The 115343-nt window shown below is 46.6% G+C and carries 99 protein-coding genes (2 of these 99 running past the window's edge); 49 read left to right on the top strand and 50 right to left on the bottom strand.

The annotated features are described in order from the left end of the window. From FXO21_RS24930 to FXO21_RS24905, 6 genes are all read left to right on the top strand, one after another. On the top strand, positions 1-1071 hold the 3' portion of the coding sequence (locus tag FXO21_RS24930; protein ID WP_149642632.1) for a FecR family protein. The gene continues 27 nt to the left of window position 1, outside the view; only the last 1071 of its 1098 coding nucleotides appear in the window; the start codon falls outside the window, past its left edge; the stop codon is at positions 1069-1071. 198 nt (positions 1072-1269) lie between these two features. Then, the gene (locus FXO21_RS24925) at positions 1270-4734 is read left to right on the top strand and encodes a SusC/RagA family TonB-linked outer membrane protein (protein ID WP_225865850.1); all 3465 of its coding nucleotides are present in this window, start codon (positions 1270-1272) and stop codon (positions 4732-4734) included. 152 nt (positions 4735-4886) lie between these two features. After that, positions 4887-6419, top strand: coding sequence for a SusD/RagB family nutrient-binding outer membrane lipoprotein (locus FXO21_RS24920; protein ID WP_149642631.1), 1533 nt, complete (start codon positions 4887-4889; stop codon positions 6417-6419). A 25-nt stretch (positions 6420-6444) separates the two neighbouring features. Beyond that, positions 6445-7377: an RraA family protein gene (locus tag FXO21_RS24915; protein ID WP_149642630.1), complete on the top strand. Its 933-nt coding sequence runs from the start codon at positions 6445-6447 to the stop codon at positions 7375-7377. Between the two features lie 262 nt (positions 7378-7639). Further along, positions 7640-9124: a mandelate racemase/muconate lactonizing enzyme family protein gene (locus FXO21_RS24910; protein WP_149642629.1), complete on the top strand. Its 1485-nt coding sequence runs from the start codon at positions 7640-7642 to the stop codon at positions 9122-9124. Between the two features lie 144 nt (positions 9125-9268). Further along, positions 9269-12517: a cyclic nucleotide-binding domain-containing protein gene (locus FXO21_RS24905; RefSeq protein ID WP_149642628.1), complete on the top strand. Its 3249-nt coding sequence runs from the start codon at positions 9269-9271 to the stop codon at positions 12515-12517. Positions 12518-12519: 2 nt separating this feature from the next. On the opposite strand, the gene FXO21_RS24900 is transcribed toward FXO21_RS24905, so the two are convergent. The 8 genes from FXO21_RS24900 to FXO21_RS24865 all read right to left on the bottom strand — a co-directional run bounded on the left by FXO21_RS24900 (position 12520) and on the right by FXO21_RS24865 (position 18838). Beyond that, complete coding sequence (locus FXO21_RS24900; RefSeq protein WP_149642627.1) at positions 12520-13107, bottom strand: HD domain-containing protein; 588 nt, start codon at positions 13105-13107, stop codon at positions 12520-12522. A gap of 1 nt (position 13108) precedes the next feature. Further along, a complete protein-coding gene (locus FXO21_RS24895; RefSeq protein ID WP_149642626.1) occupies positions 13109-14155 on the bottom strand; it encodes an adenylate/guanylate cyclase domain-containing protein in 1047 nt (348 codons plus the stop codon). After that, complete coding sequence (locus FXO21_RS24890; protein WP_149642625.1) at positions 14152-14526, bottom strand: response regulator; 375 nt, start codon at positions 14524-14526, stop codon at positions 14152-14154. Before FXO21_RS24890 ends, FXO21_RS24895 begins: the two co-directional genes overlap by 4 nt. Before the next feature lie 32 nt (positions 14527-14558). Further along, complete coding sequence (locus FXO21_RS24885) at positions 14559-15935, bottom strand: sensor histidine kinase (protein WP_149642624.1); 1377 nt, start codon at positions 15933-15935, stop codon at positions 14559-14561. Positions 15936-16029: 94 nt separating this feature from the next. Then, on the bottom strand, positions 16030-16719 hold the full coding sequence (locus tag FXO21_RS24880; RefSeq protein WP_149642623.1) for an NAD-dependent epimerase/dehydratase family protein: 690 nt from the start codon (positions 16717-16719) through the stop codon (positions 16030-16032). Between the two features lie 125 nt (positions 16720-16844). Further along, positions 16845-17273, bottom strand: a complete 429-nt coding sequence (locus FXO21_RS24875; RefSeq protein WP_149642622.1) for a hypothetical protein — start codon at positions 17271-17273, stop codon at positions 16845-16847. A 259-nt stretch (positions 17274-17532) separates the two neighbouring features. Further along, on the bottom strand, positions 17533-18192 hold the full coding sequence (locus tag FXO21_RS24870) for a metal-dependent hydrolase (RefSeq protein WP_149642621.1): 660 nt from the start codon (positions 18190-18192) through the stop codon (positions 17533-17535). A gap of 76 nt (positions 18193-18268) precedes the next feature. Then, positions 18269-18838 (bottom strand): Crp/Fnr family transcriptional regulator, encoded by a 570-nt coding sequence (locus tag FXO21_RS24865; RefSeq protein WP_149642620.1) that lies wholly within the window; start codon positions 18836-18838, stop codon positions 18269-18271. Between the two features lie 220 nt (positions 18839-19058). Between FXO21_RS24865 and FXO21_RS24860 the strand changes: the two genes are divergently transcribed. The 6 genes from FXO21_RS24860 to FXO21_RS24835 all read left to right on the top strand — a co-directional run bounded on the left by FXO21_RS24860 (position 19059) and on the right by FXO21_RS24835 (position 25282). Beyond that, complete coding sequence (locus FXO21_RS24860; protein ID WP_149642619.1) at positions 19059-21491, top strand: ABC transporter permease; 2433 nt, start codon at positions 19059-19061, stop codon at positions 21489-21491. Positions 21492-21580: 89 nt separating this feature from the next. Then, entirely contained in the window at positions 21581-22063 is a 483-nt protein-coding gene (locus tag FXO21_RS24855; protein ID WP_149642618.1) for a ferritin-like domain-containing protein, read from the top strand. Between the two features lie 142 nt (positions 22064-22205). Continuing rightward, entirely contained in the window at positions 22206-22730 is a 525-nt protein-coding gene (locus tag FXO21_RS24850; RefSeq protein WP_149643630.1) for an RNA polymerase sigma factor, read from the top strand. Next, on the top strand, positions 22717-23556 hold the full coding sequence (locus FXO21_RS24845; RefSeq protein ID WP_149642617.1) for a HEAT repeat domain-containing protein: 840 nt from the start codon (positions 22717-22719) through the stop codon (positions 23554-23556). Before FXO21_RS24850 ends, FXO21_RS24845 begins: the two co-directional genes overlap by 14 nt. A 24-nt stretch (positions 23557-23580) precedes the next feature. After that, positions 23581-24444, top strand: coding sequence for a DUF4097 family beta strand repeat-containing protein (locus tag FXO21_RS24840; protein WP_149642616.1), 864 nt, complete (start codon positions 23581-23583; stop codon positions 24442-24444). A gap of 4 nt (positions 24445-24448) precedes the next feature. Further along, positions 24449-25282, top strand: coding sequence for a DUF4097 family beta strand repeat-containing protein (locus tag FXO21_RS24835; RefSeq protein ID WP_149642615.1), 834 nt, complete (start codon positions 24449-24451; stop codon positions 25280-25282). A gap of 49 nt (positions 25283-25331) precedes the next feature. Here the strand turns inward: FXO21_RS24835 and FXO21_RS24830 are convergent, their stop codons facing one another. The 15 genes from FXO21_RS24830 to hisS all read right to left on the bottom strand — a co-directional run bounded on the left by FXO21_RS24830 (position 25332) and on the right by hisS (position 45451). Beyond that, positions 25332-25766 carry a MarR family winged helix-turn-helix transcriptional regulator gene (locus FXO21_RS24830; protein ID WP_149642614.1) on the bottom strand — a complete coding sequence of 145 codons (435 nt, stop codon included), beginning with the start codon at positions 25764-25766 and terminating at the stop codon, positions 25332-25334. Between the two features lie 136 nt (positions 25767-25902). Further along, the gene (locus FXO21_RS24825) at positions 25903-27750 is read right to left on the bottom strand and encodes a chloride channel protein (protein WP_149642613.1); all 1848 of its coding nucleotides are present in this window, start codon (positions 27748-27750) and stop codon (positions 25903-25905) included. Positions 27751-28020: 270 nt separating this feature from the next. Continuing rightward, the gene (locus tag FXO21_RS24820; RefSeq protein ID WP_149642612.1) at positions 28021-28785 is read right to left on the bottom strand and encodes a hypothetical protein; all 765 of its coding nucleotides are present in this window, start codon (positions 28783-28785) and stop codon (positions 28021-28023) included. A gap of 94 nt (positions 28786-28879) precedes the next feature. Next, positions 28880-30802 (bottom strand): response regulator, encoded by a 1923-nt coding sequence (locus tag FXO21_RS24815; RefSeq protein WP_149642611.1) that lies wholly within the window; start codon positions 30800-30802, stop codon positions 28880-28882. A 2-nt stretch (positions 30803-30804) separates the two neighbouring features. Continuing rightward, the gene (locus FXO21_RS24810) at positions 30805-31401 is read right to left on the bottom strand and encodes a chemotaxis protein CheB (RefSeq protein WP_149642610.1); all 597 of its coding nucleotides are present in this window, start codon (positions 31399-31401) and stop codon (positions 30805-30807) included. After that, on the bottom strand, positions 31398-32213 hold the full coding sequence (locus FXO21_RS24805) for a CheR family methyltransferase (RefSeq protein WP_149642609.1): 816 nt from the start codon (positions 32211-32213) through the stop codon (positions 31398-31400). Before FXO21_RS24805 ends, FXO21_RS24810 begins: the two co-directional genes overlap by 4 nt. 2 nt (positions 32214-32215) lie before the next feature. After that, complete coding sequence (locus FXO21_RS24800) at positions 32216-35638, bottom strand: response regulator (RefSeq protein WP_149642608.1); 3423 nt, start codon at positions 35636-35638, stop codon at positions 32216-32218. Positions 35639-35826: 188 nt separating this feature from the next. Further along, positions 35827-39153: a UvrD-helicase domain-containing protein gene (locus tag FXO21_RS24795; protein WP_149642607.1), complete on the bottom strand. Its 3327-nt coding sequence runs from the start codon at positions 39151-39153 to the stop codon at positions 35827-35829. Positions 39154-39252: 99 nt separating this feature from the next. Then, entirely contained in the window at positions 39253-39774 is a 522-nt protein-coding gene (locus FXO21_RS24790; protein ID WP_149642606.1) for a hypothetical protein, read from the bottom strand. Positions 39775-39819: 45 nt separating this feature from the next. Further along, positions 39820-40893: a histidinol-phosphate transaminase gene (hisC, locus tag FXO21_RS24785; protein ID WP_149642605.1), complete on the bottom strand. Its 1074-nt coding sequence runs from the start codon at positions 40891-40893 to the stop codon at positions 39820-39822. A 25-nt stretch (positions 40894-40918) separates the two neighbouring features. Further along, the gene (locus FXO21_RS24780; protein WP_149642604.1) at positions 40919-41380 is read right to left on the bottom strand and encodes an RES family NAD+ phosphorylase; all 462 of its coding nucleotides are present in this window, start codon (positions 41378-41380) and stop codon (positions 40919-40921) included. Further along, positions 41380-41808, bottom strand: a complete 429-nt coding sequence (parS, locus tag FXO21_RS24775) for a type II RES/Xre toxin-antitoxin system antitoxin (protein ID WP_149642603.1) — start codon at positions 41806-41808, stop codon at positions 41380-41382. Before parS ends, FXO21_RS24780 begins: the two co-directional genes overlap by 1 nt. Positions 41809-41869: 61 nt before the next feature. Then, entirely contained in the window at positions 41870-43138 is a 1269-nt protein-coding gene (gene hisD / locus FXO21_RS24770) for a histidinol dehydrogenase (RefSeq protein WP_149642602.1), read from the bottom strand. Positions 43139-43175: 37 nt separating this feature from the next. Further along, positions 43176-44039: an ATP phosphoribosyltransferase gene (hisG, locus tag FXO21_RS24765; protein ID WP_149642601.1), complete on the bottom strand. Its 864-nt coding sequence runs from the start codon at positions 44037-44039 to the stop codon at positions 43176-43178. A gap of 41 nt (positions 44040-44080) precedes the next feature. After that, complete coding sequence (gene hisS, locus FXO21_RS24760; RefSeq protein WP_149642600.1) at positions 44081-45451, bottom strand: histidine--tRNA ligase; 1371 nt, start codon at positions 45449-45451, stop codon at positions 44081-44083. A 179-nt stretch (positions 45452-45630) separates the two neighbouring features. On the opposite strand from hisS, the gene FXO21_RS28880 reads away from it, so the two are divergent. Next, positions 45631-45783 carry a hypothetical protein gene (locus tag FXO21_RS28880; RefSeq protein WP_192579319.1) on the top strand — a complete coding sequence of 51 codons (153 nt, stop codon included), beginning with the start codon at positions 45631-45633 and terminating at the stop codon, positions 45781-45783. 36 nt (positions 45784-45819) lie between these two features. On the opposite strand, the gene FXO21_RS24755 is transcribed toward FXO21_RS28880, so the two are convergent. Further along, entirely contained in the window at positions 45820-46194 is a 375-nt protein-coding gene (locus FXO21_RS24755; protein ID WP_149642599.1) for a hypothetical protein, read from the bottom strand. Positions 46195-46253: 59 nt separating this feature from the next. On the opposite strand from FXO21_RS24755, the gene FXO21_RS24750 reads away from it, so the two are divergent. Further along, entirely contained in the window at positions 46254-47024 is a 771-nt protein-coding gene (locus FXO21_RS24750; RefSeq protein ID WP_149642598.1) for a class I SAM-dependent methyltransferase, read from the top strand. Between the two features lie 18 nt (positions 47025-47042). Here FXO21_RS24750 and FXO21_RS24745 read toward each other — a convergent pair whose 3' ends face one another. From FXO21_RS24745 to FXO21_RS24725, 5 genes are all read right to left on the bottom strand, one after another. Beyond that, on the bottom strand, positions 47043-48053 hold the full coding sequence (locus FXO21_RS24745; protein WP_149642597.1) for a glycosyltransferase: 1011 nt from the start codon (positions 48051-48053) through the stop codon (positions 47043-47045). Positions 48054-48070: 17 nt separating this feature from the next. Further along, a complete protein-coding gene (gene hemL, locus FXO21_RS24740; protein WP_149642596.1) occupies positions 48071-49369 on the bottom strand; it encodes a glutamate-1-semialdehyde 2,1-aminomutase in 1299 nt (432 codons plus the stop codon). Between the two features lie 14 nt (positions 49370-49383). Then, positions 49384-51099, bottom strand: a complete 1716-nt coding sequence (locus FXO21_RS24735; protein ID WP_149642595.1) for an ABC transporter substrate-binding protein — start codon at positions 51097-51099, stop codon at positions 49384-49386. Between the two features lie 118 nt (positions 51100-51217). Further along, on the bottom strand, positions 51218-53038 hold the full coding sequence (yidC, locus tag FXO21_RS24730) for a membrane protein insertase YidC (protein ID WP_149642594.1): 1821 nt from the start codon (positions 53036-53038) through the stop codon (positions 51218-51220). Between the two features lie 79 nt (positions 53039-53117). Beyond that, the gene (locus FXO21_RS24725) at positions 53118-54782 is read right to left on the bottom strand and encodes a CTP synthase (RefSeq protein ID WP_149642593.1); all 1665 of its coding nucleotides are present in this window, start codon (positions 54780-54782) and stop codon (positions 53118-53120) included. Between the two features lie 298 nt (positions 54783-55080). Between FXO21_RS24725 and FXO21_RS24720 the strand changes: the two genes are divergently transcribed. Then, positions 55081-55974, top strand: a complete 894-nt coding sequence (locus tag FXO21_RS24720; RefSeq protein ID WP_149642592.1) for a PIG-L deacetylase family protein — start codon at positions 55081-55083, stop codon at positions 55972-55974. Between the two features lie 116 nt (positions 55975-56090). Here the strand turns inward: FXO21_RS24720 and nspC are convergent, their stop codons facing one another. Further along, the gene (gene nspC / locus FXO21_RS24715; protein WP_149642591.1) at positions 56091-57248 is read right to left on the bottom strand and encodes a carboxynorspermidine decarboxylase; all 1158 of its coding nucleotides are present in this window, start codon (positions 57246-57248) and stop codon (positions 56091-56093) included. A 124-nt stretch (positions 57249-57372) separates the two neighbouring features. On the opposite strand from nspC, the gene FXO21_RS24710 reads away from it, so the two are divergent. From FXO21_RS24710 to FXO21_RS24700, 3 genes are all read left to right on the top strand, one after another. Next, the gene (locus FXO21_RS24710) at positions 57373-57960 is read left to right on the top strand and encodes a 3'-5' exonuclease (RefSeq protein WP_149642590.1); all 588 of its coding nucleotides are present in this window, start codon (positions 57373-57375) and stop codon (positions 57958-57960) included. After that, on the top strand, positions 57957-58838 hold the full coding sequence (locus FXO21_RS24705; protein ID WP_149642589.1) for a bestrophin family protein: 882 nt from the start codon (positions 57957-57959) through the stop codon (positions 58836-58838). Before FXO21_RS24710 ends, FXO21_RS24705 begins: the two co-directional genes overlap by 4 nt. Before the next feature lie 326 nt (positions 58839-59164). After that, complete coding sequence (locus tag FXO21_RS24700; protein ID WP_149642588.1) at positions 59165-59581, top strand: hypothetical protein; 417 nt, start codon at positions 59165-59167, stop codon at positions 59579-59581. Between the two features lie 186 nt (positions 59582-59767). Here FXO21_RS24700 and FXO21_RS24695 read toward each other — a convergent pair whose 3' ends face one another. The 3 genes from FXO21_RS24695 to FXO21_RS24685 form a co-directional block, all read right to left on the bottom strand. Continuing rightward, positions 59768-60376 carry a DUF6134 family protein gene (locus FXO21_RS24695; protein WP_149642587.1) on the bottom strand — a complete coding sequence of 203 codons (609 nt, stop codon included), beginning with the start codon at positions 60374-60376 and terminating at the stop codon, positions 59768-59770. A gap of 182 nt (positions 60377-60558) precedes the next feature. After that, positions 60559-61203, bottom strand: coding sequence for a hypothetical protein (locus FXO21_RS24690; protein WP_149642586.1), 645 nt, complete (start codon positions 61201-61203; stop codon positions 60559-60561). A 74-nt stretch (positions 61204-61277) separates the two neighbouring features. After that, the gene (locus tag FXO21_RS24685) at positions 61278-62756 is read right to left on the bottom strand and encodes a serine hydrolase domain-containing protein (protein WP_225865923.1); all 1479 of its coding nucleotides are present in this window, start codon (positions 62754-62756) and stop codon (positions 61278-61280) included. 367 nt (positions 62757-63123) lie between these two features. Here FXO21_RS24685 and FXO21_RS24680 point away from each other — a divergent pair, with 367 nt between their 5' ends. Further along, positions 63124-64287, top strand: coding sequence for an MFS transporter (locus FXO21_RS24680; RefSeq protein WP_149642584.1), 1164 nt, complete (start codon positions 63124-63126; stop codon positions 64285-64287). 73 nt (positions 64288-64360) lie between these two features. Further along, positions 64361-65368 (top strand): alpha/beta fold hydrolase, encoded by a 1008-nt coding sequence (locus FXO21_RS24675; RefSeq protein ID WP_149642583.1) that lies wholly within the window; start codon positions 64361-64363, stop codon positions 65366-65368. A gap of 13 nt (positions 65369-65381) precedes the next feature. Here FXO21_RS24675 and FXO21_RS24670 read toward each other — a convergent pair whose 3' ends face one another. Further along, positions 65382-66302, bottom strand: a complete 921-nt coding sequence (locus FXO21_RS24670; RefSeq protein WP_149642582.1) for a sugar phosphate isomerase/epimerase family protein — start codon at positions 66300-66302, stop codon at positions 65382-65384. Positions 66303-66494: 192 nt separating this feature from the next. Here FXO21_RS24670 and FXO21_RS24665 point away from each other — a divergent pair, with 192 nt between their 5' ends. From FXO21_RS24665 to FXO21_RS24620, 10 genes are all read left to right on the top strand, one after another. Then, a complete protein-coding gene (locus FXO21_RS24665; RefSeq protein WP_149642581.1) occupies positions 66495-67172 on the top strand; it encodes a hypothetical protein in 678 nt (225 codons plus the stop codon). A 15-nt stretch (positions 67173-67187) separates the two neighbouring features. Next, positions 67188-68216 (top strand): hypothetical protein, encoded by a 1029-nt coding sequence (locus FXO21_RS24660; RefSeq protein WP_149642580.1) that lies wholly within the window; start codon positions 67188-67190, stop codon positions 68214-68216. Between the two features lie 50 nt (positions 68217-68266). Beyond that, positions 68267-69289, top strand: coding sequence for an acetate and sugar kinases/Hsc70/actin family protein (locus FXO21_RS24655; RefSeq protein ID WP_149642579.1), 1023 nt, complete (start codon positions 68267-68269; stop codon positions 69287-69289). Between the two features lie 184 nt (positions 69290-69473). Beyond that, the gene (locus tag FXO21_RS24650) at positions 69474-70136 is read left to right on the top strand and encodes a hypothetical protein (RefSeq protein ID WP_149642578.1); all 663 of its coding nucleotides are present in this window, start codon (positions 69474-69476) and stop codon (positions 70134-70136) included. A 59-nt stretch (positions 70137-70195) separates the two neighbouring features. Next, positions 70196-71710, top strand: a complete 1515-nt coding sequence (locus FXO21_RS24645) for an Eco57I restriction-modification methylase domain-containing protein (RefSeq protein ID WP_149642577.1) — start codon at positions 70196-70198, stop codon at positions 71708-71710. A gap of 86 nt (positions 71711-71796) precedes the next feature. Continuing rightward, positions 71797-72384: a TetR/AcrR family transcriptional regulator gene (locus tag FXO21_RS24640; RefSeq protein WP_225865849.1), complete on the top strand. Its 588-nt coding sequence runs from the start codon at positions 71797-71799 to the stop codon at positions 72382-72384. A 43-nt stretch (positions 72385-72427) separates the two neighbouring features. Beyond that, positions 72428-72667 carry a hypothetical protein gene (locus FXO21_RS24635; protein WP_149642576.1) on the top strand — a complete coding sequence of 80 codons (240 nt, stop codon included), beginning with the start codon at positions 72428-72430 and terminating at the stop codon, positions 72665-72667. A gap of 10 nt (positions 72668-72677) precedes the next feature. Further along, a complete protein-coding gene (locus tag FXO21_RS24630; protein ID WP_149642575.1) occupies positions 72678-73931 on the top strand; it encodes an MFS transporter in 1254 nt (417 codons plus the stop codon). 321 nt (positions 73932-74252) lie between these two features. Further along, complete coding sequence (locus FXO21_RS24625) at positions 74253-75017, top strand: ParA family protein (protein ID WP_149642574.1); 765 nt, start codon at positions 74253-74255, stop codon at positions 75015-75017. A 5-nt stretch (positions 75018-75022) separates the two neighbouring features. Continuing rightward, positions 75023-75319 (top strand): hypothetical protein, encoded by a 297-nt coding sequence (locus FXO21_RS24620; RefSeq protein WP_149642573.1) that lies wholly within the window; start codon positions 75023-75025, stop codon positions 75317-75319. A 45-nt stretch (positions 75320-75364) separates the two neighbouring features. Here the strand turns inward: FXO21_RS24620 and FXO21_RS24615 are convergent, their stop codons facing one another. Beyond that, positions 75365-77164 carry a M64 family metallopeptidase gene (locus tag FXO21_RS24615; RefSeq protein ID WP_149642572.1) on the bottom strand — a complete coding sequence of 600 codons (1800 nt, stop codon included), beginning with the start codon at positions 77162-77164 and terminating at the stop codon, positions 75365-75367. After that, complete coding sequence (locus FXO21_RS24610; protein WP_149642571.1) at positions 77161-77664, bottom strand: hypothetical protein; 504 nt, start codon at positions 77662-77664, stop codon at positions 77161-77163. The genes FXO21_RS24615 and FXO21_RS24610 overlap by 4 nt, the downstream gene beginning before the upstream one ends. A 247-nt stretch (positions 77665-77911) precedes the next feature. On the opposite strand from FXO21_RS24610, the gene FXO21_RS24605 reads away from it, so the two are divergent. Further along, a complete protein-coding gene (locus FXO21_RS24605; protein ID WP_149642570.1) occupies positions 77912-79897 on the top strand; it encodes a heavy metal translocating P-type ATPase in 1986 nt (661 codons plus the stop codon). A gap of 80 nt (positions 79898-79977) precedes the next feature. Next, positions 79978-80520, top strand: coding sequence for a pyridoxamine 5'-phosphate oxidase family protein (locus FXO21_RS24600; protein WP_149642569.1), 543 nt, complete (start codon positions 79978-79980; stop codon positions 80518-80520). A 27-nt stretch (positions 80521-80547) separates the two neighbouring features. Here the strand turns inward: FXO21_RS24600 and FXO21_RS24595 are convergent, their stop codons facing one another. Next, positions 80548-80826 (bottom strand): hypothetical protein, encoded by a 279-nt coding sequence (locus FXO21_RS24595; protein ID WP_149642568.1) that lies wholly within the window; start codon positions 80824-80826, stop codon positions 80548-80550. A gap of 118 nt (positions 80827-80944) precedes the next feature. Between FXO21_RS24595 and FXO21_RS24590 the strand changes: the two genes are divergently transcribed. Next, positions 80945-81349 (top strand): helix-turn-helix transcriptional regulator, encoded by a 405-nt coding sequence (locus tag FXO21_RS24590; RefSeq protein ID WP_225865848.1) that lies wholly within the window; start codon positions 80945-80947, stop codon positions 81347-81349. Here FXO21_RS24590 and FXO21_RS24585 read toward each other — a convergent pair. Continuing rightward, positions 81320-82534, bottom strand: coding sequence for an MFS transporter (locus FXO21_RS24585; RefSeq protein WP_149642567.1), 1215 nt, complete (start codon positions 82532-82534; stop codon positions 81320-81322). The genes FXO21_RS24590 and FXO21_RS24585 overlap by 30 nt on opposite strands. Before the next feature lie 25 nt (positions 82535-82559). Beyond that, on the bottom strand, positions 82560-84020 hold the full coding sequence (gene pdxR, locus FXO21_RS24580) for a MocR-like pyridoxine biosynthesis transcription factor PdxR (RefSeq protein ID WP_149642566.1): 1461 nt from the start codon (positions 84018-84020) through the stop codon (positions 82560-82562). A gap of 81 nt (positions 84021-84101) precedes the next feature. Between pdxR and FXO21_RS24575 the strand changes: the two genes are divergently transcribed. Continuing rightward, on the top strand, positions 84102-84731 hold the full coding sequence (locus FXO21_RS24575; protein ID WP_149642565.1) for a pyridoxamine 5'-phosphate oxidase family protein: 630 nt from the start codon (positions 84102-84104) through the stop codon (positions 84729-84731). A 76-nt stretch (positions 84732-84807) separates the two neighbouring features. Further along, entirely contained in the window at positions 84808-85041 is a 234-nt protein-coding gene (locus FXO21_RS24570) for a hypothetical protein (RefSeq protein ID WP_225865847.1), read from the top strand. Between the two features lie 48 nt (positions 85042-85089). Here the strand turns inward: FXO21_RS24570 and FXO21_RS24565 are convergent, their stop codons facing one another. Beyond that, positions 85090-89139: an FG-GAP-like repeat-containing protein gene (locus FXO21_RS24565; protein WP_149642563.1), complete on the bottom strand. Its 4050-nt coding sequence runs from the start codon at positions 89137-89139 to the stop codon at positions 85090-85092. Between the two features lie 201 nt (positions 89140-89340). Here FXO21_RS24565 and FXO21_RS24560 point away from each other — a divergent pair, with 201 nt between their 5' ends. After that, positions 89341-89607 (top strand): hypothetical protein, encoded by a 267-nt coding sequence (locus tag FXO21_RS24560; RefSeq protein WP_149642562.1) that lies wholly within the window; start codon positions 89341-89343, stop codon positions 89605-89607. Here the strand turns inward: FXO21_RS24560 and FXO21_RS24555 are convergent. The 3 genes from FXO21_RS24555 to FXO21_RS24545 are packed head-to-tail and all read right to left on the bottom strand — an operon-like array spanning position 89604 to position 91468. Next, entirely contained in the window at positions 89604-89879 is a 276-nt protein-coding gene (locus FXO21_RS24555) for a hypothetical protein (RefSeq protein ID WP_149642561.1), read from the bottom strand. The two genes, FXO21_RS24560 and FXO21_RS24555, sit on opposite strands and share 4 nt — an antisense overlap. Before the next feature lie 55 nt (positions 89880-89934). Beyond that, positions 89935-90453, bottom strand: coding sequence for a YceI family protein (locus tag FXO21_RS24550; RefSeq protein ID WP_225865846.1), 519 nt, complete (start codon positions 90451-90453; stop codon positions 89935-89937). Positions 90454-90463: 10 nt separating this feature from the next. Beyond that, entirely contained in the window at positions 90464-91468 is a 1005-nt protein-coding gene (locus tag FXO21_RS24545; protein WP_149642560.1) for a helix-turn-helix domain-containing protein, read from the bottom strand. A gap of 195 nt (positions 91469-91663) precedes the next feature. Between FXO21_RS24545 and FXO21_RS24540 the strand changes: the two genes are divergently transcribed. Further along, positions 91664-92539: a c-type cytochrome gene (locus FXO21_RS24540; RefSeq protein ID WP_149642559.1), complete on the top strand. Its 876-nt coding sequence runs from the start codon at positions 91664-91666 to the stop codon at positions 92537-92539. Between the two features lie 36 nt (positions 92540-92575). On the opposite strand, the gene FXO21_RS24535 is transcribed toward FXO21_RS24540, so the two are convergent. After that, a complete protein-coding gene (locus FXO21_RS24535) occupies positions 92576-93415 on the bottom strand; it encodes a sulfurtransferase (RefSeq protein ID WP_149642558.1) in 840 nt (279 codons plus the stop codon). Positions 93416-93576: 161 nt separating this feature from the next. On the opposite strand from FXO21_RS24535, the gene FXO21_RS24530 reads away from it, so the two are divergent. Beyond that, positions 93577-94377, top strand: coding sequence for a GNAT family N-acetyltransferase (locus FXO21_RS24530; protein WP_149642557.1), 801 nt, complete (start codon positions 93577-93579; stop codon positions 94375-94377). Here the strand turns inward: FXO21_RS24530 and FXO21_RS24525 are convergent, their stop codons facing one another. After that, positions 94378-95124, bottom strand: a complete 747-nt coding sequence (locus tag FXO21_RS24525) for a thioredoxin family protein (RefSeq protein ID WP_149642556.1) — start codon at positions 95122-95124, stop codon at positions 94378-94380. Positions 95125-95262: 138 nt separating this feature from the next. Here FXO21_RS24525 and FXO21_RS24520 point away from each other — a divergent pair, with 138 nt between their 5' ends. Both FXO21_RS24520 and FXO21_RS24515 read left to right on the top strand, forming a co-directional pair. Then, positions 95263-96519 carry a putative DNA modification/repair radical SAM protein gene (locus FXO21_RS24520; RefSeq protein WP_149642555.1) on the top strand — a complete coding sequence of 419 codons (1257 nt, stop codon included), beginning with the start codon at positions 95263-95265 and terminating at the stop codon, positions 96517-96519. Then, positions 96519-97298 (top strand): TIGR03915 family putative DNA repair protein, encoded by a 780-nt coding sequence (locus FXO21_RS24515; RefSeq protein WP_149642554.1) that lies wholly within the window; start codon positions 96519-96521, stop codon positions 97296-97298. Before FXO21_RS24520 ends, FXO21_RS24515 begins: the two co-directional genes overlap by 1 nt. On the opposite strand, the gene FXO21_RS24510 is transcribed toward FXO21_RS24515, so the two are convergent. After that, on the bottom strand, positions 97291-99111 hold the full coding sequence (locus FXO21_RS24510; RefSeq protein WP_149642553.1) for a M61 family metallopeptidase: 1821 nt from the start codon (positions 99109-99111) through the stop codon (positions 97291-97293). The genes FXO21_RS24515 and FXO21_RS24510 overlap by 8 nt on opposite strands. Before the next feature lie 130 nt (positions 99112-99241). Here FXO21_RS24510 and FXO21_RS24505 point away from each other — a divergent pair, with 130 nt between their 5' ends. Both FXO21_RS24505 and lspA read left to right on the top strand, forming a co-directional pair. After that, on the top strand, positions 99242-99928 hold the full coding sequence (locus FXO21_RS24505) for a 3-keto-disaccharide hydrolase (protein ID WP_149642552.1): 687 nt from the start codon (positions 99242-99244) through the stop codon (positions 99926-99928). After that, complete coding sequence (gene lspA, locus FXO21_RS24500) at positions 99928-100440, top strand: signal peptidase II (protein ID WP_149642551.1); 513 nt, start codon at positions 99928-99930, stop codon at positions 100438-100440. The genes FXO21_RS24505 and lspA overlap by 1 nt, the downstream gene beginning before the upstream one ends. A gap of 169 nt (positions 100441-100609) precedes the next feature. On the opposite strand, the gene FXO21_RS24495 is transcribed toward lspA, so the two are convergent. Together FXO21_RS24495 and FXO21_RS24490 are read right to left on the bottom strand one after the other, a co-directional pair. Further along, a complete protein-coding gene (locus FXO21_RS24495) occupies positions 100610-102877 on the bottom strand; it encodes an aconitate hydratase (protein WP_149642550.1) in 2268 nt (755 codons plus the stop codon). A 57-nt stretch (positions 102878-102934) separates the two neighbouring features. Next, positions 102935-105706 (bottom strand): bifunctional aconitate hydratase 2/2-methylisocitrate dehydratase, encoded by a 2772-nt coding sequence (locus FXO21_RS24490; RefSeq protein ID WP_149642549.1) that lies wholly within the window; start codon positions 105704-105706, stop codon positions 102935-102937. Between the two features lie 369 nt (positions 105707-106075). Between FXO21_RS24490 and topA the strand changes: the two genes are divergently transcribed. From topA to FXO21_RS24470, 4 genes are all read left to right on the top strand, one after another. Further along, positions 106076-108469 carry a type I DNA topoisomerase gene (topA, locus tag FXO21_RS24485; RefSeq protein WP_149642548.1) on the top strand — a complete coding sequence of 798 codons (2394 nt, stop codon included), beginning with the start codon at positions 106076-106078 and terminating at the stop codon, positions 108467-108469. A 103-nt stretch (positions 108470-108572) separates the two neighbouring features. Beyond that, on the top strand, positions 108573-109265 hold the full coding sequence (locus FXO21_RS24480) for an SIR2 family NAD-dependent protein deacylase (RefSeq protein ID WP_149642547.1): 693 nt from the start codon (positions 108573-108575) through the stop codon (positions 109263-109265). A 3-nt stretch (positions 109266-109268) separates the two neighbouring features. Further along, positions 109269-110150: a bifunctional 5,10-methylenetetrahydrofolate dehydrogenase/5,10-methenyltetrahydrofolate cyclohydrolase gene (locus FXO21_RS24475; protein WP_149642546.1), complete on the top strand. Its 882-nt coding sequence runs from the start codon at positions 109269-109271 to the stop codon at positions 110148-110150. A gap of 134 nt (positions 110151-110284) precedes the next feature. Then, on the top strand, positions 110285-111337 hold the full coding sequence (locus FXO21_RS24470; protein WP_149642545.1) for a helix-turn-helix transcriptional regulator: 1053 nt from the start codon (positions 110285-110287) through the stop codon (positions 111335-111337). A 7-nt stretch (positions 111338-111344) separates the two neighbouring features. On the opposite strand, the gene FXO21_RS24465 is transcribed toward FXO21_RS24470, so the two are convergent. Together FXO21_RS24465 and FXO21_RS24460 are read right to left on the bottom strand one after the other, a co-directional pair. After that, positions 111345-112124 (bottom strand): hypothetical protein, encoded by a 780-nt coding sequence (locus tag FXO21_RS24465; RefSeq protein WP_149642544.1) that lies wholly within the window; start codon positions 112122-112124, stop codon positions 111345-111347. Further along, on the bottom strand, positions 112125-113177 hold the full coding sequence (locus FXO21_RS24460) for an AMP-binding protein (RefSeq protein WP_149642543.1): 1053 nt from the start codon (positions 113175-113177) through the stop codon (positions 112125-112127). Between the two features lie 116 nt (positions 113178-113293). Between FXO21_RS24460 and menB the strand changes: the two genes are divergently transcribed. The 3 genes in view from menB to FXO21_RS24445 are tightly spaced (at most 41 nt apart) and all read left to right on the top strand, a layout consistent with a single transcriptional unit that may run on beyond the window. Then, positions 113294-114118 carry a 1,4-dihydroxy-2-naphthoyl-CoA synthase gene (menB, locus tag FXO21_RS24455; protein WP_149642542.1) on the top strand — a complete coding sequence of 275 codons (825 nt, stop codon included), beginning with the start codon at positions 113294-113296 and terminating at the stop codon, positions 114116-114118. A 41-nt stretch (positions 114119-114159) separates the two neighbouring features. Further along, positions 114160-114567, top strand: a complete 408-nt coding sequence (locus tag FXO21_RS24450; protein WP_149642541.1) for an EVE domain-containing protein — start codon at positions 114160-114162, stop codon at positions 114565-114567. A gap of 16 nt (positions 114568-114583) precedes the next feature. Further along, positions 114584-115343, top strand: partial view of a hypothetical protein gene (locus FXO21_RS24445; protein ID WP_225865845.1) — the start only. It continues 788 nt past the right edge of the window; only the first 760 of its 1548 coding nucleotides appear in the window; its start codon is at positions 114584-114586; its stop codon lies off the right edge, out of view.

Here is a 115343-nt window from a genome sequence, read left to right as displayed (position 1 = left end):
GAAGAATTTGCCGCGGACGAAATGTTCCGGCGATGGGTCACTGACCCTACACCTGAGCTATCGTTCTTCTGGAACCGGTGGACGGACGAAAATCCAGACAAACTGCACGTAATAAGCCTGGCAAGGGAACTGGTACTTTCTGTTAACAGCCTTTACAAGGACGATTTGACGGACGAAATGCTCCGCCATGAAATCGAAGAAATCACGCGCATTGCGGAAGAAAGAAAACATAACCGCCGCCTGGGCTCCTATCTGCCGGCGATTTGGAAAGCAGCTGCCGCAATATTGCTGGTTTCGGGCCTCGGAATAAGCTACTATCACGTGAAACAGACTGAAAAACAAGCCTTTACCATCAATCTGCCAGAGGCTGGGCTGTCTGAGATGGTAGTGCATACCAATGATGATCTGCCTGAAATGACCGTTTTGCTGAGCGACAAAAGCGTAGCCACATTATCGAAAGGAAGCTCTATCAGGTATCCAAAAAAGTTTGGTTCAAAAGAGAGGCGCGTGTATCTGAAAGGCGAGGCATTTTTCGATGTAAGCAAAAATGAGAACCAGCCATTCCTGGTATATACGAACGAAACAGTTACCAAAGTGCTGGGTACCAGTTTTCGCGTGAAGGCTTTTGACGAAGAAAGTACAGTGCTGGTTGCTGTGAAAACAGGCCGTGTTTCGGTTTTTCCAAAAAAAGATTACGAGGATACTGAGGAAGCAACCGCTGAGCGGAAATCAGGTATCGTCCTCAGCCCCAACGAACAGGCAGTTTTTATCAGAAAGGAAAACCGGCTCGAAAGAGGTAGTGTCTCACGTCCTGAAATCCTGGTTGAATCGATCGTACGGAAAGACCAGATATTTGATGACAAGCCGGTTTCAGAAGTATTGCACGACTTGCAGAAGATATACGGGATACAGATCCGCTACGACGCCGGGATCCTTGCGCAATGCCGGATCAATGCACAGTTTGGCGACGAAAACCTGAAACAGCGGATCAATGCGGTTTGCCAGGCAATTGGAGCTACATATGAAATGATTGACGGCCAGGTAATTATCACCTCAGAAGGTTGTATCTGAACAATAGCAACACACAGACTTAGCCTCCCTCACCACTGAAGTTTTACATAACCAATACCTTCGCTTTGCCTATGAAGAAATCGTTGTACTAAATTATTAACGGCAGTGTTCGCCCTGCCGCCGCCCTGCACTCCTTGTCAGCCCGACGCAGGAGGATTCTGTCCCATCTTTCTCCATACAGAACAAACAATTAAGAGCATGAAAAAATACCGATACCAATCACGGCTGCTTTACATCGCCACGAGAATAGCACTCTTCCAGTTAATTATTGCCCTTTCTTCCTCCAACATATCGTCTGCTTTTCACGTGGGCGCGCAGGATGTTCTTAACCAGCGTATTACGATCCAGGTGAATAACCAGGACATGAAAACAGTGCTCAGCAGGCTGAATAAGCTCACGCAGGTCAGGTTCACCTATAATTCCTCACTGATCAAGGCACAGCGGCGCGTTTCGATCAATGCAGTCGAAAAGCCGCTTGGCGACGTACTGAATGAACTTTTCAGGCCGATTAATGTCACGTATAAGATCGAGGGTAAGCAGATCGTGCTGATCAAAAACAGCCCGGAACCAGGCAGCCACCTGATTGAAGTAACAGCTCCCTCGGCAATCGACCGAACGGTTACGGGCAAGGTTTCCGATGAAAAAGGGCAGCCGCTTCCGGGTGTAAGTATTGTAGTGAAGGGGCTTAAAACCGGTACTGCAACCAATACCGAGGGAAATTTCGAAATCAATGTGCCGGACTCCGGCGGTATACTGATATTCTCCTATGTCGGTTATTCGCCGCAGGAAATTACCCTTGGCAGCCAATCGGCATACGACGTGACCATGCAGCCCGATGTGCGGAACCTCGAAATGGTGGTGGTGACTGCATTAGGCATCAAAAGAGATGCGAAAAAACTGGGCTATTCGACCGCAACCATTGACACAGAAGAAATTACAACGAACCGTACGACGAACCTTGGTAACAGTTTACAGGGAAAAGTAGCCGGCCTGAACGTGACGCCGCCAGCCAGCGGGCCGGGAGGATCGACCAAGATCCGCATCCGTGGGCAATCGTCATTTGGCGGAAATAATTCGCCGCTTATTATCGTGAATGGCGTTCCGATCAACAACAGCAGCGTATCGGCCGGGGGCTCGAACGGCAATGGTACGGGCAACCCTACCGGTGGTTCATCGGATGCAGGTGACGGTTTGCAAAGTATCAACCAGGATGATATTGAATCGATGACGGTTTTGAAAGGAGCGGCAGCGGCAGCGTTATATGGATTCCGTGCGAAAGACGGCGCGATCATTATTACCACTAAAAGCGGCAGCAAGACCACTGGTATCGGCGTCGAGATCAATTCGAATTTTCAGGCACAGGAAGCACTCGATTATACCGATTTCCAGTATGAATATGGCCAGGGAGAGTTTGGAAAAAGGCAGACGAGCGTTGCAGAGGCACAGAGCTCCGGTGTTTTTGCTTTTGGAGAAAAATTCGACGGTGCGCTTACTCCGCAATTTGACGGCAGCATGCAGCCCTATTCTCCTCACAAAGACCGCATTAAGAAATTTTACCGGACAGGTACCAGTTTTACCAATTCCATTGCGCTTTCAGGCGGAAATGAAAAGGGAAACTTCCGGTTATCTTTTGCGAATACCGACGCGAATGCGATCATGCCCAATTCGGACTACCATAAAAGGATCTTCAATCTTGGCCTGAATTACAAATTCTCAAAAAGACTTTCGGCGCAGGTAAATGCCAATTACTCAAACGAATACAACAAAAATCCGCCCCAGATTGGCATTCAGGACATGAATGCCAATACGACCATTTATACGCTGGCGACGAGCATCGATACGGATTGGCTTAAAAACCGCAAAGACGCGAATGGTAACGAAATGCCGCTGGCGCGGTTTACAAACCGTAATAATCCCTACTGGGTTGCCAATGATCGTTTCGAAAATGTACGGCGCGACCGGATCTTTGGAAATACCTCCCTGCGCTACGATTTTACCGACTGGCTGTTTATTCAGGGCCGCATCGGACAGGATTACTTCACCCGCCCGTATAACTACAACCGCCCAACGGGTACCCGCTCGATCGGAGCAGTCGCGACTGGTTTTAACGGATACTACTACCAGGATGTGGCAACTTTCCGGGAAAGAAATATGGACTTCCTTATCGGTGCAAACCGGACCTTCGGGGATTTCGGCATTGATATTACCCTTGGCGGTAACCAGATGCTGCAAATCAATGACAATGTGTCGACCGCTGTAACCAACTTTTATGTACGTGATTTGTATACCATTGCCAACGGCCAGGTTAAGAACCCTAATTATACTTATGGCAAAAAGAAGGTCAATTCCCTTTACGGAGCCGCCGAGTTTTCTTATAAAGGTTTTCTTTTCGTAAACGTAACCGGCAGGAATGATTGGTTTTCTACCTTAAACCCACAATCCAACAGCTACCTCTACCCCTCCGTGAGCGGAAGTTTCGTATTCAGCCAGGCTTTCAACAACACGCCTGAGTGGTTGAACTATGGTAAGTTACGGGCGGCTTATGCAGAAGTGGGCGGCGATACGGACCCTTATTCGAACAACCTGTATTACGGTATCAATGCAAATCCGTTCAATGGGACCGCATTGGGTAATCTTCCTTCAACCGTCAGCCCGAACGCGAATCTGCGTCCGTTGAAAGTGAAGGAAACCGAGGTTGGTCTCGAAATGAAAACCTTCGACAGCCGTCTAAACATTGACGTTTCGCTTTACCGAAAATACACGGTCGACGAAATCCTGAACGTCGATATTTCCAACACTTCAGGTTTCAGCCAGACCAAGGTGAATGTGGGGGAATTGCGTAACCAGGGAGTCGAGTTTCTCGTGACATTGGTACCGTTCAGAACCGACGGCTTTACCTGGGAAACCACATTCAACGGAAGTTACAATATCAGCAAAGTGCTCGAACTCGCCCCAGGGCCGCCACGCCAGCCCCGGTTTGATGTAGGAACAGGCGAATTCTTCGGGATCGTTTCGCATGAACTCGATAAGCCCCTCGCTTCCCTGCGCGGATTTGACTATAAAAGAGACGCACAAGGCCGCATTGTGACCTCCGGCGGGCTTCCGCAGCAAGGTGCGCTGACCACTTTCGGCAGTGCGATCCCTAAATGGGTGGGCGCCTGGATTAATAACTTCAATGTAAAAGGTTTTCGCGTTACAACGCAGATCGACTTCAAAGCAGGGCACAAAATCCTTTCCAACTCCAACCTCAACTTCCTGAGGGAGGGACTTTCCAAGCCTTCGCTGGTGGGCCGCGAGGGGGGGGTATTGCTCGAAGGCGTGACCGCCGATGGAACACCTAATGCGCAGCGTGTGGAAGCTGAACAGTTTTATACCGCATATCGAAGCACAAATATTGCTACCCCGTTTGTATACAATGGTGCCTTCGTGAGATGGAGAACGCTTTCAGTCAGTTACGACCTGTCCAGATTCCTTCGAGACAAAACTTTCATCAAAGGCCTGAGCATTTCCGCCATGTGCAATAACGTGCTGATGATCAAAAAGTACATCGATAACCTCGACCCGGAAGCACAGGTATCCGCATCGGACAATTTACAGGGAATAGAAACCCACACGCTTCCGACTACCAGAAGCTATGGGGTTAATTTGAATATTAAGTTGTGAAAAGGGAGGAATGGAGGAAAGGAGGAATGGAGGAAATATTAGCATTTCTACTGCGGCAATTCAGTCATTCAGTCATTCACTCATTCACTCATTCATCATTCCACGACGGATCATTCAATCATTCATTCATTCGGTCATTCAATCATTGAATCATGAAAAAAATACTAACATATCTGACTGCATTCACCGTTTTGGCGGGGGCTGTTTCTTGTGATGAAGGTTTTGAGGAGATTAATAAAAATCCTGTTCTTGCTACCAGCATTGATCCGGTTTACCTGTTTTCCAATGCGCAATTCACTTCTGCCATCGCTACGCAGAATTACCAGATGCAGATCGTGCAGCAAATCAATACACCTTATACCGGCGTGCTGGAAGGGGGTAATCACAATGCGGTTTCCGATCCCAATTCCAATGCGAATTTCAATTCATTGTATTTACAAAATGGACCGGTCAACCTGCTGACGACTGTAATCGCCCAGACTAAAGACAATCCATTGCGATCCAATCTATATAATATGTCCCGGATCTGGAAAGCCTATGTATTTATGGTTTTGGTGGATACTTACGGCGATGTGCCTTATTTCGAAGCGGGAAAAGGATTTTTAGAGCAGATCAATCTTCCTAAATACGACGACCAGAAGGTTATTTACGATGATATTCTGAAAGAATTGTCGGAAGGGACAAAAGGGCTGGACGCAGCGAAGGCGATTGAAAGCGGTGACCTGTTTTTCAAAGGCAATATCGCACAGTGGAAAAAGCTGGGTAACTCGCTCCTGCTGCGTGCCGCGATGCGCTTCACGAAAATTGATGCGGCTAAGGCAAAGCAATATGTAGCTGTGGCTGTTGACCCTGCAAACGGAGGCTTGCAAAGTTCAAATGCAGACAATGCATTCATCGCATTCAACAGCACATTCAATCATCCGCTGGCCAACTATTTCCAGGGTACCGAACGTGGAAATGTCTATCTGGGAGCTGCATTTGTAAGTTTTCTAAAATCAACAAATGATCCGCGCCTGCGTGTTATCGCTGTGAAATACGAAACCCCCGGCAACCCAATCGCAACCGCCGGAGCAGAGGATACCACTCCTGCAAATCAGGAAGGAATGCCTTACGGGTACAATGAATCTACGATCGCGAATGCGCCGGGCTTCCCAGGGAAGATCGGTTCTGCATTCAAATATTCGCAAATCAATCGCAAAACGCTGGGCAAGATCGATGCGCCTGAATTTTTCATTACCTGGGCGCAAACCTCTCTGCTACTCGCCGAAGCGGTGCAAAGAGGCTGGGCTACCGGTGATGTCAAAGCACTCTACGAGACTGGAATTAAGGCACATATGTCACAAATGGCCACTTATGATGTCTCAGCGACGGTTCCCTCAGCTGCCCAGGACGCTTACATCGCAGCTAATGCTTACATCCCGGCCAAGGCATTAGAGCAAATCAATAATCAATACTGGATCGCATCTTTCCTGAACGGTTCTGAAGCCTGGGCAAATTTTCGGAGGAGCGGCTTTCCTGTTTTGCCTGTCAATAATTATCCCGGCAAGGATCCCTCTGTCAAAGATTTCATCAAAAGGCTGGTTTACCCCGTTCGGGAAAGATCTGTAAATGAGGCCAATTACCTCGAAGCAATAGCCCGCATGGGCCCCGATGAGCTGGGTACGCCTGTATTTTGGGATAAATAAATCAATATACCTTAACTGACCTCTTATGCTTAAAAAAACAATGCTGGCGGGAATGCTGGCCTGCTGGGCACTGACCTGCCAGGCGCAGTCAATCTCCCCCACTCCTGATCAGATCAAAGCGTATACCTCCGCGTGGAAAGGCGAGCGGTTGCCCGACGGCCGCCCGAAAGTGCCCGACGCGGTCCTCGCCCGTTTGAAGAATATCTCTATGGAGGAAGCCTGGGGCGTGTTGCGTAACAAAGGATATCACAACCAGTTCGAAGGCGACTGGCAATTGATCCACACCGACAGCACCATGACCGGACGCGTGGTAACCGCGCAATATGTGCCTTCCAGACCTGACTTGCAGGAGCTGGTGAAAGAAACGGGTAAGAAAGAAGGACGGGTACAAACCGGCGGCACCAACTCCTGGCCCATCGATGTCCTGAAAGAAGGTGACGTATATGTCGCCGACGGTTATGGTAAAGTCGCTGACGGTACGCTGATCGGCGACAACCTGGGCAATTCTATTTACGCCAAATCGAAGCGCGGGGTCGTCTTCTACGGATCAGTTCGCGATGTCGAGGGATTAAGTGAGATCAAAGGTTTCAATGCTTGGATGAAAGGTCAGGATCCCTCCTACATTCAGCAGATGATGCTCGTCAATATCAATACGCCCATCCGGATCGGCCGGGCAATCGTACTTCCCGGCGACGTGGTTCTGGCCAAAAAGTACGGTACCATTTTTATCCCGGCACATTTAGCCGAAGAGCTGGTACTCACGTCAGAAGTAACCGCTCTCCGGGATGAATTCGGGCATCTGCGACTCAAAGAGGGCAAATACACCCCGGGAGAAATCGACACCAAATGGTCGGAAGCGATCCAGAAGGATTTCCTGAACTGGGTCAACAACTACCCCGGCAAGCTTCCGATGACGAAGAAGGAGCTGGATGATTATTTGAAAGAGCGGAATTATTGAGGGGGTGGCTTTTAGCTGTTAGCTATTAGCTGTTAGCTGTTAGCTGTTAGCTATTAGCTGTTAGCTGTTAGCTGTTGGATTTTAGCTTTTTGTTGCTAGCAGTTAATTTAAAGACAGAGATGATTATAAACCATAAAGTGAATCCTAAAAACCACAACCCAAAAGCTAACTGCCAAAAGCTAACAGCCAAAAGCCAATAGCCAAAAGCCAATAGCCAACTGGCCAAACAAATAACTATATTTTAAAACCTATCATAATCGCAATGAAAGACATTTTAAAAAATATCATTTCCGAAAATAAGAGAGTCGAAAGCGCAGAAAAGGCTCGGGCGGCGGTTGAATTGCAGCATCCGCATACCAGCGACAACCGACGGAGCTTCCTGAAAAAAACGGCCCTGGGCGGGATCGCGCTGGGCGGTTTCATGTCTATGTCGACCGAGGATACTATTGCACAGGCTACTTCGAAAGTGAGCCGCGCTTCGAAACCGTCTGAGCTGAAAATAACCGACCTGCGCTATTGCATTGTGCAGAATGTCGGCCGTACGCCGATCATCCGTATCGACACCAATCAGGGAATTTATGGGCTGGGAGAAGTGCGCGACGGCGCCGACGAACGCTATGCCTTGTTTCTCAAAGCGCATTTGCTCGGTCAAAATCCGTGCAATGTCGAGCAGCTCTTTAAATCGATTAAACAATTCGGATACCATGGCCGTCAGGCCGGCGGAGTTTGCGGCGTTGAAATGGCGCTCTGGGACCTTTGCGGAAAAGCCTACGGTGTTCCCTGCTGGCAGTTATTAGGCGGTCGATACCGGGATAAAGTCCGGCTGTATGCAGATACGCCAGAGTCGAATGACCTGAATGAGTTTAAGGAAAAGATCAAATTCCGCACACAGGACCAGGGCTACACGTGGCTCAAAATGGACGTTTCTATTGGTATGCTGCGCAACAAGGAGAATAGTGTAGTTAACAACAAATTCTGGGGAGGCGGCTTTTCCCAGTGGGCAGGCGACTATCATTCTTATGCCAATACAAAACATCCCTTTACTGCAATCCAGATCACACCCAAAGGTTTGGACGAAATGTCAAAGGTTGTTGAAGATGTGCGCAGTGTAGTCGGTTATGAGATACCCCTTTCTACCGACCACTATGGACATTTTGACCTAAACAACGGCATCCGCCTGGGCAAAGCATTGGATAAATACCGCCTGGCGTGGCTGGAAGACATGGTACCCTGGGAGTACACCGACCAGTGGAAAACCATTTCGGATGCGCTGGAAACGCCCACTTTGACTGGTGAGGATATCTATCTCAAAGAAGGCTTCAAGGCTTTGATTGACAAACGGGCGGTTGATATCGTTCATCCCGATTTGGCATCCTCAGGCGGGCTGCTCGAAACGAAACGCATAGGTGATTATGCCGAAGACAACGGAATTGCGATGGCAATGCATTTTGCCGGAACGCCTGTGAGCTTTATGGCAAATGTACATTGCGCAGCTGCAACCCAAAATTTTCTGGCTTTGGAGCACCATTCCGTGGACGTGCCCTGGTGGGAAAGTCTGGTAAAAACGACTGACGGCCGCAAGCTGATCGACAAAGGTTACGCCCCGGTACCGCTCGAAGCGCCGGGACTTGGCATTGAACTGGTTGAGGAAGAAGTGAAAAAACACCTTCACCCGAAGGACAAAAGCTTCTTCGCCCCCACCCCCGACTGGAACGAAAAACGCTCGCACGACAGGCTGTGGAGTTGATACAACCAACGCCGGACCGATCAGGTCCGGCGTTGGTTTTTCTTTCAATTCCGGCAGGTATCCGCATTATCAGATCGCATTAACCTGTTTTTTAAAGGAAGAATATGTGTTTACTTTACGTAAGCGATATCAGCTTTCCGACTTATGATCTCTTATTTAAAGAAAAGTTTTTCCAGTTCCTTCAATCCGCAGACACTTCTCTTCTTCTTTCATAATGTATTTATCAACGTTGGCACGACGCTCGTTTACGTTTCTGCCAACGTCCTGTTGCTCGAAAACCATCCTGAGTATTCTCTTCCGATCGCGTATATAGCTGCTGCGGTCGCCGTTATGGCCGCCGGGAAGATTTACGAATACTTCGAACACCATCTCCTGCTCAAACGGCTGAGCCTCGGCACTATGCTTTCCTCGCTTTTCATGGTCGCAGTGGTCATGGTATTACTTGGGCTTGGACATGGAATCGCGACGGCGGTAGCCGTGATGGTCGGTTACCGGATCATTTACCTGCTGATCAATTTAGAATTCTGGGGGCTCTCGGCGCTTGTTTTCGATGTACGTCAAAGTAAGAGGCTTTTCAGCGTGATCGGCTCGGGGGATATGCCGGCCAAAGCGCTTGGCGCGGTGCTGGCAGTGCTGATCCACTCGCCTTCTGTATTGATGATCCTGCTGATAATCTCGCTCGTTTTTTTCGCATTAGCCTTTTACACACAACTACTTACCTTCAAATATACTGAAATCCCAAACCCGCATCATGCGCGGCCAAGGCAGGTTTCGGAATCGGACTCCCGGATTATTCAGAAATACTTTGGGGGAAATAAATTGCTTACTTCGCTCTGCCTCGGTATGGTTGCGATTGCGGCGGCGGCTACCTGGATCGAGTACCACTTTTTTGTCAATGTAAAATACAAATTTCACAGCCAGCACGATGTGATCGTCTTTGTAGGAACATTACTGGCTGCTACTTATGGTATATCTACTGTCGTCAAATTGTTGTTTTCGGGTAAAACAGTGGAGCGTTTCGGTGTCCGGCTCACACTATATCTCCTGCCGCTGACCACGATTTTTATTTCACTCGGGCTACTCATTTCTTCTTATTTCAGAAAAGACGAGCCCTCCCTGCTTTTCTATTATTGCGCCGCGTACCTGCTTTTTGAGCTCGTGAGAAGAACGATATTCGACCCCGTTTTTCTGGTACTTTTTCAGCCACTTTCCACCAAAACACGCTTGAAGGGACATACTTTGGCGAAGGGTTTGTTTGAACCACTGGGCATGCTGATTGCTGGCTTGCTGCTCTGGTTCGTTTATTCGCAGCATATAAGCAATATCAGTCTGACTTTCGACCTGTCGCTTCTCTTCGCGATTGTTGCCCTGCTCATATTCAGAAAAGCATACGGACATTATATTCAGGAGCTGAAATCGGCGATCGGGAAACGCTTCATCCGAAGTGGCGAAATGCCTTCACCGGCGGAGGCATTGCCCATTATCACCGAAAATCTCCATAGCGAGCGCAAGGAAGAAGTATTGAATGCGATTGACTGGCTCGCCAAAAATAAGGTTTCGCTGTTCCGCAAAAATGTGGACCAGCTACTTCAACACCCAGCCGTACAGGTTCGGCTAAAAACCCTGCAAACCCTGGCAATGCTTCCGGCACCTGAGCTTTCCGGGTCTTTCATTCACTACATTGAAAAAGAGCCCGACACGGCATGCCAGACGCTGGCGGTGCGCATTGCGTGCTCCACCTCCCGGCTTTCCGACGAGCAGCTCGCCGGATTTCTCGCACACCCGGATCTGGATATTGTCAAAGGCTGTATTGTCGGGTGCTGGGAGGCTGGAAAAGCATTGCCCCTCGTGCACGGAACACTGCGTAAAATGTTTCTTTCGGGATCGGAGGAGCAGCAAATGGCGGCACTCGAATGTGTGCGGACGATCGGCATCCATTCCCACGAGGAGCATATTAAGAACTGCACAAAAGACGGTAGCCTGCGCGCCCGCAATCTGGCTTTGGAAGTCGCAGCGGGTTCGGGCTCTGCACAACTTTTACGGGAATTGAAGCCAATGCTGAGCGGCCTGTTGTCCCGGCCTACCGTTACTGCACTTATCAAATCGGGTGATGCGGGAATAAGAATTGTTGAAGAATGGCTTCAAAATGATGAGTCCGGCGAACGTATCACCATGCTGATTAAAGTGGCTGAACGTACCAAACATGAATTTATACTTCAAATACTTTTTGAACTAATTAAAAATACTTACCAAAACAGACTTTTAGTAAGTAAAGATTCAAATGATAAGGTATTTAAGGTAGATACATTTATAAAGCTTGATGCACTCAAGGCTTTGTCCAACTATCTTTTAGTAGCTGATTACAAGGGAATTGTATCAGATTTTGTTGAGCAGGAGCTGATACACGCATCGCTGCTTTTATCAGGAATTGACGATAATACCGCTTTTTCAGACTGGAATAATTCACTCGAATATGAATTGGAACTCACCGGCCGGCGTCTTTTTTACCTGTTTATGATGCAATACGATAAAGATGCAGTGCAAAACGCATGGAAAGGAATGCGTCATGCGAGCAAAGAAAAAAGGGCGAACTCACTTGAAATGATCGAAAGCCTCCTGCCCCGCACATTGTACCCTGCATTGCAAGCCTTATTTGAAAATATCCCGATCCAGAAAAAGCGTGAAGCCCTGCGGCAATATGTAGGTAACCAGGAAGCAGTCGTACCATTAATTTCAAATATCCTGGCACATCACGACCGTAATTTTACGAGCTGGACAGTTGCCCTGGCGATCCGGCAGTTCGATCCGTTGCTACATGATCACCTCCAACTGCAAAGTCTCGCCAACCACCCGTCACGCCTGATCCGCGAGGCTGTTTATGAAAAATATAGTCAGCTATCCCTCGATCCTCAGTTCAACTTCAGCATTAACATTCCTATGAAACATACAGCAGAAAGTCAGACGATATCGGAAATGGAGCGCGTGATCGTGCTGAAAAATACGCAGCTCTTTGCACAAACGCCCGAAAACGTACTCAGCTCTATCGCCCCGATCATGAAGGAAATCACTTACAGCGAAGGGCAGGAGATTTTTGCAAAAGGCGACCTCGGGGATTCCATGTATATAATTTACACTGGTGCCGTAGGGATTTACGACGGCAAAAAGCAGCTCGCCTTGTTTGATAAAGGTGAAATATTCGGTGAGCTGGCGCTGCTTGATACCGAACCGAGATCTGCAACTACGATAGCAGAAACGGACGTGCTCGTATTCCGGATCGATCAGGAAGATTTCTTTGAGCTGATGGAAGAGCGGGACGAGATTTTAAGGAATGTCCTTCGCATTCTGTGCCAGCGTATTCGCGTACAGAACGAAAAAATGCGTTTGCAGGGTTAATGTCAGTTATCGGATAAAATACGCCTGATGGAAGCCAGATGTGCTGCTTTCAGGTCGTCCCTGCGTTCGCGCTGAGATTTGTTCCAGTAAAAATGCGATTCAAAGAAACTCACCTGTATACGGTTCCATTCTGCCTTTTCGGTAATCATTTCGCGCGCCTTTAATTCCTCGAATAGCGTGGCGGATACTGCATGGAAATCGCTGCGGCCGAGGTAGTCCAGATCTGCGTCGCAGATAATCCTCTCCAAGTGATTACGCGGATTCTGAGGCACCTTTGTAGCCAGGATCATCCCGCATATCGTTTCGATCTGAGTATTGGAATAGTCGAAATCCCGCAGTACTTCCCGGGCTATCCTGCATCCTTCTTCTTCGTGCCCCTTGTATACGTTCATGAAGCCGCTGTCATGATATAGCGCGGCGGTTTCCAGCATCTGCAGACTTTCCCGATCCGTTATCTTTTCCAGATCCGCGATTTCCATTGCGGCCTGCACAACATCCCGCGTATGGTGCAGCCCGTGGTAGTATAGGTCGGGTTCCAACCGGATGCGTAACTCTTCGAGTATAAATTCCCTCGCTTTTTCAAGATCCATATTATTCCAGAACTTCGTAGATCATCACCGGGTTCTCCTTGTTTTTCAGACTGACTTCTCCTATCGGATTACATTGAAAAGCCTCTTTGATAAGCTGATAAGCAGTTTCCGCTACCACAACCTGCCCTGGCCTGGCAATGGATTGCAGGCGTTGCGCCACGTTCACGACATCCCCGATCACGGTATAGTCGAGCCGTTTCAGCGCGGCAGAGCCAATGTTACCCGAAACCATTTCACCAGAATTGATCCCGATGGAAACTTTCGGGAGGTAACCCGACTGGTCAGACAGTTCCTCCTTAAAGCCGTCGATGTGATTGCGAACAGCCAGCGACGATTCGATGGCGCGGTCGAGGTGGTACTCTCCCCTGAAAACAGCCATCACAGCATCTCCCATGAATTTATCGACAAGCCCGCCCTGCGCAATGATCTCTTTGACCATCACATCAAAATATTTATTGATCAGCTTGACGACGCGGTCGGGCGATTCCTTTTCGGAAATTGAAGTAAAGCCGCACATATCCATAAATACGACAGTACCAACGATATTTTCACTGGTCATCAGCGATTTTTCAAAGGTATCCTGCGTCATAAACTGCAAAACGGAAGAATCGACATACATGCGCAAAATATCGTTTTCGCGCACTGCTTTCAGGGTTTCTTTCAGCTGGGAGACGTAGTGCAGCGTTTTCTCCATTGTCACTTCAAGATCCTTGAAATCAATAGGTTTCGTCAAAAAATCGAATGCACCGCGGTTCATCGCGGTACGGATATTATCCATATCGCCGTAAGCCGACACAATGACCGATTTCAGGATCGGGCTCAATTCTCCGAGGCGCACGAGCAGGGTCAGCCCGTCCATTTCAGGCATATTGATATCGCTGAGCACCATATCGATATCCGGATGTTCTCCCAGCACTTCCAATGCTTTCAACCCATTTTCGGCAAACAGAAATTCGTATTCCTGTTCCCGGATCTGCCGCCTGAATTTTTGCTTGATCAACAATTGAAGATCTGCCTCATCGTCCACTACCAGTATCTTGGCTTTCATAAAATGCTGAGCAATTTTTCTTTCAATTCAACAAAATTGACCGGTTTGGTCAGAAAATCATCTGCCCCCAGCTGCATGGCCTGGTCGTGATTGGCACTGTCGCCGTAAGCTGTGATCATCATCACCTGTGGCGGAGCGGCAGGATGTTCGGACCGGATTTTTTTAAGAAGCTCAATACCGCTCATACCGGGCATATTAATATCTGACAGGATCATGACGACTTCCGATGAATGATCTTCGAGATACGAGAGTGCCTCTTCGCCTGAAAAAGAAAACGAAAATTCGAACTGCCCGCTGCGGATCTCTTTCCTGAATTTTTGTTCAAACAGGGATTTAACATCTTCTTCGTCGTCGACAACAAGGATTTTCATGGTTTTTATCATTATAACTAAAAGCGTCGTTGCTAGGCTTGCGGCTCAATAACCGGGATGGTGATACGGAATTCGGTTCTTTCGCCGGGAACTGTATCTACATCCAATACACCACCATGGCCATTGGTGACGATATCGTAGCTCATGGAAAGGCCCAGGCCCGTGCCCTGGCCGGTTGGCTTGGTTGTAAAAAAAGGCTGGAAAATCTTAGCCTTTACGTGGTCCGGCATTCCGGTACCATTATCCGAAACCCGGACGTATAGCTTGTTATCAAATTTCTTGGTAGTAATTTTCACCTCTGGCCGGTAATCGCCCAATGTGCCCGCCTCAGAAAGCTGCCGTTTTTTTTCTGCAACAGCGTAGAAAGCATTGGTAAACAAATTCAGGAAAACCCTTCCCAGGTCCTGCGGCAATACGTTAACCTTTCCGATCGTGGGGTCGAAATCAGTAACAAGCGCTGCGTTGAACTCCTTGTCTTTCGCACGAAGGCCATGATATGCGAGGCGCATGTATTCGTCGGCGAGGGCATTGATGTCAACCGGCTCCTTTTCGCCTGACGAGGCGCGCGAATGTTGCAGCATTCCTTTTACGATTGAATCCGCCCGCTTACCGTGGTGTGTAATTTTCTGCTGATTCTGGCTCAAATCTCCGATGATCTCTTTGATATAATCCTTTTCAGCTTCGGGAAGCGTCGATTTTTCGATTTCCTCTTCCAGTTCCTGGCAAAGCTCAACAGATACTTCAGAGAAATTATTGACAAAGTTCAGCGGGTTCTGGATTTCGTGCGCAATGCCTGCGGTCAGTTCTCCCAGTGAAGCCATTTTCTCACTCTGTATCAGCTGGTTCTGTGTAGATTTCAGCTCTTCTATCGTCTTCTGAAGTTCCTCCTTTTGCAAAGTCAGCTCATAAGTGCGCTCACTTACCAGGTATTCGAGCGACTCTTTCTGGGCACGGATCACCTGCTCTTCGCGCAGCCTGTCCTCCCGCTCCCTTTCCAGTACTTTCATTTGTTTTCTGGCATAAAACCAGATGACAAAGCAAAGCACAAAGGCAAACATGACCGCAATGTCGAATACACTGTCATATTTTTCGTGGAATTTGGGAAAGCCAGCTTTGGTAATATCCCGCAGGATACAGATCCCTATAAATGGCAGTATTGTTTGGGCGGTTGTCCGCAGCGTTCTGAAAATGTCGTTGCCAAAGATCACTACCATCAATGCCACCAGAAATGCATTCCAGAGCCAGTTGTACCAGTCGGGAGAATCAAGAAGATAATATGCTGAAAGCAATCCAATGCTGACATACCTGCCGACCACGAGCCGCTTATCCCATTCCGGATAATTAACAGCCGTTTGAAGGGAAGTTCGGATGTATTGGATCAGGAAAAAGGAGACCAGAAAATAATACATGCAAGGCAGGGTTGCTGTTATTCTTTGCTAAACAAAATGATTGTAAGGCAAAGTAAATATTTTCCGTTAAATAACCATTTAGCAGCATTAAGCCCTAAACATACTGACGGTCGCCCAGCGCGTTGATATCCTTTACTTCCAGGATCTTTTTATCGAAGCCGTTTTGGGTGGCGTTGATCATCGCCTGTCCTACCTGTGCGAGACTGGAAATGGAATTGGGGAAAAAGCGGCGGATAAACGGAAATAGCCAGCTGATGTATTTATAAAGCGGTAATGTATTTTTCAATTCAGGCGAAGTCGTCATAATGCCAGGCCGGAATGCAAATACCTGGCGGAAAGGCAGCTTCATCAGATCGTTTTCAGTTTTCCCTTTGACGCGTGCCCACATGGAGCGGCCCTTTTCGGAACTGTCCGTACCTGCCCCGGAAACATAACAAAAGGTCATATCCGGATTTTGACTGCTCAGTACCTCCGCCACATGCATAGTGAGTATGTAGGTCATTTTGGTATATTCCGGCTCCTTCATGCCCACAGATGAAACTCCCAGACAAAAATAACATGCATTATAACCGTTCAATTGGTCCGCTATCGGGCTCAGGTCCTGGAAATCCCTGTGAATGATTTCAGTTAGTTTCGGGTGCGTAATCCCCGCCGGCTTCCTGTTGATCATCAAAACCGACTCTACGTCAGGGCTTTGCAAACATTGGTGCAGTACTCCCTCTCCCACCATGCCTGTCGCACCGGTTACGATTGCGTTGATTTTCCGGTCTGTTGATGTAGTCATTGATTAGGGGTCGAGTAAAATGTAAAATATTTAAAATTGCGATCTCTCGCCAGGGTTATCCTAAGTCACTGAGGGGACCATTGCGAAACAACCGTTAAAGCATAATCTCCTTCTACTGATTTAGATTAAGCCTTTGCGTATATCTCGTTTTTTATCAGTTTCATATTGTTAAGCTGAGGGATCGCCAATACTTTGCCCCTTGGCACAACCCCGCGGGAGATCCAGTTCTGTACTCGGCTTACTTTCAGGTGATGAATTCTGGAATATTCTGAGATTGTGATCCATTCGTGAAGATCATATTCGGCTCCCTCAACCACAATCTTCACATCTTGCAATTGCTGTAATTCATTCAAGGCTTCCTTTATTTCTGCAATCTTTTGCCTCGCTCGATCTTTGATCTCCTGCCAGAACGGTTGTAATTCATCCTTTTCGACATCACTCAATGCATGGTACCAATTAGCAAACTCCGTTCTGATTGCGGGAATATCCTCTTTCCCGGCACTTTTCAGCGCAGCAACATATCGGTCCACCTTATTTTTGAAATCTTCTCTCATAATTTTCAATCAAGATTACCCAATGCCCGTAAAACTTCTCTCAATCTGATTGCTTCTTTCAGCAACTCTTCAAATTCTTCATCTGACATATTTTCCACCGGAATCATTAAATCCATTTCCAATTCAGCGAGCCTGGAAGTGACCTTTTCAATCAATTGCTATTTCCCAGACTTTTGCGCCATACTATAGTGTGTATTTATTCTGAAAAATAGCGAATGTAAGTTTATATACACTCAATGATGAATACAAGCTTCACATTTTACGACTTCACCTTTCTATTCCGATCAACCCACACCGCCAGTGCCAGTACAATCACTTGCAGCACTACAAACGATGCAAAAAGTGTTGGGATGGAATCCGACGGCGGCGGGCCGAACATATTGAACGTATTGGTTAACATAAAGAAGATCACCAGGATCCAAAGCGACCACGTGCCTTTTTTGCTGACCGGCTCTGTGTTTTTAGCATAAAGATAAACGCCTGACAAAAAGATCACAGCCTCGATAAAAAGCGTTAAGGGCATTGAATTCCAGGCTCCTAAACCTACTTTTTCGGAGCCAAATGGAGTTAATGGCAGGTCTGGCACGTGCACTATAAAATCCAGGAACCAGTGACTAAGCACAGCGAGTCCCACGATTACCGCGCTTTTGAGGTCTTTTTTAAATAACCAATAAAAAAGACCGACTACTGCGCCCCACACCACTCCCATTAGCAAACTGTGGGTAAACGGATAATGAATAAATTCAAAGGGTGTGACTTCCGTTATTCCCGGCGCAATCCTGACTTTTTCAATACCCAGCAGCAGCATAACCGGCCAGATGATATCGACAAATTCGACGGCTACGAATAAAGTTAAAAGCGAGATTTGTGGAGCCGCTTTTTTTACTCCGAAGGCTAGTCCATAGTGACCTAGAAACATGATAGTAGCTGTTTTGGTTAATACTTTGCAAAAATATCAACCCTGTTTCCGGCGCCACTTGACCTATATCAAGAAATCAATTCAGCTGTTTCCGGCGGATCCGGCTGATCGTTTCGGGCGTCATGCCGAGCATGGAAGCAATGTATTGGAGCGGTACCTGGTTGAAAAGCTCGCGGTTGTTTTCGAACAGGATATTGTAACGCTGCTCGGCCGTCATCGACAGGAATGAAAATACCCTGTCTTCCAGCGTGGTAAAGCAATGCGCGATGAAAAGCTTTTCGGTAACAGGCCACTTCGGAATGTAGTCCCCCAGCCTTTCGTAATCTGACTTTTCGATCGTGTAAAGCGCAGTATCTGTCAGTGCCTGGATATTCCAGCGCGCAGGTGTGTCAAAAATCAGGCTGGAAAGATCGGTAATGAAATAGCCTTTTGTAGAAATCCACTGGGTTACTTCCCTGTCTTCCAGATCCACGAAAATCCGGAACATACCCGATTTTATAAAACTAAGCTTGTTGCAGGCTTTGCCTGTCCGGAGATAAAACTCACCTTTGCGGACGATTTCAGGCTTAAAAAACGCAGCCACTTTCGCCAGGTCCGACTGATCAAAATCAAAAAAAGAATGCAGGTATTGTTCCAGTTCGCTCATTTTGCCAAAGTTAAGATGCTTGCGTATTCAAAAGAACAGCCTGCGCATTTCCGTACAGAAATGTCCGAATGTGAACGGAAAAATTGAATACTGTCAAAGTTAACTCCCTTAAAAACAAACATTTAAAACACTGGCATGTATTTTATACCAAGAACTATGCAATACAATGTACCATCTATTAGCCATAAAATAATTTCCGGCCGATTCAAACCACGACCCTATGTTACAAAACTATTTCAAGATCGCCTGGCGCAACCTCCAACGCAACCGTGCATTTTCGGCCATTAATATAGCCGGGCTGGCGATCGGGCTTGCTTCCTGCATGCTGATCAGCCTTTATGTGATCGATGAGCTTAGCTACGATCGTTTCAATGAAAAGGCAGATCAGATTGTGCGGGTGGTCTTCAAGGGCACTATGCAGGGGGGGAAATTTAATGAGGCGCATGTAATGCCTCCAACCGCAGCAGCGTTAAAAGCGGACTATCCCGAGGTACTCGAATCTACGCGGTTGAGGCATGGCGGTTCTCCGGTCATATTGATGAACGAAAAGCTTTTTACCGACAACCGGCTCGCGTTGGTCGACAACAATTTTTTCCAGGTTTTTACATTACCATTTTTGTCCGGAAACAGCAAAACTGCGCTTTCTGACCCGAATGCGATCGTGATCAGTGAAACGATGGCGCGTAAGTTTTTCGGCAATACCGATCCGGTCGGTAAGCTGCTCACATTTAAGGGTTTCCAGGATAAGCCTAAAATTGCGGGTGTATTTAAAGATATCCCCCGCAACTCGCACTTTCAATTCGATATTTTCGCCTCTCTCGCCAATTCAGGGGAAGCGAAATCTACTTCCTGGATGCAGTCGGAGTTCTTTACCTACCTGGTTTTGCCAAAAGATTACGATTATAAAAAGCTGGAAGCCAAGCTGCCCGGGACGGTTGAAAAATATATGGGCCCGCAGGTTGAAGGCGCATTCGGAATGAGTTTCAAGGAATTTCGTAAAAAAGGGAACCTCCTCGGACTCTACCTGCAACCCCTTACCGACATTCATTTGCATTCCGATTTTCAATACGATCTGGGTGATAACGGAGATATCCGGTACGTCTATATTTTCGGTGCAGTGGCAACGATCATGCTCCTTATTGCCTGCATCAATTTTATGAACCTTTCTACGGCCAGCTCCTCCAAGCGCGCCAAAGAGATTGGAGTCCGCAAAGTGATGGGATCGGCGAGGCGCGAGCTGGTGTGGCAGTTTCTTACTGAGTCGGTGCTGATCACATTTTTAGCAATGGTCCTCGCGATTCTGATCGGCGTGATCGCGCTTCCCCTGTTCAATAGCCTGTCAGATAAAGAACTTAAAATTGATTTTGAAACAATTCCTGCAATTGCAGCTTATTTCGTTTTGTTTGGGTTGTTCGTAGGTTTTTTTGCAGGAAGCTACCCGGCCTTTTTCCTATCTTCCTTCCGCCCTATTGCGGTATTAAAAGGAAATATTTCAGGGAGCCTTTCGCCTGGTTCCAAAGGCATAAGTATGCGGAGTGGTCTGGTTGTATTTCAGTTTGCTATCTCTATTGTACTTATTATCGGTACAATGGTCGTTTACAATCAGCTGGAATTTATTCAAAACAAGAAACTCGGCTATGACAAAGACCAGGTTTTGGTATTGCCTGACGCGTGGGCACTAGGAAAAAATCAGGAGGCATTTAAAAACGAACTCATATCCGACAGCCGAATTGCGAAGGTAAGCGCCTCGGGTTACCTGCCTGCCGGGCCTTCTTACAACAATAACTATTCAATATTTCCAGAATCCCGCTCAACAGAGCTCGTCAAAACACTTCGCTACGATGTTGACTACGACTATATTTCCACATTGGGAATGAAACTGGTGGAAGGCAGAAATTTTTCAAAATCGTTCGGTACCGATTCTTCTGCTATTATCATCAACCAAACGACCGCGAAAATGTTGGGTTGGGAAAGAAATGCACTGAACCACACGATCAGTAGTAATAGTAATGACGGTAAGAGATCGACTTACGTAATTATTGGCGTAGTAGAAGATTTTCATTTCAAATCCTTCCATGAGCAGATATCTCCGCTTGTGATGATCTTAGGCAAAGGATCGGGTACAATGATCGCGAAGGTCAAAACAAAAGATATCGCCGGGCTGATTTCCAGTCTGGAAAAAAAGTGGAATGCATTCAAGCCCGACCTTCCATTTACTTATTCATTTCTTGACGACCGGTTTGACGAAACATACAAAGCGGAGCAGAAAACGGCGAAAATCCTGGGGTTATTCGCAGCACTGACCATTTTTGTCGCTTGTCTGGGGCTTTTCGGGCTGGCTACCTTTACTGCCGAGCAGCGTACGAAAGAAATAGGTGTCCGGAAGGTACTGGGCGCTTCTGTACCTGGAATCGTAGTGTTGCTCTCGCGGGATTTTATGAAACTGGTAGGTATCGCCATGCTGATAGCAGCGCCGATGGCCTGGTGGCTGATGAACAAGTGGTTGCAGGATTTTGCATATAAAATTGATGTTGCCTGGTGGATGTTTGTTGCGGCTGGGATGCTGTCGCTGATGGTGGCATTGGTCACAGTCTCTTTCCAGTCGGTCAAAGCGGCTTTGATGAATCCTGTGAAATCCTTAAAATCTGAATAATTGGCCACGAAGCTTCAAATTCAGGAAGATCTGCGTCCGGGTTGGAATAGTTATTTAGAAGCATCCGCCAACACTAATCAACAACTGTTATGGCACAAAATGCGGAAATTATAGAGACACTCAACGATCTTATCGTTATTAATAACGACCGGATAGAGGGCTACGAGAAGGCCTACGATGAAACGAATGAAATCGAAACCGATCTGCGGGCACTTTTTAAGACGCTGGCAGATCAAAGCCGGCAGCACGTAACCGAGCTCAATGCAGAAGTGGTAAGTCTGGGAGGCGAACCCGAAACAGGCACAATGACGTCCGGCAAATTGTATCGCGTTTGGATGGATATCCGCACGGTATTCAGCTCGGACAACCGCCGGGCAGTGCTTGAAAATGCTGAAGGCGGCGAAGACGCGGCAAAAAAGGCTTATGATGAGGCCATAAAATCGGTCGAATTTCCTGCCGATATCAATCAGCTGCTGCTCAGACAACAGAATGCGATCAACTCCACACACGACACGATCAGGCAAGAGCGGGACAGGCAGAGGGACGTATCCAAATATCCATTGACGACATAGAGAAGGCCGGTTTATCCGGCTTTTTTTATCACAGGTAAAAAACTTTTAAATTCCTGTAACCTTTCTTCAACATCCGAGTTATCACGTCAGAATCACCACAAAAAGAACCGACCGCTTGAATACGCTCACAGACAATTCGTTGATGCTACGGGTAAAAGCCGGCGATCTGGATAAGATGGGTTTGCTGTTTGAGCGCTATAACCGGCCATTGTTTGCATTCTTTTATCACATGACGCATAAGGCGGACGCTAGCGAAGATCTTGTTCAGAATGTATTTTACAGGATGCTCAAGTACAAGCATACGTTTACGGGTGAAGGTGAATTCAGATCGTGGATGTATTATTTGGCGAGAAATGTGCTGAATGATTCTGTTCGACAAAGTAAAGGGCAGCATCACCTCGATATCAACGATATAGCCGATACCGTAGGAGGCGGAATACTTGCCGACGAGGGCTTTGAAAAGCAGCAGAATACTGATTTACTGCACCAGGCCATGGCCGGACTGTCACCGGAGCACCGGGAAGTACTTGTCCTGAGCCGATTACAGGAGCTGAAATATGAAGAGATTGCCACCGTGCTGAATATCAATGAAGGAACAGTGAAGGTAAGGGTACACAGGGCTTTGGGCGAACTAAAAAAAAGGTTTTTTACTAATGAAAGAAGATAACGAAATGCGTTGCGAGCAATCCAAAGAACGGTTGACAGACTGGCTCCACAACCGTCTCAGTAAGTCCGATCAAATGGAGATCAATAGTCACCTGGCCGGCTGCCTGAGTTGCCAGGAGGAGTTTGCCGCCGACAAGCAGCTTTGGGATAGCATGGGAAAGATCACTGTGCCAGAACCGCGCGCATCTATGCGAAGCAACTTTTATAACATGCTGGATGAGTTCAAGGAAGCTGAGAAGCAGGCACCTGGTTTTGCCTGGCAGGATCTGGTTGAACGGGTGAGGAACTGGATTTTGCCGCAATGGACCGTCCAATTGGCATTTAGTCTCCTGTTAGTCGGCCTGGGTTGGGCGATCGGTTACAAGACCACACAAAGGAAAAATCAATCGGCTGTGTACCAACAGCAGATAGAAACGCTCGCGGCGCAGGTGCAGGATATGAAAAGCACGATGATGCTTTCACTGATCGAAAACCCTTCGGCAACTGAGCGGCTGCGGGCGGTGAGCTACACCAGTGAGATCACACAAGCTGACGAACGCGTAATCGATGCGCTTTTTACAACACTCAATAACGATGACAATGTGAATGTAAGGCTCGTTACCCTCGAAGCGCTTACCCAGTATGCCGAAAATCCGCTCGTGAGAAGCGGATTGGTGAAATCACTCGCTCGGCAGGATTCGCCGATGGTACAGGCTGCTCTGGCCGATGTGATGGTCAAATTACAGGAAAAACGCTCTATTAAAGCATTGAAAATCTTGCTAAAAAAAGAAGGACTGGATGATTTGGTCAAAACTAAAATTGAACAATCGATCAGGGATTTAACTTAAATAACCATAATCCATTTATTAGCTATGAAATTTTTTGCAATCCCCTTAGTGGCAGGAGCGGTGCTTTGTTGTACCCAGGCCCCGGCCCAAAAGCTCGAATTCAGCGAGCATGTGAAAAAAGAATTTACCCTTTCCCAAAATGCTTCCGCAAGTACGCTGGCCATTTACAATATCAATGGTTTGATCAAAGTAGAAGGTTACAGTGGAGATAAGGTTTTGCTGGAAATTGACAAAAAAATCACCGCGAAAAGTAAAGATGTGCTGGAAGAAGGTAAAGCGCAGTTCAAGCTTGAATTTGACCAGAAGGCCGACAGCATTATCGCTTATATCGCCGAACCATTTGATTCCCGGCCTAACCGCGGCCGGCGAAACTGGGACGGGCCCAAAATTGAATATAATTTCGAACTTAATTTTACTGTAAAGGTCCCATATTCCCTTAATCTGCACGTTTCGACCGTCAATGGTGGCGATGTAACGGTTGATAATGTGACTGGTTCGCTCGGCGTCAATAATGTGAACGGAGCGATCAGAGTCTCCAATGCAAAAGGAGCGGCGAAAGTACGGACTGTGAATGGGAATGTAGAAGCCAATTTCGTGTCGCTACCGCCAGGGGAATCAGATTTCAAGACACTGAACGGGGATATTAAAATTACCTACCCTTCCGCACTTTCCGCCGATTGCCAGTTCAAAAGCTTCAACGGCGAGTTTTACACAGATTTCCCAAATGCGGAGCAACTTCCGACCCGTGTAGTCAAAAACCTGGAAACCGGCAATAGCAAGACGGTTTACAAGCTCAATACCGAAACGTATATCCGGATCGGTAAGGGCGGCCCTACTTACAGGTTCGAAACATTTAACGGCAATATTTATCTCAAAAAACAATCATAAGCAAATGAAAACCAAGCCAATTTTAGCCCTCGTATTTTCCATTTCCCTGCTGCTTGTAAATACCACACTACGCGCTCAGAGCGAAGCAAAGGAAACCATCACCGTGCCGCTCTCGGATCCTTCCAAACCCGGTTCCCTGAAAGTGAACCTGCTGAACGGATCGATCCGGATCAGCGGATATGCCGGAAAGGAAGTTGTGATCGAAGCGACTTCGAAAGGCGCTGATAAGTCGGACAAACCCAATGACGAACGGGCCAGCGGCATGCGCCGGATCGTGCCCGGAAATGGTATCGAACTCACCGCGACCGAAGAAAAAAATGCGATCACGATCAGCTCCCGTTTCGTCAATAAAGCAATGAACCTGCATATTAAAGTCCCGCAGAAATTCACGCTGAAAGCTACCACCGTCAACGAGGGCAACATCATTGTGGAAAACGTAGACGGCGAGCTTGAAATAGCGAATGTAAACGGCGATATCACGCTCACGAATGTGTCTGGATCGGCCGTAGCGAATACGATCAACGGTGCGCTCAAAGCGAACTTTAAAACGATTGATATGAAGTCACCGATGGCATTCTCGACACTCAACGGGGATGTAGATGTATCGCTCCCGGCCACAGCCAAATTTGATGTGAAGATCAAATCTGACCGCGGAGAAGTTTACAGCGATTTCGATATCAATGTAGAAAAGAGCCAGCCCCAGGCTACCCGGTCCAACAAGGACGGTATGTTCCGCGTGTCGGTCGAAGATTGGGTCAAAGGCAAGGTAAATGGCGGCGGCAGCGAAATCATGATGAAGAATATGAACGGCAATATTTACGTTAGAAAAGCCAAATAGTACCGCCCTAGATTTCACCAAACGCAGACCATTTCCCCGGCGTCCGTTTCTATTCAATTGTCGCGCCCAACTCGAAGAGCATTTTTGACAGCTCTTCGAGTTTTTTTGTTTTAACGGAAGCCAAAATCTGCTCCGACGTGGCTTCGGCAGATACAATGGATTCGGTCAAAATCTTCTTGCCTGCATTGGCCAGCTTTACATAACTGACCCGCGCATCCCGACTATTTGCCTCTCTTCTTACCATGCCGAGCTTCTCCAGAGGCGACAAAAGCCGGGTAATTCCGGAGGCCGTCAGACCTAATTTTTCAGCTAGATCGGTGCGCCTGAGCTTCTCGTCAGGCGCTTCTCCGAGGTGATACAAGATCATAAATTCATTCAGACTGATGCCCAGCGAACTGAGTTTTGAATCGAACTTCTTGATAGTCAACGTCTGTACTGTGGTGAGGTTCAGGAAGAGTTTCAGTGATTGAGAAATGGCTGCCATATATTTGATATATAGTTGATAGAAGGTTGATATATACTTGACAACTCAAATATATATCAAATATAAACAGTTTTCATCTACTTATTAAACAATTATTTACGATTTGGGAATTAAAAAAATGTTTCACGTGGCACTTCTACCCCGAATGCGCACGTAACAATTGACGGTAGCTGTTGAGGACACTGGATTTGGAAATAAACCCCAGAAATTCGCCGTTTGCCTTGACGACCGGAAGGTTCCAGGCGCCGGTTTCGTCAAACTTTTTGACCACGCTGATCACGCTGTCGAAGTCACTAATCACTACCTCCGGCACCTTCATCAGGCCTTCTACTTCGAGGAGATTAAGGGCCTCTTCCTTGAAAAAAAGCGGGCGGATATCATCCAGGGAAATGATGCCGGCCAGCCTGTTGCCCGAGTCGATCACAGAGATCATATTCCGATGCCCGGTGCGAACCGCTTCTGCCAGTTCTTCGGGAGAGGCGTCGCGCCGGATCACCTGCACATCCTTGTCGATAAGGTCGAGAATCTGGAGTAAGGAGAGCAGGTTACGGTCGTGTTCACGGGTAAAGATCTTGCCCTGTTCAGCCAGCTTTTCCAGGTCGGGCGAGATCGCTGAGAACCATTTTGCCATCGAAAAGGAGATCACCGACACGATCATCAGCGGTATAAAAAGATCGTAGCCGGAGGTCGATTCGGCGATCAGAAAAATCGCTGTCAACGGCGCGTACAATACGCCGCTCATCACCCCTGCCATCCCCACGATCACCAGGTTATTAACTGGTACGTCGGTCATGCCGAACTGCAAACAGAGCAATGCAAATACATACCCGAGCGAACCTCCGGCGAAAAGCGAGGGTGCAAAATTCCCGCCATTACCGCCACTGAAAATAGTGATGGAAGCGGAGAATGCTTTGAGCAGGCAGATCACCGCGACGAACACCAGCACCACCCACTCGCGGTACCCGATGAACCTGAAAAAACTGTTCTGCATGACCTCCTGCATCTGCCCGTTCGTAATCGCTTTGATGGTGTCGTAACCCTCGCCAAATAGCGGCGGGTACAACACGCAAAGCACGGAAAGAATAGCGCCGCCGAGCATCGCTTTCCGGATGCGGGACATTTTGAGATTGTGAAAATAGTGATCGATTGTTTTCGCGATCAGCACGTAGTATCTCGCGTACAAACCGCACAAAATTCCGAGGAGCAGGTAATAGGGAATGTTGTGGTAGTCGAAAGCATTCCGGGTCTTAAATTGAAACAGGACTTCTTCTTCCAAAAGTATTTTCGAGACCAAACTTCCGCAGACAGCGGCAACAACCAGCGGAATAAAATCGGAGAAAACCACACCGGTCAAGAGTATCTCAAATGCGAACATCATACCTGCGATCGGCGCATTGAATGCGGAGGCGATTCCGGCCGTGGCGCCGGCCGCAAGCAGCAAGGTCCGCTCGCGGTAATCGAGCTGGTAGGTACGCGCAAAATTCGAGCCGATCGCGGCACCGGTCACCGCAATCGGACTTTCCAGCCCAGCCGAGCCACCCAGCCCGACCGTGATCGCACTTTGCACGATCTGCGAATACATTTTAACCGAAGAAACAATACTCGAATTCTGCGCGATTTCGTAGAGTATCGCCGCAATGCCTTTTTTATCCTGCCCCTTAAATACAAAAATGACAACCAGCGTGGTAATTACGATCCCCAGAAACGGGAAGAGCAGATAGAACAGGACTTGCCGCTCGAAATGGACTTTATAGGTGATGATATAGTGAATGTAGTGAACCAGCTCCTTGAGTACTACGCCTGCCAGGCCACATGTGATTCCGACCAGCATACCTGACAAGATCAGGAACTGAGTCCGGTTCAGTACACTTTTCAACCAGAACAGAAGGATCTCATAGCTTCTCGCCTTTTTCAAACTATACCTCGTGAAGTCCCTTTGGTATTTAAAAAAATGATGGAATTTCTTAATATTGATCTTCTTCACCAGCTATTTGTTTGGGATCGATGCCTGTGGTTGATTCGTGGAACGTCGAGGTTAGAAACAGAGTTAAATCCTTTCAGCAAATTATGTTCCCGAACCCGATCAATTAATGTTTTTTAAGTCGCAATTCAACACAGAATTAGCTTCCTATTAGTGGAATAGTATTTAACACTGGTCAATTGATTGATTTTCAATATCTACCATAACTATTGAAAAAAGCAAAAAAGGCTCGTCGATTTCTCAACGAGCCCCAGGATCATAGTTTAGCCAACTTTAATTGGCCCTGGCAAGTTGGACTTCCAGCCTGATATCTACATTTTTTTCATTGTTGTTATACCGGGAACCATAGCCTCCGTTTCCGATTCCAACCCCCATTCCGCCTCCCATTCCTATTCCACCGCCCAGACCGATGCCGATCCGCGGGCTGAAACCCGATTGTGATGACTGGCCATCTACCTTGATATTTACACCCAGCATGGATGTTTCCCTCGCATTAACCGCCATCAGACTAAATGGGATAATTATTTGCTCTGTCAGCTCACCGTCCCTATCCATCGAAATGGTTGATTTGATACTTCCGTCCGGAGCAACCAGATTGATGAAATGCTGCCCGCTTTTATCTTTCCAGACCGCTTCCTTATTGTAGGAATCAAGTAATAGTCCCAGGCCAAGACTGTTTGGCAGATCCGTATCAATACGCTTCAAGGCTTTCCTGTCCTCTTTCATCACAACGGGGAAAAGAAGGGAATAGGCTTCTTTTTTCTGCCCTTCTGGGCTGAATGCAATTTTTAGACCACTGCTCAGAATATTTTGAATTGTCGACGGGTCTTTTGTTTTTAAAGTAATATAAACAAACTGGTCGTCATTGATTATTCCATACCTTAACCTCGACCGCTGGTCCTGCTGATCCGGCTTAACACCGTCCACGTACGAAAAAGGAGCATTCCACTTCGATTCATAAGTCATTGTCTTGGACGAACTGCATCCAAAAAGGGTTACTAACAGCAATAAACTTGCACTGTTTCTGATATTTCTCATTTTGCTGGCTTGAAACATTTTAATTACAACTGTTAAACGAATTCCCACAATTAATCATTACGAATACGGGAAACAAATCGTGGCAAAATGGTTGTCAAGCAGGTTCCTGCAATAGCAGGCTAATCTTTTGATGCAGCTTTTCTGGTTCGAAAGGTTTCGAAAGTGTGTCGTTCATACCTGCCTCGTACGCTTGCTGGATTTCCTCGGGCAGAACGGTTGCTGACAGTGACAATATAGGCGTTGTAATTTTCAGATCATTCCTTGCGACCCACGCAGCCTGGAAACCGTCCATCTCCGGCATTCTGGTGTCCATAATCACCAGGTCAAAAAGCTGCTGTCTGAGCGTTTCCACCGCTTCCCTCCCATTAACTACCACGGTTGTTTCTAGCTGCCACGCTTTCAGGTATTTTTTTAATAATAGCGCATTGATCGGGTTGTCTTCCGCTACAAGCACTTTTTTTCCGGAAAACGGAGGCAGGTTATGAAAAGAGATCGACACCCTAGCTTCCTTACTTTTTTGATTTGCGTCATTCAGGATCATAGTGAAGAAGAACTGGCTGCCGTCATTAAGCCGACTGTTCACTTCCAGTTCGCTGCCCATTAAACGCGCCAGTTTCTGTGAGATCGTCAGCCCAAGTCCTGTGCCGCCATACTGATGTGATGTGTTCTCGGAGGCCTGTCCATATTCCGAGAAAATATTAGCCAACTGCTCACCTGACATTCCGATGCCCGTATCTTCCACCATAAACCTGATCTTGTGCCCGGAGCTGACTTTCGCCAGGTAATCCATTTTGAGCCTCACCTCTCCTTTCTCAGTGAATTTAAGTGCATTTCCTACGAGATTAAGCAGGATCTGGTTCAATCTCATTCCGTCTACCATCACGCATTCAGGAACCGAATTGTCTACCTGGAATTGCAGGCGAAGCTTTTTCTCCTCCGCTTTGAATGTCATCAGGTCAATGATCCCTTTTGCAATCGCTCGCAGGTCTGTTGACGTCGGAATAACTGAGAACTTTCCTTCATCAATTTTAGAGATGTCCAGAATATCGTTCAGTATATTTAACAGAGAGCCTGACGACTGTCTCAGCATATCGATCAGTTCCTTCTGACCCGGGGTCATTTCGGTAGCAGCCAGGAGGTTGCCCAGACCAATAATACCGTTTAGCGGTGTCCGTATTTCGTGGCTCATATTAGCCAGAAAGGCCTCTTTTCCCTTCCGCGCTTTGTCGGCCTGCTGCTGTGCGTTTATCAGTGCCCTCTCGTGGGCTTTACGCTTTTCTATATCGTGCAGGTTGACAAACAACAATCTGTTTTTGAACATAATCCGTAGTTCCAGCCAGACAGGTTGCCGCAACAGTCCGTAAAACTGATCCTCGATCACCATAGTATGTCCCCCCAGGTAGGTTTTGTTGACCAAAACATCCCGAAGAGATGAGTTGATCGGATCTACCAATAGATCGAGTATCGATACACCTATAAGACCACTGGGCGAAATACCAAGAATCGTTTCAACAGACGGATTGATGGAGAAAATTTTCCCAGAATCCGCTTCAAGGGTAGCAATGATGTCGGGGGAATTGATGATGATCGTAGCGTAATTTTCAAGCAGCTTATTTTTATCCCTGATTTCTTTCTGACTTCTGGCCAGCCTGATCAGCGAATCGACTTTCGCATTGGTAATGAATGGATCGAGCGGTTTGTAGAGGTAGTCTATCGCGCCAGTTTTAAGTCCGCGGACTGCATAAGTCGTCTCTTTTGAGATTGCGGTAACGAACACGATCAGGATCTCCTTTGTTTTCGGATTGGAGAGTAGTGTTTCTGCAAATTCAAAACCATCCATCCCCGGCATTTGCACGTCAACCAATGCAACCGCAATGTCATTTTCCCAAACAATCCTTAAAGCTTCGTTTGGAGAAGTTGTTGCATAAATTTCAATATCAGCCCTGTTCAGGATTGCTTTGAGTGAGACCAGGTTTTCTTCCCGGTCATCAAGCAGCAGTATTTTGGTATTTTCCATGGCTACACTCCTTTTGAATATAAAATATCGTTGATAGTTATGGTAAAATTCTGCCGCCTGATGATCTGGTGACCGTCGTAAAGCTTTAACGCTTCGTGGGGCATTCTTGCAGAGCCGGCTTCGGCCGGGTCGAGCACATAAGTGGTAAAACCCTTTTCCGCTAGCAAACGCAATCCAAAAGCGCCATCGCGGCTGGAACCAGAAAAAAGCAACGCAGCTCTGACCGGAATACCCGAGACAGCCGCAGAGCTGAAAGTGGCATCAATAGACGGTCTCGAAAAAAAGTCCTTGTCCGAAAGATCATAATAAAAACGGTGATCGGGACCTATCAGCAAATGGTAATCAGGCAGCGCGAAATAAATGCAATTGGGTTTTATTTCGTCAAGATGATTTGGTTCGCTCATGAAAATGTCCGTTTTATTCCTGAACAACTCCGGAAAATGAGCAGTACTGGACTTCCCGCGATGCAATACAAATATAAGTGCGCACCCGGGCGGGTATTTAACCAGCTTCAAAACCTCCTCAAACAGGCCCATACTCCCCGAAGACCCTCCGAAAAGCATCAGACTAAGCGGCACAGGCATTGCAATTCCACTCATTTTATTTTTTGATAAATGTTTAGAACACTATCAACTACCCTGAAATTCTGCTCGATACCCGAGTACCGCAGCGTTTCTCTTTTTCCCAGACAAAGAAAGCCGAGCATACTGAGGCTTTCATATAGCAATCTGAATACACGCTGCCTTAATTCCAGTGTAAAATAAATCATCACATTCCGGCAACTAATAAACTGAAATTCATTGAAGACCCCGTCTCCCGAGAGATCGTGTAAGGAAAAAACGATATTCTTGCGTACATCAGGGGATATTACAGCCTTATTATAGGAAACGTGATAATAATCTGACAAGGAATTCTTACCATTTGCCAGTAAATAGTTTTCAGAGAAAGTACGCACACTACCCAATGTAAAAACGCCGTCCCTCGCTGCTGTGAGTACTTTATTGTTTAAATCAGTGGCGTAAATCAATGACCTGTCGAGATAGCCCGATTCTTTCAGCAGGATAGCCAGCGAAAAAGCTTCTTCACCGGAAGCGCATCCCGCTACCCAGAAACGGGGGGCAGGGTAAGATTCCAGATACGTAAACACCTCGCCTTGAATCCGAATAAAAAACTCCGGGTCCCTGAACATTTCGGAGTAGTTGACCGTCATTTCTTCAATCAGGTCAAAAACGATCGCACTATCCGGTTGCAGTTGAGAAAGCAATTCCTCGAATGTTAATTTGCACTTTGTCAGGTACCTGTTTGCCTGCCGAAGCAATGATGGCCGGGCATAACCTGAGAAGTCAAATCCCGACGCTTCCCTGATTTGCGTGATCAAAATTTCCAGGTGTGCATATTCAATTAAAACCATGATCAGGCGGAATGTAGCCAGACTTTGATGAGCGCAAGCAGCTTGTCTATATCTACCGGCTTGGAAATGTAATCGTTGGCGCCGGCGGCCAGACATTGCTCCCGGTCACCCTGCATTGCCTTCGCCGTAACTGCAATAATCGGAAGCGAGGCCCAGCTGCTGTGCGTCCTGATGATCTTCGTAGCCTCTATTCCGTCCATTTCCGGCATCATCACATCCATCAGAACCAGCTCTATATCCGCATGTTCTTCCAGTTTTTGTATCGCCTCTTTTCCATTGGTTGCAATCTCGATCTTGAAACCTGACTCCTCCAAAACAGCGCTCAAAGCAAAAATATTACGCATATCATCGTCTGCAACCAGTATTTTCCGCCCTACAAAAGCGTGCTCTGAATATACTGCGCTACTTCCGTTGTCATGCATTTTCGATTCCTGTGACACGGGAACCTTCGGTGTTATTCTCTTTAAAAACAACTTGACTTCATCAAGCAGCCGCTCATTGGACTTCTTGGTTTTGATCACAACCGGATGAGAATACTTCATTACCCGGCCCAGGTCGGTCATTGAAAGGTCTTCGGCGGTGTTCACTACCACAGGCAATTCATTCAACGCAGGATTTCTCTTGATCTCGTCGAGCAGGTCCAGGCCATTCATATCAGAGAGTCTGACATCCAGGATAATACCGTCAATGGGTTGTTTTTCCAAAACAGCAAGGGCCTCCTTACCTGAATAGGCGTAAAGTACAAATATGTTGTTGCTGCTGAGAAAATCTCCCAGGTACTTGCTTTGGTAGGCATCGTCTTCGATCAGCAGGATTCTCTGTTTTTCAAGATCCTTCCCTTCGAGTTTAAGCAAATTGAATATATCGACCGCAGATTTCTGGTCAACCGGCTTTTGCATAAAACCGATCGCGCCGCCTTTGAGCATATCTGCATCAAAATAATCGCCCGAAGAAATGGTATGTACCGGGATCAGGCTCGTGCGTGTGTCTGACTTAAGTTCTTTCAAAACCTCGTCGCCTGACATATCCGGCAGGTTCATATCCAGTATGATTGCAGTTGGATTAAAGGTTTTCACCAGTTCCAGCCCGCTTTTCCCGTCAGTAGCTAATCTAACCTCAAAACCGCTATCGCGCGCTTTTGCCGACATATCTGCCGCAAATACTTCATCGTCCTCTATCAATAACAGCCTGTTTTCTTTCAGTTGCGAAACAGGTTCGGACGTGGATTCGCTTACCTTATTTTCAGGTTTCGGTGAGTTCGTTTCGACCTTTTCGTTGTCGACGGAGCTGACAGGAATTTTAAGCGTGAAAACAGAACCTTCCCCCGGTTCACTTTTTAATGAAATCGATCCTTTGAACAGATTCGCCAACTCACGGCTGATGGATAAGCCCAAACCGGTGCCGCCATACTTCCGGCTCGTAGAACCGTCGGCCTGCTGGAAAGCTTCAAAAATAGCTTTTTGCTTTTCGAGAGGAATACCAATGCCGGTATCCGATACTGTGAAATGATAATACCCCGACTCCTGGCTGATCAGGAGCGAAACCGTGCCCGGCGCAGACGTGAATTTGATCGCATTGGATAATAGGTTCCGGACGATCTGCAGAAGTCGGACGTGGTCGACAAACAGGATTTCGGGACAGGATGCCTCCTTTTCGATACGAAGGTGAAGGCCTTTGTTTTCAGCGACCTTGTGAAAAGTATTTGTCAACTCCGCCAGGATCAGACCCACATTCACTTCTTCATTGACTAGCTCGATTTTCCCCGATTCGACCTTTGCCAGATCCAGAATATCGTTAATCAGCGTCAGCAGGTCATTTCCGGAGTTGTAGATCACGTTCGCATAACGCTGCTCTTCCTCGCTCATCCGCAATCCTTTATTTTCTCCCAGAATTCTTGATAAAATAAGGATACTATTCAGCGGTGTGCGCAGTTCGTGGCTCATATTAGCCAAAAATTCACTTTTGAACCTGCCGCTTTTTTCAAGTTCATCGGCCTTGATCTGAATCTGGTCACGCGCGGCTTCAAGGGTTCCTTTTTGTTCTTCCAGCAGAAATGCCTTTTCTTCAAGCTCTGTATTGATTTGCTTCAGCTCTTCCTGCTGTAACCGGAGCTCCTCATCGGAAACCTGCAAAAGCGACGTCTGCCTGATCAGCTCTTCATTAGTAACGCGCAATTCTTCCTGCTGACTTTCCAGCTCTTCTGCCTGCAACTGTGTTTTTTCCAAAAGCTCGTTAGCAACCTCCCTGGCCCGTGCGGCCATGATCGCTACTGCCACGCTGTCCGATATCATTTCAAGAACCCTGACAACCTTCTGTCCCGGATCCTTTACGTAACCAATTTCAATAAGTGCCTTCACTTGTCCCTGAAACGAGATCGTTTTGACCAAAACGGCACCCTCCGCTAGTGTTCCCAAAGAAGTCTTTAATGCAAAAAACGCCGGCGAAACATCCAGTTTTCGGAATCCAACCTTATCGGCAGCCAGCTGGCCGAGCCAACCGTCTCCGATATCAAATGAACCCGGCACCTGGTCGGTAGCGGAGATTCCGTAAGAAGCAGTCAGCTCCATTTTGTCGCCACCCCGCGTAACCAGGTACATCGCAGCCGCATGTGCACCGGTTAGCTCCACCAGCTTGGTGATCAGTTTTCCAGAGAGCAGATCGAGCGTCGGCTCACCGCGCACGGTTTCGGCAGATTTTACCGCTGCGTCAAGTATCCAGTTTTTCTCCTGATCTTCCAGAGACAACCGTTCCAATTGCCTGTTTGCCTCCAATGTCAGTTTTTCAGAAGCGGTCTGTGCATTGTAGGTACGCCGGATAAAATAATACAGCAGCACGATCACGAATAAAAATGCTGAGCAGCCCATCAGTATGTATTGCTTTGCTTCTGACGAGCTTACTGCCGCATTTTGCTCTCGTTCCGCCAGCAAACCTTCTTCCAAATTTTCGATTCGGCGGAAATTAAATTCAAGCAGGGACGATACATTCTTGCCCGCCAAAACCAGTTTTCTGATGGTATCCTGCTCATAGCTACCACTTTTAAGAATATCGTACTGACGAGCCATCAAATCCATCCTGGCGTGCAGCAAAATTGACAGGGAATCTACACGGGCAGCCTGGATCTGGTTGTCGCGTACGAGCTTTCGCAGCGCATCCAGCTCGGACCATACCTTATCCGCCGATTGCGCATAATTGGCTTCAAAGGAACCGTGACGTGTGATTGCGAGGCCGCGCACATTGGCTTCGGAAGCAAGAAGCTGGTTTTTTAATGAACTCGACACGCGCATTACCTCCCTGGTATGATACACCCATCCTGTATTTTCGAGTTGTATTTTAATTGCATTATAAGAGGTAAAGCCGACTACCAGCACGAGTATAATAGAGAAAGCAATCCCAAGGAAAACCTGTCGCTGAAAGGATAATCGCATACAAATCTGAAGTCGTAGAATGAGGCCGGAGCTGAAATAATTTCGTGAATATCAGGAAAAAATATTCATTTACAGCCTGTCGGCGGCATTAAGTACCGGTTTTGTCACATATTTAACTACGTAACAATCAGAAACTAATTCGATCAGAAAGTGACAAATAATAATACAAGGTGAAAATTATTCAATTGTTATAAAAGATCCACCCATTTTACTACTTCATCGTCAAGATTCACGATTACGCCTTTCGAACTTTTGCCGGTAGATGCAAATGCTTTTATAACTCTCCTAAGATTTCTCTCAGGTTCTGCGGTATCCTTTGCCGCCGAAAAAAGCATGAATACAAATGTCCCGTCTGGCGTTTGAACAGCTCTATCAATATGCAGAAGCTTGCCACCGGGAATCAGCAGCTCTTTGCCAAACTGCACCCGGTTTTCATTGTTATACAACGAATTAATCTGTTCATTCCCTAAAATTCGACTGGCAGCAGCGTTCATTTCCGAAGTCTCTTTCTGGGTTAAAATGCCTTCACCAACCAGCTTCCCCAAGGTTGGATTGAGATCGGAAACTGTCCTCATCCGGGTGAAAAGATATTTCATTTTCTGAACGCGGTCGCGCTTGGCTTCGAAAGTATGGATATCGAATATCCGGTCTGCCATTCTCCGGAGCCGCATGGAGTCGGAGCGGTCGTTACTCAGCACTTTTTGCATCAAAAACGGCTCCGCGTTTGACTTAACGTGTGCATGACAGGGAGCCGCATTACCTTCCGCTATGGTATATACCGATATGTTTTCATCCCATTCCGGCTTGAAATCCTGCCGCGAGAAGTATTCTTTCAGCCAGTTATTAATTTGCTGTCCGGTGTTCCAGTTCCGCTCCCTTTTGGCCAGTATGTACAACCGCTGTACCGGCCGGGTCAGTGCAACGTAAAGCAGGTTGAGGTTTTCGACCAATACCCGCGTCTTTTCAGTTTGGTATTGCGCCGCAACCGGCGTATTTTCAAGATCCTTCACCACTGATACCAGTGATGTTTTTAGCCCTCTGCCAGCATAAGATGGAGCTCCATCAACTTTAAACTCTTCATAATCAATTTTTTCCAGATCAACCCACAATTTATCGAGCCTTGCATTGGGTGTAACCTTCCAGTTGGCATACGGAATGATCACGACCGGGTATTCCAGCCCTTTCGATTTGTGAATTGTAGTGATCCTGACCGCATCAGTGCCTTCGGGAATAGTGATGGAAAGCTTATGCCGCGCCGAATCCCAATAGGTTAGAAAATCGCCCAGATGATTGGTTTTCCGGTTTCCGAATTCGTGGACTACATCGAGAAAGCGGAAAAGATATTCGGTTTCAAACCCGCTTTCGAGCATTCCGAACCGCTTCATTAACTGCTCGCCGAGTTCAAAAACCGAGAGCTGGCGCAAACGGAAAGATGTAAGACTGATGTCCCATTTTTTGAAGTATTCAAGAAATGAATCCAATCCACGCTCTTCGCATAAAAGCCGTATCTGCTCGTAGTCGGCGGGTCCCGGACTTTCCTTTTTGATCACGTGGTGAAAGAGATAAGCTGCTTCGTAACGTGCCAGACGATGGTCTGCGCTGTGCAATACCTTCATAAATGACACGATAAAATGCACAGAGCGCGAATAGCTCAGAGATAGCGCGTCGTCGGAAATCAACGGATAACCAGCTTCTTTCATAAAATTGGCAAGTGCTGCTGCCTCTTTCTTGCGCCTGCAAAGTACTGCAATATCCCGCCAGTCGAACCCCTGCGCACGGAGCTGACCGATAAGCTCAATAGATCTCCGCACCATACCGTCGGCTGCGTTTTCCGTCTCGCCCCCTTCGTCGAAAGGATCTTTCATTTCCAGAAATTCTACTTCCACGTGTCCGCCCGTTTGTGCATTATCAGGTATTTCCTGCTGGAAATTCTGGTCATAAACCTCCCTGATCAGCGGATATTCTTCTCCAAGCAGATCTGCGACGAAACCAAAGAAATCATTATTGAACGCGGTCACTTCACGAAAACTTCGCCTGTTAACCTTTAAATGGTTGACCTGCAAATAATTGCCAATGCTTGCCAGGCGCTCAGCGTGAAAAGAATCCGAGCCGAAAACCGAGGCCAGTTGCGCTACCTGGTTTTGAGCCAGATGAAGGATCAAATCCATATCTCCGCCCCTGAACCGGTAAATCGACTGTTTTGCATCACCCACCACCAGGTTAAAATAGCCGCCCGACAATGCATTTTCAATAAGCGGAAGTAAGTTGGCGAATTGCAGTTTCGAAGTATCCTGAAATTCGTCGACTAAAATGTGATTATACTTTTCGCCCAGCCTTTCAAAAATAAAAGGAACCGGCTCCTTCGCCACAATTTCAACGATCTTGCGGTTAAAATCTGAAATGTGTACCTGATTGTTCTGACGCAGCAGCGCGTCAAATTCTTTCCTGACTTCTCCTAAAAGCGACAGCTGATAAATGTGGCGATCGAGCTGATTGTAGAGGGTGATCTTACCCGATTCCGCCAGCCGCTTGTTTTCAATCTGGTTAAAATAGTTTTCCAGGTCGGTGCGAATGCGCTCGATCTCGTCGCGGATTAAAACCGCCGTTTTCGCGCCATACCAGACGCCTTCCCCTATTGTCTTGTAAACGTAGGAATTCGGCTCTGCCCACAATTTCTTGTTCTCCGAGCGGTCGCGAAAATAACCGTAAATGCCCCTTCCGCTTTGATGAAAATCCTTTTCAGTCAGGTAGGTAGATTGGATAAGACTAAACGCATTCAGCGAAAGTTTCAGCATACTAGCCTCATGATCACGTACATATGCTCTCATTTGGTTGCGAATGCTGATCCAGTCTTCCATTTTCAGATCTGCTACCCGCTTCATTTGCAGATAGCTCTGCTCATTCAGCAGAGTACCCGACGTGTCCCGGATTTGCATAGGTAAGGTTCCCCAACTTTTGCCTTCCTCCGCATTTTCCCGATAATATTTCTCAACAATATCGGTCAAAACTTCCTCTCCCTCCTGTCCAATGCGTGCCAGCACCCGGTTAACTGCATCATCCAGCAGATCGGCATCCAGCTGTGTTTCGAATACGAAGGGAATGCCCAACTCATCGGTAAAACTGCTGATCAGCCGCTGGGTAAATTTATCGATCGTCATGACCGAGAAATCAGAGTAACGGTGCATGATTTGCGCAAAAACGCTTTGCGCACGCTGGGAAAGCAATTCGATCGCTGCCTCAAACAGCTCCTTATCCGACGCAGTATCAGGAAACAGCTCCGCAATAATATCCTTCATCATCGGATGCACATCTCCACCCGGACGCTGCTCCGAGAATGTCCGTAACATCAAAAGAATGCGGTCCTTCATCTCGTTGGCCGCGGCATTGGTGAAGGTAACTGCCAGAATGTGTTTGAAATAAGTCTCAGAAGTAGCACTGAGCGCTAATTTCAGATATTCTTTGGTAAGTGTGTAAGTCTTACCTGAGCCTGCCGAAGAACTATATACTTTAAACACCCCGGGATATTGATTTTGAAATGTGTATTGAAACCTGATCAATTTACATAAAAAAAGCAGGGATTAGCCTGCTCAATTGATCCGGTATGTTGTGGAATATTACAAATTAAAACGAATACCCGCGGAAATATTTGGACTCAGATAAAATGGTCTTGGTATCAGTTCCAGGTAGGTCCCGCCTTCCAGAAATACCGAAATGCGGTTATCCGGGATATAGTATTCGAATCCTGCGAGCGCCGAACCGCCAAGAGAGATGTCCTTTTCATGGTTTCCATTCAGCCTTTTGGGATAAGACCTGCGGCTGTTGAGCTGCCCGCCCAATCCATAATAGACATGAACGGCCTCGGAATTGAAAAGCGGTGTATGCCACAAGTAATGTACCTGCAGGGATACGCCGGTATTCTTGTAGATCCCCTCATCGCCCCTGTATTTCCGGTCTTTTGACAAGATCCCGCCATAGGTCCCGATGGTCACGTCCAGGGCATGTATGTTGTTAAAGTATTTCCGGATATTAATGCCGGTAGGCTCACCGAGCTTAAAACCTACTGCCCAGTTATCATATTGGGCCTGTGCTATTCCAAAACAAAGCGTGCAGATAAACGTTAAGGCTAATTTCTTCATAATTTAAATGGATCGGGGAGTTGATGTGCTGAATATGCTGTTTTGTTATACTGTAACGTTTTTCTGTTGGTATTTCTTTAAAGATTCGATCAAAACTTCGTTTTCTTTATTGGTGCCTACTGTAATTCTAAGGCAGCCTTCGCATAAGTGAACCCTGGACCTGTCCCTAACGATAATGGTTTCGCTGATCAGATAATCCATAACCGCCTTTGCATCTTCGAATTGCACCAGTAAAAAATTGGCGTCTGACGGGTGAATTTTCACAACAATCGATAATTCCAGCAACGCATCTTGCAGAGATTTCCGCTCTGTAAGAATGTCCGAAACCATCTTGTCTTTCGCTGAAACATGCTCTAATCCCGCCAGGAGTGCCTGTTGCGCCGGCAAACTGATATTGTAGGGTGGTTTTATTTTATTTAAAACCCGTACCAGCTCGGCGGAGGCAAAGCACATACCTGCTCTCAAGCCGGCGAGTCCCCAGGCTTTCGAAAAAGTTTGAAGCACGACCAGATTTGGAAACTCATCAAGGCGACTTACCCAGGAAGGCTTGTCTGTAAAATCGATATATGCTTCGTCCACAACAACCAGGCCATTGAAGCCGGAAAGAATGGTCTCAATTGCGCTGTCCTGAACATTATTCCCTGTCGGATTATTGGGCGAGCATATCCAGATGATCTTGGTATCGTTTTGAACGGCATTCAAGACCGCGTCCACGTCGATTTGATAGTCAGTCGTGAGAGAAACTCTGTCAATGTGCACGTCGTGAATGGAAGCGCTCACTTCGTACATTCCGTAGGTCGGCGGCATAATGATCACGTGGTCGCGCCCCGGCACACAGATAGCGCGGGTGAGCAGGTCGATCGGCTCGTCGCTACCATTTCCGAGAAAAGTCCTGTCCGGTGAAACGTGCTTGATCGAAGTGATTTTTTGTTTGATATCGACCTGATGAGGATCCGGGTAGCGGTTATAATCAGCCTCGGTAACCGAGCCGTAAGGATTTTCGTTAGCATCGAGGAATACACCAACGTGACCGGTATATTCGTCCCTTGCTGATGAATAAGGAGCCAGCGTCAGAATATGCGGCCGTAATATTTTTTTCAGGTCAAATGTATTGCTCATTCCAATCGTTCAGTGTACTGCTGCTTTATTTCTTTACAAAAGATGTAAAAAGTCTGGTATCAAATTCAAAAGGTTCTTTGTCCACTACTTTGATTGCGCCTGCGTTCTCATGCGCCGGGTTAATCAGAAAATTATATTCTGACTGCACGACAATCGACGGAACGCGGCACAGCAAGGATGTCTTTTTTGTAATCCACTGATCACCGGTATCCCTGCTCCAGTGCTGCTCAAATTCCCAGTCTGGCACCATATAAGGCACATTGACAGTGGCCATTGCATCCGGGATATATAAAACTACGATGACATAGTCCGGCGGCGGTATTGACTTATTCAAATGTACCAGCACTTCCAGCATTGCAAGCGACCGGTGAGAAGCCGTGTATAACATATGGTGACCCGGCGAATTCCATCTCCCGCCGTGCCGGAAAGCCCCTATTCCAGTCAGATCATCCTGGTATGCGACGCGCGAGATCCTGAATAACTCCATCAGGCAAAAATACCATGCTCAATACGGCCAAGCTCGGTTTTGATCAGCTCGATGCCTGCGTGCGTTTTCAGAAAATGGATCGGACGCTCATTGCCGAGCGAAGGTACCGGACTTGTGAGCCAGCTTTGAAAATAATCCTTGGTCAAAACAGTTACGCCCACAGAAAACAGATCCGCCAGTGCAATCAGGTGGTCAGAAACCACATTGCTGAGCAAATCGGCTTCATCGTAACGTTGTAGGTTACGCGCAGTGACTGGCAACAGTTCAATGATTTCTTTTACATCCATACTGATAGAGTTGGCAAGATGCTGTATCGAGGCCTTCGGAACGCCGTTCGCTGCGAGAAATGCAATATCAAAATCATTGTTGATGCGATGTTTGAGAACTCCATAGCCTCCCAAACGATCATTAACCATACGGACTGTCATAGGCATCTATGTAGCTGGAAAAATGTCCCTAAATTTACGACATTTTTCCAGTATTCAAAATTTATTCAAGGCTTTTTAACCTCAGACTCACGGCCTTCCGGTGCGCTTCCAGTGATTCGGCTTCTGCCATTGCCTCAACTATTGGACCAAGATTACGTATCCCCTCCTCACTGATGTGCTGGACCGTGATTTTCTTCACAAAACTATCCACCGAAACGCCACTATATGCCCTCGCATAGCCGTTGGTGGGCAAGGTATGGTTAGTACCAGATGCATAATCTCCGCAGGACTCGGGGGTATAATTTCCTAAAAATATAGATCCGGCATTGACTATTTTATCTGAAACAGCCCCCGCGTTTTCTACACTTAAAATCAAATGCTCAGCGGCGTATTGATTCAAAAGGTCTATCGCGTCTGCTTCTGACTCTACTAAAATTGCTTTGCTGTTTGCGATTGCCTGAGCCGCCAGGTGTTTTCTGGGGAGGTCTTCAAGTTGTGACGGAAGTGCCAGATTAACCGCAGACAGCAGTTGTTTACTCGTCGAAACCAGGAGTACCTGACTATCCGGGCCGTGCTCGGCCTGTGAAAGAAGATCGGCCGCGACGAATGCAGGAATAGCAGTATCATCCGCATAAACCGCCACTTCCGAGGGACCCGCCGGCATGTCGATCGCAATTCCTTCGCTGCTTACGAGCATTTTAGCGGCAGTTACATATTGATTTCCGGGGCCGAAGATCTTGTAGACCTTGGGAATGGTTTCGGTACCGTAGGCCAGCGCCGCGATAGCCTGCGCCCCTCCTACCCTGAATGCCCTCGTAACCCCTACCAGGTTCGCTGCATATAAAATCGCAGGGTGGTCTGATGGTGTACACAGAACAATCTCCTTACATCCTGCGATCTGAGCAGGAATTCCCAGCATGAGAACGGTACTAAACAAGGGCGCAGAGCCACCTGGAATGTAGATTCCAACCTTCTCAATCCCTACGCTTTTGCGCCAGCAGGTAACGCCGGGCATCGTTTCTATCCGTTGCGGAGCTTGCAGCTGGCCTTCGTGGAATTTATAAATATTCGTATAAGCCTGCCGGATTGCGGCTTTCAGTTCCTCGTCCAGCTTGTCGCCCGCGCTTGAAACGGCTTCATTCGAAAATTCGATCTCGCCCAGCTCGATCCTGTCGAATTTCAAAGCCAGCTCTCGCAACGCTTTGTCTCCTTCATTCTTAACCTTTTCAAGAATGGGCGTTACTTTCGTTTCAATATCCTTTGTTTCCTGAACCGGGCGGGTCAGCAGGAAATCCCATTGATCCCGGTCTGGAAATGGAATAATATTCATATGTTCAGGACTAGAGTCCGGATTGAAATGCCGGACATTATTGGATCATTTTTTCGATAGGTATTACCAGAATACCCTCTGCGCCTGCTTGGCGGATTTTTTCGATATTTTCCCAAAACTCGTTCTCATTGATCACCGAATGCAGGGAGCACCAGCCCTCGGTTGCGAGAGGTAAAATAGTCGGAGAACGCATTCCTGGCAGAAATTTTGAAATTTGCTCCACCTTGTCGGTCGGGCAGTTCAGTAGAATGTATTTGTTGTTTTTCGCTTCCTGAACCGATTTAATGCGGAACAAAAGCTGATCCAGCAACCCTTGCTGCGTCGCAGAAAGCTGCTTGCTCGCGATCATCACGGCTTCAGAGCGGAAAATCGTTTCCACTTCTTTCAAACCATTACTCAGAAGTGTGCTGCCAGAGCTGACAATGTCACAAACCGCATCGGCCAAACCGATGCTAGGCGCGATTTCAACAGAACCGCTGATTTCATGAATTTGTGCCTTCACGCCGTTGGCGTCCAGATATTTGCCTAGCAACCGCGGGTAAGTGGTCGCAATGCTTTTACCTTCCAGATCCTGAACCCCATCATATTGGTGTTCACGCAATACCCCGATAGACAATCTGCATTTGGAGAAACCCAGCTTGTGCACGGTATCTACATTTTTGTCAGATTCTTCGGAAACATTTCCGCCCACAATACCGAGGTGAGCCACACCGTCTTCCACGTAACCCGGAATATCGTCATCCCGCAAAAACAGGATTTCCGCAGGAAAATTAGTCGCATCGGTTTTAAGTTTGCCTGCACCGTTATCGAAACGGATACCGCATTCTTTGATCAGTTTTAAAGAATCTTCACTTAATCTTCCCGATTTCTGGATCGCTATTCTTAATATTTCGTCATTCATTTTATTTCCAGCCGCCGGGGCTATTGACAGGTAGTTAAAGGCTATTGAATTTCTTGCGTTAATATATTGATGATTTCACCGGATTGCAGTTTCTGCTGTTCTCCGGTTTTCATATTCTTCAAAGTAAGCTGTCCTGACTGCATTTCATCGGAACCGATCAGAATTACATAGGGTATGCTCTTGCGGTCAGCGTAATCCAGTTGCTTCTTCAACTTCACCGAATCCGGATAGATTTCCGCATTGATACCTGCTCTTCTCAGTTTTGGTAAAATCGCCAATCCGAAGGTAAAAGCTGCTTCATCAAAATTAGAAATCATCACCTGCGTACTCGTCCGCTGACTTTCCGGGAAGAGACCCAGCTCTTCCATCACATCGTAAATACGATCAACGCCAAGTGAAATGCCTACGCCCGAGATCCCCGGAACACCAAAAGTTCCGGTCAGGTTATCATAGCGGCCACCACCCGAAATACTGCCGATCTGCACATTTTTAGCTTTCACCTCGAATATTGCGCCGGTATAGTAGGAAAGTCCGCGCGCGAGGGTTACATCAAATTCGATCTGCGGATTTTCAATGCCCAGCACCTTTACCATCGCCCAAACTTCTTCCAGTTCCTGAATACCCTTCAATGCGATTTCAGAATCAGCAAGCCAGTTTTTTAGCGCTGCAAATGGCTCCTTTTCATTGGACAGGACAAATATCGGTTCGAGTTTCTGAACACTCAGCTGCGAAAAACCGCGTTCGAGCAACTCTTCGACTACCTTATCTTTCCCGATTTTGTCCAGCTTATCGATAGCCACACAAAGCGGCCCCTCCATGCCGGATGCACCCACCATTTCTGCTATTCCGGTGAGTATCTTTCTGTTATTAATTTTTACAGCAAAATCCTTAATACCTAATGCGGGCAGAATATCGTGGAGTAACATGACGATTTCAGCTTCGCAAAGTAAAGAATCAGTCCCTACTACATCGGCGTCGCATTGATAAAATTCACGGTACCTGCCTTTCTGAGGACGATCGGCCCGCCAGACCGGCTGGATCTGATACCTTTTAAAGGGCATCGCCAGCGTGCCGCGGTTCATGACTACGTATCTTGCAAAAGGGACTGTCAGATCATAACGAAGCCCTTTTTCAGAAATCTTATTTGTCAAAGGTTTGTATCCTTCATTCCAATCCTGATCCGAAAGCTTGCCGCTGAAATCGCCCGAATTAAGTATTTTGAACAGCAGCTGGTCGCCTTCATCGCCATACTTGCCCATCAAAACCGAGAGATTTTCAAAAGCAGGCGTTTCGAGCGGGAGAAAACCGTATCGCTGGAAAGAGCGGCGGATGGTGTCAAAAATAAAAGTCCGCTTCACCATTTGTTCGGGACCGAAGTCACGGGTTCCGCGGGCAAGGGATGGTTTACTCATTCTAATTGTTGGGTCAAAAAATATGCTCAGGCAAGCGCGAAGCTCGTAAAAATTAAATCGCCACCACAGCTGGCTGAACGGCAAAGTTAGCCAGCTTATGCAATAATTGTGATTATAGACTGCATTATTTCATATAAAATGATTAATTTTGCGGCTCTTTCACAAAACAATATTTTACAATGGGAGTTACGGAATTGAAACGTAAAGGACGCAGAAATAAAGCGGTAGCTAATAACCGCACTGCCAAGATCAAAGATCTTTTACGTAAACCAGAGGTTCGCAATGTCGATGTGGAGGCAATAAAGGCGCAGTTTGAATCAAACAAAAAATAAAATTGGCCTCTCCAAAAAGTTATTCAACTAGTCCTGTCAATCTGCTTTGATAGGGCTTTTTGCTTTTTTGGATGATTTGGTTTTACTGGAAGATTTGGTATTGACTTTGCGAATAAGCTGGCGCATACTCCGCCGCGTTTCGCGGCGAACGTGCAGCAGTATCCTGAAACGAAGTGCTTCTCCGAACATGATCAGTCCGCCGTTGATAAGCGCCAGACTGTACAAACCCAGCACAACCCACACTTGTGTAGGCTCGCCAATGCGACGCTCGTGTGCGGCCTGACTGAGTACGGTTAGCCCAAAGCTGAATAACAACAGACCGCACGGAGCAAGAATCATCCATTTGGTTCGCGTTGACATTTGCTTTATCAGCTTCTTTCCCGGTGGCTTTGGATCAATAGAAGGAATCATTTCAAGATATTTTCAAAACTTGTAATCCTAAAATTATTAATTTTTAGTTAATTGACTTGATGAAATCCATCATTAGTTTAGTATTGAGATATATTCCCCGGCCGTACCTTCAACTGGTCGGCCATTGGGCTGCGCGATTTTTAAGCATATTTTACATAGGTAATAAGGTGCAATGCCCTGTATGTGATAGTAAATACAGAAAATTTCTTCCCTATGGCCGAAATACTTCCAGTCGCGAAAACGCACTATGCCCCGGTTGTCTTTCCCTTGAACGTCACCGGTTAATGGGACTGTATCTGAAACAAAAAACCAATTTTTTCACAGCCAATCACAAAGTACTTCACGTAGCGCCCGAGTATTGCTTTATCGACCGTTTTGAAAAGATGAAAAATCTGGATTACATCACGGCAGATATTGAATCCCCACTCGCAAAAGTGAAGATGGACATTCATCAAATACCGTTCCCGGACAATACATTCGACGTTGCGTTTTGCAATCACGTCATGGAACATGTGGACGACTATATCCTTGCCATGAGCGAGCTGCACCGTGTGCTGAAACCGGGCGGCTGGGCGCTGATACAATCGCCGCAGGATTTGAAATATGCCACTACCTACGAAGACCCTACCATCACCGACCCCAAAGAAAGAGAAAAGCATTTCCTCCAAAATGACCATTTAAGGCTTTTCGGCAGAAACTATGGAAGCGAACTGGAAAAAGGTGGATTTACCGTAAAAGAAGACCGTTTTGTAATGAACGAACTGACGAAAGACGAGGTAAAACGTTACGCTTTACCCGAGGAAGAAATCGTTTATTTCTGCCAAAAGTAAGTCTGTTTTAGATTAAAATCAGGAGGGATATTCAATCGCAGCGCCGGTTTCCCGGTGCGATTTTTTTTCCCAGATCCGTTTCCAGCCTTCCTGTAAAAAGCCGGTACCGTATCCAAAAAGCTGTACAAAGGCCGCCGCAACAGAAAGAAACGCCACATTTAACTGTTTTGTTTTGATCAATGCATCTCCAAACAAAATCAGTATATAAAAAGCCAAAAAGCCTGTTCCGAGGTAGAAAAAAGGTTTAAATACAAAAAACCAGACAGGCACACTGCAAACCGCGAGCGTGAAAAATAGCGGAAATGCGTGCACCAGTTTTAGTTCATCGGGATAAAACCGGGCAATATTAATGCGTGCGCGGCCAAAGAATTTCAACTGGCGAAAAAATGGCAAGAATTTCGTCCGCCGCTTGTGGTAAATAAACGCCTCCGGGATCAGCGCAGATTTAAAGCCTAGCCTGATTGCCGCGATACTGAACAGGATATCCTCCCCCATTCTGCTGGTCAGAAAACCGCCGGTTTTCTCCCAAACCTTTCTCGAAAGGCCCATATTAAAGCTACGGGGGTGAAAAGTTCCACCCATATTATTCTTTTTCCCGCGTATACCACCCGTCGTAAACAGCGAGGTCATCGAATAACTGATCGCTTTTTGAATGGGCGTGAAGGAAGGATGATCGGTATCCGGACCGCCATAAAGGTCGACGTAGCTACTGTTTAACCTTTCTTCCACAATTGCGAGATAATCAGGCTCGACGAGTGCGTCGGAGTCCAGCAGTATGAAGTAATCGCCCGAAGCGCGCTCGAAACCGTGATTTCTGGCGAAACCCTGCCCGCCGTTTTCTTTGAAGTAGTACTTAATATCCAGCCGGTCCTGAAATTTCGAAACGACCTGATCCGCTTTGATTTTTGAGCCGTCCTCTACAACAATCACTTCAAATTGCTGCAAAGTCTGAGCAGCCAGGCATTCCAATAATTCCTGTAACTCGTCGGGACGGTTGTAAACGGGAATTATGAAGGAATAGAAGCGCATTGCTAATGGATTTTTGATTAATTGATATTCAATACTTCTTTCAGCGACTCTTCATTTGCCTGAATGATCATTTCCAAATGCTTGTCTGTCAGTGCAGTGGACAAGAACATGCTTTCGAACTGGGAAGGCCCGAGGTAAATGCCTTTGTTGAGCATTGCATGAAAATATTTGCCAAAAAGAACGAGATCGGATGATTTGGCAGAAGGGAAATCCGTTACCTGCTGATTTGTAAAAAACAAGGTATACATAGAGCCAATGTGATTCAATGTATAATTCAGGCCTAGTTTCTGCATAGAACCTTTGAAACCTGCTGCCAGTTTCCCGCCAGATTCTTCCAATTGAGAATAAACTTCCGGATGATCATTGAGGTATTCGAGCATAGTTAGTCCGGCTGCCATTGCTATCGGATTTCCGGAAAGTGTTCCGGCCTGGTAAACCGGTCCTGCCGGTGAAACCCAGTTCATGATGTCGGCACGGCCTCCATAGGCTCCTACGGGCATTCCTCCGCCTATTATTTTTCCTAACGTTGTAAGATCCGGCTTAACCCCAAACCTTTCCTGCGCTCCCCCTTTCGCCAGACGGAATCCGGTCATGACTTCGTCGAGGATCAGAACAATTCCTTCCTCATCGCATATTTTGCGCAAGCCTTCCAGAAAACCTTCGGCAGGCAGCACGCAACCCATATTTCCGACAACAGGTTCGAGGATTAGTGCAGCAATTTTATTTTTATTAGAATCTACCAGCCTCTTTACTGCTTCCAGATCATTGTAAGGCGCGGTCAAGGTGTCGTTTGCAACCCCGCTCGTCACGCCCGGACTGTCCGGCGTACCGAATGTCGCAGCGCCGCTTCCTGCCGCGATCAGGAAACTATCTCCGTGCCCATGGTAACAGCCTTCGAACTTGATGATCTTGTCCCTGCCTGTAAATCCACGTGCTACCCGAATGGCGGACATCGTAGCTTCCGTACCGGAATTGACCATCCGCACTTTTTCAATGGAAGGCACCATATCCACAATACGTTCGGCCACTTCGACTTCCCGACGCGTGGGTGCGCCAAAGGAAAAAGAATGCTGTATCGCGTCTGAAACGGCCTTTTGAATCAGCTCGTGCGCGTGCCCGAGAATCATGGGGCCCCAGGAGTTGATCAGTTCAATGTATTCATTTCCGTCCTCGTCATACACGTAGGGGCCTTTTGCAGATTTAATAAAAATGGGAGTTCCGCCCACGGCTCTGAACGCTCGGACAGGAGAATTCACGCCGCCCGGAATATATTTTTGCGCATTTTCAAAAAGAGACTGACTGATTGATGTATTCATTTCAAAATCGTTGATTATCTGTCGACAGGCACCCACTTGGAGCCATTGTATTTTAGAACTGGTGTGATCTGGTTTTCATTGGACCTGGTATAATCGAAGCCTGCCAGGAGATATTCACCAGCTCCATGTTTCTTGGCCTGAATTCCGCTTGCAAGCTTATCCTTGTGCTGATTGAGCATTCTGGCAAAAAAAGTAAGCTGGTCGTATCCCAGATAGGAATACACCGACGGGAAGCTGCTGGTTTTGTTCCAGTAGTTCTTTTGAAACTCACGAATGCTATCCTTTTCCCTGTCCACATAATCCGGATCGATCAATGCCAATCTCGAACCATACCTGGATATTCTGGATTGCTGCGGATTGAAGCTGGTTGACGTAGCCACCACGGGAGTTTCCGTCATTTTGCGGCTATTTAAAATTTCCATCAGATTTGGACCGGATGCTCCATCTGACGAAAACAATGCAATGTGAGCAGGCTTGTTTGTTTCAAATGAAGGGATATTGCTGTCGAGCCATTCTCTGTCCGGCTGGATTTTCACCATGCTCATCACACGCCCGCTTTTAGCTTTCCATTCATTTGCATAAGAAGCCGCCATTGCCGAATCTTTGGAGGTATTTCCATAGTAGATCACAGCAGATAGTCCCGGAGACTGGGTTTTCATATATTGCGCCGCCTGCTGGGTCTGATATGCAATTGACGGGTGTCCGAGGTAAATATTGGAAGCGGATTTTAATAGGGTACCATCGGTAGATAAAGGATTCAGCATCAATGTGCCACTTGCTGAAACATAGTTGGCAGTGACATCAAAAGTATTGGCATAAAGCGGGCCGATCACGATATCCGACTGCTGGAAGTTCTTGTTATTCACGATCGATTCCATCGGTTTCGCCTCGTTATTCACATCATATGCCCACAAATTTACCTGAATTCCCTCGGTAGCCAGTTGCTCTTTCGCCATGGTAAGGCCAAGGTAGTAATCGTATGCAAACTGGTTTGACCTGCGCTTTGACGCACTGAATTCGTCCAGTCTGAAAGGCAGCAACACAGCTACATCCAGGTAACCCTTAGTCCATTGTCCCTCACTCCGCGGAATACTTCTTTTCGGAGTTTCAGCAGCAGCAGCCACCTTTTCTTTATTGCTGAATTTAAATTGCTTTTGAAGCGAGGCTGCATAAGATTTGTCTACCTGCGTCGCATTAGGCGCTTTCTCGATAAATTGAATGAGGATCAATGCAAGGTCGCGGTCAGTAGGGTATTGCTTTTGCAGACTGACGAGCGTCGGAAGATCGCCTACGGTAGCCAGATGATGCTGTTTTAACCCCTGCACATCTTTCGCAAAACCACTGTCTTTTATTTTAAGCAAACTCTCCAAACCTTGATTGATCTGTCCGGATTCCAGCCCGATCGCACCCAGCAGATAATACACATCGTTGATCCTGTTCCAGCCAGGGTAGCTGCTTTGCAGCTGCGTAAGCATTTGGCGGCTTTCGCGGTAGCGTTTCAGTTGGTAAGCCGATAATGCGTAATAGTATTGTGCATAAGGTGTATAAGCGGCCTTTACAGTCGATTTGGTTAGCGGCGCCAGCTTTTGCAATGCTGCCGCATACTTTTCCTGCTTGTAATCGTTGACGGCAGATCTGTAAGTACCCTCCCCCTGCGGGTTAGCCTGCGCAAAAGTCGATTGTGGTGAGGTCAAAAATGCCGCCAAAATCAATAAAATGAAAAGTCTCATCGGAATTAGTGGTCAGGTGTGTTGAGTCAGACAAGTTATGAAACTTGGTTGAAGAGAAAAAAACGGGCAACATTCCCATCAGGAAATATTGCCCATATATTACGATTCAAAAAACCTTTTATTTCTTTTTAGCGCGTTTCTCTAGTTCTGCCTGCTTTTTCTTAGCCTCTTCTGCGGCCTGCAAAGACTTTTCCAGATACTTCTGGAATTTGGTCTGCTTCTTCTCGCCATTCGCATTCTTCCTTCTGTTTTCGTCCAGGATCGCCCGGATTTTGTCTTCATTGACAAAACGTTTGATCAGCAACTGCTGTGCGATCGTTACGATGTTTGAAACGAAATAATAGAAAGTCAAACCTGCCGGGAAAGAGTTAAGCACGAACATGAACATCAAAGGCATAATGTAACCTAAAACCTTCATATTCACCGGCCCTGGCTGTGTCGGAGTGATCTGGTTGTTATAATAGGCATAACCGATACTCGAAGCTGTCATCAAAACCGTGAAAAGACTGATGTGGTTTCCTACTCCAAACGGGACAGTAAACGGCAGCTTTATAAATGAATCATAAGTCGAAAGGTCGGGCGCCCACAGGAACGATTGCTGCCTTAATTCAATCAAATTCGGAAAAAGAAAGAACAGCGAAAAAAGGATCGGCATGGTTGCCAGTACCGGAATACAGCCGCTGAGCGGACTCACTCCTACCTGCTGGTAAAGTTTCATCTGGTCCTGCTGCTGCTTGGCCATATCGTCGGGATTCTGGTTCCTGATCTGTTCCAGTTCCGGTGCAAGCAGCTTCATTTTCGCCATACTGATATAGGATTTGTAGGTCAGCGGCGTGAGCAGCGTTTTTACAAATAATACCAGCAGGATAATCAGCAGACCATAATTGCTGACGAATTTTTCAAGGAAATTAAATAAAGGAACCAGGAAGAACTTGTTGATCGGTTTCAGGAATGCGTAGCCCAGATACACATTCTGATCGAAGTTTTCGGCCTTCACTTTATCTACCAGGTGATAATCGTTCGGTCCTAGAAAGAACTGCATATTAGCTTCTCCTTTCTGGATCGCCGCCATCGGGATACCAGCCGAAACGCCCATTGTTTTCACGATTACCGAATCGTTGGGATTTACATCCGCGGAGAGTGCTACGTTATTAAAGGGGTGTTTTTCCGAGATAAGGCCCGCAAGGAAGTATTTGTGCTTGATTGTAAACCATTTAACCGGATCAGCCGTTTTTTCCGCTTCGTTGGAAGCCGGGCTGGTCGGAAGGCTTAACAGTTCGTCTGTGTAGTAATTGATGGTAACAACCTCACGGTTCTTATGCATATCGTTTTCAAGCTGCAAAAGGTCATTTTTCCAGTTGATTACCGCAGATTTATCGCCGGGAACCGTTCCGTTGGATTTAATGCTGTAATCAATCACATAACCCGAGCCGCGTACCACATAGGTTTGTTCAACAACCTGATTGTTTTTCAAAGTTGTCTTGTATGTAATCACCGCCGAATCCTTCTCACTTAACTGCTTATCCTTCGAATCTGTTGAAAAATAGGCGTTTGTAAGTTTTACATCCCCCGTTGGCGTTGGAAAGTCGATCTGAAAATTGTTATGGTTTTCCGAGATCAGATAAAGTGGTTTCTGATCGAAGGTTTTATACTTTTTCAGCAATACCTCTTTTAAAACACCACCTTTATTAGTAAAAACGACACGTGTATCCTGTGTTTCTATGACCAGGTCCTGCGGGGTTATGCTCGCAACGGTATCACTGATTTGGGAAGCAATATCACTGGAATCGGTGGGTGCTGATAGAGTAGCTGTCGCTTTGGGGGTACTTGTTTGGGTTTGCTCCACAGGCGTTGGTTCCACAGGTTTCGGAACCAGGATCTGGTAGCCAATCAGCATTAGCATGATAAGTACTAAGCCGATGATAAAATTTTTATCCATTATTTACTTAAATTGTTAAAAGAGAACGCCCGTAAGGGACGGCAAAGGTAATAAGATTTTCCTTCAAAGGATTTTCCGGCTAGCTCATCGACGGATTTAAAGACTCCACCGATTTCTTCTGCAACGAATAAGCCAGCGCTGCTTTCACGAAATTCACGAAAAGCGGATGCGGGTTCATTACTGTACTTTTAAGTTCAGGGTGAAATTGTACACCGATGTAGAATGGGTGACTCGGCAGCTCTACCATTTCAACGAGGTCGTTCTCCGGATTAATACCAGTAGCAAGCAAGCCTTTACCTTCGAAATCTTTCAGGTATTTGTTGTTGAATTCGTAGCGGTGACGGTGACGCTCGCTGATATTGGTTTTACCGTAAATGCGCGAAGCAAGCGTATCCTTTTTAATGCGACAGGCATACGCGCCCAAACGCATCGTGCCTCCTTTATTGGAAACATCCTTCTGGTCTTCCATCAAATGGATCACAGGGTGGTCGGTCGTATTGTCCATCTCCACAGAATGCGCATTCTGCCAGCCGATCACGTTGCGGGCGTATTCGATTACAGCCATTTGCATACCCAGACAGATACCGAAAAACGGAATATTGTTTTCCCGGACAAACTGGATCGCCGCGATTTTACCCTCAATGCCTCTCTCGCCAAAACCCGGAGCAACCAGAACACCATCCAGGCCTTCCAGCCTCTCTTCCACGTTATCGGCACTAAGACTTTCGGAATGGATCCATTCGATATTGACTTTACATTCATTAGTTGCGCCGGCGTGAATGAAAGATTCCACAATCGACTTGTACGCGTCGTGTAGCTCTACATATTTACCTACCAACCCTATTCTAACCGAATCGACCGGATTTTTTAGTCTTGACAAAAATGTTTTCCATGAATCCAGATCCAAATCCTTATCGTTGTAAATATCCAGCATATACAATGCACGCTGATCGAGACGCTCTTTAAGCATAAGCAGCGGCACCGCATAAATCGTATCCGCATCCATTGCTTCGATCACTGAATTCACCTGCACGTTACAGAAAAGCGCAATTTTCTTACGAAGATCATAAGGAAGCGGATGCTCGCTGCGACAAACAAGAATGTCTGGCTGGATACCAGCCTCCTGCAACATTCTTACGGAATGCTGGGTCGGCTTCGTTTTCAGCTCGCCGGCGGAGTTCAGATAAGGGATCAAAGTAAGATGGATCACCAGCGTATCGTGTTCGTTCATTTCGAACTTCACCTGACGCACGGCTTCCAGAAAGGGAAGCGACTCAATGTCCCCCACACAGCCACCGATTTCAGTGATTACGATATCGTAATCGCCTGTTTGGCCGAGCAACAGCATATTGCGTTTGAGCTCATCGGTAATGTGCGGTACCACCTGAACAGTCTTACCAAGAAAATCCCCACGACGCTCGGCCGTGATGACATTATGGTAAATACGCCCGGTCGTGACATTGTTGGCCTGAGAAGTCCGAACGTTCAGGAAACGCTCATAATGCCCGAGATCGAGGTCTGTTTCGGCTCCATCGTCCGTTACGTAACACTCGCCGTGCTCGTAGGGATTCATGGTTCCGGGATCAATATTGAGATAAGGATCGAACTTTTGGATCGTGACTGAGAGCCCGCGGGCCTGCAGCAACTTTGCTAATGAAGAGGCAATTATTCCTTTGCCTAAAGAAGATGTTACACCGCCCGTAACGAAAATGTACTTCGCGGTCTTTTGCGCTTTAGCAGCCATAAGACGTTGCTGTTTTTCTATGATTACGGGATACAAAGATACACGATTATTGAAAGAATCTTAGCGGCTCTCCTGAATTAGTTACCGCGCCGAGACTAACCATTTGTCTGTCTGATGAGTTACGAAATATAAATATTTTACTTTGACATATCCATAACAGCGCGGGAACGCCATTTTATTTATAATTTTTTCAAAAGTCACTTTAAAATGTCTGTTTATAAACTAAATTGAAAAATGTAAGGATGAACATAATCGTACATTTCCTTGATTTCTTCTTAAACCTTTTTCCTATTCTCAAATGAAAAAAATACTACTGTTCGCTGCGCTACTATACGCAGGCTCGTCCGCGTGCGCCCAAAACGCAAATGATAACAAAGCACCATTAAATGTCATCGTATTTGGCGCCCACCCCGACGATTGTGACCTGGGGGCAGGTGGCATTGCCTCCATCTATTCATCAATGGGGCACAAAGTAAAATTCGTTTCACTCACAAATGGCGACGCCGGCCACCAGGACATCGGTGGAGGGGAACTTGCGAAGCGGCGGCTGGCGGAAACAAAGGAAGTTGCGAAACGCCTGGGCATTTCCTACGACGTATTGGACAACCACGATGGTGAGTTAATGCCAACGCTCGAGAATCGCCTGGCCGTGATCAGAAAAATCCGCGAATGGAACGCTGACCTTGTAATAGCGCCGCGTACAAACGATTATCATCCCGATCACCGCAACACGGGCGTAGTAGTACAAGACGCGGCTTACTTAGTAATTGTACCAAATATCCTTAGCAGTGTGCCTCCATTGACCAAAAACCCGGTTTTCCTCTACTTCCGGGATCGATTTCAACGGCCTAATCCATTTCGCCCGGATATCGCTATTGACATCACAAATGTTCTTGCTAAAAAAGTAGATGGGCTGGATGCACACGTTTCCCAATTCTATGAGTGGCTCCCGTGGACAAATCAGGATCTTGCTAATGTCCCCAAAGATGTCGTGGAAAGGAAAAAGTGGCTGTTTACTTCCATGGAAAAGCGCTCCGCAGTGAATCCTGAAATCAAAGTCTCGCTGGAAAAATGGTACGGGGCCGAGAAGGCAAAGGATATTAAATTTGTGGAGGTTTTTGAAATTTGTGAGTATGGTAAGCAGCCGGATGCCAGTGAAATCAAACGTCTGTTTCCAATGCTGCCGAGATAGGAAAAACCAATATTTCCACAAGAAGAAAAGCCCGTTTCGAGAAAATCAAAATTGCATGATTTCTCGAAACGGGATTTTCATTTTATACTCCTAAACCAGGAAAAGTACAAACTTCACTATGATAGCCTATCCTTGAAACTTTCGTATCCAAAGCTGCGGATCAATTTAAAATCTCCATTCATGTCGCAAATACCAATGGAAGGTAAATTAACACCGTTAAATGTAGTAGTCTTCACCATCGTATAATGGATCATGTCTTCAAATATGACTTTATCCCCAATCTTCAACGGAACATCGAATGAATAATCACCCATGAAATCGCCTGCGAGACAGGTCATTCCACCCATTCTGTAAGTCGGCTTGCCTGTCACCGGCTCCTGGTAAGCGCCGGTGATCACGGGTTTGTAGGGCATCTCCAGGGTATCAGGCATGTGTGCTGCGAAAGAAGTATCAAGGATCGCAACGTCAATTCCCTGACTATCCATTACGTCCAAAACGGTTGTCACCAAAACTCCTGTCCGCCAGGCAATGGCAGAGCCTGGTTCCAGGATCACATCCAGATTATATTTCTCTCTAATATTGCTAACTAATTTTATTAGCTTCGAGATATCGTACCCTTCTCTGGTCATCAGATGCCCTCCTCCCATGTTCAGCCACTTTGCCTGATGAAGCAGACCTCCAAATTTCTCCTCCAATGCTGCCAATGTACGTTCCAGTGTATCTGACCCGTTTTCGCATAAGGTGTGAAAATGAATTCCATCGATTCCCTCAGGTAAGGTATCCGGCAATTTGTCTCGGGTTACGCCCAGGCGCGAGCCAGGTACGCACGGATTGTACATTTCGGTAGCAACTTCCGAATATTGCGGGTTCACCCGGATCCCGCAGGAAAGCAGGTGACCCGGATTTACAGACTTAAACTCCTCAACCCTCTCCCGGAAACGCTCCCATTGACTTAAGGAATTGAAGGTAATGTGACTGCTGCGTTCCAGTATCTCTGAAAATTCGCTGTCCAGGTAGGCCGGCATATAGGTATGCGCCTGCACGCCCATGAAATCGTTGATCAGCTTAACTTCATTCAAAGAACTAGCCGTAGCACCGCTGAGGTATTCCTTTACGATCGGAAACGCGCTGTACATCGAAAACCCTTTCAGTGCAAGAATGATCTTACAGCCCGCCTCTTGCTGTACAGAGTCGATCAGTTCCAGGTTTTTCCGCAGCAATGCTTCTTCCAGCACGAAGCACGGCGAAGGTACTTTTTGATAATCTATTGACATTTTTATAAATGAATGAGGTATCGAGAATCGGTAGAATGTAATGTTTACATAATTTTGTACGCAAAATAACAGGTTTGAGTTTCCGGTACCGCAATCAATTCGATATTAAGCACTCCTTTATACTATGTCTTTCCTCGTACTCGATATCGAAATGACTGGCCCTGAGCCTGGCTGGAATGAGATCATTCAGATCGGCGCAGAATTTTTTGATGATAACTGGAACCCTCGCGGTACTTACCTGCAAAATGTCTATCCCGAAAATGAGGAGGCTTTTTCGGTGAAATCAGAAGAAGTGCACGGGCTATCCCTCGCTGATCTGGAAGACGCGCCCATGATTTACGACGTCCTGCCGGAGTTTGAAAAGTGGATCAAGAAAATGAATACCGGCAAGCCCGGATTGTCCAACGTGATCATATGCGGTCAAAGCGTGATCAATGATATCAACTTCCTGAGGTTTGCTTACAGGAATGAAAAGATGAAGTGGTCGTTCTCTAACAAAATGCTGGACCTTCACACGGTATCCTACCTGTTTTTTCAAATCATGGAAAAAAGTGGAAAAACGGTACCGCGTTCGCTGAGCCTGGGTTCGGTGGCGTCATATTTTGGTTTTGAGCGGGAAGAAGAGACACACAACGCATTGGAAGATGCAAGGCTTACAGCCAAATGTTTCAGGGAATTTTTCAAACTCATTGACCGGGTGAAGTTTATATGATCGATTACAATCCCAAAGAGTGGTTTCGCTATATCTTCTATTTCCAAAAAGCTGATACTGTCCGCAAATTGACGCCGCTGATTTTGACGATCGGTGTGTATTCCGCGCTCGTCGCATATCTTCTTCTCATTCATTTCAAGCTCGCGGAAAACAATGATCTGAAGAACATTTCACTCATGCATTCCCTGCTCGGTTTTGTGATTTCGATGCTGCTTGTGTTCAGGACCAATACCGCCTACGACCGCTGGTGGGAAGGAAGGAAACAATGGGGCAGCCTGATGAACAACAGCCGCAACCTCGCATTGAAAATCAACGCATTACTGGACAAGGATCTAATAGAAGAGCGGGTATTTTTTGAAAAAATGATTCCCAACTATGCATTCGCTCTCAAAAACCACCTTAGAAATAAGTTTAATCCGGATGAATTCGAAAACACGACCTTCCTTAATAAAGCCGACCTCAAAAGTGGCGAGCACGTTCCTAACCAGATTGCGGCTGCTATGTTCACAAAAGTGATCGGGTTACAGAAATCGGGTTTTCTATTGCCGGAGCACACGATTTTGCTTAATTCGCAACTGGAATCTTTTACAGACATTTGCGGTGCGTGTGAACGTATCAGGAACACTCCTATTCCACTGTCATACAGCTCATTTATCAAGAAGTTCATTTTTACCTATTGCCTTACCCTGCCAATAGGATATGTTTTTAGCCTGCATTTTCTGGTAATCCCTTTCGTCATGTTCGTTTTTTACATTTTAGCCAGCCTTGAAGTCATTGCGGAGGAAATAGAGGATCCGTTTGGAGAGGACAGTAATGATCTTCCGATCGAAAGAATTTGCAATGGTGTCAAAACTTCCGCAAAGTCGCTGCTCGCGTGAAGCAATTCCACACCTGTGAGCCTGATTTATTAGAAGATTATTAGAGAGTCATTAGAATTTCAATTTTCTATAAAAATTTACTATTCTACTTTTTAAACCTGATTTTTTAAATTTTGATAATTTGTCGGATGCTTGACATTCAGGAAAAACCTACATTCTGGCATTTTACAAATTTGAATCAAAATCAGGCCAATTTTCTCACATATTTTTTAAAAAACAGCATTTTTAGAGAGAATTAGAAGATTTTACAATCATCATGAAAGGGCATTATATTGTAACTACCTCATAAAAATGAGGTCTGTTTGTTACTTTTAATGAATTGTAAAATGAAAAATATAAAAATTATAGTCGCCGCTCTGGCCGCGACTGCCATATTCACTTTCCAAACCACTGCGCAGTCTATTGTTGATCCGGGCGTTTCAGTCCATAATTACAAACATCCGAACAAGGCGGCGCAAGCCAAGGCCAGACAGAAGAAAGTCGAGGTCGCCACTATTAATACTGTGGAGAGAAGCGGCAGATTTCAGCGCGGCAAGTATATGAGCACTACACCTAAGTATGCGCCAAGACCTGCAACACTAGTAGTAGAGCGGGATTACAAAGTCGAAGGTATTGAAATCAATCCGCTATTGTCGCCCCGTAATTACAAGACGCCAAATATCAACCTGGAAAACAGAAGCGATAAGGGCCAGATAGCCGACTACATCGACAAAAATGATTCAGTATATCCGACGACGGATTAGCCGCAAGAATCCTGACCCGGACTACCGGTCTTTCGGGGCCGGCAATTACGTTAAGCGCTATTTCTAAATCCTGCAAAAAAGCCAGCGATATAAACGCTGGCTTTTTTGTGATCATGCAGTAAGTGAAAGCGGATCAATGCAAGCCCGAAATGTCAAGCCAAGGTATCCAAACGATCGAGTGCATTATTATAGTCTCTTCTCATTTAAGACGATGCGCAACTTAAACCCTGCCAGGTCTGTCTTAACCTCCTGGCAGCGCCCATCTTTGTAGGAGTATATACCCTGCTTCCCATCAGGAAGCGTCACACCGTATTTCCCGTCGGAAAGCCTTTTCACGCTGCACATTTTACCATAACGTTCGGAATACACCTCGTTAATGTTAACAGGTTCTTTATAATAAAGGCCTGTAATCGTACTGTTGATTGGTGAATTAAACTCCATTTTGGGCTTATCTTCCGCATCCTCCCCTGAAAACAATATCTCGTAAAGCGACTTATTACTGCTTTTGGTAAGCGTCTTTTCTTTGAGGTCACCATTCACGTGATGGGAACATGTAGCCGAAACCAGCTTTCCCTGCACATAATTTGTTTGCGTGGCATATGTGCCTTTGTAGAACATAACTTTAAAGTCGGATTCGATCCTGTGAGTTTCCACGTCGTCTTTTCCCTTATTATCAAATACTTTTAAAGACCCGATTGTTCGCCCCGCTACGATCACATCATATAGATTCTGCGCCTTCGCAGGCAGGCCGGACAGGAACAATATGCCCAAAACAGTAATACCCAAAACTTTCATCCTCTTGTCGTTTAGACCTGAAATAGCACGCAATTCATATATAACTGTACAAAATTTGTTCCTATTGCCTGCCGATGAATTTATTGGATTACTAGACGCTCAGAAAGAGCTGACATTTGTAACAATTTAAGGTAAAACGTTGTAATCTGGAAACCTTGGCTCTCAAAGACTTAGCAAACGGATCAGAAGAAGCCGAATTTCAGAGTCAGATTGTATGAGATATTACTGAGGTCTTTATCGCTCAGACCATTCCCTTTGGCATTAAAAGTTTGCCTGTAAGATATCCCGGGGCTGAACCGCATCCATTTTAACAGGTTAAATTCAACCTGCACACCTGGTTCCAGGACCGGAAAGAAGTTTGCATTTTCGTCATCATCGTGCTCATCCCAATCGTCGAAATCCCAGTCGTCAAATTCGCGGCGATCGTATTGGAGCGTAAATCCGGAACCCGCGAGCAGGTTTACATTGAAATGTACTTTTCTGGTAGAGGCGACTACATACTCGGTCATCAAGCCAAATTGCCCGTACATATAGGTCATTTTGTTGGCAGGAAAACCTTGATTAACGAGCGGAACAGGAATGTAATTGGTGGTCGCCGCACCAGCGACTCCTAGCATGAGCTTTCGGTTGATGAACCAGCCACCGTAGATTTCGGACATGTTTGCAAAATTGCCGTTAATACGCGTGAACTTGTTAGACAATGCAGCATACCCTCCCGACCTGCGGATGCCCGAGTTTGTGAAAATCGTTTCGTTATCCTGCGCCAGCGCCAGATCCGAGGCCACAACTGAAAGAATAAATGTAAATAGTAAGAGTCCCTTTTTCATAATTGCTTGATGTTTTCTTACCAGACAATCCAAAAAAACGCCCCCCCTATTCAACATTAAAATTTCCTTTAAAACTATTTACTTATTGAAAAATCCAGGTACTGAATAAGCGCGGGATTTTCAGGTGAAAGTGTGAAATACACCTCAATATTTCCCTGCTTTCCATTTAGCAGGAAAGTACCCCTAAGCTGATTTTCAGCTATGATTTCAGAAGTTCCTGTAATGGTGCCCGTTTTGGCAAGCAGCTCGTCCAATTGCTTTTTCCGGTGGGATACTGAGCGGTCGGGGAAAAAGTTTTCGGCAAAAATTCCGCTTTGCTCTGCATTCTTCCAGTCCGGCAGAAGTTTGGCGATTTGCTCTTTACGCTGTTTCAAAATCGCTGAGACAGGCAATGGAAGCGGTTTGAGGCCGGCACGGGAGATAATCGTATCCAGTACAGCGGTATTAATCGCCGACATTCCGGCGTAAGTCCGATTCGCATATGCAATGATCCCGATCCCGTATTGGGGTAATATTTGCCATTGGCTGCCAAACCCCGGTAAGCCGCCTGTGTGCCCCACTCCTGTCCTGCCTTCGCAATCCCGGCTCCACCGCAGCCCGTAGCCATAGCCGGACGTTATGGCGCAAGCCCGGCCGCCGGGATATTTGAAGTTCGCATTCAAGCCGCTGAAATTCCAAGGCATCTGCATTTCACGCACGTCGCTACGGGATACCGGCCCCTTTTCAGGCCCAGAGCTAGCCGGCCAGGCCGACAAATGAAATGCAACATATTTGCTGAAATCTTCAATAGAAGTGATTAGTCCGCCCATCGCACCGTAAGCCCCGTCATGCAAAAGCTCTTCTTCTTTCCAAACATCGTCTTCGTAGCGGTAGCCGTGGGCGAGCAGGTGTTTCGGTGATTTGGTGTATTCCCAAATCGTATTGTTCATTCCGAGTGGCTTAAAAATCTGCTCATCGATGTATTGCTGGTACGGCTTCCCCGACACAACACTTATTATCCTGCCAAGCAAAGCAAATCCCAGGTTGCTGTATTCGTAACCGATACCGGGTGCATTTGAAAAAGAAATGCCCTGATTGATTAACGCGATCAGGTCTTCGTCCTTATCGTTCAGCTGGCGGTCGCCCCAGGGGTTGTCCTCCGGAAATCCAGCCGCGTGCGTGAGCAGGTGCCTGATCGTGATCGGTGGTGAATCGCTGGTCGCCGCCGGCATATCTTTTAGTTCGGGGATGTACAGGTAGGCAGGGTCATCCAGTTTCAGTTTACCCTCTTTACGCAAAGCCAGTATTCCCATGGCTGTGAGGCTCTTTGACATGGAAGCAATGCGAAACATGGATTTGGCAGTCGCTTTTGTAGAAGTAGCGATCTCCGAAAAGCCTTGCCCGCCTGACATTACCAACTCACCGTCCACGACCAGGCCGAACGCCAAACCTGGAAAATGGTTCTTTTCAGCATATTCAGCATACATTTTTTCGACCACCGGCAGCACAGCCCTGATCTTGGCAACGCGTTCTGACTGCGCCTGCACATCAAAGGCTATCGAAAAAAAGATCATTAGTGTAGTAGAGATTAGTCCTTTCATTGACTTGCCCGGTATTAAGTGAATGGTCAATTTAAGCAATCAGCGGTGCATTTCGATATGTACCGATCCATTTTCCTCAGGCTATATTCCAACAAAACTACTCCCAGCGACTAAATCTTTCTTTTGTACAATACTTACTTTTTAATATTACTTAAAAAGTTTCATTGCCGTGAATCTAAATCATCGCATATACGTTAATTTTGCAACGATTAGAAAGATTCAGTCTAACAGCAGTACAATTTTTAAAAAATTCGGAAAAACAGAATTACTTAAAATAATTATATAGTAACCTTTAATTGACGCCACAAAGGCCCACACTCCAAACATTAAATAAGAAGTCATGAATTATTCAATTTTCGCCCCCTCCGATTCTCGAAAATATATGCGCCTTGCGGTCGCAGCCTTTTTCTTTGTACAGGGGCTCAGCTTTGCAGCCTGGGCAAGCCGCATACCCGATATCAAAAATGTGCTTCACCTCACGGAAGGTGGCCTGGGCACCGTCTTACTGGCATTACCGATTGGCTTAATGGCTAGCCTGCCGATCTCGGGCTGGATGGTTACCCACTATGGAAGCCGCAAAATGGTACTGATCGGAGCAGTTTTATATGCAACTACACTTGTATTCATCGGATTCGTGAGCCGCACAGAGCAACTGGTTATCGCCTTGTTTGCGTTTGGACTGTGGGGTAACCTTACGAACATTGCTATCAATACCCAGGCTGTCGCAGTAGAACAACTTTGGGGAAAGTCAATTATGGCTTCTTTTCACGGACTGTGGAGCCTCGCGGGCTTCGTAAGTGCGATGATCGGCTCGCTCTTCATTTCGGTTAAAATTCCTCCTCATATCCATTTCAGCTTCATAGCAATTGCCGCATTTGCAATCATTTTTATGGCATACAAACATACGATGCCGGATAGTGACAAAAACGAAGGCGAGGCGCAGCCCCTTTTTGTGAAACCAGACCGCGACCTCCTTACGCTGGGCTTAATCGGATTTTGCGCGATGGTCTGCGAAGGAGCTATGTTTGACTGGAGTGGCGTTTACTTTCAGGAGGCCGTTCACGTACCAGCGTCGATGACTACACTTGGTTATGTGGCTTTTATGGGAACGATGACCGGTGGCCGTTTTGCAGGAGACTGGCTTGCAAACAGATTGGGTAGAAGGAAGATGTTGCAGATCAGTGGTATGCTGATGGGTATAGGCCTGGCAATTTCGGTACTGTTCCCCTATCTGGTACCTGCCACACTTGGTTTTTTAATGGTCGGCTTCGGCGTTTCGTCGGTTGTTCCGCTTGTTTATAGCGCGGCGGGGAAATCTACCACGATGTCGGCCGGAATGGCGCTCGCTGCGGTTTCGTCTATCAGTTTCATTGGCTTTCTGATCGGCCCTCCCTTGATCGGAATAGTAGCTCAATTCGCCGACCTCCGCTGGTCTTTCGCGATTGTAGGTGTACTCGCTTCCATGACAGCTTATCTGTCTACGAAAGCCAAACTGATCAGTTAAGATCCATTGGTATAAAATTTTCAGTGAGGGATATCGGCAACGGTATCCCTTTTTTACTTCTTAATACTCAAAAATGAAGATCAAAATTCTGTTTTTCGTTATCGCTCTGGCTACATTCTCCCAGGCCGTCCATGCACAAAAAGACACTTTGCGAAGCCTTGACATGAACCTGGAAAATTATCAATACCCTTTCCCGGTATCATTCATCGAATTTGAATCACAGGCTGAAAAGATCAGCATGGCCTATATGGTTGTACAGCCCGAAAAAGGTAACGGAAAGAGCATCATGCTGCTGCATGGGAAAAATTTTAACGGCGCATACTGGGAGCAAACAGCCAAAGCATTGGCTGATCAAGGATACCAGGTTATTATCCCGGATCAGATCGGGTTTGGCAAATCAACAAAACCACTCCATTTTCAGTATTCTTTTCAGGAGCTGGCTGCTGCCACAAAACGGATACTTGACAAGCTTAACGTGAACAAAACGATTGTCCTGGGTCACTCGATGGGCGGAATGGTCGCAACCAGGTTTACATTAATGTACCCGGAAACCGTTGAAAAGCTGGTCCTGGAAAATCCGATCGGACTGGAAGATTACAAGGTGAAAGTACCGTACCAATCAGTTGACAAATGGTATATGAGCGAGTTGAAAAACGATTTTACCAGCATTAAAAGCTACCAGCTCAACAGTTACTACGATGGCAAATGGAAGGATAATTACACCAAATGGGTTAACCTGCTCGCGGGCTGGACATTGAACAAAGATTATCCCCGGGTAGCCTGGAATTCCGCCTTAACGTATGATATGATCTATTCGCAGCCTGTTTGCTACGAATTTAATCAGATCAAAGTACCCACGCTACTGATCATTGGTCAACGCGATCGCAGTGCGGTGGGAAAAAACCTGGCACCCGAGGATGTACGAAAAACGCTGGGAAACTATCCCGCTCTCGGCCGGCAGACCAAAGCATTAATCCCTAATAGTGAGCTCGTTGAACTGGACAAAATTGGTCATTTGCCGCATATCGAAGATTTCGACAGATTTATTGCACCACTGCTCAGATTCGCCGGAAAACCCTGAGAACCTACTTAAATCACCCCAAAAACTGCCTTACGTAATTACGGCTGGTCAGAATCGCGCTTTGAACGTCCTGAATGCTGCCTTCATACGCTTTATCTTCTACTTCAATCACAACCGGGCCGCGATAGCGAACGTCAGTGAGGGCAGCGAAAAATGCGCTCCAATTTACATCGCCCAATCCGGGCAATTTAGGGGAATGGTATTCCAGCGGATTCGCCATAATGCCCACTCTATCTAATTTATTTTTGTAAACTTTTGCATCTTTCAAATGCACGTGATGAAGTCTTGATTTATAATTGTAAATAGGATAGGTTTCATCCATCATTTGCCAGATCATATGCGAGGGATCGTAGTTTAATCCCAAGATCGGACTAGGGATGATTTCAAACATCCTGTCCCACACGGCCGGGCTGATTGCCAGGTTTTTGCCGCCCGGCCATTCGTCGTCGGTGAAGAACATCGGGCAGTTCTCGATTGCGATTTTGACATTATTTTCTTCGGCAACCTGTACTATCCCGGGCCAGACATCCGCAAACCGGGCCAGATTGTCTTTAATACTTTTTGCCGGATCGCGACCTATGAAAGTGGTTACAACCGGTATCCCGAGTTTCGCCGCCCCTCTTATCACTTCTTTAATGTGCTCAATGAAATATTCAGAGCGATTAGGGTCCGGATCGAGCGGGTTGGGATAGTAACCGAGGGCAGATATAAAAATATTGGCCTCCCTTAATGCATGCCTGATCTCTGATACCCTTGCGGAGGTAAGGTTCAACACATCAATATGGGTTACACCTGCGTACCTCCGGCTATCTGTGTTATCTGAGGGCCAGCACATCATTTCCACACATGAGAATCCATGATTTGACGCAAATTGGACAACATGCTCGAATCCGAAGTCCGCTAAAATCGCACTATTAAAACCTAATTGAAGCATAATACCGAGTTTTTGAAGTAAACTTCAGTAAAAAAGCAGCCCCATTCAAGATTTACATCAGAATCCCATCCAAATTTTCCGCGGCTTTATCAATTCAGGGCACCATTGGTAACTTTACACTCACCTGAAATCCTTTAAATTTCACTAATATTGATCTGATAAAACCAATGAATCCTAACGCTTTATACACTTATGGCAGACTCTGAACCGGGTATTGGAAAGAAGATACTCAGCTTTTTTATCAAAGAGAGCGACGAACCAGCCAAAGCTGCTGCCGTTGCGCCACCGGTCGGCTTCCAACCGCAGCCAAATGCAGCTCCGACAGTCGCGAATGTGGCAGGTACGATGCAAATTGACAGAAAATTCGTCGAGCATTTCGTAGACCTTCTGGAAAAGGCGAATCTCCCCGGGCCCGACTATTTCGAGTATAAACAAGCCTTGAAAAGTACGGAGGGTCTCGGGCTTGGCGAGGAGAAGCAATTTCAGGCAGCCTGGGCCAGCTTTAAAGCAATGGGAGGACCTAAGGATACGACCATTCTCAAATCATCCGCCGATCAGTACCTTGGCATTTTAGACAAAGACCGAACGTCTTTTCTGAAAGATGTCGAGAAGGCCATTAAAGAACGCGTCGGGGCCTTGCAGGATGAGCAAAAGAAACTGGAAGACTCGAATACAGCCATTTCCCAGCAAATAGCTGATCTGCAAAAGAAAATTGAGAACAACAAAAACCGCCTCGGACAAATCTCAGGCGAAGTTACCGAGCAAAGCGCAAGGATCAATGCAAACAAAGATAGTTTCGAGTTAACATATCTAAGTTTTGTTGAACAAATCAAATCAGACTTGAATAAAATAAACCAGTATCTTAAATAACCTGACTTATAAACGATGGCAACACCAGATTTCACTCAGATAGGCGGATCGCAGGAAGATGTTTCCAAGCGGTCGTACTGGAGCAAGCCGGAAGGCGTCACGTCGCTCCTATTCCTCGGCGGACTTGGTTTCGCTGCGTTATATTACTGGAACAAAATTGCCGGTTTTTTGATCGAGGTGACTCAGAACACACTTTATCTCGGCTTTTTGATGGCTGTGCTGGCGCTGGTTATATTCCTTTTTACAAGTAGGGACGTCAGGACTGCGGTATTTTTTCTTTTCAAAACATTAATGCGCAAGATCACCGGCCTGATTGTCAAGCTCGATCCGATCGCCATTATGAAAATTTACATTGATGACCTGAAAGAAAAGAGAGAGAAGATGCAGGGCCAGATCAATACATTAGCCGGTCAACTGGTAAAACTGAACAAAAACATCAACCAGAACAACGAGCAGATCAAACAGAAATTTGCTGAGGCTAACAAAGCGAGTACTATGCTCGACAGGCCGGGGATGAAGGAAACAGCATCTTTGGCTACCATTGAAGGCGCGGGCTTACAGGAAATGAACGAAAAACTCTTTCCCTTGCAGCGCAACATGAAAACTGTGCTGGAGTTTATGGAAAAGGTCAACAAAAGTGCAGACTATATTATTAAAGAAACCGAGATCAAAGTCAAACTCAAAGAGGCTGAATACAGAATTGTAAAGGAGAGTTCCAATGCACTGCGCACCGCAATCAGCATTTTCAAAGGTAATCCAGACAAAAAGTTCTATTTCGACGAATCGATGGAGTATATCCAGGATGATATGAGCCAGAAACTGGGAGAAATGAAACGCGCCATGGACTTGTCGCTTGATTTTATCAACGGCGTCGATGTGCAGAACGGACTACTTTCTGACAAGGGACAGGCAATGCTCGAAGCTTACAATTCAGGCCAGTTCAAATTTATCCAGCTCGACAGCCCGACAGCTACTGGCAGGCCGGCGGGTAGCGGACAACTTGAAGCACCCAAGGACTCCAGCTATAAAGGACTTTTAGACTGAAATTAATTTAGTTCGCATTTTTAACATTGTTCAATTTACCCCAAATCACGATGAAAAGACTAACTGTTGCAGGCCGATTGATTATCACGGCCCTTATAATTGGAGCATTATTCGCAGGTTACAAATACTTTGGAGGGGAGAAAGCGCTGAACCAAATGGCCGAAGACAGAGCCCGAAACCCTGAAACGGAGGCAACGACGGCGAACGGAGAGGAAACTGCTCCTTCCGAAAATACGCCGCAGAACTCCGAAGCTACCACATCCGATAACACAGCATTCACTTACACCCCACCAGCCCCGATAGACGGAAAGCTGAAAGGCGTTGTTGAGCTTGGCGCAAGTGGATTCAACTCATTTATCATCAAGGTTGACGACCAAAAGCGCTGGGCGCTCGAAAAATCAGAGTTCGGAAATAGTTTGGTGACCGAGAATATGGCCACTGATGAAGATATCCGAATTGGTTTGAAAAAATACATTGGCGGAATGCTGGATTTCGGTGTCGGAAGCAAGGATATTCACTTTGTGGTGAGTTCCGGGGCTGCGAAGGCAGATGTTACCCAGAAAATTACAAGGGTCCTGAAATCTATCGGATATGTTGTAAATCAGGTTACCGCGGAGCAGGAAGGCCAGCTGGCCCTGAAATCAGTACTTCCTGCTGAATACGCGGATAAGGCCTTCGTGGTCGATATTGGCTCTGGTAATACCAAAATCTCCTGGATGGAGGGCAGCAAAGTGTCAGCAGTAGAATCATATGGCGCCAAGTACTATCAGGAAGGCTCTGACGACTCTAAGGTGTACGAAGAAGTTTCTTCCAAGGTAAAACAAATACCGGCCGACAAACGCAAAACCTGTTTCATCATCGGAGGCGTGCCTTTTGAGATGGCGAAAGAAGTGCGCAAAGGAAAAGAACGTTACACAACCCTGAGCGAGCCGCTGGCCTATTCTAAATTAACCAATGCCAAATCCAAAGCCGGCGTAAATATCTACAAAGCAGTGAAGGATGCAACCGGCTGCGACCAGTTCGTCTTCGACTGGGATGCTAATTTCACGATCGGGTTTCTTTTGACGCTGTAATTTTTTAAAAAGGGAGGAATGAGGAAAGGGAGGACGGAGGAAGGGACGAAGGAGGAAGGGGAAAAAAAAGGTTTGGGGATAAGAAATTAGTTACAAATGTGAAATACACAAAAGTCAATTCCCGCATTCCATCCTCCCTTCCTCCATCCTACCTTCCTCCCTCCTCCCTCTTCCTTAGAATCGCATGGAGCAAACTGTTCTAAACTTAGGTTCGTATATTCAAATCTCCGTCGGTGACGAACAAAAGCTTGAAGCACGTGAGTTGGTTGAATTTTCGCTGCGCCACCATCAAGTTGCAAACGTCTGGGACGGAAAGCCAGGCTCCTTATCGAGTACCAGGATGCTCCGCTTCACAGGTACACTGGGGGAAATCGTTTTCGCTGACTGCTACCACCTACCCCGGCCAACCCGGTCTTTCGGCGCAACGGGCGGACAAGACTGGGGGCAGGACTTCCTGATCAAATCAGAAGATCAGGATTTCTCTGTTGATATCAAATCGATGAAACGCAAGTCAGGTGTGCTTTCCGGAAGTTACGTCCTGAATATCCCTGCCTCACAGCTTCACAAAACCGGGTCGAAGACAACGCATTACTTTTGCATATCCTTTCATCAATCAGAAACTGAGGGGACGATCGCCTCTTTGCTTGGGTTTATCGATAAAACGGCACTTGAAACCGGCGAGCTGGGCCATTTTCATCGTGCAGGTACCAAGCGGATCAGATTCGACGGCAGCACGTTTATTTTCAACGAAGGAACCTACGAAATTGAATTTTGCGACATCCGCCCCCCGGTGCTGACGGATTACCTCAGAAAGCAGAAAGGCTTTCGCATTTGCCAGCTGAATTAACTATTTTAGCGGCACTTCCGGCTGCATTCAACTCGGCACACCCGGGATTACCACTCCGAATGGCATCACAAACACGCTCTTATGAAAGGAAGAAACTGCTCGGGCAGATCTACACGCCGCTTCATATAGTTGAAAAGATCCTGCGCCTTTGCGACTTTTATGATACTGATCTTTCTGGCAAAAAAATCCTGGACCCAGCTTGCGGCGACGGGCGTTTTCTGATCCCCATCGTAGCATATATCATTGAAATTACACCCGTGGAGCTAATTCCGACGCGGCTCGAACAGGTTCACGGCTGGGATATCGACCCGCAGGCTCTCGCGAAATGCAGGGAAAATCTCAATAAGCTTATCAGACCGCTGGGCATATCTGTGACCTGGAACCTGCGGCATTGCGACGCACTGTCCCAGCGCAATACCAGGAAGCGATTTGACCTGATCGTCGGCAACCCACCTTACATCAGGATCCAGCATTTACCGGAAAAACAGCGCCAATACATCAGGAGTGAATATCAATTTTGCCGCTCCGGGTCTACCGACGCCTATGTTGCCTTTTTCGAACTGGCCAGCATTTTATTGACCAAAAACGGTACTTGCGGCTTTATAACGCCTAATTCGTTCTTCATATCAGAAACTGGAAAGCCTCTCCGCTCCTACTTTGAGCTTCATCAAAACCTCAGGCACATGACCAATTTTGGCAAAATACCAGTATTTGAAAATGCCTCGACTTATTCAGCGATAACCGTTTTTGGTAATATTAAGATGCCTCAATTTACCTTTGAACAATGCCTGGAAAAGGATTTTACCTATCAATCCAAGAGTATCCGCTTTGCGGAACTGAATAGTCCCTGGAAGCTCTCCATACTTCCCACTGAGCAGGTGAGTGGAATGCGGCTGGGAGATATTTGCAGAATCTCCGTGGGTATTACCACGCTTGCCGACCGGTATTATCTCTTCACTATTCTCGAAGAAAATGACGGAATTTGTTTTGCGAAAAATAAAAACGGTGACTGCGTATACCTGGAACGCGAGCTACTGAAACCGGTCGTAAAGGGCTCCAAGCTCAAAACCTCAACCGATCCTGTCACCGAATATATTCTTTTCCCATACCAAAAGAATGAGTCAGGTAAACATCAGATAATCCCTCAAAAAACGCTGGAATCGTCATTCCCTAAAACTTTTTCATATTTTATTAAAGTAAAACCGGCACTCGATCGTCGTGATAATGGAAAGCCCAATGCCGTGGCGTGGTATGCTTTCGGGAGATCGCAGGGATTGGACAGTTCTTTTGGAAAAAAAATTATCTTTTCACCAATGAACCGGGAGCCCAATTTTGTGCTGTATGAAAACCCGGAAGTTTCCGTTTATTCAGGCTATTTCATCAAGTATGAAGGTAATCCCGCTGCGCTTCTGGCACAGCTCAATTCAAAGCGCATGGAAGATTTTATAGCAGTGGCCGGGCGTGATTTTCAAGGTGGCTATAAAGGTTACAACAAAAAAGTGATTGAGAATTTTATTGTAACCAGTCTCGTCGATTTTGATGAACACCCTGTCGCCGCCGGTATGATTAGCTGAACGCAGGCAATGCTGCAAATTGAGGCCGCAAATCTTAAAATAAACGAACGTTCATTTATATTTACAGCCATGAAAATGACTAAAAATTGAGGACACGGGATATTAATAAAGAGGCGCTGATCAGGCAGAAGGCGATTGAAATGATTGTAAATCATGGTTTCGACGGTTTGAGCATGCATAAGCTTGCAAAAGCGGCCGGTGTCTCCGTTGCGACGATCTACATTTATTTCAGGGATCGGGAAGATCTGATTCAGCAGCTTTACACCGAAGAAAACCATAAAATGGCAGATGCGACTTTAAAGGACTTCGATCCGGATGCACATTTTGATGAAGGTTTGAAAGTTCAGTGGCTGAACAGGATCAAATATTGCCTTGAAAATCCGTTCAGTCACACATTTGTAGAACAGCTCCGCCATTCGCCTCTGGTAGACCGTTCTACCGTCGAAACACGGTTTGTAAGCGTTATGACCAGATTTGTTCAGAAAGCGATCGAGCGTCAGGAAATTGTGCCGCTTCCGGTCGAAATTTACTGGTCTGTTGCTTTTGCTCCGCTCTATCAACTGGTTAAGTTTCATATTTCCAAAAGCAGCATGCCCGGCAGGCCCCCTTTCATTTTTGATGATGATAAAATAAATCAGACACTCGGGTTGGTTCTTAAGGCTCTGAAACCCTAGACTTGCAAGTGCTTGAAAATCAATTCCGTTCAACACAACAGCTATGAATGAAGATAACTTTACAGAAGAATTTGTCCTCGTTTTCAGGACTAACATCAACAGCAAAAGGCACGTGAAATCGATTTCCCGCTTGCTCGACGGACAAACCGGAATTCTAAAATGGAATATTGATTTGTCGGATATTGACAACGTCCTGCGTGTGGAAGTCAGCAAACCCGATTGTGCGCCCGTCATTGCACTCGTGCAGCAGGCCGGTTACGCGTGCGAAGAATTAACAGACTAAACCAACATTTATGTCAGAACAACAAAAAGGCACTTTCACAGGGTACGAAAAATTCATTATTGCACTGCTGGCGATCCTCCAGTTTACGGTAGTCCTGGACTTCATGGTACTATCTCCGCTCGGCTATATATTGCTGGAAAAACTTTCGATCAGCACCAGTCAGTTCGGTCTGGTTGTTTCCGCGTATGCATTCAGCGCGGGTGCGGCAGGATTACTCACAGCGGGTTTTGCCGACAAGTTTGACCGGAAAAAGCTTCTTATGTTCTTCTACACCGGTTTTGTAGTCGGCACTTTCCTCTGCGGCATCGCGCCCACTTATCATTTTCTGTTAATGGCACGCATTATCACCGGCCTTTTTGGCGGTGTAATAGGTTCGATAGGTTTCGCAATTATCACCGACCTTTTCCCGATCCACGTTCGCGGCAGGGTTATGGGTTTTGTTCAAATGGCCTTTGCGAGCAGCCAGGTACTCGGTATCCCGATCGGACTATACCTGGCCAAAGAATTCAGCTGGCATGCACCATTTCTGATGATCGTTGGGTTGAGCGTAATCGTCGGAATTCTGATTGTCGCATATATGAGACCTATTAATGCGCACTTGAAATTGCAATCGCAGGGGAATGCGTTTCAGCATTTGGGGCGGACAATCTCTAAGCCGCAGTATCTTCAGGGCTTCGCTGCTACCACTATGCTGGCGACGGGCGGGTTCATGTTAATGCCTTTCGGCACTGCTTTTGGTGTAAATAACCTCGGCATTCAGGAAGCGCAACTGCCGACTTTGTATATGGTGACCGGGATCTGTATGCTTGCATTCAGCCCACTCATCGGCAAGCTTAGCGACAAGGTAGGCAAGTACCAGATATTTCTTTGGGGCTCTGCAATTGCTTGTGTGATGACGCTTATTTATTGCAATCTGAGCGTAACCCCGCTTTGGATTATTATTATTTTGAACATTTTCCTTTTCGTCGGAATTACCGCCCGAATGATATCGGCTTCCGCATTGATGAGTGCCGTTCCGGAGCCACACGACCGTGGCGCATTCATGGGTGTCAACTCTTCGGTGCAGCAAATATCCGGCGGTATTGCCTCATTGATCGCAGGCTATATCGTGTCCGAAACTGCTACGGGTTACATTGAAAATTATCCGATGCTGGGAAATGTAGTAGTGTTCGCCATATTAGTTACAGGTTTACTGATGTACCGTATTCACAAATACGTTATGCGTAAAGCAGTATCGCCAATTGTGCCTGATACTGTGATTTGACTCGATGACCAGTAAGCTGTTCGGTCAGGTATCCAAATTCGTTCATTTAATTAGCCCGCTATAAAAATCAGCGGGCTTTTTTATTTTTAATTTTCGCTACCTAAATCATTCTTTACCAATTTCTTACAAAGAAATTCATCTTCACTACAAAAATAAAATCTTTTTATACTTATTATTCTTTTAGAAAGATTTATACATTTACAACGACAAAAACTTTTGAAGCTTTTTATTTAGAAGGAATAGTAGTAAAAATATTTTCCGTTTATTTACACATCAGACTTGGAATAAACGACTAACTTTTTATACTAATAATACTTTTAAATGAAAATCATCAGTATTGTCAACAACAAAGGTGGCGTAGGAAAGACTACGTCCGCTCAGAGCATTGCTGCCGGTCTCAGCAAATTTGCAAATGCAAGGGTGCTGGTTATTGACCTCGATGCACAAGCCAGTTTAACGAAAAGCTTCGGAATTGCACATGCAGGTTTGAAGAAAGACAGTGGCTCGTTCATCACCGGTGAATATGAATTTGACGAGATTGTGAAGCGTGTTGGGGATATTGATGTACTGCCAGGATCGGCCGAGATGATACACAGGGAGGATACGATCAGATCGGCTCCTGTGTTTCCCTTCAACCTGAAAATTGCATTGGAAAAAGTAAAGGATCTTTACGATTTCGTGATCATCGACTGCCCGCCCGCTCTGTATGGAAATACCAGACTGGCGCTTGTCTCGTGTCACCAATATTATGTGCCGCTGCAGGCTGAGTTTTTAAGTTATGAAGGTTTGAGAAATTTCCTGGTTTACTCAGCAGAGATCAAGAAAATTAGTCCGAGCACAAACCTGGGCGGCGTATTTGCAACACGCTATAACCCTAAGATCAGGAAAAAGATCAGTCACGAGCTGATCAATGCAACCAGGGACCAACTTGGTGATGTATTTATGGATTCGTACATTCGCGATAACATCGCACTGTCGGAAGCGCAGGCAAACGGCACAACTATATTCGATTACGCGCCCGCCAGCAACGGAGCGGAAGACTATTACAAGCTAACTAAAGAAATACTGGAACGAATTAATAACTGACACTTATGGCAAAAGAGAGGAAATTTGATTTTGCGCCACTTCCATTGGTAACCGATGTTCAGGAAGAGCCAAACAAACCCAACGAGGTGATAGAGGGAGCGCCAACCAAAGTAACCTTCGACTGTGATTACATTTTAATGGAAAACATGAAGGATTATGGATATTGGGAAGGGCTTACCCAAAAAGATATCATCCTTGAATCTTTAAAGCTGTATTTCGAGGATAAAGAAATCCGACCCCGCCCAGACAAGATCCGAAACCGGACGAAAGTGGGCAGAAAGCCTAAATCTCTGACAGATTAAAACGAAAGTCTCCTTTAAGGAGGCTTTTTTTGTTTCCGGAGATACCTACTCTATGATAACCTTGCCCGAGAACTCCTTTTCTGCATTCGTTATTTTGTAAATGTAAATTCCGGAAGCGGCGTTGATTCTCACTTCAGTCTCTCTGCTGAAAGTCTTTGTGGCGATTATTTGTCCAGCTGCATTGGTTAGTACCAGCTCCGAATTGCCATTAAAACCGGTCTCAATTTTTATATAGTCCCTTGCAGGATTAGGCGATACCCTTACCCACGAATTTGCAGGATCTTCAACCGCAAGTATCGGTTCTACGACGACGTTTGTTGACGCAGTATCACTGCATCCAAACTGGTTGCTTGCCTTGACCGTATAAGTCCCCTTGTGAGTTACCTGCGCTTCTGGAATGGATACGGTTTGGGTAGTGGCTGTAAAATCTCGGGGGCCGCTCCATTCGTAAGTAGCTCCACCTTCCGCGCGCAAGTCGATCGTCGCGCCTTGAAAATACGGACCGGTATTGGTAGCAAAAGCCAAAGGAGAAGGCGCCACGTTAATTGTCAACCCTGCCGATTGCCCCGTACTCTGGCAGGTTGCGGTAAATTTTGAAGTTTGGAGTGCGGAAATGACGACGGTATCACCCGAGGCGCCGGTTGACCAGCTAACAGCACCATCGCAACCTGTCGCCCTCAGTGTCACCAGTGCGTTTTCGCATACAGAATCTGCGCTTGCTTCGACTGAGAACCTTGCCGGGAGATTCGTTTCTAGCCGCCATTCAACGGTCCGTACACGCGATGCCCGGACCAGATCTGACCGGCTCAGCGAAGTTGAGTCGACTATCACTGCCGTAATCTTATCACCGGTTGCCAGCCCGACAGGCCCCATGGTGACCTCATTTGTGCCGGAAGCAATCACTTTTCCGTTCAACTTCCAATCAATGCTGAGGCTGTTTGGGTTGGGTTCCAACAGTTGCACACTGAATTTAGTCGGTTTATCCAAAAAAAATGCTTCCACAGTATCCGGCGCGACCTGTTCAATCGGATTGACAACATTCAGGATCCGCTCCGTAGTAGCCTCCCGGCATACTACACAGAATTGCTGATCCAGATACTCCATTAAACAGGTTCCATTCGCCGGCTTGTGCCAATTTGCAGCTTCTCCGTCACTGCCATGCCTGTAAACACCAATGCCCTCCGCATCGAGCCAATTTTTCCATCTCACATTCCCAGGATCAGAAATTGCGGTCATATTAGCCGCCTCCCTACCAAATTGCGGGCCTGCCCAATATTCGTCACTCAGCGAAGCGAAGGTATGTCCTATTTCATGTACGCCGATCAGGTTGGCACTTTCATTTAAAGTGTGGACGGCGACAGAACCACCGGAACCCCCATAGTAGGTGGTATTCACCAGCACTACAATCAGGTCATAATCAGGGAGATTGGCCGCAAGTACATTGTAAGCGACCCCATAATCAATTGTGACAAGCCGGTGAATTGCCGATCCGAATGAGGCACTGTAAAACGTTTTCTTCATTCCTACCGGTTGCTGAGGGTAAGCGTCGGGTGCGTTTCCCGGGTTGCTGACGCCACTTTCTTCCGAAGGCGTTGAAATCGCAAAGAAATTGAAATAAGACCGATACCGGTTGTACGGCGCGTAACCGAGAAAGAAATCAGCAAATTTTTTCGCTTCCTTCCTGAATTCCGGCAGCTCTGCTTCTGTGAAACCATCACCCAGGATAACTATATTGATCCTGTTGATAAGAGGACCCGTTTTGTAAAGTGTGTCTACGGAAAAATTTTGGGCAAATGCCTGAGCTGCAAATATGGAAAGACATAGTGTGGTAAAGTTTTTTTTCATCGCTTCAATTTTAGGGTGTAAATTTTGACTTCTCCTCTTTCCGGAGTAACACTGTAAATGTCCAGTTTTTCGATATTCCTGTCGGCCTGCATGCGCATGGTGAATGTCCCTTCCTTTGTATACATCTTCCTCCGCTTGATTACGCCGGATGGATCAGGAACTTCTACTTCCTGAAACAGCGGATGCTGATAAACCAATGGCAGTTCCATCGCACTGACGCTGTACCGCGGTACGATCCGAATTTGATAGGGAGATTCTACCGGTCGTCTCAGATTTTTAATTCTCCCTTTTCCAGCTATGGCACTTACCAGGCCTATTTCTTCCTGACTACCCTTTTTCGAAAAACCCACCCTGAACTCGAGAAATAATATTTGATCTGCTGCGGCAGCATCAAAGAACGTAACATCATTTAGATCAAGGGCAGATTGCCGGGGCGTACAGCTCGACAGATGCATGAGTACAAAATAATAGATAGTGTATATGGGTAATCGAAAAGACATACAACTGGTCGAATAGGGCATTGGTAAATTTAAATCTTTAAGCGGCAAAAACATATAGCTGCTGTTACCAGTTGTGTATGATTCGAAACCGTAAAATAACTCAGGCAAAAACTTGAAAAGTTTGAGGCGTACCTGGCTGGAATTCAGACCAGAAACGCTGCAACAATGGTGCAACAAGTTGATTTACAGCACCTGAAACCCTGTTGCACGGTTATCGGACTTATCTTTACAGTCTAATCCAACGATCATGAAAGTTCAGGAAACGAAGCTTACTCACCCGGATACCGATCACTGCTGCTCAGATCACGACAACCACGGCCATCCAAAAACAGAACCCGATCACGATCACGATCACGACCATGATCATGGCGATGGTGGCGAGGTAAGTATTTTAAAAAGCAGGTGGATGCTGTGGCTGAGCCTGACCATACTTCTTGGCACACTGGCAATTACCTTTATTTTAGAGGTAGAAATTAAAAGGGCTGTCGAAATAGCCCTGATGCTCACTGCCTATTTATTGGCCGGCAACAAAACGATTGCAATCGCCTTTCGGCGGATAGCACGCGGCGATTTTTTCAATGAATTTACGCTGATGACCATTGCCACCCTGGGTGCATTTTACATTGGTGAATTCAGTGAAGGGGTAGCGGTGATGATATTTTACGAGATCGGAGAATTATTTCAGGATATTGCTGTAAATCGATCCAAAAATTCGATCAAAGCCCTGCTTGACATTCGCCCGGATACAGTAACCGTCATCCGGGACCAACAGACTAAGCCGGTAAGTCCTGATAGTGTGGCGATTGGTGAGATCATTTTGGTCAAAGCCGGTGAAAAAGTCGCGCTCGACGGTAAGCTCAAATCAGATTCCGGTATATTCAATACGGCAGCACTCACCGGTGAGCCACGCCCGGACGTAATCTCGAAAGGCAGTCCGGTACTGGCTGGAATGATCAACACGGAGCAGGCGGTAGAAATTACCGTGACTACCCTATTTAAAGACTCCAAGCTTTCCCGCATCCTCGAAATGGTTCAGGAAGCGACGGCCCGAAAGGCCCCTACCCAATTACTGATCAGCCGGTTGGCGAAGATCTACACCCCTATCGTCTTTTTATTGGCGGTTTTGATCATAGTTTTGCCTTACCTTTTTGTAGTTGATTACAGTTTTGACCAGTGGCTTTACCGGGGTATGGTTTTTCTGGTAATAGCCTGCCCCTGCGCGCTCACTGTTTCTATTCCATTGGGTTATTTCGGCGGGATCGGCTTGGCTTCACGGAATGGTATTCTGGTGAAGGGCGCTAATTTTCTGGATATTATCACAAAAATAGATACGGTTGTTTCTGATAAAACCGGAACATTAACGAAAGGAGTTTTCAAAGTTCAGAAAGTCGAAACGGACCTGGATCGCCGGCAATTTATCACGCTGGCCGCTTCGCTCGAAAGCTATTCCACACATCCGGCTGCAAAGGCAGTGGTTAGCCATGCCACTGGTTCTGAACTTTATACACCTCTCAAAGTAAAAGAAATAGCCGGGCACGGACTAGCGGGAAATGTGGATCAGAAAGAAATACTGGCAGGAAATCTGAAACTGCTTGACCGATATGCGATTCCGTACCCCGGAGCTCTTCTGGAAATCCCCGAAACGATAGTCGCCGTTGCAATTGACGGTAAATATGCCGGCCACTTCATCATTGCTGACGAGGTAAAAGAAGATGCCGCACAAACTGTGGCCGATTTGAAATCCCTCAACATCGAAACGATAATGCTGTCCGGCGATAAAACGGCGGTAGTGACGCACATTGCTAATGAGCTGAAAATACAGCAAAGCTATGGCGACTTGCTTCCGGAAGATAAGGTAGCGATTGTACAGCGATTAAAAGACCAGGGAAAAAGAATTGCCTTTGTCGGTGACGGTGTGAATGATGCGCCTGTAATTGCGCTCGCCGATGCCGGTATCGCAATGGGCGCACTCGGCTCTGATGCTGCGATTGAAACTGCTGATATTGTGATCCAAAACGATCAGCCTTCTAAAATTGTATCCGCTATCCGGGCAGGAAAGATCACTAAAAGCGTAGTTTACCAGAATATCTCCCTGGCTATGGGCGTGAAAGTGGCGGTTATGCTTTTGGGAGCCGGCGGTATCGCTACGCTCTGGGAGGCCGTTTTTGCAGATGTAGGAGTAGCCCTTCTAGCAATACTGAATGCATTCCGTATTCAGGGTAAAAAAATCTGAACGCAACAGGAACTCAACTATAACGGCTGGCGTAAACATACCAGAAGCAACGACCGGCTTCTGAAATAACTAATTTGCAAATGGGGAAAAAATTAACGCACGTTACGCCCGAACTGTCTGATTTCATTCAGAAACAAAAGATATTCTTCGTCGCCACGGCAATGAGCTCGGGCACGGTCAACCTTTCCCCAAAAGGTATGGATTCGTTCAGGATACTCGAACCAAATCGCGTCATGTGGCTGAATGTCACAGGAAGCGGCAACGAAACAGCGGCTCACCTGCTCGAAAATAACCGCATTACAGTCATGTTCTGCGCTTTTGAAGGAAAGCCATTGATACTCAGACTATACGGAACAGGTAAAGCTTACCACCCACGCGACAAGGCATGGACTGAATACATTGATCTTTTTCCCAAACTGGAAGGCGCACGTCAGCTCATCGATATTGAAATAGATATCGTCCAAACCTCGTGCGGAATGGCAGTTCCCTTCATGGAATATTCCCAGGAACGGAACGAGCTCAACAATTGGGCACGGAAAAAGGGCGAAGACGGGATCAGAACCTACTGGGAACAGAAAAATGTCCGCAGTTTCGACGGAATGGAAACAGGTATATTTGAATAGCTACCCGAACCCCTGCATTAATACCTGCTATACAACAGGCAAAGACCGTATTCCCGCCACTTTTTCAAGCGCAATCGTTACCCGCTCTATCCTGTCCACGTTGCCGCGGCTGCTGTCGGACACAGCCTGCGCAACGGAAGTCAGATAATCGCCTCCCAGCTTTGTGTTAAAAAATGGATCACTGGCAGCCAGAACGCCACGCCAGTTCTTACCTACAATGTTTCTTGATTTAATAAACCTTATTAAAAGGCGCTCCTTGATGGATAATCCACCATGTTCGGAAACTCGTGCTTGCAGCTCCTCCATTGGACGTGAATTTGTGTGTGCTAATTTTTGTAATTTGCGTATTACGAAAAATGATATATACAAAGGTAAATAATTGTTATTACAAAGTCAACAATTTACATACTAATAACTGAAAAAAGTGTCGGCAAAAGTTAAAAAAGTGTCAATAGCTGGTGAGAAGATTAGAAAATATCGGGAGTTGATGGGATGGAGCCAGGACGAACTTGCAGAAAAGATCAAGAGACGTGATAAACAGACCATCTCGGCCTGGGAAACCGGTAAGAGAGATCCGTCTCTGAAAGAGCTGATTAAGCTGGCAGAAGTCTTCAATGCGACCGTTGCCCAGCTTATCGGCGAGGCACCCATGTTTGAAGAGCCAAGAGAGAATTATGTGATGATGAAGAAAGATGATCTCATCGAGCTGCAAAGAAAAGCACTGGAAATGGAGGAAGAGCGGATCAAAGATCTCAAAGAACAATTGGATAAAGCCCTCGGTCAGGCCGAATCCGGCGAATCAACCGAGCCTCACACCCCGCTGGAATAGCAGCCGGAAACCCAATGCGCAGCTAATACTCACCACGATCAGCCCTGCCCAAAGCGACTGATAGCCCCAGTGAGCAGCCACGTAACCGCCGGCAGCTGGTCCGACAATTTGCGCAACAGCTTGGGCCACAGAGTATGCAGCCGAATACTTCCCCCTGCTGCTGTCACTTGCCCGGTTCATCACGAAAGTGGTTATATAAGGAATGGCGAGCATTTCGCCGATCGTAAACAGGAACACCGCAAAACCCGCCAGGACGATTGGTAATACAAATGGTATAATCAGTGCTAGGAAAGAAAGCGCACTGAAGACAACACCGGCCACCATGTAAACCGAGTCGGCCCAGCGGTCACGCAGGTTCTGGATCAGTACCATTTCGAACAATGCAATTATTAGTCCGTTCATTCCCAGCAAGATACCAATCGTTGCTTCCCCGATGTGCATTTCTTCCTTCCAGTAAACCGGCACCAGTCTGAAAAGCAGCGAAAAGCAAATCATATAGAGTGTAACCATCAGCAAAAACCGGAGAAAAAAACCATCTTTCCATGGTGACTTACCGGCCAAAGTGTCCGCTTCCGCGGTGGTCTGCTCCCTGTTCACTTTCGATTTTGGCAGCAATACCAGAATAAGGATCCCGGCCATCGTGTACACAACACCGTCAACCCAAAATAACAGGTGATAATTGATCGCCGCGAGGATCCCTCCCACCGAAGTCCCAAACCCGAATCCGATATTTGTCGCAAGCCGGTTCAGCGCATAGGACCTGGTCAGGTTTGCCGTAGTTGAATAAGCTGCAACCGCTGTGCTATTGGCAGGCTTGAATGCTTCAACAAAAAAACTAAGAATAACCACCAGACCGCAGAGAATTGCAAAATCTGTCACAAGACCGAATAAAACAAAAAATAAGCCGCTGAGAACGAGACTAAGTACCTGCACAGGCCGAAAGCCCCATTTGTCTGTAAAATAACCTCCCGCCATGGCGCCCAGCACCGATCCGGCACCGAAAAGCGTGATAATCAGGCCTGCATCCGCAATACTTCTGTGAAGATTTTGCGTAATATACATGCTCATAAACGGCACCGCCATGTATCCGCACCGGTTCACGAGGATTACGACGCTTAGCAGCCAGGTCTCCCTGCTAAGTCCGCTGAATGCAATACGGTAACTGTTTATGATTTTGATAAACATAGCAGGAGCTTTTCAGCCGCAAATGTCACAACAAACTTTTGATGATTGCAACACTTTCTTCCAATTCGTCCGGATTGGAGGACGCAAATCCAAGCCTGACTGCATTAGTCTTTATTTCAAAAGGACTCGCAGCACCCGAGAGGAACAGATCTCGCCGCAGAGCCTGTTCGGCAAGCCTCGGTAAATTTATATTAGCATCAAACTGCGTCCAAACTGCCATGCCACCGTCAGGGGCCTGAAAATCAACGTAGTTCCCCAGCTCGGTTTTCAGAAGATCGCAGAAAAGGTCGCGCCGTTGCTTGTATACACGAACAGATTTTCGCAAATGCCTTTGAATCACACCCGTCTGCAACAATTCTGCAACCGCGTTTTCCAGCATCTGATCGCCCTGCCGGTCGATAATACGGCGCAGCAGTGCAAGCTCGGAGATCAAATCTTCCGGACCGACGAGATAACCGATCCTGAATGCAGGTGATATTGTTTTCGTAAAAGAACCGCAATAAACCACCATTTGAAACGGATCCGCGCCTGCAAGAGGAAGTAGCGGCTTGCTCTGGTAGTGAAAATCGTAGTCATAATCGTCTTCAAAAATAGCGAACCGGTATTGCTCTGCCAGCCGCAGCAACGCGATCCGCCTGTCGGCCCGAAGTGCAACAGTCGTAGGATAATGATGGTGAGATGTCACATAAACCATTCGGACCGGCTTTTGCTCACATATTTGCTCCAATGCCTGCATATCCATTCCAAACCGGTCGACAGGAACTTCGCAGACCGACGCTCCTGCCTGCACAAAATTCATATTTGCACCGAACCAGCCGGGAGCGTCTACGGCCACACGATCGCCAGGCCGCAGCAATAGCGTACTGAACAGATGCAGACCCATGATTACGCCCCGAGTGATCAGTATATTGCTGGCAGTTGTCTTTAACCCTCTGGTTTCGTTCAAATGCGCTGAAAGTTGCTGACGAAGCCACGCAGAGCCCGTCGTATCGCCGTAACCAAGCCTCAAATAAGCGTTTCCCTGCAAAACCTGACTGCGATATGCCCTTGCCAGATCCTCTCGTGGGGCCAGTCTCGGGTCAGGGAAACCGTCGTCAAGATGCAACCTGCTATTTGGTTTCAACACCGGCCTCGCTAAATGCGGAAGTGATTCAAATTGAAACCCCGCTTTCCTATTCTGACCCGCAAGTGTTTGGACATTTGATTCCACATTAACCGGCCGGGTTTCAGGAAGATGCTTTGCCACAAAAGTACCTTTCCCTGTATGGCTTTCCAGCCAGCCTTGCGCAAGAAGTTCGTCATACGCCTGCACCACCATGCGGCGATGTACTTTCAACGAAGACGCAAGCTCCCTGGTACTGAGCAATTTGTACCCCGGCCGCAAAGTTCCGGCCTTTACCAGCGCCATCAGTTGGTTTGCTATCTGCAGATAAACGGGAAGTTTCCCGTTCCTATTAATTACGATTAGCGTAGACAGAACCTGCATGACAATTGGACTATCATAATTTAAATAATTGGATCATTCTCACCGTCCAATTAAAAGAGAATTTTGAGAAAAAACAATGTCATGAAAAACATACCCGCTCACCTCGTTCCCAGCCGTCTCGCAAAAAGAGCGCATTATGATGAGGAGACGATCAACGCTATTCTCGACGAAGCTTTGTTTTGCACGATCAGCTTTATAGTCGATAACCGTCCCTTTGCAATACCAACTGCTTTCGTGCGATACGAAGACAAGATTTATATTCACGGCTCGGTAGGAAGTCACTTTATCAGGGAAGTTGAAAAGGGTATTCCCGTCTGCATTTCAGTCATGTTGACGGATGCCCTGGTTGTTGCCAAATCGGCGTTCAGTCATTCGGTGAATTACCGGTCAGTAACCATATTTTCCAACGCTGAAAAGATCGAGGATATTGAAACAAAAACAGCTGCTTTCGAGTGGCTTACAAATAAGATTGTCCCGAACAGCTGGTCTTACCTGCGACCGATGAAAACAAGTGAAATTACCAGGACAACGGCGCTTGCCTTTTCAATCCGGGAGGCTTCGGCTAAAACCAGGGACGGAATGCCCAAGGATGAAGAAGAGGACCTGGAACTGCCGATCTGGTCGGGGCTGATACCGATCCCGATGCAACGGTTGCAACCAGTTCCAGACGAGTCTAGTAAGGATATTCCGTTGCCGGAACATTTGCGGTAGCCCGTGCAACCCTGCGGGGAGATAAGGCATCTTTCGGTCAAAATAGGATGTTGAATTAGTTCAAATCTTGCATTCCATGACCGGAAAGGAAATTTTTGACCGTTATCAATCAATTGCGCTGATGAAGGGACTTGGTTCTCAGGAGTTTTTTTACGGCAATATATTATACGAGGCTTTGCGGATCGAGGGAGAGAAAAAACTCTTTGAGTTATTAGAAGTTGCGGAAAGCACTGGCCAGCGAGTTTCACTTTCTTATTCCACGGCTTCGGCTGACGATCAGAACGAGCCAGCCCTTGCGGTTCTGATATAGTTAACAGACTGCATTTCTTGAAATGATGCAGCCTGTTAATAGGGCACCTTACTTTTTCACTACAATTTTATGCGTGCTTTGCGAACCGTCCTTATAACGGATCAAAAGCAGATAAATGCCCTGAGTCGTCCCTGCCAGGTCAATCTCACTTTCGCCGCCGGCCGTGTTGTAAATTGTTTTTCCTAAGGTAGAAAGAACCTTGATATCAGCTACTTTGTCCTTTTCAAGGTTGTTAATGTAAAGCTTGTCGGATGTTGGATTCGGATAGATGCTGATTGCGTACCCTTCACCTTCCGGTGCCAACGCTTTCCTGTAAATGGTTTGCTGCATTCCTTCCTCCGGCACCGGCGCGGTTGCATTTCCAGTTAGATACGAAGGCAAATAACGCCATGGACCATACGTCTGCCCGGTCAGTGCCAGTGCGGGATCATATTTCACTCTCACCCGCACCTTGGTGGCCGATCCTTGTTTTGGAATCACGTTTTTCAGTTCCGTACCCAGGAGCCCAAGACTTGCATAAGTATTTTGCGAACCAGATGATTGCGTGCTATTGGTGATCACATTGTTCGTCCCTTTGAAAAATCCCTGGCCAGCCGGTTTCGTCTCCCAAACCAGCTTTCCTTTATTTTCTCCTAGAAACGACTTGGCATACAGCCCAGCCCCAAAGTTGTTCAGGGCAAATTGGGTTTGGTTGATTGGGGTGGTGAGGTTGGTGTTGTAGAGGCGGAGATTGTTTTGGAGGCTGTTACCGGCACTTCCTCCATACACAAAGACAGCTCCCTCGTCAACTTGGATACCATCCGCGTGTGGAGCGCCGATAAGAATATCACTATACCCGTCAGCATTGATATCGCCAGCAGAGCTAACTGCCGCACCCATTGCAGCAATTTCGGCAACATTTTTTATTACAATAAAGTATTGGCTATTAAGACCTTGTGGAGAACCGGGGTAAATGTAGGATGCGCCTGTGTAGAATTGTCCGTCGTTATACGAGGGAGATCCAACGATAACATCTGAATATCCATCACCATTGAAATCACCTGCACTTGCAACAGATAACCCCATTTCTGACTGAGCTACGTTTTGTTCTAGCAAAACACTCTGAGTCGTAATCAGACCTTGCGTAGAACCAAAATAGATATGTGCGGCTCCTTCGTTAAATTGACCATTACTAAAATAAGGTGCTCCTACCACTACATCCGCAAAACCATCGCCATTGATGTCGCCTGCATTACTAACCGCATACCCGTAGTAAGCTAAACCCTGATTCCCCTCGATTTTTGAAATCGTATTACTAAAACCACCTGCTGAACCATAATAGATATGCACCGCACCCTCATCCGCCTCGCCAGCTGAACTAGCAAATTTAGGTAAGCCACAAATCACGTCGTCGAATCCGTCACCATTAATATCACCCGCTCCTGAGACTGAATGTCCCATGAATGCATTTACAATATTGCTTTCCTTTACAATTTTCGAATTACTGCTAACACCAGCAAGAGAGCCGAAACAAACTACTAATGCCCCTTCCGAACTTTGTCCACTTGTATAAGCAGGAGCTCCTATTAAAATATCACTGAAACCGTCAGAATTTATGTCTGCCGCAGATACTGATACGCCAAGCCACGCATCAACCTTATCGCTTTCAATTATAGAAGCAGAATTGATTTTAGGTCCCGCGAGCCCACCATAATATATGAAGGCGGCTCCCTCCTGAACTTGACCATTTCCATAATAGGGAGCACCAATGGCTATATCGTCATATCCATCCGCATTTACGTCGCCCGCACCAGAAACGGCAAAACCGAATTGTGCACTAACCTTATCGCATTGAAGCAAAATACCTGAGTTGATATTTATTCCAGAGGGTGATCCTAAATACACCATCGCAATGCCTTCTTCCGCCTGTCCGTTGTCAAATTGGTGGGCCCCAATTAGGATATCGCTGTAACCGTCTGCGTTTACATCGCCGGCAGACGCGACAGCAGATCCAAACAACGCATCCTTTTGAGAATTTGTGATCTTTAATGATGCAATACTAATAGTAGCAGCTCCCCCCAACCAAACAAACGCCCCACCCTCGTCCACCTCTCCGTTATCATAAGTAAGCGCTCCGGCTATTACATCGCTGTACCCATCGCCATTCACATCGCCAGCGCTAGCCACGCTGCAGCCAAACTGTGCCCCGGCCTGGTCGCTTTCCAGGGTTGATGAAGAGAAAAATCCATTTTTCCCGCCATGATAAACAAACGCTGCCCCCTCATTACTCTGCCCCTTGTCATAGTACATCGCCCCAACGATCACATCCGAATAACCGTCCCCATTTAAATCACCGGCACTGGCCGTTGAGTAGCCGAATTGCGCCTCAGCCTGATTTGATTCTAATGTGATAGCAGCAACCGGGTTAACGCCCTGAGCTGAACCATAATGCACAAAGGCAGCCCCTTCATTGATCTGGCCTTTGTCGTACATAATTGCGCCTGCGATGATGTCGCTATAACCGTCCCCGTTTACATCACCGGCCGTGGACGCCGAGTGGCCCAGGTAGGCGTTGGCCTGATTGCTTTCCAAAATAGTAGCCGCATTGTTTGGGTTAACGCCCAGCGCAGAGCCGTGATAAACGAAAACTGCACCTTCGTCGGTTTGGCCTTTGTCGTAATGCCTGGCACCGATCAGGATATCGCTGTAACCGTCCCCGTTCACATCACCGGCACCCGAGGCACAAAAGCCCATCATCGCTTCGGCCTGGTTGGCCTCGATGATAACGGGAGTGTTAGCATTAAGTCCGGCTGCCGAACCGTGATACAAAAACACAACTCCTTCGTTGGTTTGCCCTTTGTCATAAGTCCAGGCGCAAACCAATACATCGCTGTAACCATCCCCGTTCACATCACCCGCCATCCCGACCCTGTTGCCCATATTCGCTTCGGCCTGGTTGCTTTCCAAAATCACAGAAGCAGTGGTGCTGATCCCCTGCGCGGAACCATAATACACAAAGGCAGCGCCTTCATTGGTCTGACCTTTGTCGTATAAAAATGAACCGACGATGATATCACTGAACCCATCCTTGTTGATATCGCCTGCCGAGGAGGCATAACAGCCAAACCTGGCTTCCTTCTGATCCGATTGTAGCATCACCGGACCGGCCGCATTGATCCCTGACGCACTCCCGTAATAAATAAAAACAGCCCCTTCATCGACCTGACCATTGTCGTACTTGGCGGCCCCAACGATCACATCGCTATAACCATCCCCATTCACATCGCCCGCACTGGAGACCACCCCGCCAAACCAGGCCTGGGTTTGGTTCGCTTCGGGAATTTTGATGGCATTGCCCGGATTCCCGTTGGTAATGATCGGGTCGATCGTGACGGGATATGCGGCCCCACGCACATCTACACTGATCTGGATGCGGTCATTTTGATAGGTCAGGCTGGCTTCCAGTGGCGTACCAGTTGCATCCCAGCATTTCAAATCCTTGTAACTCAATTCATACTGACTTTTCCCCGCCAGATCCGATCGGTAAAAAGCAAGTTCATTGGTACCAGCTTCTTTGGCTTCAAAGCCCTTCAATTCGAGCCTGACCGCAAGTTCATTGGTTTCAGCCGGGGCTTCTTCGATTATAAAATTTTGCCTGATTCCTTCGGGACTATTGATATACTCTTCAGTAAATGCGCTGTGATGGATTTCGGCTGTGTTAGCACTGTTTTCAACTTTGCTCTTTTTATCTGCCAGATCCATGCGCTTTCCGTCGGCATAAATGCCCTGATTAATCAGTTTAAACTCGAAATTGTGACCTGCCGAGTCTTTCCGGTTTCTAACTGTTAACACGCCTGGTTCATAATAGGCACGAAGATTATGTTGCCGGTTGGGACTTTGAAATTTTCGGTTTTCCGGATCGAAAGTAATGTGGTATTCGCGCTGCGCGAGGCTTTTCTCTATATCCGGCAGCGCGGGCTCCTTCACAGTTGCGGAAGAACTGCTACTCCTGATGAGAACGGCAGCAGGTTCAGCGGTTCTATCGGCTAAGAAATACCCCAGTCCTGCCAGACCGAAGGTAGCAACCAATAATAAACCTGCATAGTAACGGTGTTTCATAAGCCGGGATATTTTAAAGGTGATTGAAGGGATTTGCAGACTGTAACTCAGACAAATCTTATCAATTACCAAATACGCCGGACGAATGGATTATCAAATGGAAGCCAAATGTGCAAGAGGTAAATTACAGTTATCAAACGTACCGATTGGCCAGCTGGCTTGGTTTTTTCAGAGGTTACAGTAGATCTAACAATTCAGAGAATGGCAGCAAATGCACAAAAAGAGCAAGATTTAAGAGCACAAATCTTATCCAAAAGGCAACAGATTGAATTTGAGAAGAATAATCTCGAGGCAGAACAAGAGCTTTCACCGGAAAACCGGGAGAATCCTGATGTTGCGGAAGAAGCGAAAAATTTTGACGATCCTGCTGAAAATGCAGTTGATACAACAGATTTGAAAGCATTAAAATCTGCCGAAAACGAGTTAAATGATCTTTTGAAACAACTGAAAGATTTTGACCATAACTAAATCGCCTGCACCTCATTTTCAAGTGCTTGCTTGGTTTCGACCAGCCTTGAAACGACGTCAGTCCATTTCCCCTGATCCGGAATAAACGGATCATAGTTGACCGGGAGCCGACCGATTACGTTAAATGACTGGCCGGATTTGAGCCTTATCCTGGAAACAAGCCCCATCACATTGAACACATCCAATATTTTGTGTGCCTTCGCGTAAGGATAACAGTGTGTGGTGCAGAAAACGAGAGATCCGTCTTTATAATGGCATTCTATATTCTTCATGGCTAAGATCTTAAATTGCGTTAAACCGAGTTACAAAATATCATACCACACCAGGTCACTTTTGAAATACGGGAACAAAAATTTCCACAGCAGTGGAATCAGACGCTTTCCCATTCACTTTACCGATACCAAAATCACCTCTGCTCACTTTAAATTTACCCTGGAAGATTTCCTCTTCTTCATCGAAATCAAATGGGATAGCAATGTCTTTTTCAAAACCATGCATATTCAGTTTACCCGATACGACGTAGCCACTATCTGCCCTGATCACCTGTGAAGATTTGAAGGTAATGAGCGGAAACCGCTCGGCGTCAAACCATTTTTCGCTTTTTGCATGCTTGTTTTTCAAATCAATGCCGGTTTCTATTGAACTCACTTCTATTGCAACATCGAACGCAGCCTTCTCCGGCACGAGCGGATCAAAATGGATCGAGCCGCTCAATTTCTTAAATGTCCCATGCGCATATTTACCGTCAAATTTTATTGAATATCCCGGCGCAATATCCCAGCTTCTGACGATCAGTGTAAAAGAAGCCAGCAAAGCTGCCGCTAATGCGAGGAAGTACTTGCTCATAAACAGCTGATTAAGCGAGAGAATAGGTTGTAATTTTCGATTTGAATTGCGACGGGCTGGTTCCCGTGAAATTTTTAAATGCAGCTGAAAAGTGATGCGCATGTTCGTACCCCAAACGTCCGGAGACTTCTTCCACAGTAAGGGCCGAATCGAGCAGCAACTTTTTCGCATATTCCATCCGTAGTTTCCGCAGGTAACCGAATACGGTCAATCCAAAAAGCGCCTTGAAGCCCTTTTTGACTTTGAATTCATTCAACAGGCAAACCCGGCTCAGCTGAGAAAGTGTGAGCTCCCTCAGAAAATTGGCGTCGAGAAAATCTTTTAGCTGGTACAACTTCTCCATTTCATCCGCCCTGAATATCTCACTACTCGCCACAGGAACCCGGAACTGCCCTATCTGAAGTGCCAGCAATTCCAGGATCCTGGATTGAACCAGCAAGTTCCGCAATGGGCCGCGCGAATCGGCCTCCTTGATTTCCCGGATCAGGTTAAGCATAGCCGGAGTGATATCCGCTGTGCCCGCAATGCCTGAAAACGACTCTCCCCGGGCAAGTTTACCGCTAATTTCTTCGCTCCACGCATCGTCTGACCCGATTGCATTGAGGAAAAAACTTTTGTCCAGGCTCAGGTGGAACATTTCCAGAGAAGATTTCGATTGGGTCCTGTTGACGAAACCTCCTTCGGGAGAATAGATCAGATTGTGCCTGCCCGGACGCATATTCAGCTCATCTTGTATTCCGTAGAATCTTGTGTCCAGATTTCCGGCCAGATGAAAATTGATGTTGATGTTATCCGATGAAACCTTGTCCCAAAGCGTTACCTCGTCCTCCGTATACCAATGCATATTCATCAGGTGCATATGGGGAAATAAATCGCTCTTGAACTGAATTTTACCAACTTTGGGATAATAGCAATTGACTATATTGCTAGCATTGCGCGTTTTCGCGTCCTTTTCAACGGATTGCGGTTTCGGGAAATTTTCGAAATCGATAATATCATAGGTATCAATAACCATAGATCTGTATTTATTTTTAAAAGTTTCATGACTATTTGTGAGTTAAAAATATTAGATTTTTATCCGCCGGCTGAATAGAAGTTAGTAAACGGACAACCTGAAAAAATCCGTTTCCCGTATTTCTAAATCCGTTTTGCGTAGCTACTGTCGATTCCAGCGTCGTGATCTTTGCGATTAAAAATAATCAGCAAAGCCATGATACGTAAAATTTTAAAATGGACAGGCATCTCACTGGGCGCCGTCCTGCTCACACTCGTCGCTGTTTACGCATTTATTGCCACCAGTATGAACAGCCGAATCAATAAGGCTTATTCATTTGAAAATGAAGAAATCGAAATACGATCCGACAGTGCGACGCTCGCGCGTGGGAAACATCTGGTCGCAATTAAAGGGTGCCAGGATTGCCACGGAAATGACCTCGGGGGAAAATTAATGAACGACGACGGTGCCGTAGGAAGGTTGGTAGCAAGTAATCTCACGAAAGGAAAAGGCGGATTACCCTCAGATTACGATCGGGCCGACTGGCTTACAGCCCTTCGTCACGGGATTGGCAAAGATGGTAAGCCTTTGATTTTCATGCCCTCCCACGAAACAACGCTGCTCACGAAGGAAGATGTGTCCGCGTTGATCGCCTATTGCGAGCAGGTCGCTCCGGTAGATAAAGAAATGCCGGAGAACGACCTGGGACCAGTCGCCCTCGTGATGGGTTATTTGGATAAAATGCCACTGCTCTCAGTAGAAAAAATTGATCACAATTTGCCAATGGTAGCTACTGTCGATTCAACGGAAGGAGTTGCATTAGGTAAATATCTTGCAGTATCGTGTACAGGTTGTCACCGTGCCGATCTGAAAGGCGGAGCGCCGGTGGCGCCGGGTTTCCCGCCGGTTCCGGACATTACCAGCTCCGGGCACTTGGGTAGCTGGTCCGACAGGCAATTTATCACCACACTTACCACCGGAAAAACACCGGAAGGACACACACTGAAAAATGAAGATATGCCCTGGAAAATGACGGCACAATATACACGCACCGAACTGGCGTCGCTATACAAGTATCTGCGCTCCATATAGTTGGTAAGCCGGAATTAAATAACAGTTCCGGCTATTTCAATTATTACCGATCGCAATCGGTTTGTCGTTCCGCGACCATTCGCTCCATGAGCCTACATAAAGCGCGGCTCCGTCCAGGCCAGCGTCGGCGAGCGCCAGCAGCGTGTGACAGGCAGTCACCCCAGAGCCGCAATGCACGATTATCTGTGCCGGCGCACGACCGGCGAGCGCTGCTTCGTACTTAGCTGCGAGTTCTTCTTTTGGCAGAAACTCACCATTCTCTTTCAAATTGGAAGTAAAAGGAATATTAACTGCACCGGGAATGTGTCCCGCAACTAGGTCAATCGGCTCGCTTTCCCCTGCGTACCGGTAGTGCTCACGAACGTCCACGACCATAAATTCAGGATCAGTGGAAATTTTTGAGACGAAGGCAATATCAACCAGCGGCAAGGCCCAGTTGGCTACCGGATATTGCTTCACCGCGGGTTTCTCAGAAATTTCGGTCGAAATAGGCAAGCCGGCCGCTGCAATCGCATCGAGCCCGCCGCTCACTACATACACTTTCTCATGTCCTACCGCTTTAAGCATCCACCAAAAACGGGAGGCTGCATTTGATCCTTTTTTATCATCATAAACTGCGACAATGCTATCGGGCGAAATGCCTAATGTGCCCAGCAACCGGCCAAACGCCTGCGGATCAGGCAAAGGGTGCCTCCCTCCTTTCGCGGCATCGTCGTCTTTCTCAGACAACTCGGTTTCGAGGTCGACGAAATTAGCGTTTTGAACGTGCCCTGCCAGATATCTTTCGTAGGCATCAGGCCCGCCCCGCGCGTCGATTAAAATCAACTCACTTTCGGAAAGCAATTTTTTCAACTCGTCAGCTAAAATGATATTCATACTGCAGTCTGGTTTTAGATTCAGTAAAGAAAGTGACTTTTGTCGAAAATTGGTGCGTGACAAATGCTATGAATCATTTTTATCCTTATGTTTGAAATGAATGGGACGATCGGCGACTGGCTCAGTTTTCAGGCTTTTCGCCGAGATTTTTACAATTTGAAATGACAATAACTACTTTCCAGGAGGCAGATCTCGCGCAGCTGCCAGCATTGCAACCACCAGATTGGGGCGACCTTATTCCCAGGTTCCGTTATTTCCTTCAATCGGATTTTTGCTTCCCAGTCAAAATCTCAGAAAATGGCCAGCTTTTAGCGATCGGAACAAATATGCATCATACCGATTCTGTTTGGCTGGCCTGCATTGTCGTGCATCCTGCGCACCGCAACAAAGGATTGGGAAAGATGATTACCCGGCACCTTATCGATCAGATCGACCGCAAAAGATACCCCACCATTTACCTCGACGCGACGGAATACGGCTATCCTGTTTACCGGAAGCTGGGTTTTGAGTTGGAAACCTGTTACTCGCACCTGGCCCGTGAAGTCAAATCGGAAACCTATCCTATTTCTACCGATATCGTCCGTTTTGAAGAAAAATTCCGTGAGCAGGTACTTCGGGTCGACAGACAGGTGAGCGGCGAAGACCGGGCCGGGATTTTACAGGATTTCATTTCAACTTCCTACCTCTATATATCTGATAATTTGGTACTTGGCTACTATGTTCCTGAATGGGGCGATGCGCCTGTCATGGCGATAGACGACCGGGCCGGAATCGAACTGATGAAGCTCAGGATTCAAATGGAGGACAAAGCAATAGTACCGCAGGACAACCTGCTGGCCCTGGAATTTTTAGCACAGAATAATTTCATTGAATACAAGTTCTCGCGAAGGATGTTCCTCGGGTTGAAAAGGGAATGGAAAGCAGATAAACTTTTCAACCGGATAAGCGGTCAGCTCGGCTGATTATCTCAGCACCAAATCACTGATTTTCGAGAACTCGGTATGTGGCGCCATGGCTTTTATAATCCCTTTTTTATCTACTAATATAAAATACGGCGTTTCGCTGATCTTATACCGGTGATTAAAACCATATGACTCCGGGACAGGGATAAATCCGCAATTACGCTTTGGAATGGCTTCAATACATTCTTCACGCGTATTCAGCGTTGTTCCAAGCGATACAATATCAACTCCGCGTTTTTTATGTTCATTGATAAAATCCGAGATCACCTTGGTACTGGCGAGCGAATAAAGCGGTTTTTCATACTTGACCCAAAACCCAAGCAGGATATACTTACCACGCAATTTTTCCGAATTATATTCTTTCCCGTCCAAACCTTCCATGACAAACGGAGAAATCGGCTCTCCCACCTCGGGCATCAGATCCGGATTATTGATAACGGAACCATCCTCGTGCGTGTAGATCTGGTTTTTCTTAACTAATTCAAAAGAAGAGGCTTTTCCATATTTGTCAAAAACCGGCAACGTCCTGTACAAACCCGGATTACGCTTCAACCTTTCATCGTATTCAGCGTAGGAAATTTTCTTTCCGGTTGCGTGATCAATGATAACCGACTCCCGGTTCATTACGAATTGCTGACTCACCTTGCCATTATAGCGCGTGACTTTCGGTTCCTGCGCCAGGCACAGCGAGTTTGTAAGCAGAATAAAAATTGTTACGCAGAAATAAATATTGGACTGACGAAGCATGAAGAACGTTTTCTAAACTTTATGATCTTATAAATATCAAATATTTGATATTTATAAGATCATTTTCTAAATTTATAATTCTATAACTGCTGAAACCGCTACAATATTTCAGGCGAAAATAATTTATTGGGAGATTTTATGTACGAGAGGATCCGTGAGAAGTTGGGAATATTAGCAGACGCTGCAAAATATGACGTATCGTGTTCATCCAGTGGAAGTAACCGGAAAAACGAAAATAGGGGGCTGGGCGACGCGGAGGGAACAGGAATCTGTCACACTTACACCGAAGATGGCCGGTGCGTTTCCTTGTTGAAGATTTTACTGACCAATCATTGCATTTTTGACTGCGCTTTTTGTGTTTCCCGCCGTAGCAATGACATCAAACGTGCCGCTTTTACGGTAGAGGAAGTCGTGGAGCTGACTATTAATTTTTACAGGCGCAATTATATAGAGGGGCTTTTTCTGAGTTCAGGAATTTTCAAGAATGCGGATTATACGATGGAACGCCTAGTCCGGATAGTTAAAAAACTGCGGACTGAGGAGCGCTTCAACGGCTATATTCATTTAAAAACGATCCCGGGAGCCAGTGAAGAATTGCTGAAAGAAGCGGGTATGTATGCTGACAGGATGAGCATTAACCTCGAAATGCCAACGGAGACCGGCCTCAAAATACTCGCTCCGGAAAAGTCGCACGAAGAGGTAAAAAAACCACTGGGTTACATTCAGCAAAGCATTACTCAATTTTCCGACGAAAAAGCGCTGATCAAAAGTGTCCCGAAATTCGTTCCGGCCGGCCAGAGCACACAGATTGTGATCGGCGCGACGCCGGATACCGACAAAGAGATTATGCATACTGCGAATGCATTTTATAAAAATTTCTCGCTTAAAAGGGTTTACTACTCTGGCTATATTCCGATCAGCAACGACAGTCGCCTGCCGGTAATCGGCTCACAACCACCTTTGATCCGCGAAAACCGGCTGTACCAGGCGGATTGGCTGATGCGGTTTTACGGTTTCAATGTGCAGGAAATCGTGAACGACGCACACCCTAATCTCGACGTAGACGTGGATCCGAAATTAAGCTGGGCCCTGCGACATTTGGAACACTTTCCGGTAGACGTAAATACCGCAGACTACCGCATGATCCTCCGCGTTCCGGGGATCGGCGTTTCGTCCGCACTTAAAATCGTCCAGGCGCGAAAGTTCGGCAGATTGTATAAAGACCATTTGAAAAAGATAGGTATCTCCTTCAATAAAGCGCGCCATTTTATCCGTTTCGCAGACAGCCCGGTGCAATTGAATGATTTCGAGGCGGGACACATTAAAGGGATTATCCTTTCTGAAAGTCATAGTAAGTATCAGAAAAACCCTTATAACCAGCTTTCGCTTTTTTAATGGAAACGTTTGTATTCGACGGAACGCTGGAAGGTTTGCTCACGGCTGTTTTTTACTGTTATCAAAAAAAGAGCGGCAGGGTGAAAATCGTGAGCAGCGCGCATTTTTATCCGGATGTTTTTCAGCAGCATTTTGAAGTGGTCAGCGAAGACGATAAAGCGAGGCGGGTTTGGGCAGGTTTAAAGACTAAGCTGGACAAGCAGTGGATGCTGAATTTTTATAAATCTTTTCTTTCCGAGCAGCCGCCGGCGTTTCAGCACCTGGTTGATTTTGCCAGATATATTATTGATAATGAACCCGGAGCAGAAAGCAACTACGGTAATCCCGACGTGCTGGCCATTTCGCAACTCAGTCAGAAAGTACATCGGGAAAAACATCGGATGGAAGCATTTATCCGGTTTCAGAAAACTTCGGACGGAATATTTTATGCACATATTGAGCCGGACTTCAACGTATTGCCGCTGTTGATCCCCCATTTCAAAAATCGTTATGCCGACCAGAAATGGATTATTTATGACCTGAAAAGGAAATATGGCCTGTTTTATGACCTGGAAAAGGTAGATGAAATCGTTTTTGATTTTTCAGAAGAAATGTCTCCGGGCCTTAACGCATTACCTGCACAGCTTTTGGATGAAAAAGAAGAGCTCTACACGATTTTATGGAAAGATTATTTCCGGAATGTCAATATTCCGGCACGCAGGAATATGAAACTCCATATTCGCCACGTGCCGAAAAGATATTGGAAGTATCTATCTGAAAAACAATCTGACGCTATTTGATTTTAGTACCCAACCATGCTTCCCTGAACTTTTGCATTTCAGGTGTGACGGTTTGGCCCAAAGTTTCATTGGGCACGACGAGTAGTCTGGGATTTTCGGTCAGTTCGATCGTCGCCAGCTTTGTTTCCTCGCGGTGTTTGTATTCAACCGTAATTTTATCACCTGGTTTATGTGACTGCAAAATCGCATTCAGGTCATTTTGTATGCCTGTATTCTTTCCCTCTACTTTCAAAATCTGGTCATCAATATCCAATCCGGCTGCATAAAGCGGTGATCCGATCAGGGTATTGTTTAAAATTGTGAGTCCCGGCCCTTCCTTGTAGCGCACATCTCCTATCCAGGCCTGGCCTTCCGACTGCCTTTTCAAAGTCAGCCCTGCTTTTGCAAGCAGCGGTTTGTAATTGAAGGATTCGTGCCCGTTTACATATTTAGCAAAGAAATCTGCGGCAAAATTTTTATCCTTTGAATAATCGGAAAGAACCTTTTGTAAATCAGCGACAGTATAGGGTATCTCAGGCTTTCCATGTTTTTGCCAGACCATCTTCATAAAATCATCCAGGTTCAATCCTTTCGATCTCAGTTCTAGGTCAAGAGCCAGTGCAACGGAGGCTCCATAGGGATAATAGGAAGCGTAAAAGTTAGGGTAGTTGGTTTTATCCACTGCCACGCCTGCATCGACAAAAACGGCCATATTACTTGCCTGGACAGGGGAAATCCGTTTCGCACCTACGGTATTTTCTTTGGTATTAACAAGTGCAGTCAGCGTTTGGCAGTATTCTGCCAGATCATCAAAGCCGGCCCTTTCGAGAATAAGATCGCCGTAATACTGGGTGAAACCTTCTGCAAACCAGAGCTCGAAACTCATATTGCTTTTTTCGAAATTGAACGGTTCCAGCGATTTCGGCCTGATCCGTTCGACATTCCAGGTGTGAAAAAATTCATGGGAAAACACGCCAAGTAACTGATCCGACCCATTAAAGGCAACCGGAATACTGATCATCGTGCTGTTCCGGTGCTCCATTCCGTCACCTTTAACATACGGGTTAATGCTCGCCAGGAAGGTGTATTGGGAAGATTCAAAAACAGGATATTCCCCGAAGACAGTCTTTGCCTCCTGCGTTATTTTCTTCACTTTATCCGCAAATTGGCTTGCCAGTGAATCACTTGCATTTGCTTCGAGCGCCAGTTTGAATTTCGATTGTTTTCCGTCAATGTTTTCCAGTGTCCACTCTTTCCATATCAGCTTGCCGATTTTGGTTGGCGAATCCATAAAGTACTGGAGACCCGGCGCCGTGAAAGTATGCGTGTCTTTGCCTTTAAGCAATTGCGTAGCAATCGTCCATTTGGAACCTTCCGGCAGGTTGAATTTCACTTCGATCGGGGCTTTTTCCAGATCTTTTACCCACATAAATGTCGCCGGCATATTCAGATGAATGCTTGACGGATCAATGCCCGCATACGTTCCGTCTGCATGGTTCGCGTAAAGCGTGTATTCAACCCTGGCAAAACCATTGATGCCTGAAACTTTATATACATCCCCGTCCACGCGTTGTATCGGAAGATTTTTACCGGATTTGTCGAAGGCCGAGACTTCGTAAACATTTTTCCCGTATTCATGCGTTGCATAACGGCCGGGAGAAGATCGGCTCATTCGGAATGTGAGCTCATGCTGAGGAACATCCGATACACTGACTTTGATATTCGCTTCATGATGTACGATATTCGGAAATGAAACATCATAGCTTATTTGCTGCGCCAGCGCATTCAATGCGATTATTTGAAGCGCAAAAATGGATAGTAGTTTTTTGGTCATGAAAAAATTGAAATGGCTCCTAACAATGCATCAAATTAAGAGATAAGTTTTACAATTTGCCGCCGCCAGAACGCATTCAGGTTTTTATTACTTATTTTTTCCATCCAAATCCAATTTTTACCTTAACCCGATGAAAAAATTATTACTAGTACTCACCTCGATTTTTCTTTTTTCACAAACATCTTTCAGTCAATCCAGAGCGCTATTAAACGGTAAAGACCTGAAAGGCTGGCATGTGGATGTCCCGGAAATGGATAAAGACCCGAATGTAAAATCTCCTTTTCTGATACGTGACGGGTTACTTGTAAGCCTCGGGAAGCCAGGCGGACATTTGATAACCGACGATCAGTTTGAAAATTTCCGACTTACGTTCCAATATCGCTTTGCGGGTAAGCCGGGCAACTGTGGGGCGCTGGTATTTGTATCCAAGCCCCGGGACTTATACGAAATGTTCCCAAAATCGATTGAAATTCAAATGATGCATCAAAATGCAGGAGATTTTTGGTGCATTCAGGAAAATATTACCGTACCCGACATGGAAAAAAGGCGGGGGCCAAAAGAGAAATGGGGCGTAAACGGAGACAAATTACGCCGTGTTCCGAACCTCACAGACGGGACAGAAAAACCTTTGGGCGAATGGAATTCCATGCACATTGAATGCGTTAAAAATTCAATTAAGGTGTGGCTGAATGGTGTACTGGTCAACTACGGCTACAATGCGACCGCGCAAAAAGGTCAAATCGCCCTGCAATCAGAAGGCGCCGAAGTTGAATTTAAGGAAGTAATGGTCACTCCTATTAAAACGTTGTCAAAATAATGTCTAAACTAAAATCCAGCAGGGTTTTCAGAAATGCGGTGATACTGAGCATTCTCGTAGCCAATATCGGTTGCGACCAGATTTCCAAACAGGTGGTCCGGAAACATGTTGGGTTTTATGAGCACATTAGTGTGATAAAAGATTATTTCACAATCACTTATGTAGAAAACACCGGCGCATTTCTGAGCATTGGCAGTAATCTGCCGAACACCTTTAAAATACTGATCCTATCCGTGATCCCGCTTATCGCCCTGATGTTTGGCGTATTTTATATTCTGGTTAAAAGAAATCTTACGCTTCTCAGCTCACTCGCACTCAGTTTCGCAATCGGCGGCGGAATTGGGAATATTTACGACAGGCTCGTGCACGGCTCCGTAACCGACTTTATGCACATCAATTTCGGCTTTTTTCAAACCGGTATCTTCAACATGGCCGACGTGTCCATTATGACCGGAATGTTCATTTTTCTGGTACAGTCATTGAGGAGGCAAGGCGGGAGGATGTTGGGGTAGCTGTTGGCGGTTAGCTATTAGCAATTAGAGGTTTGCGGTTTGCCAAAATGCTGTCATCAACTTAACAGTACCTAATAGCCAACAGCTAATAGCCAACAGCTAAAAGCCAACCACACAAAACAGGCGCTCCCATACGGAAAGCGCCTGTTTTGTGACGATGACTTGAAATTTACGCTCCCACCGACCGGCGAATAATATTCAGTGCCGAACCTGCTTTGAACCATTCGATCTGTTGTTCATTATAGGTATGGTTAACCGGAAACTCTTCATTTGTACCATCGTTGTGGTGCAAAACGATCGTTAGAGGCTGGCCTTCTGAGAAGGTTTCGAGGCCCAGGATATCGATGGTATCATCTTCCTGGATCTTGTCATAATCTGCCGTGTTGGCGAATGTAAGCGCCAGCATACCCTGCTTTTTCAGGTTCGTTTCGTGGATACGGGCGAAAGATTTTGTCAGAATCGCGCGCACACCAAGAAAGCGTGGCTCCATGGCGGCGTGCTCGCGGGATGATCCTTCGCCGTAGTTTTCGTCACCCACTACGATCGTCCCGATTCCATGCGCCTTGTAATCGCGCTGAACGTCAGGTACGCCTGCATATTGGTTGTCAAGCTGGTTCTTAACGGTATTGGTTTTCTCATTATAGAAGTTGACCGCACCGATCAGCATATTATTTGAGATATTATCAAGGTGACCGCGGTATTTCAACCAGGGCCCAGCCATCGAAATATGGTCAGTAGTACACTTACCTTTTGCTTTGATCAGCAATTTAAGGCCTTTCAGATCTGTTCCCTCCCATTCAGGAAACGGTTCAAGCAATTGCAGACGGTCGGAAGTAGGGCTTACCAAAACCTGGACCTGACTCGGATCTTCCGCCGGCGCCTGGTATCCTGCGTCCTCCACTGCAAATCCGTGTGTTGGAAGTTCCAGACCACTTGGTTCGTCGAGCATTACCTCTTCTCCATCCACATTGATCAGCTTGTCGGTACGCGGATCGAATGTAAGACGGCCGGCGATTGCCATCGCGGTTACGATTTCCGGCGAAGCAACGAATGAGTGGGTATTCGGGTTACCATCCGCACGTTTCGAAAAGTTACGGTTGAACGAAGTAATAATTGAATTTTTCTCTCCCTTTTCCGCGCCGTGACGTGCCCATTGGCCAATACAGGGGCCGCACGCATTTGCCAGAACCACACCGCCGATCTGTGCGAAGGTATCCAGGAAACCATCGCGGTCAACTGTATACCTAACCAGCTCAGAACCAGGGGTAATGGTATATTCAGAACTTACTTTTAACTTTTTATCAACAGCCTGCTGTGCCAGCGAAGCCGCACGGCTTACGTCTTCATAAGAGGAGTTGGTACAGGAACCGATCAATCCAACCGAAAGGACTTCCGGCCAGCCGTTTTCTTTCACTGCTGTTGCAAATTTGGAGAGTGGCCATGCCAGATCCGGCGTAAATGGTCCGTTGATATGCGGCTCCAGCGTAGAAAGATCCAGCTCTATCAGTTGATCGTAATAAGTTACAGGATCGGCGTATACCGCATCGTCGGAGCGTAGATGCTGTCTGATCGCGTCCGCAGCGTCTGCGATTTCCGCACGCTCCGTACCTCTCAGGTAAGCCGCACTCTTCTCATCGTAGGCAAAGATGGAGGTGGTAGCACCGATCTCAGCACCCATGTTGCAGATAGTTGCTTTACCAGTAGCCGAGATATTTTCGGCACCGTCACCAAAATACTCAACTACATAACCAGTGCCGCCTTTTACGGTCAGCTGCCCCGCTACCCAAAGAATTACATCTTTGGCAGCAGTCCAGCCACTTAATTTGCCGGTCAGTTTTACACCAATCAGTCTCGGCATTTTCAATTCCCACGCAAGTCCTGACATCACATCAGAGGCATCCGCCCCGCCGACGCCGATCGCGATCATTCCCAAACCGCCCGCATTTGGGGTATGAGAATCGGTACCGATCATCATACCGCCCGGGAATGCATAGTTTTCAAGTACGACCTGATGAATAATACCGGCACCCGCGCGCCAGAAACCGAGACCATATTTATTGGAAACAGAGGAAAGGAAATCGTAAACCTCCTTATTTTTATCAACCGCATTCTTCAAATCCTGCGCTGCGCCTACTTCTGCCTGGATCAGGTGATCGCAGTGCACCGTAGAAGGAACCGCAACCTGTGGCCTGCCTGCCTGCATAAATTGCAGAAGGGCCATCTGTGCAGTTGCATCCTGCATCGCTACGCGGTCAGGGGCGAAATCCACATATGACTTTCCCCTTTCATAAGTCTGAGAAGGGGTTCCTTCCCACAAATGGGAATATAGAATTTTCTCCGCCAGGGTCAGAGGTCGCCCAACAATTTTACGGGCAGCCCCCACTCTTTCTTCCATGCGGGCATAAACGCCCTTTATCATATCTAAGTCAAACGCCATATTTCTCAAATTAATGTTTACACATTCACGTTTGTCAACAATTGTACCAAGCAACGACTATCTGCTTAATTGCTTGACAGGAGGAGCGAATTTGGTCAATTCAATACCTACAACAGCCGCCTTATATTCATCCATATTCGGGATTCTTCCAAGGATTGCAGAAAGAACGACGACCGGTGTGGATGCGAGCAGCGATTCGCCTTTTTTACGGTCAGAATCTTCCACTACCCTACCCTGGAAAAGACGCGTCGAAGTTGCCAGAACCGTATCTCCTTTGGCCGCTTTTTCCTGGTTACCCATGCACAGGTTACAGCCCGGACGTTCCAGATACATCATATTTTCGTATTCCGTACGCGCCGCGACTTTCGGGGCTTTATCATCGAATTCGAAACCGGAATATTTTTGCAATACATCCCAGTCACCTTCATTCTTCAATTCTTCAATAATATTATAAGTAGGCGCAGCTACCACGAGCGGGGCATGAAACTCTACTTTACCCTGCTGCTCTTCCAGATTTCTGAGCATCTGCGACACGATTTTCAGGTCACCCTTGTGAACCATGCAGGAACCGACAAATCCAAGATCAACTTTTTTCTCATCCCCATAGAAAGAAATCGGACGAATTGTATCGTGCGTATATCTTTTGGAAACGTCTTTATTGTTAACATCGGGATCCGCAATCATTGGCTCTACGATCACATCCAGGTCAATAACAACCTCTGCATAATATTTTGCATTCGCATCCGGCACCAGCGCAGGTTTTTCGCCTGACTTAATTTCAGCAATTCTCTTATCTGCTCTGTTAATCAATCCCTGCAAAACCTGCTTGTGGTTTTCCATTCCCTTATCGATCATGATCTGGATCCTGTTTTTCGCAATTTCCAGTGATTCGATCAGGGTATCGTCTTCGGAAATACAGATGGAAGCCTTCGCCTTCATTTCTGCTGTCCAATCCGTAAATGTAAATGCCTGATCAGCTGGCAGCGTACCCAGGTGTACTTCGATGATCCGGCCCTGGAATACATTCTCTCCGCCAAACTGCTGGAGCATCTGAGCTTGTGTAGCATGCACCACATCACGGAAATCCATATGATCCTTCATATCGCCCTTGAACATTACTTTTACCGATTCGGGAATCGGCATCGATACCTCGCCGGTAGCCAGTGCAATCGCAACAGTTCCTGAATCCGCACCAAAAGCAACACCTTTTGACATCCTCGTATGAGAGTCGCCGCCGATGATGATCGCCCACTCGTCGACAGTAATGTCGTTAAGCACTTTATGGATCACGTCAGTCATTGAATGATATTCCCCTTTCGGGTCACGCGCAGTAATCAGGCCGAAATCATTCATGAACTTCATCAGTTTCGGAATGTTAGCCTGCGCCTTTTTATCCCAGACCGAAGCAGTGTGACAGCCTGATTGGTATGCACCATCTACGATGGGTGAAATCGTTGTGGCGGCCATAGATTCCAGTTCCTGAGCGGTCATAAGGCCAGTCGTATCCTGAGAACCGACGATATTAACCTCTACCCGAACATCTGAACCAGCATGCAAAACTTTACCCGGAGTAGTACCGACTGCATTTCTGTTAAATATTTTCTCTACGGCTGTCAGCCCCTGTCCCTCATTAGAAATTTCTTTTGACGCGGCGAATACAGGAGTAGGCTCAATACCTAATATCTTCGCCGCGACAGTCTGGATCTTTTTACCGAATACGATAGCATAGGATCCGCCGGCTCTGATAAACTCTTTTTTCTGAGGAGTAAGCGCCCTGGAAATGTCGATCAGTTCCTGGTCGCCTTTATAAAGTTTCTTTGTTTTTGTATTAATAGTAAGCACAGTGCCGGTAGCGACAGCGTAAACTTCTTCCAAAACAGGATCTCCACTTTCGTTGCGAACGATGTTCCCGTTCTCGTCCACTTTCTTAACCCAGTTTTTCAGGTCGATACCGATACCGCCTGTCACGTCAACAGTAGTAAGGAAAATCGGAGAGATACCATTTGTACCTCCGACGATCGGTGCGATATTGACAAACGGAACATATGGGCTGGCCTGCTTACCGGTCCAGAGCGCCACATTATTTACGCCTGACATCCTGGATGAACCTACACCCATAGTGCCCTTTTCGGCGACCAGCATCACACTTTTGTCAGGATGTTCCTCCTGCAATGCCTTGATCTGCTTTTGTGCAGCGGTTGTAATCATACATTGACCATGCAATTCACGGTCCGACCGGGAGTGGGCCTGGTTACCGGGAGAGAGCAAATCGGTCGAAATATCTCCCTCACCAGCAATGAAGGTAACGATTTTGATTTCTTCCGGAACTTCGGGCAGCTTCGTGAAGAATTCAGCGCGTGCATAACTTTCTAAAATTTCCTTCGCAACCTCATTACCGTTTTTGAAAGCTTCTTTCAAACGGTCTGTATCTGCGTCATAAAGGTAAACCTGAGTTTTAAGAACTTCGGCAGCCTGCTTGGCAATAGAAAGGTCCTCACCGAGGGCAAGATCCAGCAACACCCCGATTGAAGGGCCGCCTTTCATATGCGACAGCAATTCAAAGGCAAAGGCAGGTGATATTTCTTCAAGTACTGACTCTCCTAAAATAATTTCTTTCAGAAATCTGGCCTTAACCTCAGCTGCACTTGTGGTTCCCGGTAAGGTGTTGTAAATAAAAAATTTAAGAGAATCTTCCCGATATTCATTTGCGGGATCTTTGATCTGCGCGATGATCTCTCCAAGTAATTCTGCGCCATCAATTGGCTTTGGATGAAGCCCCTGGGTCTTTCTTTCTTCAATCTCCTGAATGTAGTCCTTATAAATGTTCATGATAGAGTTCTTTTCAATGACGTTTCATCATGTGTAAATGAAAAGCCATATTAATTAACTGTAAATGGATTATTTGTTGTTAAGAAAACGCGCAAAATTACGAATTTACCCAATATACGCCGGGTATTTGCCAGATTTTACCCACTATTTAGCATCATTATATTCTAACGGTACATATAGATAACCCGCCCCCATTTCTTTTTGTTCTCGCCCTGACTTTATTTCATTCGTTATTAAAACATTTGACCTGAATACTGAACTTCTACCCTTATATTTTGCCCCTCCTTTTACGGCAGCTTTGATTTTTTGTTGGATTGTGCCCTATATTTGGACATTCAAAGTGCTACCAGATTCCTTAAATCCAAAATTATGTCGAAAAATCTGGTGATCGTAGAGTCACCGGCGAAGGCCAAAACCATTGAAAGTTATTTAGGGCAGGATTTCACCGTTAAGTCGAGTTTCGGACACGTCAGGGACCTCCCGGAACATGATATGGGCGTGGATGTTGAACATGAATTTCAACCCTCGTATGAGATCTCGTCGGACAAGGTCAAAGTCATTTCCGAACTAAAAAAACTGGCAAAGGGTGCTGAAGTATGGCTTGCGACGGATGATGACCGCGAAGGAGAAGCCATTTCGTGGCATTTAAAAGAAGCACTCGGCCTGCCCGACGATACCAAGCGTATCGTGTTCAGGGAAATCACCAAAACCGCATTACAAAATGCGATCACCAAACCCCGCGTAATCGATACAGACCTCGTGGACGCCCAGCAAGCCCGCAGGATCCTCGACCGTCTGGTGGGATATGAGCTGTCTCCGGTACTTTGGAAAAAAATAAGGATTGGTAAATCAAACCTCTCTGCCGGCCGCGTACAATCTGTTGCAGTGCGTATTATTGTTGAGAGAGAAAGGGAAATTGATGCATTCAGAACGAAAAACAGCTTTAAAATAACCGCTCATTTCAATTTGGGAAATGGCAAGGTGCTCAATGCTGAACTTTCAAAAAGCTTTACTACTGAGGAAGAAGCTGTTAAGTTTCTGGAAAGATGCATCGGCGCTCAATTTTCGATCAAAAATCTTGAAGTAAAACCTGCAAAAAAAACACCTGCACCACCATTCACAACTTCAACTTTACAACAGGAAGCTTCCCGGAAGCTCAGCTTTTCAGTAGCGCAGACCATGACTGTCGCACAGCGGCTGTACGAAGCTGGTAAAATTTCCTATATGCGTACCGACTCTACCAATTTGTCGGAAGAAGCCCTGGAAAAAGCAAGGCAGCAGATTACGAAGGAATACGGTCAGGAATACTATAATAAGAGGATATTCAAAACGAAATCCGAATCGGCACAGGAAGCGCACGAAGCGATCCGCCCGACGGATTTCTCAGCGCTATCGGCCAGCAGCGACCGCAATGAACAGCGACTGTACGAACTGATCTGGAAACGCGCCATCGCTTCCCAGATGTCTGACGCACAGCTGGAAAGAACTACCGCCACGATTGGCATATCTACCACGCCGGAGGAATTGGTAGCACAAGGCGAAGTGATCAAATTCGAAGGATTTCTAAAGGTATACCTGGAATCCAGCGACGAAGAAGGAGACGAAGAGCAGAAGGGAATGCTGCCTCCTCTGAATATCGGTCAGGTTCTGGACCTTGGCGATATGAAGGCGACAGAGCGTTTCACACGTAACCCACCGCGCTATACGGAGGCGAGTTTGGTGAAGAAACTGGAGGAAATGGGTATCGGGCGGCCGTCTACGTACGCGCCTACCATTTCGACGATCCTCAAAAGGGAATATATCGTAAAGGAAGACCGGCCCGGTACGGAGCGTGAGTTCAAGGAGTTCACACTGGCCAACGACCAGATCAAGAGCAAGGTTAATAAAGAAATTTATGGTTCGGAAAAGGCAAAGCTATTCCCTACCAGCACCGGAATGGTTGTCAATGACTTTTTGGTAAGCCATTTCCAGGATATTATCGATTACTCCTTCACTGCAAGTGTGGAAAAGGATTTTGACAATATTGCTGACGGACAGCTCGCCTGGCGTCAGATGATCAAAAACTTTTACACGCCATTTCAAAAGAAAGTAGCCGAAGCGAAAGAGGAAGCAATTGACAGAAGTCTGACTTCCAGGGACTTGGGAGAAGATCCTGCTACCGGCAAGAAAGTATCGGTACGCATCGGAAAGTACGGGCCATATGTCCAGATCGGCGATGCGGAAGACGAAGAAAAACCGAAGTTCGCCAGTCTGCAGAAAGGCCAGCTGATGGAATCGATCACGCTGGATGAGGCATTTGAACTTTTCAAGCTCCCGCGTGAAGTCGGTACTTTTGAAGATAAAGAGCTGATTGTCAATATTGGGAAATTCGGACCCTATGTGAAGCATGACGGGAAATATTTCTCCCTGGCAAAAACCGATGATCCGATGGCTGTTACCGAAGACAGACTCGTTGAAATTATCGCTGAGAAACGTCTGCAGGACAGTAACCGGACGATCAAGGAGTTTGCAGAGGATGCCGATGCAAAGGTTTTGAATGGAAAATATGGGCCTTACATTGCTTTTGGTAAAAAGAACGTGAAGATCCCGAAAGGTACCAGCCCGGCCGACCTGACTTATGAAGAAGTTGTGAAACTGGCAGCGGAAACACCCGATAAACCAGCGGGCAGAGGTGCGAAAAAGCCAGCAGCGAAAGCTCCGGCAGCGAAAAAACCAGCAGCAAAGAAACCAGCTGCGAAGAAACCAGCTGCAAAAAAAGAGTAGTGATTAACAGAGAATGAGCCACAGGTAAAGACCAGAGATTAGCAAGTAACATTAGTGCTACATTCGTGCATTCGTGGCAAAACCAATACAAACACACATTAAAATGAAAAAGCTCATAGTGCTCTCCGGAGCGGGAATCAGCGCCGAAAGCGGCATTAGTACCTTTCGCGATAACGGCGGCTTGTGGGACAACTACCGCATCGAAGACGTGGCAACCCCCGAAGCCTGGGCCCGCAATCAGGAGCTTGTGCTGGATTTCTATAACCAGCGTAGAAAGCAGGCATACGAAGTGAAACCAAATGCCGCACACTACGCGCTGGTTGACCTGGAAAAACATTTTGATGTGACGATCATCACACAAAATGTTGACAATCTGCATGAAGTAGCCGGCTCTTCCCATGTGATCCATTTGCATGGCGAGCTTTTCAAATCGCGCAGTACGAAAAATCCCGCTCTCATTTATGAAATGACTTCCTGGGAGCTTAAAACGGGTGATTTGTGTGAGGAAGGCAGTCAGCTCCGCCCGCATATTGTCTGGTTCGGGGAAGAAGTCCCGATGATGGAAGTGGCGATGGATGTGACCGAGCAGGCGGACATTTTCCTGGTGATCGGTACTTCCCTGGCTGTTTATCCGGCGGCAGGCCTGGTGCATTATGTTCCCGCAGGCAGGCCGATTTATCTGATCGATCCCGTCCAGCCGGACATTCGCCTGAAACCCAATATGACTTTCATTCAGGAAAAAGCTTCGACGGGAATGGAGATTTTGACAAAGAAATATTTATTATCAGATCAATAGCGAATGCAACTACTCGACGGGAAGGCCATTTCTTCCCAAATTAAATCCGAAATAAAAGAAGAAGTCGAAAAATGGGTCGCCGGGGGCGGCAAAAAACCACACCTGGCGGCTATTTTAGTTGGCAGTGACGGTGCTAGTGAAACATATGTGGCTTCCAAAATCCGGAGCTGCGAGGAGATCGGGTTCTCCTCTACCCTGCTCCGGTTCGAACCAGGTATCGCTGAGGCCGAGCTGCTGAAAGCCGTAGAATCGCTGAACAACGATCCCGACGTGGATGGCTTTATCGTGCAGCTTCCTCTCCCTGCTCACATTTCCGAAAATACGGTGATGGAAGCAATTGATCCCGCAAAGGATGTAGACGGTTTCCACCCGGTCAATGTCGGTAAGATGTGCAAGGGGTTACCTGCGTACATTTCAGCGACTCCTTTCGGTATCCTCGAAATGCTGATCCGCGCAAAGATTGAAACCAGTGGCAAGCATTGCGTGGTAGTTGGTCGCAGCCAGATTGTAGGCTTGCCGATGAGTATATTAATGCAGCGAAATGGCTATCCCGGTAACTGTACCGTTACCATCACCCATAGTAAAACGCAAAATCTGAAAGAAATCTGTCAAAGCGCCGACATCCTGATCGCGGCTTTGGGACGCGCTGACTTTATTAAAGCGGATTACGTGAAAGAAGGGGCGGTTGTGATAGACGTGGGCATTACCCGCGTTGCAGACGCTACCAAGAAGAGCGGATACTCAATAAAAGGAGACGTTGATTTCAATGACGTTGCTCCAAAAACTAGCTACATTACACCTGTTCCAGGAGGAGTTGGCTTGATGACGATCTGCGGTTTACTAACCAATACATTCAAAGCTGCTAAGAAGGAAATATATAAATAACCTGGATTATAAGTCCGGATTCCAGCCGGATTATCTGCATTTCCAAATTGCAGGTAATCCGGTTTTTTGTTACGTTATTTGATTTTTGCTAAAAGATTTGTCAATTAGCATCAGATTTCAAATAGCTGCGGTTTATGAGCATTGTAAGCAATAACATCAAATACCTGCGCAGACTGAACGGGCTGACGCAGGAGCAATTTGCCCGAAAAATAGCGATCAAACGCTCCCTTTTGGGTGCCTACGAAGAAGCCCGGGCCAATCCAAATTTGACTAATCTCAAAAATATGGCGGCAGCTTTCGGCATTACCGTTGACAATTTGCTAAAAAATGATCTCAGAAAACTAAGGGAAACACCTGATTTGTCGTTACCGCTGGCGCAAACCAAGCCAATGACCGTTTCACATTCAGGAAATGTTCCGGCTCCGGCGCAACCGAGAACGCCTACTTACGCCGAGCCGCAGCCACTTGCCAGAATCATGGACAAATACCAGCAGCCCGAGCAGCCGCTTAGAATGGTTTCCAGGCAAGTCAATCTCAAACCGGTCAGCGGCGAAGTACCGCCGGCTCAGCAACCGCGAACAATGAATTACGCCAATCCGGAACCGCCACAGCCTGCGAATCAAATGTCCAATCAGTTGCCTGTTTTCAATAATCAGGTTCAACCGACCCAGTTTAACGCAGGCCGGGAAGAGCGTCCGAACATTTATCAAACAGTTCAGTGGGTTGCGCTGAATACGCAGCAACATTATCTTGCCAACTTTCAAAATCCCTCTTACCTGACGAATTTGCCCTCTTTTCAGCTCCCTAACCTGCCTACCGGTTATTATCGGGCCTTTGAGGCGGGAGAAGATTACGCTTACCCGGGGTCAATACTGGTAGGCACATTCGTTCGTAACTGGTATGATATTCACGACGGGATGCAATATGTTTTTGTCCTGAAAAGTGAGGGTATCGTTAGCAGAATTGCTTTTAACCACGTCAAAACCTCTGGTTTCCTCCTGCTGGCCTCCGATAACCCGGCCGTTGCCGAGCTGGAAACTCCATTGCAGGATGTTCTGGAAGTATGGGAAATAAAGGCATTCATCAGCCTGCAAATGCCAGCCCCGCAGCCTTCGCTCGATCGCATTTTTCAACTTGTGGATGAATTGCAGATCGAGCTTGGTCAATACCGGCAGCAGGACATTTAGTATTACGCTAAACTTTTCTTCCCAGCGTACTAAACAAGGTCTCAATCTTGGAAAGGTCTTTACTTTTGGATGTGGTTTCCAGTACCGCCACGCCCATTTGATACCATAAACCATCGCCGGCTGTAAGATATTTACCTTTCTGTGAGGGCTTTACATCTACCGCATTGTCCGCGACAAATTCCGCCCTGTAAACTGTGTCCATGATTTGCTGTAATTGCGTCCATTCCAGATCGTGGGGAGTTCCATTATTTTTACTAATCGTAAAAGATTTATTAGCAAAGGAAGCTTTGAGGTCAAGCCGCGTGGATTTTTCACTCTCAATTTCCAGAAATGACAATTCAAAAGGTTTTTCACGTCCGCTGGTTTCGAAAATTGCCTGCATCATTTCCTGCAAGAAATACGACCAGCGCTCCTTGTCCACAGGATAAATCGTAACCCGTTTCTGATTTTCTTCGAGCTCTATTTCTATGAAATCCTCATATTCATTTTCCTCCCGCTTTCTGATCATTTTGGAAGAAGTGAAAATCTGCTCGAACTCAGTGATCCAGTTTTCGGGCATGGGACCCTGCCATTTGTAGTCATCGTCGGTCGTAAAGCCTTCGTCGTAGATCTCATCCTCTGAAAGCTCGTCCCTGTCTTTGTACCGGATCTCGAAATCCACTTCCAGTTCATTATCAGAAACCAGATTTAATTTGACTGCATAATAGTGCGCAAAAGGTGCAGGAACGACAGGCGCGGTTTCGAACCTGATGATATACAGACCTGGTATTTGAAGATTCTTATCCATTTAAGATGGGGAAAACGGTTGAAATGAACGGCGTTTGTCTACCTTACCGGTAGGCGTTTTTGCGAATTCGTCTGCAAAGTAAATATGTTTCGGAGTTTCATAAGCCGAACTCCGTTTCCTTATTTCATCTAAAATCAAATGCGCGGCGATTGTAAGCGGCTTTCCTTCCACCAGAAGTACCAGTTTCTGACCAAGCTTTTCATCGTTTATATACCAGGAAAAGAATGCGTTGGCTATTTCAAGATCGAAAAAAGTCTGCGCTACAATTGCGTCGACCTGATCCAGCACAATCTTGACCCCGCCGGAATTGATCACGTGATCAGCACGCCCGAGCCATTTGAAGGTAGTACCATTGATTTCAACCAAATCATTGGTCTGGACGATTTCGTTCCTTGTGACAGCACCTGAAACAAACAAGCAGCCTCTTTCGTCAACACCGAAATGAAGACCCGGCAAAAATGTATAATGCTCTTCTGCCTCCGGGAAGTTGAGTTTGCGAAGCGCTATGTGCGAAACCGTTTCCGTCATCCCGTAACTTTGAAAAACCGGTATCCCGATTCCTGAAATTTCATTCAGCAACCTGATACCAACCGGTGCGCCGCCCAGGAGCACTTTTCCCATGCTTCCCGTTCTGTTTTTAGTCAATTGATTTTCAAGAATATTCGCCAATTGCAGTGGGACAAGCGCAGTAAAGTCAAATTCTGCTGCATCATCGACGTCAAGCAGTGGATTGGACGAGGGCTCAATAACGGTTAACTGCCAATTCAGCTCCATTCCGCGAACGAGCATCATCAGGCCGGCGATGTAGTTAACATTCAGGCAAACCAATGCACGCGTACCGGCACCGAGGTTAAGCGCTTCTCCCGTCGCCAATGCACTGCTGATCAGCTGATTTCTGAAAACATGAATGGGTTTCGGTGTGCCTGTTGAGCCGGAAGTGTGCAATACAAATTCAGCCTGGCCGGTTTTCCAGGCGCGCATAAAGTCGTGGACTTTGGCGAGATATGCATCCTCCGGCTGGGGCAATTCCCAAAAATCCTTTGATAAAACCATCTTATTCGTTTGCTTTTTGAAGGATACCCAAACAATCAGTAATTTCGCACTTTCGGCGCACGGATGTACCTATTTAATAAATATCCTGCCTAATTTTTTAAATTTCATTTCAGATTATGTCCAGTCCAATCCAGTGGGAAACCATTAAAGAATACGAGGAAATCCTTTTTACACTTCACGAAGGAATTGCAAAAATAAGCATTAACCGTCCGCATAAACACAATGCATTCACCCCGCAAACGGTAACCGAGATGATCGACGCGATGCATATCTGCCGCGAAGATACCCGGATCGAAGTGATCATATTGACGGGAGAAGGCGGGAAAGCTTTTTGCTCGGGTGGCGACCAGTCGGTGCGCGGCCACGGCGGCTATATCGGCGACGACCACGTTCCTCGTTTGAATGTATTAGACCTGCAAAGAATGATCCGCTCTATTCCCAAGGCAGTAATCGCGATGGTAGCAGGCTGGGCGATTGGCGGGGGCCACGTTTTGCACGTGATCTGCGATATTTCAATTGCAGCTGAAAATGCCCGTTTTGGACAAACCGGCCCGAAAGTGGGTAGCTTCGACGGCGGTTTCGGCGCCTCTTACCTCGCCCGTGTAGTTGGTCAGAAGAAGGCGCGTGAAATCTGGTTCCTGTGTGATCAGTACGACGCGAAAGAGGCTTTGGATATGGGGCTGGTTAATAAGGTAGTACCGCTGGAAGAACTGGAAGCGACGACTGTGGAATGGTGCAAGAAGATTCAGGAGAAAAGCCCATTGTCAATCCGGATGCTGAAAAGCGCTTTCAATGCAGAGCTTGACGGACAGGCGGGTATCCAGGAACTGGCAGGAAATGCTACCTTATTATATTACCTCAGCGAGGAAGCAAAAGAAGGCCAAAAATCATTTCTTGAAAAAAGAAAACCGGATTTCAGCAAATACCCGAAGTTCCCTTGATATTTAAGCGATATATTTAGTAAAAAGCCTAACCGACAATCATGAATTATTGGCTCGTCAAATCAGAACCCAGCGCTTATTCCTGGGATCAGCTTGTAAAAGAAAAAGAAGGAATGTGGGACGGCGTCCGCAATTACGCCGCCCGCAATAATCTGATGGCCATGAAAAAGGGTGATCAGGTGCTTTTTTACCATAGTAATGAAGGGAAAGAAATAGTGGGGCTGGCAAAGGTTTCAAAAGAACATTACCCCGACCCTACTGCAAAAGAAGGTGACTGGGTGGTTGTAAATGTGGTACCTGTCGAGAAATTCCCTAAAACCGTGACACTGGCGCAGATCAAAGCCGACGATCGTTTGAAGGAAATGGCTTTGGTAAAATTGTCCAGATTGTCTGTATCACCCGTACGGCGGGAAGAATTTGATGTTATTGTCGGACTGGCGCATGATTAAACATAAACCGATCGGGTTGAAACTTTTTTTTCTTACCAGCCTGCTGATCAGCATTTTGGTTGATACGCGTGCACAGAGTGTGAAGCGCATTGAACTTCCGCTTTCCGGCAACGCGGCTTATCAGACCGTGCCGCTCGGCGAACAGGGCGTTTTGCTGATTTCCAAGCCCGACCGGGGAACATTTAACGTTCAGAAGTTTGATTCAAACCTCGATCGCGTGTGGTCTATTGATGGGCCTATTGAATCTAATCTGGACTACATTACCTCTTCCTACGACGGCCAGGCTGTATTTTTGTTGTTTAGCAAGTACAGAAGCACCCTGTACCAGATTGTAAAAGTGAATGTAGGCCCCGGCTTTGTCGAGACTTTTACCATCAATACCATCGACCGTTTCGAGATAACCGATTTTAAAACGCTTGGCTATTCGGTATTCATGGCCGGCATGGTACGAAACGAGCCGGTACTGATTTACACCCAGCTGACAACCGCACAAACCAGGGTTCTGCCTTCCGCGATTAAAGGCTCCAATGCCATACAAACCGTCGAGGTTGACACCGCTCACCATCTTGTAAATGTTTGCTTCGCAGTAAAAAAAGGCAGGCAGACCAAGATCGTGGCGCGTTCTTACGAAGAGACGGGTGAGCTGTATACGCAGGTTTCGGTTGACCCGGAAGATGATTTTTCACTGCTGAGCGGCAGATTGCAGGTTTTAAATGATTCCGTCAGGATTGTAATCGGTACATATGGATACAGGAATATGCAAAGCAGCAGTATGG

The organism is Dyadobacter sp. UC 10 (genome assembly GCF_008369915.1).
GTDB lineage: Bacteria > Bacteroidota > Bacteroidia > Cytophagales > Spirosomataceae > Dyadobacter.
The sequence above is the reverse complement of the archived record's forward strand: the minus strand, read 5'-3'. Positions and strand labels throughout refer to the sequence as shown.

Coding starts and splice junctions, on each gene's coding strand:
- FXO21_RS24700 (WP_149642588.1), top strand. CDS start 59,165: ATGAAAAATATAAAAATTATAGTCGCCGCTCTGGCCGCGACTGCCATA.
- FXO21_RS24480 (WP_149642547.1), top strand. CDS start 108,573: ATGAAAAAGCTCATAGTGCTCTCCGGAGCGGGAATCAGCGCCGAAAGC.
- hisC (WP_149642605.1), bottom strand. CDS start 40,893: ATGAGCAATACATTTGACCTGAAAAAAATATTACGGCCGCATATTCTG.
- FXO21_RS24810 (WP_149642610.1), bottom strand. CDS start 31,401: ATGAGTGGAATTGCAATGCCTGTGCCGCTTAGTCTGATGCTTTTCGGA.
- FXO21_RS24815 (WP_149642611.1), bottom strand. CDS start 30,802: ATGGAAAATACCAAAATACTGCTGCTTGATGACCGGGAAGAAAACCTG.
- FXO21_RS24820 (WP_149642612.1), bottom strand. CDS start 28,785: ATGAGAAATATCAGAAACAGTGCAAGTTTATTGCTGTTAGTAACCCTT.
- FXO21_RS24505 (WP_149642552.1), top strand. CDS start 99,242: ATGAAAAAATTATTACTAGTACTCACCTCGATTTTTCTTTTTTCACAA.
- FXO21_RS24875 (WP_149642622.1), bottom strand. CDS start 17,273: ATGAGAGAAGATTTCAAAAATAAGGTGGACCGATATGTTGCTGCGCTG.
- FXO21_RS24465 (WP_149642544.1), bottom strand. CDS start 112,124: ATGGATAAGAATCTTCAAATACCAGGTCTGTATATCATCAGGTTCGAA.
- FXO21_RS28880 (WP_192579319.1), top strand. CDS start 45,631: ATGGGAGTTACGGAATTGAAACGTAAAGGACGCAGAAATAAAGCGGTA.
- hisD (WP_149642602.1), bottom strand. CDS start 43,138: ATGAATATTATTCCATTTCCAGACCGGGATCAATGGGATTTCCTGCTG.
- FXO21_RS24840 (WP_149642616.1), top strand. CDS start 23,581: ATGAAATTTTTTGCAATCCCCTTAGTGGCAGGAGCGGTGCTTTGTTGT.
- FXO21_RS24525 (WP_149642556.1), bottom strand. CDS start 95,124: ATGCTTCGTCAGTCCAATATTTATTTCTGCGTAACAATTTTTATTCTG.
- nspC (WP_149642591.1), bottom strand. CDS start 57,248: ATGTCAATAGATTATCAAAAAGTACCTTCGCCGTGCTTCGTGCTGGAA.
- FXO21_RS24920 (WP_149642631.1), top strand. CDS start 4,887: ATGAAAAAAATACTAACATATCTGACTGCATTCACCGTTTTGGCGGGG.
- FXO21_RS24905 (WP_149642628.1), top strand. CDS start 9,269: ATGATCTCTTATTTAAAGAAAAGTTTTTCCAGTTCCTTCAATCCGCAG.
- menB (WP_149642542.1), top strand. CDS start 113,294: ATGTCCAGTCCAATCCAGTGGGAAACCATTAAAGAATACGAGGAAATC.
- FXO21_RS24575 (WP_149642565.1), top strand. CDS start 84,102: ATGAAAAACATACCCGCTCACCTCGTTCCCAGCCGTCTCGCAAAAAGA.
- FXO21_RS24530 (WP_149642557.1), top strand. CDS start 93,577: ATGACAATAACTACTTTCCAGGAGGCAGATCTCGCGCAGCTGCCAGCA.
- FXO21_RS24615 (WP_149642572.1), bottom strand. CDS start 77,164: ATGAAAAAAAACTTTACCACACTATGTCTTTCCATATTTGCAGCTCAG.
- FXO21_RS24610 (WP_149642571.1), bottom strand. CDS start 77,664: ATGTCTTTTCGATTACCCATATACACTATCTATTATTTTGTACTCATG.
- FXO21_RS24555 (WP_149642561.1), bottom strand. CDS start 89,879: ATGAAGAATATAGAATGCCATTATAAAGACGGATCTCTCGTTTTCTGC.
- FXO21_RS24665 (WP_149642581.1), top strand. CDS start 66,495: ATGGCAGACTCTGAACCGGGTATTGGAAAGAAGATACTCAGCTTTTTT.
- FXO21_RS24890 (WP_149642625.1), bottom strand. CDS start 14,526: ATGAAAATCCTTGTTGTCGACGACGAAGAAGATGTTAAATCCCTGTTT.
- FXO21_RS24800 (WP_149642608.1), bottom strand. CDS start 35,638: ATGCGATTATCCTTTCAGCGACAGGTTTTCCTTGGGATTGCTTTCTCT.
- FXO21_RS24895 (WP_149642626.1), bottom strand. CDS start 14,155: ATGAAAGCCAAGATACTGGTAGTGGACGATGAGGCAGATCTTCAATTG.
- FXO21_RS24845 (WP_149642617.1), top strand. CDS start 22,717: ATGAAAGAAGATAACGAAATGCGTTGCGAGCAATCCAAAGAACGGTTG.
- FXO21_RS24470 (WP_149642545.1), top strand. CDS start 110,285: ATGAGCATTGTAAGCAATAACATCAAATACCTGCGCAGACTGAACGGG.
- topA (WP_149642548.1), top strand. CDS start 106,076: ATGTCGAAAAATCTGGTGATCGTAGAGTCACCGGCGAAGGCCAAAACC.
- FXO21_RS24860 (WP_149642619.1), top strand. CDS start 19,059: ATGTTACAAAACTATTTCAAGATCGCCTGGCGCAACCTCCAACGCAAC.
- FXO21_RS24655 (WP_149642579.1), top strand. CDS start 68,267: ATGAAAAGACTAACTGTTGCAGGCCGATTGATTATCACGGCCCTTATA.
- FXO21_RS24450 (WP_149642541.1), top strand. CDS start 114,160: ATGAATTATTGGCTCGTCAAATCAGAACCCAGCGCTTATTCCTGGGAT.
- FXO21_RS24725 (WP_149642593.1), bottom strand. CDS start 54,782: ATGGCTGCTAAAGCGCAAAAGACCGCGAAGTACATTTTCGTTACGGGC.
- FXO21_RS24865 (WP_149642620.1), bottom strand. CDS start 18,838: ATGAGCGAACTGGAACAATACCTGCATTCTTTTTTTGATTTTGATCAG.
- hisS (WP_149642600.1), bottom strand. CDS start 45,451: ATGAGTAAACCATCCCTTGCCCGCGGAACCCGTGACTTCGGTCCCGAA.
- FXO21_RS24885 (WP_149642624.1), bottom strand. CDS start 15,935: ATGTATTATTTTCTGGTCTCCTTTTTCCTGATCCAATACATCCGAACT.
- FXO21_RS24850 (WP_149643630.1), top strand. CDS start 22,206: ATGCTACGGGTAAAAGCCGGCGATCTGGATAAGATGGGTTTGCTGTTT.
- FXO21_RS24570 (WP_225865847.1), top strand. CDS start 84,808: ATGACCGGAAAGGAAATTTTTGACCGTTATCAATCAATTGCGCTGATG.
- pdxR (WP_149642566.1), bottom strand. CDS start 84,020: ATGCAGGTTCTGTCTACGCTAATCGTAATTAATAGGAACGGGAAACTT.
- FXO21_RS24835 (WP_149642615.1), top strand. CDS start 24,449: ATGAAAACCAAGCCAATTTTAGCCCTCGTATTTTCCATTTCCCTGCTG.
- FXO21_RS24755 (WP_149642599.1), bottom strand. CDS start 46,194: ATGATTCCTTCTATTGATCCAAAGCCACCGGGAAAGAAGCTGATAAAG.
- FXO21_RS24565 (WP_149642563.1), bottom strand. CDS start 89,139: ATGAAACACCGTTACTATGCAGGTTTATTATTGGTTGCTACCTTCGGT.
- FXO21_RS24600 (WP_149642569.1), top strand. CDS start 79,978: ATGGGGAAAAAATTAACGCACGTTACGCCCGAACTGTCTGATTTCATT.
- FXO21_RS24735 (WP_149642595.1), bottom strand. CDS start 51,099: ATGAGACTTTTCATTTTATTGATTTTGGCGGCATTTTTGACCTCACCA.
- FXO21_RS24540 (WP_149642559.1), top strand. CDS start 91,664: ATGATACGTAAAATTTTAAAATGGACAGGCATCTCACTGGGCGCCGTC.
- FXO21_RS24870 (WP_149642621.1), bottom strand. CDS start 18,192: ATGTTTCTAGGTCACTATGGACTAGCCTTCGGAGTAAAAAAAGCGGCT.
- FXO21_RS24645 (WP_149642577.1), top strand. CDS start 70,196: ATGGCATCACAAACACGCTCTTATGAAAGGAAGAAACTGCTCGGGCAG.
- FXO21_RS24685 (WP_225865923.1), bottom strand. CDS start 62,756: ATGATCTTTTTTTCGATAGCCTTTGATGTGCAGGCGCAGTCAGAACGC.
- FXO21_RS24670 (WP_149642582.1), bottom strand. CDS start 66,302: ATGCTTCAATTAGGTTTTAATAGTGCGATTTTAGCGGACTTCGGATTC.
- FXO21_RS24535 (WP_149642558.1), bottom strand. CDS start 93,415: ATGAATATCATTTTAGCTGACGAGTTGAAAAAATTGCTTTCCGAAAGT.
- yidC (WP_149642594.1), bottom strand. CDS start 53,038: ATGGATAAAAATTTTATCATCGGCTTAGTACTTATCATGCTAATGCTG.
- FXO21_RS24585 (WP_149642567.1), bottom strand. CDS start 82,534: ATGTTTATCAAAATCATAAACAGTTACCGTATTGCATTCAGCGGACTT.
- parS (WP_149642603.1), bottom strand. CDS start 41,808: ATGACAGTCCGTATGGTTAATGATCGTTTGGGAGGCTATGGAGTTCTC.
- FXO21_RS24620 (WP_149642573.1), top strand. CDS start 75,023: ATGGCAAAAGAGAGGAAATTTGATTTTGCGCCACTTCCATTGGTAACC.
- FXO21_RS24495 (WP_149642550.1), bottom strand. CDS start 102,877: ATGGCGTTTGACTTAGATATGATAAAGGGCGTTTATGCCCGCATGGAA.
- FXO21_RS24690 (WP_149642586.1), bottom strand. CDS start 61,203: ATGAAAAAGGGACTCTTACTATTTACATTTATTCTTTCAGTTGTGGCC.
- FXO21_RS24630 (WP_149642575.1), top strand. CDS start 72,678: ATGTCAGAACAACAAAAAGGCACTTTCACAGGGTACGAAAAATTCATT.
- FXO21_RS24625 (WP_149642574.1), top strand. CDS start 74,253: ATGAAAATCATCAGTATTGTCAACAACAAAGGTGGCGTAGGAAAGACT.
- FXO21_RS24705 (WP_149642589.1), top strand. CDS start 57,957: ATGATCGATTACAATCCCAAAGAGTGGTTTCGCTATATCTTCTATTTC.
- lspA (WP_149642551.1), top strand. CDS start 99,928: ATGTCTAAACTAAAATCCAGCAGGGTTTTCAGAAATGCGGTGATACTG.
- FXO21_RS24695 (WP_149642587.1), bottom strand. CDS start 60,376: ATGAAAGTTTTGGGTATTACTGTTTTGGGCATATTGTTCCTGTCCGGC.
- FXO21_RS24780 (WP_149642604.1), bottom strand. CDS start 41,380: ATGGAGTTATTCAGGATCTCGCGCGTCGCATACCAGGATGATCTGACT.
- hisG (WP_149642601.1), bottom strand. CDS start 44,039: ATGAATGACGAAATATTAAGAATAGCGATCCAGAAATCGGGAAGATTA.
- FXO21_RS24650 (WP_149642578.1), top strand. CDS start 69,474: ATGGAGCAAACTGTTCTAAACTTAGGTTCGTATATTCAAATCTCCGTC.
- FXO21_RS24560 (WP_149642562.1), top strand. CDS start 89,341: ATGGCAGCAAATGCACAAAAAGAGCAAGATTTAAGAGCACAAATCTTA.
- FXO21_RS24805 (WP_149642609.1), bottom strand. CDS start 32,213: ATGGTTTTAATTGAATATGCACACCTGGAAATTTTGATCACGCAAATC.
- FXO21_RS24880 (WP_149642623.1), bottom strand. CDS start 16,719: ATGACTACATCAACAGACCGGAAAATCAACGCAATCGTAACCGGTGCG.
- FXO21_RS24925 (WP_225865850.1), top strand. CDS start 1,270: ATGAAAAAATACCGATACCAATCACGGCTGCTTTACATCGCCACGAGA.
- FXO21_RS24475 (WP_149642546.1), top strand. CDS start 109,269: ATGCAACTACTCGACGGGAAGGCCATTTCTTCCCAAATTAAATCCGAA.
- FXO21_RS24660 (WP_149642580.1), top strand. CDS start 67,188: ATGGCAACACCAGATTTCACTCAGATAGGCGGATCGCAGGAAGATGTT.
- FXO21_RS24460 (WP_149642543.1), bottom strand. CDS start 113,177: ATGGTTTTATCAAAGGATTTTTGGGAATTGCCCCAGCCGGAGGATGCA.
- FXO21_RS24910 (WP_149642629.1), top strand. CDS start 7,640: ATGAAAGACATTTTAAAAAATATCATTTCCGAAAATAAGAGAGTCGAA.
- FXO21_RS24675 (WP_149642583.1), top strand. CDS start 64,361: ATGAAGATCAAAATTCTGTTTTTCGTTATCGCTCTGGCTACATTCTCC.
- FXO21_RS24790 (WP_149642606.1), bottom strand. CDS start 39,774: ATGAAGAAATTAGCCTTAACGTTTATCTGCACGCTTTGTTTTGGAATA.
- FXO21_RS24915 (WP_149642630.1), top strand. CDS start 6,445: ATGCTTAAAAAAACAATGCTGGCGGGAATGCTGGCCTGCTGGGCACTG.
- hemL (WP_149642596.1), bottom strand. CDS start 49,369: ATGAATACATCAATCAGTCAGTCTCTTTTTGAAAATGCGCAAAAATAT.
- FXO21_RS24830 (WP_149642614.1), bottom strand. CDS start 25,766: ATGGCAGCCATTTCTCAATCACTGAAACTCTTCCTGAACCTCACCACA.
- FXO21_RS24680 (WP_149642584.1), top strand. CDS start 63,124: ATGAATTATTCAATTTTCGCCCCCTCCGATTCTCGAAAATATATGCGC.
- FXO21_RS24855 (WP_149642618.1), top strand. CDS start 21,581: ATGGCACAAAATGCGGAAATTATAGAGACACTCAACGATCTTATCGTT.
- FXO21_RS24635 (WP_149642576.1), top strand. CDS start 72,428: ATGAATGAAGATAACTTTACAGAAGAATTTGTCCTCGTTTTCAGGACT.
- FXO21_RS24605 (WP_149642570.1), top strand. CDS start 77,912: ATGAAAGTTCAGGAAACGAAGCTTACTCACCCGGATACCGATCACTGC.
- FXO21_RS24545 (WP_149642560.1), bottom strand. CDS start 91,468: ATGGTTATTGATACCTATGATATTATCGATTTCGAAAATTTCCCGAAA.
- FXO21_RS24515 (WP_149642554.1), top strand. CDS start 96,519: ATGGAAACGTTTGTATTCGACGGAACGCTGGAAGGTTTGCTCACGGCT.
- FXO21_RS24900 (WP_149642627.1), bottom strand. CDS start 13,107: ATGGATCTTGAAAAAGCGAGGGAATTTATACTCGAAGAGTTACGCATC.
- FXO21_RS24510 (WP_149642553.1), bottom strand. CDS start 99,111: ATGACCAAAAAACTACTATCCATTTTTGCGCTTCAAATAATCGCATTG.
- FXO21_RS24750 (WP_149642598.1), top strand. CDS start 46,254: ATGAAATCCATCATTAGTTTAGTATTGAGATATATTCCCCGGCCGTAC.
- FXO21_RS24550 (WP_225865846.1), bottom strand. CDS start 90,453: ATGAGCAAGTACTTCCTCGCATTAGCGGCAGCTTTGCTGGCTTCTTTT.
- FXO21_RS24745 (WP_149642597.1), bottom strand. CDS start 48,053: ATGCGCTTCTATTCCTTCATAATTCCCGTTTACAACCGTCCCGACGAG.
- FXO21_RS24595 (WP_149642568.1), bottom strand. CDS start 80,826: ATGGAGGAGCTGCAAGCACGAGTTTCCGAACATGGTGGATTATCCATC.
- FXO21_RS24490 (WP_149642549.1), bottom strand. CDS start 105,706: ATGAACATTTATAAGGACTACATTCAGGAGATTGAAGAAAGAAAGACC.
- FXO21_RS24720 (WP_149642592.1), top strand. CDS start 55,081: ATGAAAAAAATACTACTGTTCGCTGCGCTACTATACGCAGGCTCGTCC.
- FXO21_RS24520 (WP_149642555.1), top strand. CDS start 95,263: ATGTACGAGAGGATCCGTGAGAAGTTGGGAATATTAGCAGACGCTGCA.
- FXO21_RS24710 (WP_149642590.1), top strand. CDS start 57,373: ATGTCTTTCCTCGTACTCGATATCGAAATGACTGGCCCTGAGCCTGGC.